Below are 98,389 nucleotides of genomic sequence, written 5' to 3'. Positions count from 1 at the left end.
CCGGGGCCGGCCCGGCCCGACCCGGGGCACCCGGATCGCGGCCATCACCGCGGTGAACCGGGTGCAGTCATTGACATTGCCGCCGGTCACGACCAATCCCAGCGGGCGTCCTCTGCCGTCGCAGGCCAGATGGATCTTGCTGGTCAGCCCGCCCCGCGAGCGGCCGAGCACCTGGTGCCCCCCTTTTTGCGGGCGCCGGCGGCGTGCTGGTGAGCACGCACGATGGTGGAATCCACCGCCACCAGCCAGTCGACGTCCCCGGCCGCATCCGCCCGTGCCTGGGCGACCTGCAGCATCCGCGTGAACGTCCCGTCGGCGGCCCACCGGCGGAAGCGGGTGTGCAGCGACCGCCAGGACCCGTACCGCTCGGGCACGTCCCGCCAGGCCACCCCGGAACGGAACTTGAACACGATCCCGTTCAGCACCCGCCGGTCATCGGCCCGCGGACGGCCCATCCGCTGCTTGGGCAGCAACGGCTCCAGCATGGCCCATTCGGCATCGGTCAGCTCATGACGACGAACCACGCATCACATGATCGTCATGCACGACCCGTTACGCAGCCACTTTGACGACACTGCCTAGACCGGTTCGGCGGCGACGTGGGCCCAGTTCTGGGTGAACCACAACTCACCGCCGATCACGCGGGGTTTGGCGCCCGTGCGGGGACCGCCGTTGACCTCCTCCAGGAGCGCGGCGCGGATGCGGTCGGCGGCGCGCGGGTCGCGGGCCTCGGCCAGCCACGGCTCCGCCGGGCGCTCCACGGTGAACACGTCCAGCCGCCGGACCCAGGCGCCCGCCGCGGTGATCAGTTCGGTGAGCCCGGCGATGGACGGGGTGCCCGGGTGGTCGGGGTCGCGCAGCCGCTCCAGCCGGTCGCGGTCGGGCCCGGCCAGGTTGGGACGGACCAGTTCGGCGACGATCAGTCTCCCTCCGGGGCGGCACACCCGAAGCAGCTCGCGCAGCACCCGCTGCGGGTCGCCCAGGTGCAGCAGCGAGAAGCGGGCGGTGACCAGCGTGAACGAACCGTTCCGGTAGGGCAGGGCGGTGGCGTCGGCGCGGACGGTGGGCGTGTCGGGGTCGTGGCGGCGGACGCCTGCCTCGTACGGCAGGGCCCGCATGGGGGAGACGGGGCCGTCCGGGCCGCCGCGCGGCGGCGCGTCGTGACCGGCCGCGTGGGCCAGGGGCCGGGACATCGGCTGCGTGTCGCCCGGGAGGTGGCCCTTGCCGGGTGTGTGCGCTGGGCCGGTGCCGAACGTCACCGTGGGCGTCCGGCCGTTCTGCTCGCGGAGCGCCGGTGGCTGCGCGTCCACGGCGGTGACGTGGCGCACCCACGGGCGCAGCGCGTCCGGCATCGGCCCGGCGCCGCGCGCCACGTCCAGGCAGACGTCGTCGATCGAGGGTTCGGTGAACTCCAGCAGCCGCCGCAGGTGCGGGGCGACCGTGCCGCCTGGTTGGTGGATGGGCGTCGCCGGTTGCGGCACGTCTGTCTCCCTCGGCTCAAGGTCGGCTCGCCGGGCGACCCCCTCGCGGCGCCGGCTTCCCGGGCTCCGGCACGAGGGCTGGGGAGAGGGTCGAGGCCTCTTCCCGTTATTGACTCACCGGGAGGGAAGGAAGTTCGGGCTCAGCGGAGGGTCTGGCCGTACAGGGCGAGCACGGCGATCACGAACACGATGATCACCGCCATGCGTGTCGGCACCGTCAGCCGCAGCTTCCCCGCCACCCACCGCACGCAGTATGCGCACAGCAGGGCGGTGACGGTGAGAGCGAGGATCCCTTCCATGGTCACCTTCGTTCCGGGGACGGGTGCTGTCCCTTGAACGATAGACGGGTCGGAAAACCCTCAACCCAGTGCTCGAACCGCGTTCGGTGCGGAGATAGCCTCACGGACGTGGCAGATGCGAAGCAAGACCAGAAGCGTGACCGGTTGGACGACCTTCTTGCGCACGTGGCGCGCGGCCGGATCGCCCTCGGCGTGGCGGGGCTCGCCGCGCCGCGGCTGGCCACCCGGCTGACGGGCCTGGGCGGCGCCCCCGATGCGGGCCGCGACTTCGTCGTGCGCATGTTCGGCGCCCGCGAGATCGTCCTGGGCGCGGGCTACCTGCTCGCCGACCGGGCGGGCCGCCGGACGTGGGCGCGGTACGGGCTGCTGGCCGACGCGCTCGACACCTTCTCCGCCCTCAAGACCCGCGGCGGCGTGCCGGCGTGGGCCACCGCCGCGGCGGTCGCCGCGGCCGGGACGTGCACCGCGCTCGGCGCCGCCAAGACCGCCGAGGACCTCCTCGACTGACGTGCCAAGCTCCGATCCGGCGGCCCGCCCTCGTCCCGGCCGGCCGCCGGCCGCGCTGCGGCGAGACCGGTGGAAAGGGCCGCCTACCATGGCCAACGCCCCTCGCCGCGGTGTGCCGGGGCACAGGAAAGGGGAGGGAAAGGGAGACCCCGGTCATATGGCGCTACCGCCGGGGCGATGTAATCTCGTACTGACGACCGAATCTCGCTCGGTTTCGGGACGGAACCGAACCCCACACTCATGGAGGCGCAGTGGCCGAGGCGTACATCGTCGGCGCGGTCCGTACCCCCGTCGGCACCAAGAAGGGCGCCCTGAAGGACGTCCACCCCGCCGACCTGGGGGCCCACGTCCTCCGCGAGCTGGTCGACCGCACCGGCGTCGACCCGTCCGCGGTGGAAGACGTGATCATGGGCTGCGTCATGCAGGTCGGCCCGCAGTCGCTGGACATCGCGCGCACCGCGTGGCTGTCGGCGGGCCTGCCCGAGAGCGTGCCCGGCGTGACCATCGACCGCCAGTGCGGTTCCTCCCAGCAGGCGATCCACTTCGCCGCGCAGGGCGTGCTGTCGGGCACCCAGGACCTGGTGGTGGCGTCCGGCGTCGAGCAGATGGCCATGGTGCCGATGGGCTCGTCGGTCGCCATCGCGCTGGAGAAGGGCATGCCGTTCCCCTACGGCGAGGGCTGGGGCGAGCGGTACGGGCAGCAGGAGATCTCCCAGTTCCGCGGCGCGCAGCTGATGGCCGAGAAGTGGGGCTTCAGCCGCCGCGACATGGAGGAGTACGCGCTGGAGAGCCACCGGCGCGCGGTGCGGGCCATCGAGGCGGGCTACTTCGACCGGGAGATCGCCCCGATCGCCGGGCTGAGCAAGGACGAGGGCGCCCGCGCCGACACCTCGCTGGAGAAGATGGCCGAGCTCAAGCCGCTGCGCGACGGCTGGGACCTGACCGCGGCCGTCGCCTCGCAGATCTCCGTCGGCGCCTCGGCGCTGCTGATCGCCTCGGAGGAGGCGGTGCGGCGGCACAACCTGACGCCGCGCGCCCGCATCCACACCCTGGCGGTGTGCGGCTCGGACCCGGTCTACATGCTGACCGGCCCGATCCCGGCCACCGAGAAGGCGCTGGCGCGGTCCGGGCTGAAGATCGACGACATCGACGTCTTCGAGGTCAACGAGGCGTTCGCGCCGGTCCCGATGGCGTGGGCCCGCGACACCGGCGCGTCGCTGGACAAGACCAACCCCAACGGCGGCGCGATCGCGCTGGGCCACCCGCTCGGCGCCACCGGCGGCATCCTGATGACCAAGCTGCTGCACGAGCTGGAGCGCACCGGCGGCCGGTACGGCCTGCAGACCATGTGCGAGGGCGGCGGCCAGGCCAACGCCACCATTATCGAGCGGGTCTGATCCGCTCCTGAGCGGATTGCGGTCCGGTGCCGCGCCGGGCCGGATTCCGCGGCCGACCGCGTGGCGGGCGGAGCCTTCCGGGCTCCGCCCGCCTTCGTGTATTCCGGGGTTCTTCCGTAGTCCGCAAGGAGGGGCATGTACGAGACGATCCTGTACGGGACGGCCGACCGCGTCGCCCGGATCACGCTCAACCGGCCGCAGGCCCGCAACGCGCTCAACGACCGGATGGTGGACGAGCTGCTCGACGCGTTCGCCCGGGCCCGGGACGACGAGGACGTCCGCGTGATCGTCCTCACCGGGGCCGGGGACCGCGCCTTCTGCGCCGGCGCCGACCTCGGCGGGCTCGGCGCGGCGCAGGACGGCGGCCGCCCGCTCGCCGACCCTGAGGCGATCCGGGCCAGTGCCCCGTACCGGCTGTTCACCGCATTCCCCCGGCTGGGCAAGCCGATCATCGCCCGGCTGGCCGGGCATGCGGTGGCGGGCGGGCTGGGCCTGGCCGCCGCCTGCGACCTGGTGATCGCCGCCGAGGACGTCACGCTGGCCACCCCCGAGATCAATGTGGGCCTGTGGCCCATGATGATCATGGCGATCGTCAACCGGAACGTCGCGCCCAAGCACGCGTTCCGGCTGTACTACACCGGCGAGCGGATCAGCGCTGCCGAGGGCCGCGACATCGGCCTGGTCACCGAGGTGGTGCCGCGCGCCGAGCTGGACGCGCGGGTGGACGCGCTGGCCCGCCTCATCGCCGCCAAGAGCCCCGCGGCCCTGCGCCGGGGGCGCGACGCCTTCTTCGCCGTCGAGGGGCGCCCGTTGGAGGAGCAGGTGGCCCACCTGCTCGGCGAGCTGGTCGAGCTGGCGGCCGGCGACGACGCCAAGGAGGGCGTCGCCGCCTTCCTGGAGGGGCGCGCCCCGCGCTTCGAGGGCCGGTGAAGTCAAGCGTTCGGCGAGGATGTTTCAAATCCTCGTGAAAGGAAATATACAAGGCGAGTTGGAGGTTTACTCCAAGCGAAGGTCGAAGAACCGACTCTGCGGAGGTGGCGATCATGCTGCTGACCACGATCGACCCGTTCGTGCAGGAGTTCGAGCGCCAGTTCGACCGGCTCACCCGGCAGGTCTGGGGCCAGGCGGCCGAGCAGGGGATCATGCCGATGGACGGCATCCGCCGCAAGGACGACGTCCTGCTGCGCTTCGACCTGCCCGGCATCGACCCAGAGAGCATCGAGGTGACCGTCGACCGGGGCGTGCTGACGGTGACCGCGCGGCGCGAGGAGGAGCACACCGAGGACGACCGGATCTTCGTCCGCGAGCGCGTCATGGGCTCCCTGACCCGGCGGGTCTACCTGTCCGAGCACCTGGACGCCGACAACATCGAGGCCGCCTACAAGGACGGCGTGCTGGCCGTCCGGATCCCGGTGCTGGAGCAGGCCAAGCCGCGCAAGATCGAGATCAAGCGCGCCGGCAAGAAGGCGATCGGGCGCTGACACCCGGCGCCGAGACACCGAGCACGGCGCGGCGGGCGCGGTCCCGCCGCGCCGTCGCGCATGCCGGGTGCGCGCACCGGGAACTTTCCGGCATGATCGGGCCAGGGACCAGGATCGGACGGATGACATGGCGACGTTGCCGATCGACGACGACCACGCCCCCCTCTACTCGGTGGGCCAGGTGGCCGCGATGCTCGACCTGCGCCAGGCGTTCCTGCGCCGGCTGGACGAGTACCAGGTCGTCCGGCCGCGCCGCACCGAAGGCGGGCAGCGGCGCTACTCGCGGGTCGAGATCACCCGCGTCCAGTACGTCGTGGAGCTGGTCGAGGAGGGCCTGACGCTGCCCGCGATACGGCGCATCCTGGACCTGGAGGCGCGCGTCCAGGAGCTGGAGCGCCGGCACGAGGCCGACCAGCGCCGCATCCGCGCCCTGGAGGCCCGCCTGCGCGGCCGGGACGCCGCCCGCTGACCCGCACCCGCGGCGGCGCGGGCGGGGCAGGTGGGGCGCGGGCGGGTCACATGGTGTCACATGGTGAAGGTGAGGGTGCGCTGGATGCGGGCGGCGGTGGCCTTCATGCGGTGCACCGACGCCTCGATGCGGGGCAGCTTGCTGGAGCGGCACGAGACGGCCAGCGCGCCGACCACCGAGCCGGTGGCGTCGGTGACCGGGACGGCGGCGCAGCCGGTGCCGATGGCGTACTCCTCGTGGTCCAGCGACACCGGCGTCGGGGCGTCCAGCATGCGCAGCAGGCGGTTCGGCTCGGTGATGGTGTGCGGGGTCAGGTCGATCAGCGGATGGCGCGACAGGTAGTCGCGGCGCCGCTCCTGGTCGAGCTGGCGCAGCACGCACTTGCCGATCGCGGTGGCGTGCGCGGCCTCGGTGAAGCCGACCCACAGGTCGACGCGCGGGGTGCGCGGGCCGTCGGCGATGTCGATGATGCGAATCTCGTCGTCGACGTGCATGCCGAAGTAGGAGGCGGCGCCGAGCTCGTCGCGCAGGGCGACCAGGGTGGGCCGGATGCGGGCCAGCAGCTGCTGGGTCTTGCTCTGCCCGTGCAGCGCGGTGATGCGGTCGCCGAGCACCCACACGCCGTCCGACAGCCGGATGGCGTAGCCTTCGTGCGCCAGGGTGCGCAGCAGGTGGTAGGTCGTTGCGAGCGGCAGGCCCGCCTCGCGGGCGAGTTGCTTGGCCGGTGCGCCGTTTGGATGGGACGCCACGGCCTCCATCAGGTGCAGTGCGCGCTGCACCGACGCGATGAGAGTCGGTTTCCGTGTCTCATCCATCACGCACAGCGAACCCCTCTTGCAGTGCAGGGTCAAGTCGTTCGACGACACTGATCTTATTGGATCATCTTTGCTCTCCTTTGACCGGGCCTTTTGCTGATTTGGATGTCGCGGCATCGGGGGTTAAGTCCCGTCCTTGACCGGTGTTCTCACCGCAGTGCTTATAGGTGTTTCCGGTGCGTCACAGGGGGCATCTCCAGAAACCAGTACACGGAGCTACTCACGGGTACAACCTGGCAGTAACTTCGCGGGTAGCGACGGAGCGCGTCGGAGGAGCCGACATGAGCCAGTCGAGTCACACCACCCGTCCGGCCGGGGGCGCCGCCCCGGGCGCGGTCGACGAGCGCACCGCACGCAGGGTGGCCGAGGAGGCCCGGGAGACCGAATGGCGGCTGCCGAGTTTCGGCAAACAGCTGTTCATGGGGGATTTCCGGCTCGATCTCGTGCATCCCCATCCCCGGCCGGACGAGGAGTCCCGGCGCACGGGCGAACAGTTCCTGGCCCGGCTGCGGGAATTCTGCGAAACCAAGGTCGATCCACAGGTCATCGAACGGGAGGCGCGCATTCCCGACGAGGTCGTCAAGGGACTGCGCGAGCTCGGCGCGTTCGGCATGAAGATTCCGCGCCGGTACGGCGGGCTCGGGCTCAGCCAGCTCTACTACGGCCGCGCGCTGATGCTGGTCGGCTCGGTGAGCCCGGCCATCGGCGCGCTGCTGTCGGCGCACCAGTCGATCGGGGTGCCGCAGCCGGTCAAGCTGTTCGGCACCGCCGAGCAGAAGGAGACCTGGCTGCCGCGCTGCGTCAACGAGATCAGCGCCTTCCTGCTCACCGAGCCGGACGTCGGCTCGGACCCGGCCCGGCTGAGCGCCACCGCCGTGCCCGACGGCGACGAGTACGTGCTCAACGGCGTCAAGCTGTGGACCACCAACGGCGTCGTCGCCGAGCTGCTGGTGGTGATGGCGCGGGTGCCGCGCGGCGACGGCCACCGCGGCGGCATCTCGGCGTTCGTGGTGGAGGCGAACTCGCCCGGCATCACCGTGGAGAACCGCAACGCGTTCATGGGTCTGCGCGGCATCGAGAACGGCGTCACCCGCTTCCACGACGTGCGCGTCCCGGCCGCCAACCTGATCGGGTCCGAGGGCGCCGGACTGAAGATCGCGCTGACCACGCTGAACACCGGGCGGCTGTCGCTGCCGGCGCTGTGCGCGGCGGCCGGCAAGTGGTCCACCAAGATCGCCCGCGAGTGGTCGCGGGAGCGGGTGCAGTGGGGCCGCCCGGTCGGCGAGCACGAGGCGATCGCGCGCAAGGTGGCGTTCATCTCGGCCACCGCCTACGCCATGGAGGCGATGGTGGACCTGGCGTCCCAGCTCGCCGACGACGAGCGCAACGACATCCGGATCGAGGCGGCGCTGGCCAAGCTGTGGAGCACGGAGATGGCCTGCCGGATCGCCGACGAGCTGATGCAGCTGCGCGGCGGCCGCGGCTACGAGACGGCCGAGTCGCTGGCCGCCCGGGGCGAGCGCGGCGTGCCGGTCGAGCAGTACGTGCGCGACCTGCGCATCAACCGGATCTTCGAGGGCTCCACCGAGATCATGCACCTGCTCATCGCCCGGGAGGCGGTGGACGCGCACCTATCGGTGGCCGGGGACATCATCGACCCCGAGGCGTCCCCCGCGCAGAAGGCCCGCGCGGCGGTGCGGGCGGGCGGCTTCTACGCGCGCTGGCTGCCGACCCTGGTGACGGGGCCGGGCCAGCGTCCGGGCTCGTACGCCGAGTTCGGGCCGCTGGCCAAGCACCTGCGCTACGTCGAGCGGACCTCCCGCAAGCTGGCCCGGGCGACGTTCTACGCCGCCGGCCGCTGGCAGGGCGAGCTGGAACGCAGGCAGGGGTTCCTGGGGCGGATGGTCGACATCGGCGCCGAGCTGTTCGCGATGAGCGCCGTGTGCGTCCGCGCCTACTCCGACGCCGCGAACGGTGCGATGTTCGGCCGCAACGGGCGCGACCCGGGCCCGTCGGCGCTGCGCCTGGCGGACGCGTTCTGCCGGCAGGCCCGCCTGCGCATCGACGAGCTGTTCAGGGGGCTGTGGCACAACACCGACGTGCTCGACCGCAAGCTCGCCCGGCAGGTGCTGGACGGCGACTTCATCTGGCAGGAGGAAGGGGTTCTGGACCCGTCCATTCCTGGGCCGTGGATCGCGCACGCCGAGCCGGGGGCCGCCCAGAAGGAAAACGTGCACCGCACCATCGGGTGAGAGTCTCCAGACGCATTCGTCCCCTGCCCTGAGCCTCCGACCGGTGGCCGTCGCGCAGTGCCACCATATGAAAACCGCCTGACTGCGATCTTGTGCGCTCTGTCGCTATGTTGCGGAGCGCGGCGTGCACCGAGGTAGCCGGGTGACGCCGGATCATGGCCGGTGCGGTAGGGGCGCCGGTGGGGGACGAGTGCGAAAGGCCCATCCCGATGCTCAGTGTTGTCGTGGACGACACGCGGGATCCGGCATGGAACCTCGCTCTGGACGAGGCGCTGGCGCGCGCGGGCGTCCCGTCGCCCATGACGCTCGGCCCGGGCTGGGCGGGGCCGGGGCTGGCGCGTGACGCGGAGGGCGCCCTGCCGAGGGACGTCGTCCGGTCGGTGGTCGAGGCACCCGTGCTGCGCGTCTGGGAGAACGGCCCCGGCATCGTCGTCGGACGCTTCCAGGACCTGGGCCGCGCGGTCGACCTGGCCGCCTGCGCGCGCGACGGCGTGCGCGTGGTGCGCCGGGCCACCGGCGGCGGCGCCCTCTACACCGGGCCGGGCTGCCTGCTGTTCACGCTGGTGCGGCGCCTGCCTCCCACAGGCGGGCCCGCGGCCCGCCCCGGCACACGACCCGGTGCGCGTCCCGGCGCCCGCCCGGATTCCCGCCCCGACCTCGACGTGCTCGTGGCCAGGGCCGTCCGGCGGCTCGGGCTCCCCGCGAGGGCCCTGCGCGGCGGTGCCGTGCGCACCGCGCGGCTGCGCACCCGGCGCGCGGTGCTCACCCACGTCGCCGTGCGCGTCACGGAGGAATGCGTGCTCGGCGACCGCTACCTCGCCGAGGGCGAACGCACGGGCCAGGCGGGCGGCGGCTCGCTGACCGGGCACGGCGCCGAGGTGACGCCGGACGCCGTGCGGTCGGCGGTACTGGCCGCCGCCGCCGAGTCCTACGGCGACGCCTGCACGCGCCGTCCCAACGCCATCGAGCAGGCGTGCCGCGACCATCTCTACGCCGTCCGGTACGGCGACTTCTCCTGGCATCTGACGGGCGCGCCCGCCCGCCGCGGGATCTGCTGGGAACAGATCTGCCGCTGAGCACCCCCGGTGATCCCGCCCGATAACCATCCCGACGGCGCGCCGTGGGACGCGTCACGGGAAAAACGACGCGTCTACCGGTCCTGGTGTTGCACGATGGGTAGACTGACGCGACCTTGCGCCCGAGATTCGGTCCGCTCCCGGTCTTGACACGCGGACCGCCGATCCGGCGAACGCCAAGCCGAACGCCAGGCAGCGACGAACGCACTCAGCGAGCGGAAAGTATGCAGTCACCAGGTCACCACAACAAGTCCATTTCCGGCACCCTTCTCAAGCTCCTCGGCAGCGGGCCGGCCCCTTCGGGCGGCCCCGGCCGCACCGTCCCCACCGCGGGCGACGGCGAGATCGTGCAACCCGCCGCCGGAGAGGGGGCGCTGGAAAACCACCTCGGCGGCGACGAGGCGCGCAACTACCGCAGATACGAGTACGAGATGGTCGCCCCGCACGTGGGGCGGTCCCTGCTGGAGGTCGGCTCGGGTCTCGGGCACTTCTCCGAGCAGTTCGTCGGCCGCCTCGACTACCTCGTGGTGAGCGACAACGACCCGTACTGCGTGGGCGAGCTGCGCAAGCGCTACGACGGCGACGACCGGGTCGAGGTCATCGACCTGGAGCTGCCCGCCGAGATCGACATCCGGCGGCGCGTCGACACCGTCGTGATGATGAACGTCCTCGAGCACATCAAGGACGACGTGCAGGCCCTCAAGGACCTGGCGGCGGTGACCGAACCGGGCGGCCGCATCGTCATCTGGGTCCCCGGCTACATGCAGCTGTACGGCGACTTCGACCGCAAGGTCGGCCATGTCACCCGGTACACGCCCCAGACGCTGGGCCGGACGGTCCGCGAGGCGGGCCTGGTGCCGCAGGTGCTCAAGCCCATCAACCTGCTGGGCGGCATCGCCTGGTGGCTGGCGGTGCGCCGCGGCGGCGCCGGCTACCCCGACCCGCGGCTGGTCAAGATCTACGACCGGACGGTGATCCCGGTCACCCGGGCCATCGAGCGGGTGGTGCGCCCGCCGTTCGGGCAGACGGTCTTCTGCGTGGCGCGCGTCCCCCGCTGACGTCCGCCCGCCCGCGCGACGCCGCGTCGCGCCGACGCCCTGCGCCGGCCTCCCGAGCCGCCGCGGACGGGCCCGCCTCCCCCAGGGAGTCAATGCCGTTGGTTTTGGATATGCCAATGGGCACGTTGCGCGATGGCCGCAGCGCGTGCGCGCGTCCAGACTGGGTGACGGCCGGACGGGTCACGGACCGCCTCTCCGAGCGGAGGAGCGCCGCGTGCTTCCACGGACCGTGGCGCGAAGGCCAGCCACCGAAGTTCCCGTGTGGTCCGACGAACCGGTGGCGGGGGTCCGGGAGGGGAGGCCCCCGCCACCGGCTTCCCAGGGGCCGGACCCGGCGGCGCCGAGCCCGGGGCTATGCGCGGCGGGTGGCGCAGGCGGGCCGACCGGCCCCATCCTCCGTGCCGCCGTGCGTCCCGCCGTCGCCGGCGGGCCGGGCGGCGGTGAACAGGCCGAGCCGGTGCGCGGTGGCCGCGGCCTCGCCCCGGCTGGCGACGTCCAACTTGCCCAGGATGTTGGACACGTGCACGCTGGCCGTCTTGGCGGAGATGAACAGCGCCTCGGCGATCTCGCGGTTGCTGCGGCCCTGCGCGACCAGCCGCAGCACCTCCAGTTCGCGCGGCGTGAGCCCGAACGCCGCCGCGCCGTCCGCCCCCTCCGCGCCGCCGGCGCCGCGCGGCAGCCGGCCCCGCCGGAACAGGTCGTCGATGCGCTCGGCCAGCGGCCGCGCCCGCAGCCGCGCGGCCAGGTCGGCGGCGTGCCGCAGCCGCTCGGCCGCGCCCGCCCGGTCGCCCGCGCCGATGGCGGCCTCCGCGGCCCACACCAGCGCCTCGGCCTGCGGGTAGGGCCGCTTGATGGCCGCCCACGCCGCGGCCGCCTCGTCCCATGCCCGCCGGTCGAGCACGCCGCGCACGCGCGCCGCCTGCGCCAGGTAGGTCAGCCGCTCGGCCCGCTGCGCCGGACCGCGCACGTCCAGCCCGGCCGCCCGCGCCTCGATCAGCGGGAACGCCGGCTCGCCGGCCAGCAGCGCGTCCTCGTCCTCGCCCAGTTCGGCGCACGCGGCGGCGGCCAGCGTGAGGACGGGCCAGGCGTAGCGGGCGTCGTCCGGTAGGCCCACATGCTCCAGCACCGGGACGACCGACTCCAGCGCCTCCCGGTGGCGGCCCTGCGCCAGCCGCAGCTTGGCCTGCAGGCGCAGCGTGGCGAACAGGTCTTGGGTCTTGCGCCACATCACCTCGCGTGCCAGGACGAGCCTGGCCTCCGCCTCGGCCAGGTCGCCGCGCGCCAGGGCGATCTCGCCGGCGAGCACGACCAGGGAGGTGCGGATGGTCAGCGGCGGGTCCTTGTCGAGGGCCTGGCGCAGGACGGTGCGCGCCTCGTCCCAGCGGCCCAGCGACACCAGCGGCTCGGCCAGGTTGATGGCCAGGAACGTGCCCTTGGTCCGTGCCATGCCCAGTTCGTCGGCCAGCTCCATGCCGCGCCGGGCCACCTCGGCGGCCTCCTCGTGCCGCCCCGCGCCCTCCAGGAAATGCGACCGGATGACCTCGAGCCGCGTCAGCGGGGCGCTGCCGCCGGCCCGCCGCGCCGCCCGCTCGGCCGGCTCGGTCACCTCCAGCCCGGCCGAGTAGTCGATGTCGACGCACAGCAGCGTGAGCAGCGCCTGCGCCTCGGCCGCCGGGTCCTGGATGCGGCGGGCGATCGCCAGCGACTCCTCGGCGGCGGCCTGGGCCTCCTCGGTGCCGTGCAGCAGCCGCCCGTACTGCGCGAGCGTGGACAGGGCGCGGGCCCGCTCGGGACCCGGCGGGTCGGTGGGCAGCAGCCGCACCGCCTCCCGCAGGTCCTCGATGAACCCGGGACGCGCCAGCTCGTAGGACATGCGTCCGCGCCGCTCCAGCAGGCGGGCCCGGCGGATGTCGATGTCGTCGCCCCGCTCGGCCTCCAGCTCGCGCAGTGCGGAGGTGGCGAGCTTGATGCCCAGCTCGTATTCGCCGGCCTGCTCGGCGGTGGCGGCGGCCTGCTCCAGCACCTCGATGCGGCACGCGCCGATGCGTTCGGCGGCGTCCGGGACGCGGTCCCACAGCTCCAGCACCCGCGACAGCATGGACAGGCACTCGGCGTAGGCGACGGCCTTGCGGGTGTCGCCCGCGGCCCGCCACGCGCTGACCAGCGCCCACGTGGTGTCGTGCGCCCAGTACCAATGGTGGCTCAACTCCACCCACAGCCGGTCGGCGGGGACCAGGCCCGGGTCGTCCTCCATCGCCTGCGCGTACCGCGAGTGCAGCCGGCTGTGCTCGCCGGGCAGCAGGTCGTCGTGGATGGCCTCGCGGATGAGCGCGTGCCGGAAGGCGTACCCGTCGCCGTCCACGACCAGCACGTTGGCGGCGACGGCGGGCCGCAGCACGCGGGCCAGCCGGGCGTCGTCCAGGCCGGAGACGGCGGCGAGCAGGGCGTGCTCGATGCGGGTGCCGCCGCCGCTGGCGTCGCGCAGCACCTCCTGGGTCTCCTCGGGCAGCCGCTGCACCCCCACCAGCAGCAGGTCGCGCAGCGACTCGGGCAGCTCCGACGGCAGCGAGCCGTCGCTGTCGAGCAGCGCCTCGACGAACAGCGGGTTGCCCTCGCTGCGGGCGTGCAGGTCGTCGACGATCCGGGCGGGCGGCTCGCGCCCGAGGATCCCGGCGGCCAGCTCGGCGACGTCGGCGCGCGACAGCCGGGCCAGCTCGATCCGCCGGACCCGTTCGACCCGGTCCAGCTCGGCCAGCAGGCGGCGCAGCGGATGGGTGCGGTGCAGCTCGTCGGTGCGGTAGGTCAAGATGATCAGCAGCGGCGCGGTGCCGAGATTGCGGATCAGAAACGACACCAGGTCGCGGGTGGAGCGGTCGGCCCAGTGCGCGTCCTCCACGACCAGCACCACGGGGGCGCGCTCGGCCAGCCGCTCCAGCAGGGTCAGCACCAGCTCGAACAGCCGGGCGCGCTCCTCGCCGGTGGCCGCGTCGGTCTCCGGCTCGCCGAACTCGGGCAGCAGCCGGGCCAGGCCGGAGGGGTCGCAGCGCGGCAGCAGCTCGGCGACGCCGTCGATGCCGATGTCGCGCACCAGCTCCCGCAGCACGGCGGTGAACGGGGCGAACGGCAGACCGTCGGAGCCCAGCTCCAGGCAGCCGCCGACCAGCAGCCGGGGCGCGGCGGGGGCGTCTTCGGCGCCGCGCAGCCGGGCGGTGAACTCCTTGATCAGCCGGGACTTGCCCGCCCCGGCCTCGCCGCCGAGCAGCACGGCGCCCGGCGCGCCGGCCAGGGCCTCCCGCAGCTGCGCCAGCTCGGCCGACCGGCCCACCAGCACGGGACTCAACACGCGTGCGCTCACACGCCCAGCATGCCAGCCGGCTGCGACAGAACCCGATCGATTTTCGCCGGGTGAGATCGGGCGGCCCCGTCCGCGGTCGTGGCGCGCCCCGGCAAGTCAAGCAGTCGCTTGGTTGCGCATCGTCGGCGTGGAAGCGATGTGAAGGCCGTGTGAAAGAGCCCGTTCCTAATCTGGATTTGCTACTGCGAGGAAACGGTAAAGCGCTCCGGCGGGCACGGGGGCCGAACGCACCGCCGCGACGCGCGCGCCGCCGCGCGGGCAGGCTCTGTGGAGCGGAGGACTCGGGGGAATGGACCGCACCTATCCGCTGGACACCCATCCGCTGGACACCTATCCGCTGGATACCAATCCGCTGGACACCTATCCGCTGGACATCGCGGCACGCGCCGCCAACCTCTCCGAACGGGTGCAGGTGGTGTCCGCGCTGGGCACCGACGGCGAGCCGGACGGGCGGCTCGGCCGCAAACCCCCGCCGGACGCCTACGGCATGTGGAGGCTCGAACGCCTCGCCGGCAGGCTCGCCGTCCGGCGGCCGGACGACACGGCCGCGGGGCATGCCGGCTCCCTCCGGTACACGCGGCAGGCGCTCGTCGAGACGCTCACCGCCTACCGCCGCCACGAACGCGACCCCGGCGCCCGCGCCGCCCGCGTGCTGCGCGAGCTGCACCAGGCCTGGCTGCCCGCCTACGAGGCCGCGCTGAACGGCATCCGCGAGGCCGGGCCCGCCGCATCCGATGCGGCCCGGCGCGCGTCCGACGACCGCCACGGCCGCCTGGCCGCCGCGTGCGAGCCGTTCCTGGCCGAGCTGGCGCGCCGCCTCACCGGCCTGCGCGTCGCCGGGCTGCCCGTGCGGCCCCGCGTGGCCGACGACTTCCAGCGCCACCTGCTGGAGCGCTTCGAGCCCGCGCTCGCCCGCGCCGTCGAGACCGACGCGCGCGTCCACCTCGACCTGAACGGCGGCCTGGACGCCGGCGACGCCGCCGACAACCTGGCCTACCTCGACGAGACCTTCGCCGACGCCGCCGCCTACCACCGCTTCTACCTCGACTTCCCGGTGCTGGGACGGTGGCTGGCGCACGTCACCGCGCTGCTGGCCGACCATGGCCGCCTGCTGCTGACCCGGCTGGGCGCCGACGCCGACGCGCTGGCCGAGACCCTGTTCGGCGGACGCCGGATCACCGCGGTCCGCTCGGTGCGGCCGGGCCTGTCGGGGCCGTACGCGGGGGCGCGGTCGGTCACGGTCGTGGAGGTCGAGCTCGGCGACGCCCGCGCCCACCTGGTCTACAAGCCGCGCTGCGTGCGGGCCGAGGCCGCCTACCAGGGGCTGCTGGCCCGACTGCGCGACGACGGCGTGCTGGACTTCGCGGTGCGTCCCGTCCTGGTGCGCGACGGCTACGGGTACGAGGCGCTGATCCCGTCCGGCCGCGCCGCCGTGCCCGACCAGGCCGGGGCCGAGCGCGTGCACCGCGAGTTCGGCGGCCACCTGGCCTGCTTCTACGTGCTCGGCGGCGAACTGCGCCCCGGCACCGTCCTGGTCGCCGACGGCCGCGTGCACGTCGCCGACTGCTCGACCGTGCTGGGCGTGCCGTCCCCCGAGGAGGCCGGGGCGTTCGGCACCCTCGCCGACTCCGTGCTCGGCCCCGCACTGCTCGACTGGCCCGCGATCGCCGACATTCTGCCCGGCCTCCTGCTCGACGGCGCGCCCGTCCGCACCGCCGACCACACCGACGCCGTCCGGGACGGCTTCTGCCGCGTCCACCGGTGGTTCGAGCAGTGGCCCGACACCGCCGTCGAGTGCGTCACCGGGCTGTTCGCCGGCAGCCGCGTCCGCGTGCACGGCCGCGACCCCGGCGAGTACGCGGACCTGCTGCGCTCGGCCGCGCGGCCCCGCAGGCTGATGGACCCCCTCGAAGCGGACCTGCTGTTCGACTCCGTCCGCGACCGGGCCGGCGAGGGTCCCCCCCCTCCGGCCTGGGAGCTGGCGTCGCTGTGGCGGCTCGACATGCCCCTGTTCGAGGTCGCGGCCGACGGCGACCGCGTCACCCACGACCACCGGACACCGCTGGGCGCCCGCCTGCCCGCCACCCCCCTCGACCGCGCGGCGGCGCGTATCCGGCGGCTGGCCCCGGGCGACCGCGCCCGGCAGGCCCGCTACATCGCCGCCGGGCTCGGCCCGCACGGCCGCCTCGGCCGGCTCGCCGGGTTCGCCTCGGGCGAGGTCACCGACCCCGACTTCGCCGCCGCGGCCGTCGACCGCGCCGTGCGGATCGGCGAACGGCTGTGCGCGATGCTGCGCGGACCCGACGCGCCCGCCCCCTGGACGTCCTACCAGTGCACCCGCGACGGCAAGGTCGAGGTCGACGTGGAGGGCGACCTGTACCTGGGCACCGCGGGCATCGCCCTGTTCCTGGCGTACCTGAACGAGGAGAGCCCCCGGCCGCAGTTCCGACAGGCGGCGCGGCGCGCGCTCCAGCACGCCGCCGGGCAGTGCGGCCGCCGCGGCATCGGCGCGTTCACCGGCACGGGCGGCCTGGTCTACGCGCTCACCCACCTGTACGCGCTGTGGGGCGACCTGGCCCTGCTCAACCTGGCCGTCCGCCTCAGCCGCGATATCGCCGACCGGATCGACCGCGACCGGCACCTGGACGTGCTCGGCGGCGCGGCCGGGCTCATCCCCGTGCTGCTCGGCCTCGCCCGCGCCACCGGCGGCACCGCCGGCCTCGACGTCGCCCACCGCTGCGCCGACCACCTGCTGCGGCGGGCGAAGGCCGACCGCGGCACCCTGTGCTGGCCGCGGCCCGACCGCCCCGGCGCCCACCCCGGCCTGACCGGCTTCGCCCACGGCGCGGGCGGCATCGGCTGGGCGTTGATCGCCCTCGGCGCCAGCACCGGCGGGGCGGAGTACATCGAGGCCGGCCGGCGCGCTTTCGCCTACGAGGCGCGCCGCTTCGCCGAGGCGGCCCCGGACGGCGGCGACCCGCCCGGCAGGCCCCGGCACGGCAACGCCTGGTGCAACGGCGCCGCGGGCACCGGCCTCAGCCGCATCCACAGCTGGGACCTGCTGGGCCGCGACGACCAGTCGCTGCTGGACGAGGCGCACCGGGCCGTCACGGCGACGATGCGCGACTTCCCCCGCCTGATGAACGACTCGCTGTGCCACGGCCGCTGCGGCAACGCCGAACTGTTCCTGCGCTACGCCGAGCTGCGCGACCGGCCCGCGTTCCGGCTGGAGGCCGACGTCCAGGTGCAGACCCAGTGGCAGAACCCGATGCCGGAGGGCGACGGCTTCTTCCCCGGCCTGATGCTCGGCCTGTCCGGCCACGGCATGCACTTCCTGCGCCTGGCGCACCCCGACCGGGTGCCGTCCGTGCTGCTGCTCGACCCGCCGCCCGGCCTCACATAGCGGTCAGCCCGGGGTCGTCGCGCAGGATGGCCAGCTGGAGCCGGCGCAGCTCGCGGCCCGGCTCGACCCCCAGCTCTCGGCGCAGCCGCTCGCGGACGCTCGCATACGCCTGCAGGGCCTCGGCCTGCCGTCCGGACCGGTACAGCGCCAGCATGAGCTGCCCCCAGAACCGCTCGTGGAACGGGTGGCGGCGGATCAGCGCGCGCAGCTCGCCGATGAGCTCGCCGTGCCGGCCCAGCGCCAGGGCCAGGGCGTTGCTGCGTTCGACCGCGCGCAGCCACTGCTCGGTCAGCTTGGGCACCACCTCGCGGTGCAGCGACTCCGACGGCACGTCCGCCAGCGGCGGCCCCCGCCAGATCGACAGCGCCTCGGCCAGCGCGGCCGACTCGCCCGCCGGGTCACCGCGCCGGGCCGCCCGCCGCGCGTCCCGCAGCAGCTCCTGGAACCGCAGGTGGTCCAGGTGGTGCGGGGGCGCGGCGATGCCGTACCCGGCGGCCGTGGTGCGGATCATCGTGGACGCGGTGGGCTCGCCGCGGTCGAGCGTGTGCCGCAGCCGCGTCAGGCAGGTGTGCAGCGCCCCGCGGGCGTGCTGCGGCCGGTGCCGCCCCCAGACCCGCTCGACCAGCTCCTCGACGGGGACGATCTCGTTGGCGTCCACCAGCAGCGAGGCCAGCAGCACCCGCTGCCGCCCCGCCGGCACCCGCACCGGCCGGTCGCCGACGGTGACCTCCAGCGGTCCCAGAATGTGGAAACGCGACTCGTGCGTCAATGATCAACTTTCACCGAGTGTGTCCGTGGTTCCGCCCCGACCCCCAGGACACCCAGCAACCTAGCCAGTCATCTCACTCTCTGTAACGAGACCGGCGGGTCATGAATACCTCACCCCGCGGACGGGCACTTAGGGGGGCGCGCTCGCGCCAGCCGATCCGCCGCCCGGTCAGGCGGAACAACGCGGCGGCCGGCAGCAGGTAGCCGGGGACGAGCTCAAGCCCGGGGCCGTTGACGCGGGTGGGGCCGTCGCGAGCGCTTCCCGTCGTCGCCCTACGACGTCGAGGGGGTTTGCAAATCGTCGCCGGGCTGGGCGGTATCGCGTGATGCGGTGCGGATGACCTGGTCGAGGATCTCGCGGGAGTTGACCAGATCGTTGATCTTGCGGTCGATGCGGTCGCGTTCGGTGATCAGGTCGGCGACCAGGCGGGGGGTGGCGATCTCGGAGGGGCCGCCGTCCGCGTCGCGCATGCAGGGGAGCAGTTCGGCGATCTTCTTGCTGTGCAGGCCCGCGGCGTACAGCTCCTGGATGCGGATGACCCGGTCGACCGCCTGCTCGGGGTAGTCGCGCTGGCCGCCGGGGGTGCGGTCGGGGACGAGCAGGCCCTGGTCCTCGTAATAGCGCAGGGAGCGCGTGCTCACGCCGGTGCGCCTGGCGAGTTCGCCGATCCGCATGAGGGACCTCCCAGGCTTGAACTTCACATCGATGTCAACTTTTACCATGCCGGCATGGCTGACAACGAGCTCTACGACTACAGCCCGATCACCGAGCGTCCGACCATCAGCTGGCCCGGCGGCAAGAAGGTCGCCTTCTACGTCGGTCTCAACGTCGAGCACTTCCTGATCGACCGTCCGTCCACCAGCATCTGGCCCGGGACCGCCGACCTGGTGCCCGACGCGCTCAACTACGGGTGGCGCGACTACGGGGTCCGGGTGGGCATCTGGCGGCTGGCGGAAAGCCTGGACCGGCACGGCGTCCGGGCGAGCGTGCTGCTGAACTCCGATGTCGTCCGCCACTATCCCCAGATCGTCAAGGCCGGGGTGGAGCGGGACTGGGCCTGGCTGGCGCACGGGCGCACCAACTCGGTCCTGCACACCGGAATGGACCCGGACGAGGAGCGCCGGGTCCTCACCGAGATCGTCGAGACCATCGCGGAGGGGACGGGGCGGCGGCCGCGCGGCTGGATGGGCCCGGGGCTGACCGAGACGTTCAACACGCCCAGGCTGCTCGCCGAGCTGGGCCTCGGCTACGTGCTCGACTGGACCAACGACGACCAGCCCTACCCGCTGAAGGTGCCCGGCATGATCAGCGTCCCGTACACGGTGGAGTTGAACGACCTCATGCTGTTCGCCAAGGGCACCACCGGGCCGCAGTTCCTGCAGATCGTCAAGGACCAGTACGAGCAGCTGCGCGCCGACTCCGAGCACAGCGGACGCGTGATGGCGCTGGCCCTGCACCCCTTCGCGATCGGCCAGGCCTTCCTGGCGAAGTACTTCGACCAGGCGCTGGAATACCTGGCGGCGCAGCCGGACGTCTGGCTGACCACCAGCGACGAGATCGCCGAGCACTACCGCCGGACCGTGCTCGGCGAGGGCGCGTGACGGTCGGCGAGAGGGGGCGGTTTTGTGCAGGTGGGTCGCGTAGGCGATGCTGGGGGCGTGCCAACGGAGACTGTTGCCGGTACCGCGGGGCTGCGCGACTTCCTGCACGGCCTGCCCGGGGTGGACCAGGTCGGCGTGGAGGAGCGGGCCAAGCGCCTGGCCACGCGTTCGATCAAGACGTCCGCCAAGGCGCAGGCCATCGACGCGGCGATCGCGATGGTGGATCTGACGACGCTGGAGGGCGCCGACACCCCGGGCAAGGTGCGGGCGCTGTGCGCCAAGGCGCTGCGGCCCGACCCCGACGACCCGAAAGTGCCCCGGGTGGCCGCCGTCTGCGTCTACTCCGACCTGGTCGGGGTGGCGGTGGAGGCGCTCGAGGGCAGCGACGTGAAGGTCGCCAGCGTCGCGACGTCGTTCCCGTCCGGGCGGGCGCCGCTGGCGGCCAAGCTCGCCGACACCCGGGCCGCGGTCGAGGCGGGCGCCGACGAGATCGACATGGTGATCGACCGGGGCGCGTTCCTCGCCGGCGACTACGGCAAGGTGTTCGACGAGATCGCCGCGGTCAAGGAGGCGTGCGGGGACGCGCACCTGAAGGTGATCCTGGAGACCGGCGAGCTGGTCACCTACGACAACGTGCGGCGCGCGTCCTGGCTGGCGATGCGGGCGGGCGCCGACTTCATCAAGACCTCCACGGGCAAGGTGTCGCCCGCGGCGACGCTGCCGGTCACGCTGGTGATGCTGGAGGCCGTGCGCGACTTCCGCGCCGCCACGGGACGGCAGGTCGGGGTGAAGCCGGCCGGCGGCATCCGCACCACCAAGGACGCGATCCGGTACCTGGTGCTGGTCAACGAGACCGCCGGGCCGGACTGGCTGACCCCCCAGTGGTTCCGCATCGGCGCGTCCAGCCTGCTCAACGACCTGCTGATGCAGCGGCGCAAGCTGGCCGACTGCGTGTACCAGGGCCCCGACTACTTCACCGTGGACTGACGTGATGAACTTCGACTACGCGCCCGCGCCCGAGTCCGCCTCGATCGTCGACATCCGTCCGTCGTACGGGCTGTTCATCGACGGCGAGTTCACCGACCCGGCGGACGGGCGGTCCTTCAAGTCGGTGAACCCGGCCACCGAGGAGGTGCTGGCCGAGATCGCCGAGGCGGGCGCCGAGGACGTGGACCGGGCCGTCGCCGCCGCGCGCGCCGCCTACGAGAACGTCTGGGGCCCCATGCCGGGCCGGGAACGCGCCAAGTACCTGTACCGGATCGCCCGGCTGATCCAGGAGCGGTCGCGCGAGCTGGCCATCCTGGAGTCGATCGACAACGGCAAGCCGATCCGCGAATCGCGGGACGTGGACCTGCCGCTGGTCGCGGCGCACTTCTTCTACCACGCCGGCTGGGCCGACAAGCTGTCCTACGCCGGGTACGGGCCCGACCCGCGGCCGCTGGGCGTGGCCGCGCAGGTCATTCCGTGGAACTTCCCGCTGCTGATGCTGGCCTGGAAGATCGCCCCGGCGCTGGCGTGCGGGAACACCGTCGTGCTCAAGCCCGCCGAGACGACCCCGCTGACCGCGCTGGTGTTCGCCGACATCTGCCGGCAGGCGGACCTGCCGAAGGGTGTGGTCAACATCGTCACCGGCGCGGGCGAGACGGGCCGGCTGCTGGTCGAGCACGACGGTGTCGACAAGGTGGCGTTCACCGGCTCGACGGAGGTCGGCAAGCAGATCGCGCGGTCGGTGGCCGGCACGCGCAAGAAGCTGACGCTGGAGCTCGGCGGCAAGGCCGCCAACGTGGTGTTCGACGACGCGCCGCTCGACCAGGCGGTGGAGGGCGTCGTCAACGGCATCTTCTTCAACCAGGGGCACGTGTGCTGCGCCGGGTCCCGGCTGCTGGTGCACGAGCCGATCGCCGAGGAGCTGCTCGACCGGCTGAAGGCGCGGATGGCCACGCTGCGCGTCGGCGATCCGCTGGACAAGAACACCGACGTCGGCGCCATCAACTCGGCCGCGCAGCTGGAGAAGATCCGGATGCTGTCACAGGTCGGCGAGCGGGAGGGCGCGCAGCGCTGGTCCCCGCCGTGCGAGCTGCCGGACCGCGGCTACTGGTTCGCCCCGACGCTGTTCACCGGCGTCGCGCAGTCGCACCGCATCGCCCGCGAGGAGATCTTCGGGCCGGTGCTGTCGGTGCTGACGTTCCGCACCCCCGACGAGGCCGTCGCCAAGGCCAACAACACCCCCTACGGGCTGTCGGCCGGGGTCTGGACGGAGAAGGGCTCGCGCATCCTGTGGATGGCCGAACGGCTGCGCGCCGGGGTCGTGTGGGCCAACACCTACAACAAGTTCGATCCGACGTCGCCGTTCGGCGGCTACAAGGAGTCCGGGTTCGGCCGCGAAGGCGGACGGCACGGGCTGGAGGCGTATCTCAATGTCTGAGGCGGGGGGTGTGGGGGGTCGTCCCCCCACAGGGAGCATGTCTGAGGCGGGGGGTGTGGGGGGTCGTCCCACCGAGAAGATGTCTGAGCAGAGGCTGGCTGTCCGCAAGACGTACAAGCTGTTCATCGGGGGAGCGTTCCCCCGGTCCGAGTCCGGCAGGACCTACCCCGTGAACGCACCCGAGGGCCGCTTCCTGGCCAACGCCTCCCAGGCTTCGCGCAAGGACGTGCGGGACGCGGTGGGCGCGGCCCGCAAGGCGTTCGGCGGCTGGTCGGGGCGCACCCCCTACAACCGGGGGCAGATCCTCTACCGCGTCGCCGAGATGCTGGAGGGACGGCATGCGCAGTTCGTCGACGAGCTGCGCGCCGCCGGGCTCGGCGGGAACGCGGCGGCCCGCGAGGTGGACGCCGCCGTCGACCGCTGGGTGTGGTACGCGGGCTGGGCCGACAAGCTCGGCGCGGTCGCCGGGTCGGCCAACCCCGTCGCCGGGCCGTACTTCAACTTCTCCACGCCCGAGCCCACCGGGGTGGTCGGCGTGGTCGCACCCGACTCGCCGCTGCTGGGGCTGGTGTCGGTCGTCGCGCCGGTCATCGTGTCCGGCAACACGTGCGTGGTGGTCGCGTCCGAGCCGGCGCCGCTGCCCGCCGTCACGCTGGCCGAGGTGCTGGCGACCTCCGACCTGCCGGGCGGCGTCGTCAACATCCTCACCGGGCGGCGCGCCGAGCTGGCGCCGTGGCTGGCGTCGCACCTGGACGTCAACGCGCTCGACCTCGCCGGCGTGCCGGACGAGCAGGTGGGGCCGCTGGAGGAGGCCGCCGCGGGCAACCTCAAGCGCGTGCTGCGCCCCACCGGCGACGACTGGACCGGCGACCAGGGCACGCGGCGCCTGACCGCGTTCCTGGAGACCAAGACGGTGTGGCATCCGGTGGGCGTTTGACGCGTTTGAGCCGGACATTCTCGGAGAGTGTGCAAGCGGACGGTGTGTAGAGCCCGACCAACAGTGGAATAGTCCCCCCACAACTGATCATCACGGGGGGTAGATCAGTGGCTACCAGAACCGCATCGCGTACGGCGTCGAGCCGAGGTACGGCCGGTCGTACGAAGAGCGCCGCCAAGAGCGCCATGAAGAGCGCGACCAGTGCGGCCGAAAGCGCGACGCGCGGCGCGACCAAGCGTGCGAGCGGCGCGAAGACCGCCGCGAAGACGGCGGCCAAGCGCACCAGCGCCGCGCGCGCCACCGCGTCGCGGACCACCGCCACGGCCCGGCGCAGCACCGGCACGACCGCCGCGCGGCGCGGTACGACGGCGCGCAAGTCCGCGACATCCCGGGCTTCCACGTCGCGGGCCGGCGCGTCCCGGACGGCGTCGCGCGCCGCCACCGGCGCCAGCCGCACGCAGACCGCGGCGGCCAGCAAGGTGACCCAGGCGGCGACGCAGGCCAAGTCGGCGGCCACCCAGATGAGGTCGGTGGCGTCCAAGGCGTCCTCGTCGGCCAAGGCCATGACCGCCATGACCAAGGCGATGACGACCGCGACGAAGGCGATGGCCGACGCCGCCAGGGCGATGAGCTCCGCGGCCACGGCCATCACCAAGGTCAAGCCGCCGACGGCCGCCGGGACGACGGCCGGGCGCCGGTCCACCACGTCCAGGACGCGCGCCGCGACCACCGGACGCTCCACGACGGGACGCTCGACGACGGGACGCACCACCACCGGACGCGGCACGACCGGACGTGCCACGACGTCGCGCGCCAAGGCCGCCGGCACCGGCACCCGGCGCGGCACGACCGGCACCACGACCGCACGCCGGTCGACGGCCTCGTCGCGCACGGGCACGACCCGCAAGACCGCGGGAACGTCCAAGGCGAGCACGGCCAAGGCGGCCACGACGCGCCGCACCGCGACCGCCGCCAAGCCGCGCGCGACCCGCGCCCGGTCGGCCACCGCGGCCGAGAAGGCCGCGCCCGAGCGGCCTGCCGAGGAGACGACGACGGCGCAGACCTCGCCGTCCGAGCAGCCGGCGCCGCACGTCGAGCCGAAGTCCGACCTGGGCCTGCCGCACTCCACGAGCACCGACGGGGGGTTCCTGTCCGGGCTGGCCGACGGGGGCGGCTCGCGAGAGGGTGCCTGACCGGCAGCGTCGCCCCGTCTCGCCGTTCCGTGCGACGCGCCGCGCACGGCCCGCGGACGTGCCGCCGACGCCCGCGGCACGAGCCCGCGGGACGGGGCTTCGCCACCGCTTCCCACCCGGGGACGGGGGTCCCATGGACGAGAAGGACATCCTGGAGCGCATCGGCGACTACGTCGCCGAGGAGCAGCGGCTGCGCGAGCGGTACCAGCGGCGGGAGCTGAGCGGGGCCGAGGAGCACCGCCGCCTCCGCGAACTGGAGGTCGCCCTCGACCGGTGCTGGGATCTGCTGCGCCGGCGCCGGGCCCGCCGGGAGGCGGGTCAGGACCCCGACGACGCCGAGCCGCGCCCGGCCGGCGAGGTCGAGGACTACCTGCAGTAGGGCACCGCCCGCGGCACGACGGCGCGCGCCCGGCCCGATGTCGGCGCGCCCGGCGTCACATGCGCTCGGGGGTGGGCACTCCCAGCAGGTGCAGGCCGGTCTCCAGGGTGCGCAGGGTCGCCGCGCACAGCGCCAGCCGCGACGCCTTGGTCGCCTCGTCGGGCGCCTGCAGGACGGGGCAGTTCTCGTAGAACGTCGTGTAGGCGTCCGCCACCGAGAACACGTAGGCGGCCAGCTTGTGCGGCTCGGCCGACTCGCCCGCCTGCGCGACGGCCGCGCCGAAGCCCAGCAGCCGCAGCGCCAGCGCCCGCTCGGCCGGATGCCCGATCCGCACGGGACCGGTGACGGCGCTGGGGTCCACACCGCCCTTGCGGAAGATCGACCGGATCCGCGCCGCCGCGTACTGCAGGTACGGGCCGGTGTTGCCCTTGAAGGCGATCATCCGGTCGAAGTCGAAGACGTACTCGCTGTCGCGGGCCACCGACAGGTCGGCGTACTTGACCGCGCCGATGCCGACCGCCTCGACGATCCACGCCCGGGTGGCCTCGTCGAACGCCTCCTCGTGCGGCACCTCGTCGAAGGCCCGGCCGGCCCGCTCGACCGCCTCGTCCAGCAGCTCGGCCAGCTTGACGGTGCCGCCCGCCCGGGTGCGCAGGATCTTGCCGTCGGTGCCCAGCACGTTGCCGATCTGGGCGTGCTCGGCGCGCACCTCGTCGTTCAGCCAGCCCGCCATCCGGGCCACCGCGAACACCATCTGGAAGTGCAGCGCCTGCGGCGCACCCACCACGTAGATCATCCGGTCGGCGCGCTCGACGTCCACCCGGTACCGGACGGTGGCCAGGTCGGAGGTGGAGTAGTTGTAGCCGCCGTCCCGCTTGCGGATGATCACCGGCAGCGGCTCGCCCTCCCGGCCGGTGAACCCGGGCGGGAACGCGCACAGCGCGCCGTCGCTGAGCGTGGCGATGCCCTTGTCCTCCAGCTCCTGGACGGTCGGGCCGAGCATGTCGTTGTAGAAGCTCTCGCCCTTGATGTGGTCGTCGGTCAGCGTGATCCCGAGCCGCCGGTAGACGGAGTTGAAGTAGCGCTTGGAGACGTCCACCAGGATCTGCCACAGCCGCAGCGTCTCGGGGTCGCCCGCCTGCAGCTGGACCACCCGCTGCCGCGACCGCTCGGCGAACTGCGGGTCGCCGTCGAACTTCTGCCGCGCCGCCTGGTAGAACGCGGTCAGGTCCGACACCGACGAGTCGTCCCGCGCGGCGGCGTCCTCACCGAGGTCGAGCAGGTGCTCGATGAGCATGCCGAACGGGGTGCCCCAGTCGCCGACGTGGTTGTCGCGGACGACATGGTGCCCGAGGAACTCCAGGATGCGGGCGATGGAGTCGCCCACGATCGTGGTGCGCAGGTGCCCGACGTGCATCTCCTTGGCCACGTTCGGCGAGGAGTACTCGACGATCACCTTCTGCGGCGACTCGACCGGCGGCACGGCCAGCCGCTCGTCGGCCAGCATCCGGCCGGTCTGCTCGGCGATCCAGGTGTCGCTGAGCGTCAAGTTGACAAAGCCCGGCCCGCTGACCTCGACCTTGGCGATGACGTCGCCGGTGTCCAGGTGCGCCACGATCTCGTCGGCCAGCTCTCGCGGCTTGCGGCCCGCCTTCTTGGCCAGCGCCAGGGCGGCGTTGGCCTGCAGGTCGGCGAACTGCGACGGCCGGATGACCGGGTCGGCGTCCGCGTACGACGGACCGAGGACGGCGGTGAGCGCGTCCCGGACCCGGGAGGCGAGGACGAGTTGAGGATCGGGCATGGCCCAAGGTTATCGGTGCCGCCCCCGTGCCCCGGTAACGAATACCGGACGTGCCGCGGGTCAGGGGCTCGCGGGCGGCTCCTGGCCCTCGGCGACCAGTTCGTGGCGGCCGCCTTCGCCCGCCTCCTCGCCCGGGGCCTTCCCGGCGGGGTCGTCGCCGCCCGCGTCGGCGGCGGACGGCTCCGCCGAGGGCTCGGCGGCCTTGTCCTTGTCGTCGCGGTCGCTGTGCGTCCACCGGCCGAACCGGGACGTGCGGGTCGCCGCGACCTGCTCGCGGACCTTCTCCACGATGTGTCCGGCGGCCAGGTCGTGGGCGAGCGCGCAGGCCGAGGCGATGGCGCGGGCGTGCGAGGCGCCGTGCGCGATGACCACCGTGCCGTTCAGGCCGAGCAGCACCCCGCCGCCGTAGGTCTCCGAGTCGAACCGCTCGCGCAGGCCGAGCAGCCGGCGGCGCTGCAGCAGCGCGCCCACCCGGGCGGTGCGGGTGGCGGTGAGCGCCGCGCGGACCTCGGCGGAGGCCATCCGCATGGCGCCCTCCAGGGTCTTCAGCGCCACGTTGCCGGTGAACCCGTCGGTGACCACGACGTCCACGGCGCCGCTCAGCAGGCCGTCGCCCTCCACGTTTCCGGCGAATTCGATGCCGGGCTGGCCTCCGGCCAGCAGCTCGTAGGCCCGCTTGGTGACCTTGTCGCCCTTGCCCGGCTCGGCGCCGATGTTCAGCAGCCCCACGCGGGGCCGCGGCAGGCCGAGCCGCACCTGCGCGTAGGCGGTGCCGAACGCGGCGAACTGCACCAGCGTCTCGGGTTTGACGTCGGCGGTGGCGCCCGCGTCCAGCAGCACGGTGGGGCGCGGACGGGTCGGCAGCGTCACCGCGATCGCCGGGCGCATCACGCCCTGCTGGCCCTTGAGCCGCAGCCGCGCGGTGGCCACCACGCCCGCGGTGGTGCCCGCCGACACCAGCGCCGACGCCCGGCCCTGCTTGACCAGGTGGCAGGCGATCGCCACCGACGAGCGCGGCTTGCGCCAGCTGGCCAGCGCGCCCTCGTCCATGCTGAGCGCCTCGTCGGCGTGCACGATCGGGATCTTCCCGGCCATGCCGAGCCGGTCCAGCCGGGCCCGGATCCGCGGCGCCTGCCCGACCAGCACCAGCCGGACCCCGTGCTCGCGCACCGCCGCCACCGCACCCGTGATGATCTCGTCGGGGCCGTGGTCGCCGCCCATGGTGTCCACCGCCACAGGGGCGGGCCCGGCCCGCCGCGCCGTACGGTACGACGGCTCGGATCGGCCGGTCATGTGGGGCTCCAGGGTGTCTCCAGAGCGTGCTCCAGGCGTGTGCGGGCGTCTCCCGGGCGTCTCCCCGGCGCCGGGCGGGGGAGAAGGACGGGTGCTGCCGGGTGCTGCGGCGCCGCCCCGATGCCGGACGGCGATGACGGCAGCTCATCGCATGGTAGGCCGTCCGCCCGGATGCCGTGACCGCCGGGTCGCCTCCGGGCGCCGCCGTGTCGCGTCCGCGGCGCGGCGCAGGGCGCGCGGTTCGCAGGCGTCCCGCGGGGCGGCTTGCGGGGAGGGGCCCGGTCGCGGATCAGCCGCCGCTGGTGCGGCAGTCCTCGCCCAGGCAGGTGCTGTTCTCCACCAGCGGACGCCCGTCCACCAGGATCGTGAAGTAGTTCCGCCGCGTGCGCTCGTCGCCGGTGCCGATGACCTGCACCGGCCTGCGGTCGCCGGTGACGCCTTCGCAGCCGACGCGCAGCCGGTCCTCGGTCCAGCCGGGGATGTCGCGGCAGCGCAGCGCGCCCAGCAGGCCGATGCCGCGGGCGCGCAGCTCGTCGGCGGCGGTTCGCGGCAGGACCCGGCGCAGCTCCTCCTGGCTGCCGTACCGCGGCCCCCCGCGTCCGGCGAGCACCAGGTAGACGACGCCCGTGACCGCGCTCACCACCGCCAGGGCGGCGATCCCGACGACCATGGCTCTGACGCGCGCGATCTCCACGGCTGTGACGTCACCCGGTGGCGGCCGGACATGCCGGTCCGCGCCCGGATTTTCCCCGATCATGCGATGTCCTTGCGGACTCATCGCCGTCACCGCGTGCGCCCGCCCTGCCGATGTGCACGCCGATGAGCACGCCGATGAGCACGCCGATGTGCGCGCCGATGTGCCGGCCGTGCGGCGGCCGGTCAGGTGCAGGCGCGGCCCAGGCAGTCGGCGGTCATCACGCTCCGCCCGCCGACGGTGATCACGTAGTGCTCGCGCGGACGCCGCGTGTCGGCCTCGGTGGCGACGCCCGCCACCACGACGGGCGCCCCCTCGGCCGTACGGCCCGTGCAGCGGATGCGCATCACCGACTCGGGCCTGCCCGCCCGCGTGGTGCACGACAGGCGCCCCCGGAGGCGGACGCCGCGTTCGCCCAGTTCGACGGCGGCGCCGTCGGCGACGGCGTTGCGGTAGGCGCCCTCGGAGATGCGCTTCATCACGTCGCAGCCGCTGAGCGCCGCCACCAGCAGCAGCACGGCCGGCAGGACGGCGGTCACCCGCCGCACGCGCTGCCTTCCGGAGCGGCTCCGGCGGTGCCCCCGGGCCCCGTCACCTCGGCGACCGCGGCGGCGACGGCGGTCGGCTCGTCGATCATCACCATGTGCCGGGCGTCGCGGAGCAGCACCTGGCGTCCGCGCGGGCTCATCGCGGCCAGCTCCTCATGCGTTCTCCTCCACTGTTCGGCGCGGCGGGTGCGCAGGTCGCCCAGCGCGGTCAGCACCACCAGCGGGACGGGCGGGAAGGGACGGCGGCGGCGCAGCCGGTGCAGGTCGAGGGCCATCTCCCGGTAGGCGAAGTTCTCCGCGAGCACCGTGGCGACCACCGTGCCGCGCCCGTACACCCGCCTGATCAGGGCCGGGGACGCCACGTCGCCGCGCCGGCCGGTGCGGCTCAGCACGATCCGGCGCCCCGCCGGGCCGACGATCCCGGCGAGCCCGGTGGCGTCCAGCAGCCGGGCCAGCACCACGGTCAGCGGGGTCAGCGCGGCGGCCGTGCGGAGCAGCACGCGCGGGTCGCGTTCGGCGCTCGGATCGACCAGCACCAGTCCGGCGACCAGGTCCGGGCGCAGCCGGGCCAGCGCCTCGGCGGAAAAGGCGGCCATCGAGTGCGCCACCGGCACGACCGGCGTCCCGGCCGCCTCCGCCAGGTCCTCCAGGATCCGCAGGTCGCGGCGCAGGCTGGGCGGGGCGTGCCCGGCCGGGCTGAGGCCGAGGCCGGGACGGTCGAACGCGATCGTCCGGTGCCGCCCGGCGAGCAGGTCGACCACCCGCGTCCAGTCGAACCAGGCCCCGCCGAGCCCGCTCGTCAGCAGCGCGACCGGGCCGTCGGCGGGGCCGCGCACGACCACGTGGACCTGTTCGCCTCCCGCGTACTCGACCCTGCTCACCGCGCCGCCTTCGTCGGCTCCGGCGCCTCGGCGGGGAGCCGCGCGGCGCGGCGTTCCTGGGCCAGCGCCCACGTGACGGCCAGCAGCCCCAGCACCAGCACGGCGATCTGGCCGCGCTGGATGATCCCGAGCCACCGGCCCTCCACCATCGCCGCCATGGTGGCCAGCGCGAGCAGCGTCTCGACGGCCGCCAGCGGCAGCCCCCAGCGGGCCAGCGCGGGCCAGCGCCCGTACCGGCGGGCGGCGATCGCCAGTGCCACCAGCGCCGCCACCCCGAAGGCGATCACCAGGCTGCTGGTGACGGCGTGGAACTCGTGTGAGAACGACACGTTGCCCGACCGTTCGCGCAGCGCGCACCCCGACTCCAGGCTGGGCGCGCAGTCCAGCGGGAACACCGCGTCGCCGATGGCGCACAGCCCGAACAGGGCCAGCAGGATCCAGCCGGTGACGGCCCAGCGCAGCCCCCGGGCGGCGCGCAGTGCGAGGAGCGCCACGATCATCGTCAGTACGCCGGTGGCGAAGTCACCGCCGCTGTAGACGGAGTGGTACGGCTGGTCCACCGCCGACAGCTCGCTGACATAGCTGTTGATCACGTCGATGTCGGGGCTGAGCAGGTGTTCCAGCAGGAAGGTGTTGTAGGCGACGGCCGCCAGGCCGGCCAGCGGCACGGCGAGGGCCGGTACGCCCTGGTCGCGGTGGCGCTCCGGTGCGTCCACGTCCCCCCTTGTGTCGGCACGGCATCCGCGGCGGTGACGTTGCCCAGCATAGGGACGCGGGGGTTCGAGCTTTGGCACGACCCGTTATCGATCATGCACGGGTCGGCTGCGTTGCCCGGCGATGTCATAGTTTGTCAGGCTTGTGGTTGACCAGCATCTTTGTACCGTAAAGGGGGTACCTCTTTAGGATCCACGGGGGTTCGACCACCGGCACCGGCGGCGGGCCCCGTCGGGATCACCCATCAGACGACGCGCCGACGGGTGCGTTCCCCGCTGACAGTCAAGGAGTGCCAACACGTGACATTGGTGAACGACGCGGCTCCCGCGGTGCGATCCACCGGTCGCAAGTTCCGCGCCTTCACGGCCAAGCATCTCGACGAGCTCACCGCGCGCGCGGGGCTGACCCCTGAGCAGCGGCTCGCCACCCGGGCCGTGGCCACGGTCCTGCCCTTCCGGACCAACGCCTACGTCGTCGAGGAGCTCATCGACTGGTCCGCAGCCCCGGACGACCCCATCTACCGGCTGGTGTTCCCGCAGCCGGACATGCTCCCGGCCGACGACGTCGCGCACCTGAGCGACCTGCTGCGCCGCGACGCCCCCAAGGCGGAGATCGACGCGGCCGCGCACGCCGTCCGCATGCGCCTCAACCCGCATCCCGCGGGCCAGATGGAGCTGAACATCCCCAGCTTCGGCGACGGCAAGATCCCCGGGCTCCAGCACAAATACGACGAGACCGTGCTGTACTTCCCCAAACAGGGGCAGACCTGTCACGCGTACTGCACCTACTGCTTCCGGTGGGCGCAGTTCGTCGGCGAGCCCGACCTGAAGATGGCCGGGGACGACGCCCTCCAGCTGCGCGACTACCTCAAGGCGCACCCGGAGGTCACCAGCGTCCTGTTCACCGGCGGCGACGCCATGATCATGGGCGAGCCGGTGCTGCGCCGGTACGTCGAGCCGCTGCTGGAGCTGGAGCAGCTGGAGTCGATCCGCATCGGCACCAAGGCCCTGGCGTACTGGCCGCAGAAGTTCGTCACCGACCCCGACGCCGATGCCCTCCTGCGGCTGTTCGAGCAGGTCGTGGAGTCGGGCAAGAACCTGGCCTTCCAGGCGCACTTCACCCACCCGCGCGAGCTGGAGCCGCTGGTCGTCACCGAGGCGGTGCGCCGCATCCGCGACACCGGCGCGGTGATCCGCACCCAGGCCCCGCTCATCCGCACCATCAACGACGACGCCCGCGTGTGGGAGACCATGTGGCGGCAGCAGACCCGCATGGGCATGGTGCCGTACTACATGTTCGTCGAGCGTGACACCGGCCCGCAGGACTACTTCGCCGTCCCGCTGGCCCGGGCGGTGGACATCTTCCGAGACGCCTACAGCAACGTCGCCGGCATCTCGCGCACCGTCCGCGGCCCGTCCATGTCGGCCACCCCCGGCAAGGTGTGCGTGGACGGCGTCACCGAGGTGGCCGGCAAGAAGGTCTTCGTGCTGCACTTCATCCAGTGCCGCGACGCGAGCCTGGTCAACCGGCCCTTCTTCGCCGAGTACGACCCCGAAGCCGTGTGGTTGGACGATCTCAAGCCCGCCTTCGCCGACCGCTTCCCCTTCGAGGGGTGATACGCCTACCCCTGACGGGCCGGTTCACCCGAACCGGCCCGCCGCGGGAGCGCCGGTCCCTGAGCGCGGTGGGTGATCAGGCCATGGCTTCGGCCTCTTCGCGGGTGCGGACCGGGTCGGTGCCCGGTTTGTAGGTGGGCACGGTGGGGGCGCTGGTCGTGCCGGCGGCGACCCTGGCCTGCGCCTGGCGGAACTCCTTGATCGGGCCGATGAGCGACTGGGTGCCGTTGAACAGCAGCCGCAGGGCGGCGCGGCGGGCCTCCCGCTCGACGGGGTTGGGCGGCCGGTGCATGACCATGCGGGCGGCCCAGTCCGGGAGGGTGTCGCGGATGGCCCAGTCCATGAACGGGCCGGTGAGCAGCGTGGTGGAGGTGTCGCGCAGGTTCGGCCCGGTGCGGGCGGCATGGCCGGGGGTGACGGCCAGGCGGGGCAGGGCCTCCTTGAGGCATTCGAGGGTCTCGGCCTTGGTGGTGGGCAGGTCGGTGCCGCCGAGCGCGTGGCCGACGCGGACGAACTCGCCGTAGTAGCGGTCCAGCTCCTTCCCGCGCAGCGGACGGGGGTGGTAGCGCTCGTGGGCGGTGGCCAGCCCCCACACGACGGTGGCGTAGTTCCAGCGCAGCCACTGGGGGTCGTCGGCGTCGTAGGGGAGGCCGTCGGGGCGGGTGCCCTTGATCGTGTGGTGCATGGCGCGCACGGTCCTGGCGAGGCGTTCGGCGGTCGCGGTGGAGCCGTAGGCGGTGCCGATGAAGAACGACAGCGAGTGGCCGAACCGCACGGCGGCCCCTTCGGGGTCGATCTCGCCGGTCGGCTTGCCGTCGGAGTCCTTGGCGGTGAGCCGGGAGTGCTGGACGCCCATCCAGTAGATGCTGGGGTCGAGTGCTTCCAGGAAGGCCGCGCACGCCAGCCCGAAGGACAGCAGCGGCGTGTGGGAGTGCACGTACCACACCGCGCTGTCGGGGCCGAACCAGCCCGGGTCGCCTTCGGGGGTGGCGAATTCGAGTCCCCTGAAGAAGCGGGATCGCACCTGGGTGTCGAAGTGGCGTTCGAGGCGTGCGGCGAGGGTCCGGGCGAGCTTGTGGCGCGGCAGGGTGATCATGGCCGACTCCCAAGTCTGGCTACAGGTGTATCCAGAATAGGGCAATTCTGGCCACAGGTGTAGCCAGATTTGCGCGGATAGGCTGGGCCGGTGGCGAACGAGACGCAGACCGCGGCGACCCGCTGGGCGGGAGTCCCCCTGGCCGCCCGGCGCGACGAGCGCCGCGCCCGGCTGGTGGAGGCGGCGTTCGAGCTGTTCGGCACCCAGGGCGAGGCGGGGGTGTCGGTGCGCGCGGTGTGCCGCGCCTGCAACCTGCACGCCCGCTACTTCTACGAGAGCTTCTCCGACACCGGCGAACTGCTCGGCGCCGTCTACGACAGGGTCGCCGCGGAGCTGTCCGAACGGCTCCTGGCGGCGCTGGAGGCGGCCGGCGACGACCTGGCGGAACGCACCCGGGCTGGCATCCGGACCGTGCTGGACTTCAGCTCGGCCGACCCCCGCCGGGGCCGGGTGCTGTTCACCGAGGCCCGCGCCAACCCGGTGCTGGCCGCCCGCAGGCAGGCCGCCCAGACCGCGCTGATGGACGAGGTCCTGCACCAGGAGGCCCGGACGCGCCCCGCCGTCGATCCGCGGCTGGCGCGGGTGGGGGCCGCCATGTTCACCGGCGCGATGGTGGAACTCGTCCAACAGTGGCTGGCCGGCAGCCTGGGCGACGACCTGGACGCCGTCGTCGACCACGCCACCCTGCTGATGGCCCCCCACCTCCCGTGATGGCCTGACGGCGACACGGCCGGTGCCCCGCAGGCGTGCGCCGTCCTCTCGGCCCCCCGGCACGGCGAACCGGTGGGCGGCTGCCCTGGAGAAGTCTGGTAGGCCCTGATCGGCCCCCGAGTGGCGTGTCTTGCGCGTAGTGCCCGACCAGGGCCTGATAACCGCTGGGCGTCGCCTTCGCCGCGTCAGCGGAGCGAGTCACCTGACTTCTTCCAGGGGAAGGGACTTAACGCGATCTTGTGTTCCAGAGGCGGTCCTACGGCCCGCCGGAAGGCGGCGAGTCGACGCCGTCGGCGTGGCTTCCTGGTTCAGCGCGAAACGACTATCCAGGAGTCTCCAGTAGAGGCGGAGTCGCCCCCCAGGTGGCAGCCGAAGCGTCGTCGTGATCGTGGGGACTCGGCCCATCCTGGAGCACCTCCTTCGCCTGCCCGCTCGCGGCCACAGTCCTATCGAGCACGTGGCGGCACTCCGAGCGGCTGGTTCGACGCATCGACCGATGGAAAGAGTCTTCCGACGTCGTCCTGCCGCAGGCGTTCAGCAGTTGTTCGACCAGCGATGGCTGGTGATGTTGTCGTTCGCCCACTGCCCCTGACCCCGCTTACCGTCCCATGGGAAGTAGACGGTCAGCAGGGAGATGTAGAGGCCGTTGCGCACACACATGCCCGAGCCGAGGTAGTTAGAGCTGAAGTACAGGTCGACGTCGTCGTACGTGCCGGGATAGCCGAGGTTTGCCAGGGCGCTTGCCTTACCGTTCATGTTCACATTGGGACTGGACCCGGAGCAGGTCGACCAGTCCGGGTCGTCCACGCCGGAAGGCCAGCGGCACCAGTCGCCGCTGTGGTCCCTGTTCTCCCATGCATAGAAATAGCCGTCCACGGCCGCCGTGGAGATGGTGCCGGGTGAGTTTACGGTGGTCGCCTGTGCGATTCCGGGGGTGGTGGGTAGAGCCAGGGCCGTGAATGCCAGGGCCGTCGCTGCAATGGTGGTCTTGTTCACTTCTACTTCCTTCTCGGCTGGGGGGTTTCAACGTTGTGCGGGTGCACTTGCCGTTTGACGAGGTGGCCGTTTACGGGTGGGGATGGGGTGGGGCGCCGGTGGTCGGCACGGTGAGTGCTGGAGTGCATGGAGGACACCGGTCTGTGGAGTGACGATGACCGTGGTTGTGGACTGGCTGTCGGCGGGGGTGCTGGTGATCGCGGCGGCGCGATCACCAGCACCCGGGACACCGGCGCTGTCTGGTGCGGGTCTCAGCAGTTGTTCGACCAGCGGTGGCTGGCGATGTTGTCGTTCGTGGACTGGCCCTGGCCGTCCTTGCCGTCCCACGGGAAGTAGATGCCCGTCAGGTTGTTGAGGTACCGGCCGTTCCACAGGCAGATGTTCGAACCGGTGTAGTTCGGGTGGTAGAAGAGGTCGACGTCTTCGTACGCGCCGGCGTAGCCGCGGTTCTCCAGGGAGCTTGCCACGTTGCGCATGTTCAGGCTCGACGAGGACCCGGAGCAGGTGGACCAGTTCGCGTCGTTTCCGAACCAGCGGCACCAGTAGCCGCCGCGGTCCTTGTGCTGCCACGCGTAGAGGTAGCCGTCGGGAGCCGCCGCGGCGGCGGAGCCGGGCGAGCTGTGCACGGTCGCCTGTGCGGCGCCGGGGGCGGCGAACAGGGCCAGGATGGTGAATGCCGCGGCTGCCAGGACCGCGTTGATCTTCTTCATTCTCGTCTGCCTTTTCTCGTGTCGGCCGCTTCGGCCGGTCTCACTTGTTTCGGACGATGGAACGAGCGCGTTCCAGTGCGGCGACTTCAAGTCGCATCCTGGTGCGCACGTCGTCTGCGTACGTGCGCCGCAGTCGCTCGCCGTATCGCTGCTCCAGGCGCTGGGCCGTGCTGGACAGCCCGCTGCTCCTCGCGCATCCGGCCTCGGCGACCGCCGTGCGCACTTCGGTCTTCCGCGGTCGCGCCTTGCCCGGTTTCATGAACGAGGCGCGTGCCGCATTCGGATCGCTGTAGTTGAACCCCCTTTCCTTCATGCATCTGGACCACTCCTTGACCGACTTGGCGAATTCGGCATCGGCGGTGGTCTGTCTTTGCTGGAGGCTGGTGAGCGCCTCGGTGATCGTGGAGACGCGGAACCAGACCTTCAGGTCCCCGTAGAGCTTCTTCTGTGCCTGTGCGGTGCAGCCGTCGTCGATGCGGCCGACGGTCATGCCGTTCGGTGTCTTGACCTCCAGGCGACGCGCGGATCGCCTGCCGTGGAGGGCATCCAACGCGCGCTGCCGTTGTGCCGGAGACAGCCCGGCGAAGTACCGCCGGTTCGGGTCGGATGCCCGCAACCGTTCGCGTTGGGCCTGGATGTCGCTTCCATAACCGTGCCGGGAGGCCCACTCCACGTCGTCGACGACATAGGGGAAGTCGCGGTCCTCCGGCAGCGGTCGCCGGGGCACCACCCACGTTTTGAAACCGCGGGCCGCCATGCAGGAATGTGTCAGCAGCTCCTCGGCGTCGTGCAACAGGTCCTTCTCCTGCTCGGTGAGGGGCCGTGCGGCGCCGACGGAGGGCCGGCCGGGAGCGGTGTCGTACACCGTGTAGTAGAGGACAGGCCCCAGCGCGACCCCCGCCAGCATCGCGACGACGGTTCGCCGGCGCAACCGCATGCCGTTCTCCTTTCCGTTCGGTGTGCCCGCTGGGCCTCACTTTTCCGACACAATGCTCGGCTTCTGGTTCCTGGGTGGTCGCTTCAGGGGCGTGGCGCGGCCGAAATGACGGACTGATAGGCGTTGGACGATTTCCTGGTGGCTGCGAGGCGTCAGATGTCCTTTCCTGTCCGGGAGGGCGAGGCCGCCTTGCCGGAGCGCGGGATCTGGATCACCCGCCCGCGGCGTCGAACATCAAGATGTTTCCGCGGGGCACCGCCGCACAACCCTTTTCAGATATGCCTGAAAGGCGTGTCGCATCGGTTGTAGCAGGGGCGTCGTGGCGGGTCGTGTACGCGAGCGCGCGCAAGCGGCCGCGAGTGCGCAGGTGCGCACCACCGCGCAGGTGCGCACCTGTACAAGCCGATCGTTCCGGTCGAGCATGGCCGTGTGGAACGTCACCTGAAGCGGCACCTTCCGTATCCCTATGACCAGGACCTGTCGGGCGTGCTACGACGGCTCAACCGCCGCACGCCCGCCAGCCGCCACAGGCTGGCCAACGATCCGGTGACCGCCGCCTACCTGGCGGCCGGCATGCGGCTGATCGAACGGCATCTGGGGCCGCCCGCGGTGCGCACCCTCACGGACCCCGAGGACGAGACGACCATCGAACGTCCGCTGCTGAGCTTCCTGTCCCAGCGCGCCGTCGCCAAGGAGGTCGGGAACAACCCCGCCCCGTTTCCGCAGATCGGCAGCGTCTCCACGCTGCGATCGACGTGGAGGTGCCAGTCGGACTACATCGCCGACCTGCTGCGGTTCGGCCTGTGGGCGTACCACCCCACGCACTGCGACGCCGCGGAGGCCGCCGACATCCTCGACGACATCTGCGGCGGACCGGACTTCGTGCAGGCGATCCACCGGCTGGGCTTCTGGAACGTGCTGACCCTGGTGGACCGCCCCAGGTTCCGCCTCGAACTCTTCGCCATGGCCGCGGCCGACGGCGACGAGGTGATCCAGCAGGCGCTGACCGAGAACTACCGGGAACTGCTGGACCCCTGGACGGACATCTGCGCCGACCTGCTGGCCGCACGCGGCCTGCGGCTTCGTCCCGGGATCACGATCGAGGACTTCGTCGATCTCATCACCGCGGTGATGGAGGGCGTCGCCCTGCGCTGCCTCGTCGACCCCGAAACGCGTGTGATCGACCGGGCCAGGCAGCGGACCCTGGCCGGCACGGGCCTTCTGGCGCTGATACAGGGGTGCGTCGAACGAACCGACCAGGCCGACGGTCGGTCGTTGGAGGAAGCGGTCCACGACCTCATCTACCGGCTTCCCGTGGACGTGCCGCTGACCGCGGACGCGCTCGCCTGACCGGGCTCAGCGCCCGAGGCCGTCGTCCACGGTGGCGTTCTCCGGCGTGAGTTCCACACCGGCCGCGGCGGCCTGCTGGATGAGCAGAACGGCGAAGTCCTCGTCGACGTGGCCGGCGTCCACGAGGGACCGGACGAGCCGCGCCGTCAGTTCGACGACCGGCATGGGGACGTCCAGGGTCCGCGCCGCCGACAGGCCCAGGTCGAAATCCTTGTTCAGCAGCGGCGGGGTGAAGGTGGGCGTGAAGTCGAGGTTGACGAACGCGGGGGTCTTGTAGCGGGTGAACACCGAGCCCAGCACGCTGTTGTTGAGGAATTCCAGGACGGCCCGGCGGGGGACGCCGCCCTTCTCCGCCAGCACGGTGATCTCCGCCAGGCCCTGCGTCAGCACGCCCAGCAGCAGGTTGTGCGCGATCTTCACCAGGCGGGCGGAGTCGCCGTCGCCCATGTAGCTCACCGAGCCGCCGATGCGGGCGAGCAGGGGCGCCACGCGGTCGTAGGCGTCCCGGGGCCCCGACACGGCGATGGCGAGCCGCCCCGAGCGGACGGCGCCGGGGTTGCCGCTGACCGGCGCGGCGAGGAACGCCGCTCCCCGGTTGGCGCACGCCCGGCGGGCGGCGGCCGACGTCTCCGGCGACACCGTCGAGCAGTCGACGACGACGTCCGGCACCGGGCCGATGCCGGTGAGGAGCCCGTCGTCGCCCGTCAGCACGGCTTCGAGGGCCGCGTCGTCGCTGAGCATGGTGAACACGACCCGTTTGCCGCGCAGTTCGGCGGGTGAGCCGGCGAGGGCCGCGCCGCGGTCGCGCAGCGGCTCGGCCTTGGCGATGGTGCGGTTCCAGACGGTCAGGGTCGCACCGGCATCGGCCAGGCGTTCGGCCATGGCGGTGCCCATGCGGCCCGTTCCGATCCAGCCGACGTCCATGTCCGCTCCTTGTCAACGCGTTGGCGGCCAGGGGGTTTCGGTCTCGTTCACGAACCAGACGCCCACCGCGGGGATGTCGCCGTCGTTGTGGTAGCGGTGCGGCGTGACCGACGGGAACGACACCGAGTCGCCCGGCCGCATCCGGTGTGTGTCGAAGCCCAGCGCCAGGGTCAGTTCCCCCTGGATGAGGTACCCGTGCTCGACTCCGCCGTGGCGCATGAGCTTGCCGGACGCGGACGATGACCCGCCCGGGGCGTAGGTGACGAGCAGGAAGTCCACGTCCGTGCCGGGGACGTGCCCCAGCCGCTCCCACGTCACCCCCGACTCCAGCTCCAGCACTTCGCGTTCCCCGCGCCGCATCACCGGCCCGGAAGGGCGTGCTTCGGCTGCAACCGCGTCGGCGGGCCCGTCCGGCTGCGGAACCGCGCCGCTCAGGCAGACGCCGGCCGGCCCACGCGACGCGGCATCCGCAGCTGTGGGGGCGGTGTCGAAGACGTCCTCCAAGGAGATGCCCAAGGCCTGAGTGATGGCGAAGAGGGTGCTGACGGACGGCTGGCTCTTGCCCGTCTCGATCTGCGACACCATGCTCGCGGACACCCCGACCGTGCGTGCCAGGGTGCGCAGCGTCACACCGCGCTTGAGGCGCTCCTCGCGGATGCGCGCGCCGACCAGCGGAATCGACATTTTCCTCCCCCTCCAGGCAGAGCGTACAGGTGTTCAGTAGCACTTGACAGATATGTTCACTAGTACTTGATTGAAGGGGGCGGTTCCGGGGGCTCCCACCATCCCCGAGCAGGAGGCGACCATGACCCATCGCATGCTCCTCCGTGGTGGCCACGTGCTCACCATGGATTCGCACTGGTGGAGGACTCCAGCGACCGCCTCCTCGCCCGGCGTGACGGTGCGGCACTTGGTGCGCGGGGCGGCGGACGCCGAGTCCCCCGCCGCGCGCCGCCGGACACCGGCGCCGGGCCGCGGTCGGCGAGGACGCGGGCGCCGTGCACACCGGCTTTGCGGTCTGCGGACCCGCCGCCGCGGCCACGCGGGCTGCGTGCACTCGTCCACCGATCCGGGCCTCGGGCGCGTCCGCCGGCTGGAGACCCGGGCACCGCCCCCGCCGCATTCCTACAGATTTCGTTCGCAATTGGGAGCCGCTGCGCGGCAAAGGAGCAACCTTATGACGACCATCGTGATCGTGGGCGGCACGTCCAGCATCGGCCGCGAGATCGCCCGGTACCACGCCGACCGCGGCGCCGAGGTGATCATCACGGGGCGGGACGCGTCCCGCGCCGAAACCGCCGCCAAGGAGATCGGCGGCCGTGCCCGCGGCCTCGCCCTCGACCTGGCCGAACCCGGCGAGATCGCCCCCGCGCTCGCCGACGTGGCGCAGGTGGACCACGTGGTGCTGACGGCGATCGAACGCGACCGCAACACCGCCGCCGACTACCGGCTGGACGACGCGCAACGCCTGGCCACGCTCAAGCTCGTCGGCTACACCGAGGTCGTCCATGCGCTGCTGCCGCGCATCAGCCGCGACGGGTCGGTCGTCCTGTTCGGCGGCCTGGCCAAGGACCGCCCCTACCCGGGGTCCACGATGGTGTCCGCCGTCAACGGCGCCGTGGTGGGGCTCGTCCACACCCTGGCCGTGGAGCTGGCGCCGATCCGCGTCAACGCGGTGCACCCGGGCATCATCGGCGACAGCCCGTACTGGCGCGACAAGCCCCTCGACGCCGTCGTCTCCCGCACGCCCGCCGGGCGCCTGGCCACCATGGACGACGTGGTCGACGCGGTCGCCTTCCTGCTGCGCAACCGGGGCGTCAACGGCGTCAACCTCACCGTCGACGGAGGCTGGCTGCTCACCTGAGCCCGCCCGCGCCGTGCCGGAGGGTTGAGCCGGCGGGGGCCGGATACGGCAGAGGTGTCGCGGGCGGTGCGGCGCCGCCGCGCGGACCGAGGGGGGCGGACGGATGCCGCTGATCAATGTGAAGGTGATCGAGGGTGTGTTCAGCGAGGAGCAGAAGGCCGAGATCGTGCGGCGGCTGACCGACGCGATGGTCGCGGTCGAGGGCGAGAACATGCGCTCGCTCACCCTGGTGATCGTCGAGGACGTCAAGAGCGGCTCCTGGGGCGTCGGCGGCCGGCCGCTGACCACCGAGGCCGTGAAGGCCGTGGCCGCGGGCCAGGTGCCCGGCTGACCGGGCCCGTCCCGGGCCGCCGGACCGCCGGCGGCCCGGGACGACGACCGGCGCGAACAGGCGGCGGACGGCCGCACCCGGCCAGGCCCGGCGGACGGCGGAAAAGGCGATGACCGGGCCGCGGCGCGCGCCGATAATGGCGCGATGGTATGGGTGGCACCGGAAGTCGCACCGGAGCGCGGTTGGACACGGCACCTGACCGGTGACGAGCGCGAACTGCTCGACTCCTGGCTCGACTTCCACCGGCAGACGCTTTTGTGGAAATGCGGCGGCCTCACCGAGGACCAGCTGAAAATGCGCGCCGCCGAACCGTCGGACCTCACGCTCCTCGGCCTCGTCCGCCACATGGCGGAAGTGGAACGGGACTGGTTCCGCTACCGCTTCGCCGGTGAACGGCCCGGGTACCTCTACGTCTCCGACGACGACATGGACGCCGAGTTCACCGTCGACGGCGCCGACGCCGAGGCCGACTACGCCGCCTATCTCGCCGAGATCGAGACCGTCCGCCGGACGACCGCCGGATGCTCCCTGGACGAGACGTTCGTCGATCCGCGCCGCGGAGTGGAGATGAACCTGCGATTCGTCTACACGACCATGCTCCAGGAATACGCGCGCCACAACGGCCATGCCGACCTGCTGCGCGAACGCATCGACGGCGCCACCGGCCACTGACGCCCATGTGGAAGAACAGCGAGGGCCCGTCGTGACGTGGAGAGCCCCTCACCGGGGGCTCTCCACGTCAGGGAGCGGTCAGGAGCTCTCGACCCCGTACAGCGCGACGATCGTGGCGCGGGCCAGGGTGTGGGCGGTGATGTTGAACCCGACCACGGCGGGCGAGGCGTCGGAGTCCAGGCCCAGCGACTCGACGTCCAGGGCGTGCACGGCGAACACGTAGCGGTGCGGGTCGCCGGGCGGCGGCGCGCTCCCGCCGTAGGCCTTGATGCCGTAGTCGTTGCGGGCGTGCACGCCGACCTTGGCGTCCGCGGTGCCCGCGCCGGTCGGCAGCGAGGTGACGTCGGCGGGGACGTCGAACAGCACCCAGTGCCAGAAGCCGCTGCCGGTGGGCGCGTCGGGGTCGAAGCAGGTGACCGCGAAGCTGCGGGTCTCGGCGGGGAAGCCGGACCAGCTCAGCTGGGGCGACCGGTTGCCGCCGGTGAAGCCCCAGTCGTCGAACACGTGCTCCTCGCCCAGCCGCTGCCCCTCGGCGATGTCGTCGCTGGTCAGCGTGAACGACGGCACCTGCGGCAGGTAGTCGTACGGAAGGGGTGGCTTGGCGGCCATGCGACCTCCTCATCGGTTGATCCGTTTCCCGACCCCATCTGTACCAGGGGGCCCGCCGCGGGAGGGCGCACACGGCCCGCGACACCCCGCGGGGAACCCGGGAAGCCGGATTAGTCGTCCAATATCGGTCACTTCACTGGAAAACAAGTGACGTGGTGTGAGGGGGACGTCACGCTGTTCACCGAGCATTCGTCGTCCGTCGTGGGGGTGACCGCTCGTCCATGAACACAGAGGGACGCCCCGCGTACGCGGACCGGCTGGCGGGGTGGCTGGCGCGCACCGCGGACCTGGCGGCCGACCACGACCTGCACCACGTCGCGGTCGAGCTGCGCGAGCTGGTCCGGCGGGACGGCGCGCCGCCGCGGGCCGCCGTCCTGGGGCAGCCTTCGGTCGGCAAGTCCCGGCTGGTGAACGAGCTGCTCGGGGTCACCGCCGTGGCGGAGTCCGCGGTGTCGCGGCGCACCCGCCCCATCGTGATCAGGGCGGCCGCCGCGCCCGCCGGGGAGCTGCCGTCGATCGAGGACGCGCTGGGCGCGGACGCGCCGGCGCCGGCCCGCGACGTGGTCGAGCTGGAGCACCCGTGGCTGCGCTCCACCGGCCTGGAGATCGTCGAGACGCCCGGCATGGGCGGCGGGCCGGAGCATGTGGACGCGGCGTCCCGGCGGACCGCGCGGCACAGCGACATCGCCGTGGTGGTCGTCCGGGCGCGCGGCGGGATGACCGTCCCGGAGCGGGACCTGCTCGGCGAGCTGGCCGGCGCCCCGTCGGTCGGCGCGGTCCTGCTGCTGGTGTCGATGCTGGACGAGCTGACCGGCGACCGCGACCAGGTGATGGCGCGGGTCCGGGCGCTGGCCCGCAGGATCGACCCGCGGATCGAGGTGCTGCCCGCCGGCCCGGACCCGGGCGCCGAGCTGCGGGCGCGGCTGGGCGAGCTGGCCGGGGCGCTGAGCGATCCGGTGGCCCGCTCGATCAGGCTGCTCAAGACCCTGGTCGGCGCGTGCGCGGCGCTGGAGGCGCACGCGTCCGAGCGGCTGCGCGACCACGCCGGCGCCGCGGCGGAGCGGGCCGAGGCGCTGCGGCGGATCGAGCTGCAGCGCCGCGCCGCCGACGCCCGCTGGGCCGTCGTGGAGGTGGAGCTTGACCGGCGCCGCAGCGAGCTGCGCCGCCGCGTCCTGGCGCGGTGCGAGCAGGCCCGCGGGCGGGTGCTGGACGCCGCCGAGACCCGGCTGGCCGACGCCGAGGACCTGCGCGCGGCCTGGCGCGACGGGGTGCTTCCCGAGCTGGAGGACGGGCTGAGCAACGCCGCGCGGGAGGTCACGGAACTGGCGGTCGCCGAGTTCACCGACGCCGCCGAGCGGGTCGACGCCGAGCTGGCCGAGGTGACCGGGCCGCTTCCGCGGGACGAACTGCGGGAGGTCGTCGCGCGCGCGGACAGCGGCGGGCGCGGCGTCCTGGATCCGCGGCCGCGCGTCGAGGCCCTGGCCGCCGAGCGGCCGCAGGCCCTCGGCGCGGTGGTGCTGGACGTGTGCCGCGGCCTGCTGGAGGTCGTCATCCAGGCCCTGCTGCCGTTCGGCGCCGCACCGGAGGCGTCCGGCGGCCTGCTGGACAAGGGCCAGGCCGCGCTGCGGGAACGGCTGGTGAACCGGCGCCGGGCCGAACTGCTCGCCGCCGTGCGCGACGCGATCGACGACTTCTTCCGCGGTCTGCTGGACGCGGTGGACGAGCACGCCGCCCCCTGCTACGCCGAGCTTGTCGAGCGCGCCCGGCGGCACCACGAGGCGTGGTGGCGGGCGCGGCTGGACACCTGGAGCGACACGGCCGCTCCCTGGGCGCGCCTGCACGTCGAGGCGCTGCGGCTGAAGGAGGAGATGCAGGGGCGGCTGGTCGAGCTGACCACCGGTGAACACGAGGGGGACGCGCAGTGAAGCAAGGTCGCCAACCGCACGGCCCGCGGCCGGAGAGCGGATTCACGTCCTGGCAGGAGCGGCGGCAGGCGCTCGGTGCGCTACTGAGGGAGGCCAGGGCCGTGGCCGAGGAACTGGAGCAGGCGATCCGCCCCGATCAGCGGGCAGCGCACTCGGCCGTGCTGGGCCAGGCCGCGCAGGAGCTGGACCGCGAGTCGTTCCGCGTCATGGTCTTCGGCGACTTCAGCAGCGGCAAGAGCACGCTCATCAACGCGCTGCTCGGCGAGGACGGCCTGCTGCCGACCAAGGAGAACCCGACCACCGCGTTCACCACCGTGCTGCGCTGGGGCGAGGTGCGGCGCGCCGAGCTGTACCGCGGAGACCTCGACGACCGCGGGCAAGATCCCGAGCGGGTCACCGTCGAGGAGTTCCAGAACCAGGTCGCGCTGCGGATCGACGAGAGCGGTGAGCCCGTCGAGAGCCCCTACTCCGGAGCGGTCGTGTACCTGCCGTTCGAGCTGCTGCGGTCCGGCGTCGAGCTGATCGACTCGGCGGGCACCAACGAGAGCGCCGCACGCGAACGGGCCACGCTGCAGCTCCTGCCGCGGGTGGACGCGATCATCTTCGTCACGCCCGCGCGGGGCGGGTTCAAGATGCACGACCAGGAGCACTACCTGGACATGCTCCGCAAGCTCGGGCACGACGACATCTTCTTCGTGGTCAACCAGTTCGACCTCATTCGCGAGAGGGACCGCAGGGAGGTCCGGCTGCGCTGCGGCCACATGGTGTTGAAGATGGGCGGCCGGACCGACCGGCGGCTGTTCTTCGTCAGCGCGCTGGACGCGCTGGAGGCGGCGGACGACGCCGAACGCGAACGCTCCGGGGTGCCCGCCCTCATGCGCGAGCTCAGCGACTTTTGCCTGCACGAACGCAGTCGCATCAAGCTGCTGCGGCCCGCCGAGGCGCTGCGCCGGCAGGTCCGCGAGCTGCGCAAGCGCATGGCCGACCGGCGCAAGATGCTGACGCGCGACGCCGACCAGCTGCAGACCGGGCTGAATGCCGCGCACGAGACGCGCGGGCAGCTGCAGTGGACGCTGGAGCGGATCGACGAGGTGCTGCGGTCCTGGGCCGAGGAGACCGAACAGCAGCTCGCCGAGACCTTCGAGCAGCACATCCGGGAGCTGGTCGCCGAGGTGCCCTCCTGGCCGCTGCCCGGGCGGCCGAAGACGCACCTGACCGGCCAGTCCCGCACCGATCGCCGGCGCGCTGCCGTCCAGCAGATCGACGACGCGCTGGAGCGGCGGTTGCAGCAGGAGATACACACCTATGTCGCCGACGAGAACGGGCTGGCCAAGTTCCTGTACGACCGGGTCGCGATGCTGGATTCCACGCTCAGCCCGCTGCTGAAGAGCTACGGCGCGGGCATGACAGAGCTGCGCAGCGCGCTGACCGGCGCGGTGGTCCTCGACTCCGATGTCGCGCTGCCCGATCTGACCGGCCTGCTCAACCTTCGGCTGTCGGCCGAGGTCTACTCGAAAACCGCTCCCGTGCTGTCGTGGGGAACGGCGGGCGTGGGCGCGCTGACCAGCGCCGGTGCGGTCGCGCTCGGCGGCACGGGCGTGGCTCTGCCGGTCGTGGCCATGATCGCCGCCATCGCCATGCCCATAGGCCTGATAGCTCTCGGGGGCGTCGTACCGTTTCTGCGCAGCAAGCTGAAGGACAGGCAGCTGCGGGATGACAGGGTCGCCGTGTTCCAGGAGGCCATGAACAGCCGCGCGGGCGAGATGGCGCGCGCGTACGCCGCCCACTACGTCGACCTGCTGCGCGCGTCGATCAGCGGCATCCACGACAAGTTGCAGGACGAGCTGGAAGGCACCATCAGCGAGGCCGAAAAGATAATCGAAGACCGCCGCAACGGCTTGATCGAGGCGGAGGACGAGCAGCGAAAGTTGGACTCATGGGAGGATTCGTTCCTCGCCATCGAGGAAAAGGTGAACGCGCTGGTCCAGGTGGTTCTGAGCGACATGCGCTGATGCGCTCCCCGGCCTGCGGGGCGGAGCACCGTGGACGAATGCGGTAGCGGGGCCGACCGGGCGGCGCCACCCTCTGCTCGCGGGACGGGCGGCGGATCACGGCCGCCGGACACGCGGACGGGCCCGGGGGTGTACCCCCGGGCCCGTCCGTGATGACCGTTTGGCGCGCGGCCGGCTACTTGCCGGTGGCCTCGGTGTAGGCGGACAGGACCGTCTGCGGGTCGCCGTCCATCTTGATGCGGCCCTCGTCCAGCCAGATGACGCGGTTGCAGGTCTCCTCGATCACGTCGAGGTTGTGCGCGACCAGGAACACCGCGCCGGCCTGCTTGCGCAGCTCGTCGATCTTGGCCTTGCTGCGCCGCTTGAACTTGGCGTCGCCGGTGGCCAGGGCCTCGTCGATGAGCATCACGTCGTGGGTGCGGGCCGCGGCGATGGCGAAGCGCAGCCGGGCGCCCATACCGGACGAGTAGGTGGACATCGGGTAGTCGATGAAGCCCGGCTTGAGGTCGGCGAACTTGACGATCTCGTCGTAGCGCTTCTTGGTCTCCTCCTGGGACAGGCCCATGGCCAGGCAGCCCAGGATGATGTTGCGCGAGCCCGACAGGTCGCGCATCAGCGCCGCGTTGACGCCCAGCAGGGACGGCTGCCCGTCGGTGTAGACGGCGCCGCGGGCCGGGGGCAGCAGCCCCGCGATCGCCTTGAGCAGCGTCGACTTGCCCGAGCCGTTGGTGCCGATCACGCCGATGGCGTCGCCCCGGTAGGCGATGAACGACACCCCGCGGACCGCGTGCACCTCCTTCATCTGCGGCCGGTTCTCCCGCCGCAGGATGCGCAGCAGCGCGGTCGCCGCCGTGCCCTTGCCGCCGCCGGCGCTGTAGACCCGGTAGACGATGTGCAAGCCGTCCACCACGACGATCGGCTCGCGGGTGGGGTCGATGACCACCTCGGGTTGCGCACCGCTCACCGCGATCTTCTCTTTCAGCGCCTTAGCCACGGCCGTACCTCTCCTCCGCACGGTAGAAGTACCAGAACCCGCCGATGAAGGCGACGACGGCCCACAGGACCGCGTACAGCCACAGGCGGGCGTAGCTGGGGTCGTAGGGGACGAGGTCCTGCCGGAAGCTGCTGATCAGCGCGGTGCGCATCAGCTCGATGTAGACCGCGCCGGGGTTGGCCTCCAGGATGTGCCCGACCCAGGCGTGGCCGTCCTCGTTGAACCGGTGCACCATCTTCGGGATGAAGAAGAACACCCCGGAGAAGTACAGCCATGTCCGGGTGATGAACGGCAGCAGCTGCTGGATGTCGCGCACGAACGCGCCCGCGCGGGCGACGGCCAGGCTGATGCCCACGTTGAACAGCAGCTGGAGCATGAGCACCGGAACGACCAGCAGCCAGTGCAGGGTCGGCATCTCGCCGGTGGCCAGCACGATCACCAGCAGCACCACCATGGAGATCAGCAGCTGCTGCAGCTCCATGATCACGTAGGCGAACGGCAGCGAGGCGCGCGGGAAGTGCAGCGCCCGGATCAGCGACAGGTTGTTGCCGACCGATTTGGCCCCGGCGGTCAGCGACCGCTGGGTGAAGGTGAAGACGAAGACGCCCGTGATCAGGTAGGCGGTGAAGTTGTCGATGCCGCGGTTGGTCTGCAGCAGCACGCCGAAGACCAGGTAGTAGACGGCTGCGTTCAGCAGCGGCGTGAGCACCTGCCACAGCTGGCCCAGGCGCGAGGCGGAGTAGGTAGAGGCCGTCTTGGCCGACGCGAACGCCCAGATGAACGTTCTGCGCTGCCACAACTCCTGGACGTATGCGCGCAGCGGGGGGCGGGCGGCGCTGCGTGTCAGCCCGTGCCGTTTGGCGAACTCGGCCAGCGACTCACCGACCCGCCCGTTCACCTGGGAAGGGTCCGTGATGGTGCCGACCGGCTCGCCACCCGGGGAGCTGAGCCGTTCCGGGTGACTCATGCCGGGAAGCCTATTGCAGTCCGCCTCCTGTGCGGGACGATCGCACGCATGTAACCCCTGATTTGAGATCTTTGGGAATCATGTCGGACTCCTCGGGGATACCCCGGGCATGCAGGCGATTCACCGGAAGACGCCTGACCGGGCGGGTGCGCCGGCGGCGGGAGCGGCGGCCGACCTGCGCGGCGGTGGGGTGACCCGGCGGCGGATCGTCTTCCGGGGGCCGCTGTGGCGCGCCCTGCACCGGCTGGACCGACGGGCGTTCGACCGGGTCGCCGCGGCCCGGCTGCCCGGCCTGGAGTACGTGCTGCCACGCCTGTCGCGGGCCGCCGACCACGGGGTGTTGTGGTTCACCGCGGCCGGCGCGCTCGGCATGACGCGGCGGGCCCGGCTGCGGCGCGCCGGGCTGCGCGGCGCGATCGCGATCGCGGTGGCCGCCCCGGCCGTGAACCTGGTCGGCAAGCACGCCTTCGGACGCCGCCGCCCGGCCGCTGACCTGGTGCCGCCGATCCGGATCCGGTTCCGGCTGCCGACCTCGCCCGCGTTCCCGTCCGGCCACTCGGCGTCGGCGGCGGCCTTCGCGACGGGCGCGGCGCTGGAGGCGCCGGCCGCCGTGGCCGCGCCGATCGCGCTCACCGCCTGCGCCGTGGCGTTCTCCCGCGTCTACACCGGGGCGCACTACCCCGGGGACGTGCTGGCGGGCCTGGGCATCGGCCTGGCGGCCGGGCTCGGCACGCGGCTGATGTGGCCCGCCCGTCCGCCGGTGGCGCGGGCGGCCCGGACCGCCGCGGAGCACGTCGCGAGCCACCCGGAGGGCCGCGGCGCGGTCGCGGTGGTGAACGCCGGGTCGGGGTGGGAGGTGTCGCCGGCGTCGGCCGAGGTCCGGTTCGGCAAGCGGGAGCGGGTCCTGGCCGTGTTCTGCCCGCATCCGCACCGAGCCCCGCCCCGCCGCGGGCATGTTTGCCGTCCTGCGGTCGGGTAGGCGTCAGATACGCACATCGGACGATCTTGAGGAATGGCGTCATGGCGACCGGAATCCCACCCAGCGCGCTCAGCGACCAGGACCTGCTGCGGGAACTGGGGCACCTGTACGCGACCCGGATGGACGCCCTGCGGCACGCGGCCGCCCAGGCGTTCGGCGAGCACACCCGGCGGATGAACCAGCTGGAGACCGAGTACCTGCGGCGCAGACCGTCCCGCGAGGTCGATCCCGAACGGCTGCGCGAGGGCGCCCGCGCCCGCTGAACGGGTCGCCGCCACCGCGCCGGGGCGGCGCGAGCGTCCAGGTGAAGGGGGGATGCGTCCATGACGACCTTCGGCTACTTCCTGTCCTGCGAGGAGCACGGACCCGCCGAGCTGATCCGGCAGGCCCGGCTGGCCGAGGAGGCCGGGTTCGAGGCGCTGTGGATCAGCGACCACTTCCATCCGTGGCTGGACGAGCAGGGCCACAGCCCATTCGTCTGGTCGGTGATCGGCGCCCTGTCGCAGACCGTCTCGCTGCCGGTCACCACGGCGGCCACCTGCCCGACCGTCCGGATGCACCCGGCGATCGTGGCGCAGGCCGCCGCCACCAGCCAGGTGATGCTGGACGGCCGGTTCCGGCTCGGGCTCGGCAGCGGGGAGGCGCTGAACGAGCACATCACCGGCGCGCCCTGGCCGCCCGCCGCCGAGCGCCTGGAGATGCTGGAGGAGGCCGTGGAGATCATCCGGGCGCTGTTCGGCGGCCGCCAGATCACCCACCGCGGCCGGCACTTCCGCGTGGACACCGCCCGGCTCTACACGCTGCCGGACGCGCCCCCGCCCATCTACCTGTCCGGGTTCGGCCAGCGGGCCGCGTCGCTGGCGGGCCGCATCGCCGACGGCTTCATGACGACCAAGCCCGACCCGGACTTGGTCCAGGCGTTCCGCAGCGCCGGCGGGCACGGCAAGCCCATGCAGGCGGGTCTGAAGGCGTGCTGGGGGCAGGACGAGGGGCAGGCCGTCAAGACCGCCCACCGGCTGAGCCGCAGCGACTCGATCGAGAGCGAGGCCTTGCAGATCCTGCCGTCGCCGCGGCACTTCGACCAGATCGGCCGGCTCGTCACCGAGGACATGGTCCGCGAGAACGTGCCGTGCGGCCCCGACCCGGAACGGCATGCCGCCGCGATCCGCGCCTACGTCGAGGCCGGCTTCGACGAGATCTACATCAACCAGATCGGCGAACCCGACGGGTTCTTCGAGTTCTACCGCGACCAGGTGCTGCCCCGGCTGCAGTAGCGGACATTCCACGCGCGGACGGCCGGACGCGGACGGATGACCGCGGCCGGGTGTGCCGCCGGTGAAGCGCGGCACTCGGCTCGGTAAACCCCGCCGAAGTGCCCGGGCACGCCCCCGCGCGCCCGTGTAACGCTTCCCCGGTGCTTACGGGGAGGTGTGGCACGAGCATGGTGCCCGGACCACAGGCGGCGCCCGGCCCGCGGGCCCGGCGCGCGCACCGCGTCAGGCGTTCGCGGGGCGTCCGCCGTCCGCGCCCGCTGCGGCGCGCACGGGGCGTCCGCCGCGCCCACGCGGCCCGGCCGAGCCTGGCGGCGTGCGCGCGGCGCGGCTGGCCGTTCGTCGTGGCGGCGCTGGGCGCGGTCGCGGCCGCGCTCGGCACGTACCTGACCGCCGGGCTCGGCGCGCGGGCGGGCGACCGGGCGTCGGCCGCCGAGAACGCGACCGCCTTCGGCCGGGTGGGCGCCGCGGGCCGCGCGCCCGGCCCTGCCCCCGTCCGGGCCCCGGCTCCGCCGCCGCCCGCCGCACCGGGGATGATCAGCTCCTACACCACGCGGTTCACGCCGGGCGAGCCGCGGGTGCGCAACATCCAGCTCGCCGCCCGCGCCCTGGACGGCACCGTGGTGCGGCCCGGCCGGACGTTCTCGTTCAACAGGGTGATCGGCCCGCGCACCCGCGCGCGCGGCTACGTCCCGGCGCCGTCGATCAGGGGCAGCCGGATGGTCGCCGACGACGTGGGCGGCGGCATCTGCCAGGTCTCCTCGACGCTGTTCAACGCGGTGTTCGAGGCGGGCCTGCGCATCCTCCGCACCCGTTCCCACAGCCTGTGGATGCCGGAGTACCCGATCGGGCGGGAGGCCGCCGTCTCCTACCCCGACCTGGACTTCACCTGGACCAACGACACCCGCCACCCGGTGACCATCCGCGCCTCGTACACCGGCGACTCCCTCACCGTGAGCCTGTGGGGCGTGCGCCGCTACGACGTCCGCTCCACCACCTCGCCCCGCTACGGGTTCACCCCCTACGGCTCGGTCACCGGGCTGGGGCCCTCGTGCGTGCCCACGCGCGGCGCCCGGGGGTTCCAGGTCGACGTCTGGCGGGTACTGGCGCGCCACGGCCGCACGGTGCGCCGCGAACGCTTCCACACCACCTACGAGCCGCGGGCCCGGGTCCGCTGCCTCGGCCCCCGGCGCGGCGCCGACCGCTGACGATCTGCGGCGTAACGTGAGACGTATCGGGGGGAGGAGCCATGGCACTGCGCGAGGGAACGCACGAGTTCGGGCCCGACGACGGGCGGCTGCTGATCAAGACGAGCCGCAGCGGGCTGGGCCGCCGCGCCGGGCACGACCTGACGATCGAGGCGACCCGCTGGCGCGGCACCGCCGTCGTGGGCGGCGGCCCCGGCGACTCGTCGGTCGAGGTCGCCGTGGACGTGGACGGCCTGCGGGTGCGCGAGGGCACCGGCGGGGTGCTGCCCCTGTCGGACGACGACCGCGAGAAGATCGCCGCCAACATGCGGGAGATCCTGCGGGCCGGCGAGCATCCCCAGATCACCTTCCGGTCCACCCGGGTCGGCGGCACGCCCGAGCGGTTCACCGTCGAGGGCGAGCTGACGGTCGCCGGACGCACCGAGCCGCTGACCGTCACCGCCGCCGCGGACGGCGACCGGCTCACGGGCGAGGCGACCGTCAAGCAGACCCGCTGGGGCATCAAGCCCTACTCGGCGTTCTTCGGCGCCCTCAAACTGGCCGACGACGTACGGATCTCCTTCGACCTCACCCTCTGACCCGCGCCCCTCTGACCCGCGCTCAGCGCGCCCGTGCCCGGGGATGGGCGCGGGTGCACTTCTTGTGTCTATGGCTTGCGGCCGGGTCAGTCCCTGCCACGCGGGAACGTCCCGCGTCCGCGTACCCCGTAGATCAGCCCTTCGGCCTTCAGCACGTCGAGGGCGGCTACGGCGGTCCCGCGTGTGACGCCGAACTCCTCGGCTATGGCCCGTGCGGGCGGCATGCGCTTGTCCGCCGGGTAGGTCCCGTCCGCGATGCGGGTGCGGAGGATCTCGGCGATCTGCTGAAACAGCGGCGTCGGGCCGTCCAGGTCGAGCACCTGTACAACGCTAGTGACCTGAGGTGATAGCTAGACATAACCGGACCGCTGTACTTCGCTGGACCGGGCTGAACAACTTCGGAGGCTGGGGGTCCGAACACGAAGCGGCCCGCCCGGCGCTCGCGACGTCCGAACGAGCCTAGGACCGACCTGCACGGAGGTCAGCCCATGGCAGAAGAGCGTACTGGGACCGCGACAAACGCCGTATCGCGGCGGTGGACCGAACCCAGATACGACGCGGCGGGAAACTTCTCGCGGGAACCGGCCCCCGTCGTCTCACCTGGCGGTGGGGGTCTTCACGGCCCGGCTGTCAGTCGGTGGGCGGGACGGCGATGACGAATGTGCCCCGGCCGCGTGTTGCGCGGGTGAGTCCTTCCCGGCGCAGGATCCGGACGGCCGCTTCTGCCGTCGTCTGTGACACGCGGAATTCGTCCGCGATGTCCCGCACGCTCGGGATGCGTCGCCCGACCGGGTACGTCCCGGCCGCGATGCGCGCCCGTAGGACGTCCGCCACCTGCTGGAACAGCGGCTCGGGCCCGTCAAGGTCGATCTCTCCCACGAACGACAGATTAAGGCGGACCAAAACATGCCATGACAGAGGACCATTAGGGACAGCTAAAGACACAAGGGGACACTTGTGGTGTTAGGCCATAGATGCGGCCCGTCCGGCGTGCGCACCGCCGGACGGGCCTACGGACACCGACTGCGAGGGAGTCGATCTCCGATGGACGACAAGGCTACGGCGCGCGTGTCTCGGCGGTGGGACGGGCCGACGTTCGACGCGGACGGAAAGTACTTGGTCGCGAGGCTGAGGGTTCAGGTTCCGGCCCGCGAACACGCGGCGGGGATCGAGCCCGCTGTGTTCGGTCCGACCGAATGGGCGTGCATCGCCGAAACGGTCCGGCAGGACAGGCTGTGGGCCGAGTACCCGTTGTGGGCGGGGGACGGCGAGGGAGCGCGGAGGCGGCGGCAGTACCTCGCGGGGGGTGGTGCCTGATGGTCGCGTTCGCCGTGGTCGCGATGCTCGTGATCACGGCCGCGCTGCTGGCGGGGACCGTTGCCGCATTTGCCGTCGACCGGCGGCGGCCTCGGTACGTCGGCAGGCATCGGGCGATGTTCTAGGTGTGTTCTGTTGAGGGGCGGGGGCGTGGCGGGGACGTGGCAATCCTCCGGTGGTCCGCGCGAGATCGCCGGGGGCGCCCACGCGTAGGGCTGAGGCGGGGGTGGGAGGGTTGACTAGGGGAGGGAATGTGTGCTGGGCGGGGGGCGTCTGTTAGTACCCTCGTCAGCGTGAGTCGTGAAGGTGTGACGCCGCAGAGCGAAGATTTCTCCGCCTGGTACAACGAGCTGGTCATCAAGGCCCAGCTCGTCGACCGTGGGCCGGTGCGGGGGACGATGGTCATCCGGCCGTACGGGTACCGGGTCTGGGAGCTGCTCCAGGCGGACCTGGACCGGCGCATCAAGGACGCCGGGCACGACAACGCCGTCTTCCCGCTGTTCATCCCGGAGTCCTACCTCAAGCGGGAGGCCGAGCATGTCGAGGGCTTCTCGCCCGAGCTGGCCGTGGTGACGCACGCGGGCGGCAAGGACCTGGAGGAGCCGCTGGTGGTGCGGCCCACCTCCGAGACGGTCATCGGCGAGTACATGGCCAAGTGGATCGAGTCGCACCGCGACCTGCCGCTGCTGCTCAACCAGTGGGCCAACGTGGTCCGCTGGGAGATGCGGCCCCGGATGTTCCTGCGCACCACCGAGTTCCTGTGGCAGGAGGGCCACACCGCGCACGTCGACGAGGAAGACGCGATGCGCGAGACCAAGTGGGCCCTGGACGCCTACGCGGGCGTGGCCCGCGAGCTGGCCGCCATGCCGGTGGTGGCGGGGGAGAAGACCCCCGGCGAGCGTTTCGCGGGCGCCGTGCGCACCTACACCATCGAGGGCATGATGCGCGACGGCCGGGCCCTGCAGGCCGGCACGTCCCACTACCTGGGCACCAACTTCGCCAAGGCGTTCGAGATCCAGTACCAGGACGAGGACGGGCAGCTCAAGCTGGCCCACACCACGTCCTGGGGCATGAGCACCCGCATGATCGGCGGCGTCATCATGACGCACGGCGACGACAAGGGCCTGGTGCTGCCGCCCCGGCTGGCGCCCTACCAGGTGGTGGTCGTCCCGATCGGGCGCAAGGAGCAGGGCGAGCGCACCGCCGCCGAGGCCCGCCGCCTGGGCGCGGCGATCAAGGCGATGGGCATCCGCGTCCACGTGGACGACAACCGCCCCCAGCTCACCCCCGGGTACAAGTTCAACGAGTGGGAGATGCGCGGCGTCCCGGTCCGCATCGAGCTCGGCACCCGCGACCTGGACAACGGCGTCGCCACCGTCGTGCGGCGGCTGCCGACCGTCGAGGGCCAGGGCAAGGAGCAGATCCCGCTGGAGAAGGTGCCCGAGCTGCTGCCCGGGGTGCTCGCCGACTTCCAGGCGTTCCTGCTGGCCCGCGCCGAGGCGTTCCGCGACGAGCACACCGCCGCCGTCGACTCCTGGGACGACTTCACCGCCCAGGTCGCCGGCGGCTGGGCCAACGCGTTCCACTGCGGCCGCGGCGAGTGCGAGGACGACATCAAGGCCGACACCGCCGCCACCCCCCGGGTCATCCCCGAGCAGGCGCCCGAGGAGCACGGCGTGTGCGTCAAGTGCGGGCGTCCGTCGGCGTACGGCAAGCGCATCCTGTTCGGCAAGTCGTACTGATCGCGCACCTGATCGCGCACCGAGCCGTCCGCGGCGGGCTCACCGGTCGTCGCGGTCCGGCGCCGTCCCGCGGGGGACGGCGCCGCCCGTGACCTCGCCGTCGGGGCCTTCACCGGGGTCCGCGTGATCCTCACCGGTGCCGCGGGCGGCGCGGGCGGCGAGCGCGGCGCGGCGCGACAGCAGCGGCTGGACGAACCACGCCCACCCGCACAGCACGGCGACGGTCGCCGCCGTGACGACCGCCGCCGCGTCCGGCAGCAGCGTCTCCACGATCAGTGTGGTGGCGGCCGTGATCGACAGCGCCAGGGCGAGCGCGCCGCAGATCCCGAACCGGTTGGCACGCCGGATCAGCAGTGGCTTTTGGCCCAGCCGGAACAGGATCCGGTGCTGGGTGACCGGGGCGATGAAGCAGATCGACGCCAGCGCGGCCCCGAACAGCGCCACGTAGTACAGGACGCGGCCGGTCCCGTCCACCTCGCGGAAGCCGACCGCGAACGGCACGGTGAGCAGGAACGCGAACAGCACCTGCACGCCGGTGACCGCGACGCGGTAGCCCTGCAGCAGCTCCATCAGCTGCCGGTCGAGACGCTCGTGCTCGGTCTCGTTGCGGGGCCGCTCGGCGGGTGGAGCAAAAGGGATGCGTCCCATGAACGCCCAATTACCCGGTCATTGGACACTCAAGCGATACATCCCGGTTGAAGCAGGTCATACGGGGGTGGCGGGGCGTCAGTTGAGGCTGGGCGGCAGCACGCGGACGGCCAGCATGGACACGTCGTCGCGCAGATCGCCGTCGCAGAAGTCCAGCAGCTCGCTCTCCACGGTGCCGAGCATGTCCTCCAGCGGGGCGGCGGCGTTCGCGGCCAGCACGTCCATCAGCCGGTCGATCCCGAACTGCCGCCGCCTGATGTCGCAGGCGTCCAGCACCCCGTCGGAATGCAGGAACAGGGTGTCGCCGGCACCGAGGGCGACGGTGTCGCACCCGGCGTCGAAGTCGTCGAACAGCCCGAGCGGCACGCCTCCGCCGGTGACCGTGCGGATCACCCCGTCGGCCCGCACCACGATCGCGGGCGGGTGCCCCGCCGAGCCCAGCGACACCGTGACCCGCTCGCTGCCCTGCACCAGCGTGGCCAGCACGGCGGTGACGAACCGGTCCTCGTCCAGCAGCACCTCGTTGACCTCGGACAGCACCTCGGCGGGGCCGGCCTTGCGGCGCGACAGCAGCCGGACGCCGTGCCGCGCGGTCGCGGTCACCGCCGCGGCGTCCTCGCCCTTGCCGCACACGTCCCCGAGGACCAGGCCCCAGCCGTCCGGGGTGGGGAACACGTCGTAGAAGTCGCCGCCGACCTCGACACCGTCGGTGGCGCCGATGTAGCGCCCGGCCAGCACCAGCCCCGGGATGGAGGGCAGCCGCTTGGGCAGCAGGCTGGTCTGCAGCGAGTCGGCGACCTGCGCGCGGCGCCGGTACAGCCGGGCCGCGCGGATCACCAGCGCCACATAGCGGCCCAGGCGCTGCACCACCGACAGGTCGAGCAGGTCGAACGGGCCGTGCTCGCCGCTGACCGCCAGCGTGATCGTGCCCAAACAGCGTTCGCCGTCCTCCACCGGCACGCACAGCACCGAACCGGCGCCGATCTTGACGCAGACCGGCTGGCCGTCCGCGCAGATCCCCAGCATGCCCAGCTCCTCCACGTGGGGGTGCAGGGCGCTGTTGCGGCTGGTGTGGACGGTGCAGGGCAGGGTGTCGGCGGCGGGGGCCAGCTCCTCGATCAGGCGGGCGGCCTCGGCGGACGCCTCGTCCTGCGGCCCCAGCACGACCTGGCGGCGCAGCTCGGACCCTTCCGCGGCGCGGGCGCCCGGGTCCTCGGCCGCGGCCGCGCCGGGCTGCCCGGGTGTGTCGGGCACCAGATCGACGATCACCCAGTCGGCCAGCTCGGCGGCCAGCAGCCGGGCGCACCGCCGCACCGCGACCGTCTCGTTGAAGACCGGCTCCTGGAGCAGCAGTTCACTGGCGCTCGCCAGCACGTCCATCCGGTGCACGATCGTGGCCACGGCCTCGTCGCCGCCGGGCGCCGCCTCCGGTTGCGGCATGTGTTGCGGCAGGGCCGGTTGCGATGGCGCCGGGGCGGCCGCGCCGGGGACGCGCCGCCGGGCGCGCCGCTCCTGCTCCAGCTCCTGCTCCGGCGCCGCGCCGTCGGCCGGGGAGGCGGCCGCGACCACCATCGGGTCCGGTTCGCCGCGGATCCACACCCTGACGAGCGTCACCACCGCGTCCACCGGGCCGGCGCCGCCCAGGAACCGCACCTGCGCGCGGCGCCGCCGCCCGGTGCGCACCACCGCGGCGAGCTGGGACCGCAGCGCGGCCCGGGAGGGTAGATCGCAAAAGGCGGTGAACGGCTTGCCCGACACGTAGCCGGGGGAGGTGCCCAGCAGCGCCGCCGCCTGCCGGTTGACGCGGCGTACGCCCGCCCCGCGGTCCAGCAGGAACAGCGGGACGGGCGCGTCCTGGAACACCGTCCGCAGCACCCGCCGCTCATTCTCGGCGGCGGCCGAGGCACGGCCGGCCGCCGCGCCCTGGTCGGCGTTCAGGGTGTGCAGGGCGGTCAGTGCCAGGTCCAGCTCCACCAGGGCGGCGTCGAGGGTGGCCCGGGGGTCGGCCTCGCGCATGCCGGCGGCCTGGCGGAGCTCGGCGATCCGCGCCTCAAGATCGCTGATTTCGCGCGTCAGGCTCTCCGGTTCGAGCTGGTCGGGCATGGGCACTCCTGGTCTTTTGCGGCGGCATGACGGAAACGGGCCGAACACCCGGCGGCCGGGCGGCGAACCCGTTCTGTTACGGCCTCCGTGCGAAGCAGCCTATGCTCCCCACCGGCCCGCGGCCCACCGGACGATTTACAGAAGACCCTGGTCACCCACGATCCGCTGGGCCAGCGCGGTCAGTTTGACGTGCCGGGTCTGGGAGATGCGGCGCAGCTCGGCGAACGCCTGGTCGGCGTCGCAGCCCAGCGCGTGCATGAGGATGCCTTTCGCCTGGTCGACGATCGCACGGGACTCGACCGCCTCCTGGAGTTGCACGGCGGTGCGGTGCACCTGTTCGTATTGCAGGCTGTTGGAGAGGGCGGCGCTGCCCTGTGCCACCAGCAGCGCGGCCAGCGCGTGCTGCCCCCGCCCGCCGGGGCCGCCCGAGGACAGAGCGCGCGGCCGCACCCCGTACAGGCTGAGCGTGACCAGCACGGGCTCCTTGACGTGCGGCGTGGTGATGAAGCAGCGGATGCCGCGGCGCAGCATGTCCGCCGTGGTCTCCGGCCACCGGGTCTCGGCCAGCACCTCGTCGGACGTGACGGGCCGCCGGGTGTCCACGACCTCGTGCATGGGGCCGTGGCCGCGGGCGAGCTGCCGGTCGACGATGTCGGCCAGATCGGGGTGGCTGGCAGCGGACGCCAGCGGCTCGGGCCGGTCGCCCGGGGACTGGGGGATGCTCCAGCGGACGCCGGACGCGCCCGCGCACCCCGGCACCGTGCGGCACGCCAGTTCGGTCACCCGGTGCAGCGTGCCCACGTCGGACGACTCGCCGACGACGCCCAGCCGGGCTATCTCGAAGGCGAGCCGGTCGGTGAGGACGGGCTCGGCTGGCGGCACAACCCCGACGTTATCCGGTCGAACGGCCGATTCACACCCCGCACGGGACCCGGTCGCCGATGGTCGCTCAAGAGATACGGGACGTCCGGTGGGGGCCTGTCTCGGCGCATTACCCGAGGGGTGCGGCCGTATGCGCGGCGCGGCCGTCCGGTTGTCGCGGACGCGCCGCGCCGCGCGCTGACCGGCCGTGCCGGGCGCGGGCCCGGAGAACGGCGCTCGGGAAGCGGCGCTCAAAAGGCGAAGACCGAGCCGGTCTGCGACCGCAGCACGCAATCGTTGGGGTACTCCTTGCGGAAGTCGACCGGCCGTCCGTCCCAGGTGCCCTTGGCCGAGGCGATGACGGGCGAGTAGTTCATGGTGCAGACGGCGTCGTCGGGCCCGCGGTCCAGCCTGCCGCTGCGGCGGGTGAGTTCGGCGCAGGCCTTGGCCGCCCTCGGGTGGCTGCCGCCGTTCGGGTCGCAGCGCAGGGTGACGGTGCGGGTGCCGGAGGTGCTCTGCCCCGGATAGGTCAGGGTCAGGCGCAGCTGGCCGCGGACGCCGCGCCGGGCAGTCGTCGTGTCGGTGGTCGTGTCGGTCGTCGTGTCGGTCGTATAATCGGCCGCCTGCTCGGCATGGGCCGGCAGGACGGGCAGCACGGCCAGGGCGGCGCCGGCGAGTGCGGTGGCGACGAGATGCGGCATGGGATCTCCCGGTGTTGTCGAGTCGGTCGCGTGTCCGCAAGCGGACATGACCAACTGTAGTCAGGCGACCACGCAGCGCCCGGGAGGGTGCCCCTCAAACGGGCGATCCCGCGGTCACCGGGTGACCACGGGATCGTGAGATGGCGCGGGGCTCGCCGCCCGGCGGCGGGGCGCCGCTCATGCCGCGAGCGTGTGGGCGCGGCGGTGGCCGGCCAGGGCCTCGCGCAGCTGCTTGCGGCCCCGGTGCAGCCGGGACATCACCGTGCCGATGGGGGTGCCCATCATCTCGGCGATCTCCTTGTAGGCGTAGCCCTCGACGTCGGCCAGGTAGACCGCGTCACGGAACTCCTTGGGCAGCGCCCGCAGGGCCTCGACGATCTCGCCGTCCGGAATGCGCTCCAGCGCCTCGGACTCGGCGGAGCGGAACCCGGCCGAGTGCGTGGCGGCCTGGGAGATCTGCCACTCCTCCAGCTCCTCGGAGCCGGCGCGCTGCGGCTCGCGCTGCCGCTTGCGGTAGTTGTTGATGAAGTTGTTGGTGAGGATGCGGTGCAGCCACGCCTTGAGGTTGGTGCCCTCCTGGAACTGGTGGAAGTTCACGTACGCCTTGGCGAGGGTCTCCTGCACCAGGTCCTCGGCGTCGGCGCTGTTGCGCGTCATGCGCACGGCGCTGGCGTACAGGGGGTCGACCAGCGGCAGCACGTCGCGTTCGTAGCGCGCCGCGTCCGCGGGGCTGTGCTTGGCAGGCATGGTCGCAGTCGGCAAAGTCGCTCCCCGAAAGGTCATGACCCGGATGGGCCGGTTGCTCGCGCGCGGACGGTGCGCGCGGTCGGGCGGCTGACCGCCCTGTCAGAAGTTACGTTTCACCGTTCCGGCCGGTTCGGCGCCGGTGGTCGACGCGGTGCGGCGCACGTCGCCGCCAGCCGCGGCGGTCGGCTCCCGGAGGTGTTCTCCGGTGAGACCGGGCGAGCCGGACGGGGCCTCGGCCGCGCTTGGCGGGTGGGCCGAGGGGGTGCGCGGATCGGTGCGGTGCCAGAGCGACCCCGTCATCGGGACGTCGCGGGTCGCGCTCGATCGGCGCTGCCACTCCGTTGATGGCGTTCCCGGTAAATAAGACGCCAAACGCTAGCAGATCGGTTGCGTGGCGTCGGTCACATTTTGCGGTCTGTGTACGAAGCCCTTCTCAATCCAGGGTATAGGGCCGCGTCCGGTTCCCGCCAGTCCGGGCTGGGCGGGGGTCGGTTCACATGCGTCCTGGGCGCTGGCTCCCACCGAAGTTCCGCGGTCCGCAAGCGCGCGGCTCTCACAGACGGTAGCGTCCACTGTACCGCGGGTTGTCGGAGGTGGTGGCGCGCACCGCCTTCCAGAGAGGGGTCCGCGTGGTCATCGCTCGGGATCAGCTCGGGGCGTCCGGCGCACACGGCGGCGAGCCGCCCGCCCCGCGATCCAACACGCCGCCGTCCAGCACACCGCCCATGATCAGCACGCCGCCCATGACCGCGCAGCCGATCGACGCGCCGCGGCCGGACGCGCCGCGCCTGCTCGACCGGCACCTGCTGGGCGTGGCGCGGCTGGCGGTCGTCGCCCTCGATGCGCACGGCCGCATCACGCACTGGAGCCGCGTCGCCGCGGAGCTGTTCGGCGTTGAAGGGAGGCGGGCCGTCGGCCGCCCCCTCACCTGCCTGCTGCGTTTCCCGCCAGAGCACCGCGGGGCGTTCGAGCCCGGGGCGTTCACCCACGTGTGGTGCGGTACATGCCAGATGCCGCGCGTCGACGACGGCCGGATCGCCGAGATCGCCTGGTGGGTCTACCCCCTCCGCACCGACGCGCCGGAGGGCGTGCGGCTGGTCGCGATGGCCGCCGACATGCAGCGGCTGCGCGAGGAGGGCCCCGGCGTGAGCGTGGGCGACACGTCCGCGGCGGCGACCGACGAGGAGCTGCTGCGGCCGATGTCCGGGGTGCGCCTGGTGTGGGTGGAACCGGCCCTCGTGCCGACCGACGGCGAGGACCCCGCGGGGCTGGGGCGGCGGCTGGCCGCGCTGCTGCGCCAGTCGGAGGCCGCCGCGGCCGAACGCATTGCCTCGCGGGTGCTGGCGATGGGCCATCCGGCCGTCAACCTGTCCGTCACCGTGCGGTTGCCGATCGTGCCGTACCGGGATCTGCGGGTCCGGCCGCACGCCGCCGACCCCGAGGCGGCCGAACCGCAGCCGCCCGGCCGGGCGCGGACGCCCGTCCCGATAGCGCGACCCCGGCAGGGAGAAGAGGCGATGGCCGTGTGGGACCGGCTGGCATTCCTGGGCGAGGCGGGCGAGCACATCGGCAGCTCCCTGGACCATCTGCAGGCCTGCCGTGCGCTGGCCGAGGTGCTGGTGCCCCGCCTGGCCGACTTCGCCGCCGTGGAGCTGCTGGAACGGGTCGCCTCCGACGACGAGCCGCCCGGCCGCGTCGACGAGCACACCCTCATGCGCCGGGTGGCCGTCGTGCACGACGACACCGAACGCTGGATCGACACCGTCCCGCGGGGGCAGGCGCTGCGGCATCCGCCCGGCACCCCGTTCGTCGACGTGATGCGCACCGGACGCGCCGTGCACATCCGGCGGGTCACCCGCCGCCAGGCCGAGCGGATCTGCGCTGCGTTCGCCGCCCGCGACCTCGGCCCGCTGCTGGCGGGGCGGGCGCTGCTGGTCGTCCCGCTGATCGCCCGCGGCCAGGTGCTGGGCACCTGCACCCTGCTGCGCCGCGCCGACCAGCCCGACTTCGAACGGCTCGACCTCGCCCTGATCGACGAGCTGGTGCGCAACGCGGCGCTGTGCGTCGACAACGGCCGGCTCTACCGGCGCGAGGTGCGCCAGGTCCGCGAGCTGCAGCGGGCCATGCTGCCCGCCGATCCGCCGCGCACGGCCGGGGCGCGGGTGTGCTTCCGCTACCTGCCCGCCGGGCAGGCCGCCCAGGTCGGCGGCGACTGGTTCGACGCGATCCCGCTGCCCGGCTGCCGCCTGGGCATCGTGATCGGCGACGTGATGGGCCACGGCGTGACGTCCGCGGCGGTCATGGGGCAACTGCGCACCGCGGTGCGCACCCTGGCCGGGCAGGACCTGCGGCCCGACGAGCTGCTGCGCGCACTGGACGGGCTGGCCCGCCGGCTCGGCGACGACTGCCTGGCCACCTGCCTGTACGCGGTGTACGACCCGGTGGCGCGGCGCTGCCAGCTCGCCAACGCCGGCCACCTGCCGCCGGTGCTGGTGTCCCCGAACGGCGCCGGCTCGGTGCTGAAGCTGCCGCCCGGCCTGCCGATCGGGGTGGGCTGCGGGCCGTTCGAGACCGTCGAGGTCCCCGTGCCCGACGGGGCCCGCCTGGTCCTGTGCACCGACGGCCTGCTGGAACGCCGCGACCGCGACATCGAACGGGGCCTGGCGGAGCTGTGCGAGCGGCTGGCCGCCTCCCCGCGCACCTTGGACGCCACCTGCGACGCCGCGCTCGGCATGCTCGACTGCCCCGCCCCGGCCGACGACGTGGCCCTGGTCGCGGTGGGCCTGGACGGCTTCCCCGCCGAGCACGTGGCGTCCTGGACGCTGGACCCCGAGCCCAGCATGGTCGGCCGGGCCCGTGCGCTGGCGGCGTCCCGGCTGGCCGAGTGGGGCCTGACGGACGCCGCCGACACGGTGCAGCTGCTCGTCAGCGAGCTGGTCACCAACGCTCTGGTGCACGGCGCGGGCGCGGTGGGGATGCGGCTGATCAAGTGCGACTCGCTGCTGTGCGAGGTCAGCGACGGCGGGCACGAGCTGCCCCGGCTGTGCCACACCGACCCCACCGCCGAGTCGGGGCGCGGCCTGCATCTGGTCGCCCATCTGGCGCAGCGGTGGGGCACCCGGCGCGGCGACCTCGGCAAGATCGTCTGGTTCGAGCATCCACTCTGACCGGCCGTCGCGACAGGAGATTGTCGCTTCAGCGACAGATTCTGTGGAGTGTCGGTAGGTGGTGCGATCGTAGGGTCGGGTCGACGGCCCGCCGCGGGCGGGCCCAGCGGACTGGGGGCCAGGTGGGCGAGCTACTGACGCTGCCGGTTCCAGAGACCCTGCACGCCACGTACGTCGCCGGGCTGACGGCACCGGCCGCGGACCCGCGCGAGCTGGTGCGCGAACGGGTCGCCCGGCACGTCGCGCCGCCGCTGCGCGACCTGGTGCTGGGCATGGTCGACAGCCCGATGCTGACGCTCGACCAGCGTCCCGCCGAGGACGTCCCGCCGCCGCCCGCCCGGCTGCTGGCCGCCTACGGCGCCACCCGCGCCGACCTGGCCGCCCTCGCCGCCGCGTCCCACCTGCTGGTCGTGCACGCCGCCTACCGGCCGGGCTGGCCGCCCGCCCACGAGTGGGCCGCCCGCGCCGTGGCCGGGGCCGTCGGCGGGCCCGTCGTCGACGTCTTCACCCCGCAGATGCTCCCCGCCGACCGTCTGGAACGCTCCCTTCCGGGCCCGGACGGCGCCATCCGCCTCGTCGACTGGATGCTGCTCCCGCACACCGCCGGACGGCACGGCTTCTGGTTCACCACCAGGGGACTGGCCCGCTTCGGCCTGCCCGAGCTGCAGACCGAGAACGTCCCCCCTGCCCTGGTCGGCCCGTGGGGGCGGCTGCTCAACGGCCTCGCCCGCCGCCTGCTCGACCTGTGGCTCGCCGAGCTGCCCGCCGGAGCCCAGCCCCTCGTCGTGCGGCTGCCGCAGATCGTTTCCGTCGGCCTGCAGGACGTGGCGGCCGCGCACGGCGAGCGGGAGGCGCTGCGCCGCGAGGTGGCCGTGCGGCTGCGTCCGGACTCGGTCGACACCGGCGACGGCGAGGAGCCCGTGCTCACGGTGCTCGCCGCCGACGACGGCCCCGACCGCCTGGAGCACCTGTGCGCGGCCCTGTTCGGCCCGGCGCCCCGCCCGGCCGGGTGGTCTTGATCGCAACATCCGTCCGCCGCCTTGCCGTGGATCACCTCCGCACCGCAGGATCAAGACGTGAGATTCGGACCGCGTGACCGTCCCCGTTCCGAACCCGAGCCCGAGGGCCCCGAGGAGCCCGACACCCCTCCTGTGCCCCCTCCCCCCGCGCCCCACCCCGGCGACGTCCACGTGGCGGGGCGCAGCACCGCCCGTCCCGAGCCGCCGCCCGCCGACTGGGTCCACGTCCCCACGGACACCGCTCCGGCGGCCCCGCCCCCACCGGAACCGCCCCCACCGGAACCGCCCCCGGCAGAGCCGCCGCCCCCCGCCGAGCCGCCTGCCGCCCCCCGACCGCCGCTCACAGAGATACCCGGCGCGACGCCCGAGCCCGTCCGCCCGGTGATGGAGGCGGCGACGCTCCCGCCCGCGGCGCTGGCGGCGGAACCGCCCCGGGAGGCCGGCGACGCCGCGACCTCCGGCGCCGCGACCTCCGACGACGTGGCCGACGACGTCATGGCCGACCCCGAGCGGCGGGCGGCGCTCGCCGAGGACTTCATGGGCGAGTTCGTCGGCAGCGGCGCATGGCAGGCGATGCTCGCGGTGCTCGAAGGGGCGTTCCCCGGGCTGGGGCTGGCGGCGCGGCTCAACCGCGGCGCCGACCTGCTGTGGGAGGTCACGGACGTCCTCGACCGGGGCAGCGGCGTGCGGCTCGGCGTGCCGGTGTGGCTGGACGACGCCGGCATGGTCCTCGACCTCAGCGCGCACCGGACCCGGCGTCCCGACACCGAGCGGCCCCAGCCCCGAACACGGGCGTCCTGGCCGTATGCGGGGGCGTTCGTCATCGACACCCTCGACCCGCTGCGCTACCACCGCGCCGTCGGCGGGCCGCTGGCGCCCGGCGCCCGGTCCGGCAGGCCCCGCGAGGGCGCGCTGGCCACCTCCCCGCCCGGCGAGGACGACGACACCGGAGTGGTGATCGTCGGTGACCTCACCGCGGCGGGCGCGCGGATCCTGGACTCGGCGGCGCTGTGGCGCTACGCGGGACGGGTCGTGGCGGCCGCGCTGAACGATCCGGCGCGTCCCGACACCCGGGCGCGGGCCCGCCGCGCGCTGCGGGCGCTGCGGCGGGTGGTGGTCGTCGACCCGAACCTCGCCCTCGGGGTGTGCCTGCGCGTCGACGCCGCCCGCACGCCCCGGTGCCTGCTGGCGTTCAGCGTCGACCGGGCCGGGACGGGCGCGCCGCGGTTCCTGCGCCCCTAGCCCGCCGGTCGCCCGCGTCGGTCACTGGTCGGAGCACAGCCAGCTGAGGTCGCAGCGCCGCTCGTCGGGCAGGTCGCGCAGGCGCGCCGCCAGGTCCCACGGCTCGTCGGCGGGCCGTGCGCCCGCGCCGCCGCCGTCGGGCAGCAGGCCGCAGATCAGCGCGGTGGGCGTGCGGACCGCGGTGAACGCGCCGAGGCGCGCGACGCCGCCGCCGCGCAGGTGCGCCAGCTCGGTGAGCAGCGTGGCGAGCGCCGACGGGTCCTGCGGGTCGTACAGGCCCCGGGCGTAGGTCAGCAGCTCCTCGGCCAGCGCGTCGGGGCGCCGTCCGGACAGCTGGAAGGCGGTGCCCCGGTAGCCGCCGTTCGCCGCCTCGGCGTCGCGCCGGTCGCGCACGCGCACCCGCAGCCCGAACTCGGCCGCGGCGCGCTCGTAGGCCTCGGCCAGCAGCGCCTCGGCCTCGCCCCGCTCGCTGAGCAGCAGCCCGGTGACGACGCCCTCCTCGCGGGCGAGCCGGTCGAGCATCTCGCGCCGCAGCTCCCAGGTGACCTCCTCGACCGCGTCCAGCGAACGGGCCAGGGCGCGCTGGGCGTCCCGGTCGAGCTCCAACCCGGCCAGCTGCCCGGACAGCGCGGTGATCTCCTGGTCGAGGCGGTCCAGCCGGTCCTCGATGGCGCCGAGCCGGTCGAACATCTCGTGCACGGTGCCGGCGTCGGGCTCGGCGGCGACCGGCGGGGCGGCCGGGGCGGCCGGGACGTTTGATGGCGCGTGTGGCGGGAGTGCGGCGACCTGCGCGCGCACCGCCTCCAAACCCTCGGCGAGCCGCACGACCTCGTCGTCCAGCCGGCGCAGCTCGGCCTGCGCGCGCGGAAGTCTCTTGTCGGAGGCCAGGTAGAGCTCGCGACCGGCGATCGCGAGGCAGAGCAGCACCAGGATCAGCGTGGTCATCGGGCTCCTCGGAAGGGGCGGGCGCTCCCGACACTAACCACCGGACGCGGCGAGGTCAGCCGAACAGGCCGCCGAGCAGTTCGCCCAGGGCCTCGCCGATGCCTCCGGCGACCTCCCCGGCCACCTCGTTGGCGACCTCTCCGGCGACGCCGCGTGCGACGTCGGCGGCGGCGTTGCCGACGTAGTTCGCCACGGCCTGCCCGGCGGCGTCCTGGGCGAACCCGGCGGCGCCGCCGATCGCGTTGCCCATCGCGTCGAACCCGGCGTTCGCCGCCGCCAGTCCGCCCACGACGCCCGCGGCGGCCACCCCGCCGGCGGCGACGGCGCCCCAGTGCGGCTGGTGCTTGCCGTGGTACGGGGGCGGGCTATGCGGCGCGGGCGGCGGGTAGTGGCCCGGAGCCTGTCCGGGGTGGGCCGCAGGAGGGTACGGGTGGGGGCCGCTCGGGTACCCGCCGTGCGCCGGCGCGGGGCCGGGGGCCGGAGGAGGAGCTGGCGCCTGCGCGGGCGGAGGCGTGTTGTAGGACGGGGCCGGACCGTGGGGCGTGCCGTACGGCGGGGTGCCCTGGGGCGGGGTGCCGTACGGCGGGGTGCCCGGAGGCTGCGTCCCGTGTGACGGTGTGCCGTGGGGAGGAGTGCCGTGGGGAGGAGTGCTGTGGGGCGGTGCCTGCCCGGGCATGGGGGACGAGCCGGGAGCGGGCGCGGGCGGCGGGAACGGCTGGCCCGGCCCGTACGGCGCCCCGGGGGCGCCCGGAGCGTTGTAGGCGGCGGCCGCTGCACCGGCGCCATGGCCGCCCGGGGCCGCGTGGCCGGGCGGGGCGTTGTGCGCACCGGGGGCGGAAGGCCCCGGCGGGGGCAGCACGCCGTGCTGGTTCGGCTGAGAGGACGGCGAAGGCGGGCCGTAGGGCGAGGGCGCCGGAGAGCGCGCCGGGCCCCGGGCCGCGGCGGCCTCAAGCCACTGGCCGATCTTCGACGTCCAGTCGATCTCGGCGACCTCGCCGTGCGGGAACTGGAAGCGGCCGAACCGCTCGTCCTGCGACCCGTGCTGCCCCGACCGCGGGTCGGCGTCCAGCACCACCGCCAGCTGGCGCGGGCTCGCCACGAAGCTCAGCCCCACCTCGCCGAGCCGCCCCTGGTAGGCGGGCGGCGGAACAAGCCGGATCTGCTGGTAGAACGGCAGGTGCTGGGAGACGCCGGGCAGCTTGGCCTGCTCGAACGCGACGTTGCCGATCTTGAAGCCGAGGCGGGAGACGGCCGCCAGGACCCACTGCTGGGACTGCAGCGGCTCCACCGAGATGGGGTCGACGTCGCCCGGGTCGGGCTGGCCGACAGCGTCCACCTCGGTGCACAGGCCGATGGTGAAGCCGGGCAGCTCCCGTCCCAGCACGGTGGTGAACGGCAGCTCGTACGGCAGCGGGATGGAGAACGACAGCTCCCGCGCCTGGCCGGGCTCCAGCCGGAACGAGCGGGTCAGCGCGCCCCGGTAGACCTCGGGCCCGGCGGTCGGCTCGCCGTAGGGGTTGTCCATGCGCGGCATCAGTGCCATGGTGACGTGCCGGATGTCCACCGGCATGGCGCCGCCGCGCAGGTGCACCTTTCCGGCCACGGCGCCGCCGGGACGGCAGTGCGGCTCGTTCAGGATCGTCTCCACCGTGGGGCCGCCTGAGGGGCCGCCGGCCCCGTACCCGCCTGGCATCTGCCCATAGGACACTGGCCGATCCCCTCTCGCGACTGCGGTGCGGCTCTCCGCAACACTCCGACGAATCCCACGATGCCATTGGTTCACGCCGACGAGCGGAACAACAGGGACGAAAAACCCCGATTCGCCCGGCGGCGTCAGCCTTCGGCGCGTTCCTTGGCGGTGACGGTCACCGGCGCGTAGCCGAGATCCTCCAGCGGACCGCGGATCCGGGCGGCGTCGCCCACGGCGATGACGGTCAGCGCCTCGGGGGCGACGTGCTCGGCGTAGGCGCGGGTCACCTCGTCCGGGGTGGCGGCGCGCACCGCGTCCAGGTAGCGCCGCGGGTAGTCGGCGCCCAGGCCGCCGGCACAGGCGTCGGCCAGCTCGGCGGCCACCGCGCGGGAGGTCTCGTACTCGGCGGGGGCGCGGTCGGCGAGCGCGCGCACGGACGCGCCGCACTCCTCCTTGCTGACCCCGCGCGACACGATGCCGCGCAGCTCGGTGAGCGCGTCCCTCACCGCGTCCGCCGTCACCTCCGTGTGCACGGCCCCCTGGGCGATGAACAGCCCGCAGTAGCGCAGCCGCAGCAGCCCCGCGCGCACCCCGTAGGTGTAGCCCTTCTCCTCGCGGAGCACCGAGTTCAGCCGCGACGTCAGGCCGCCGCCGAGCACGTGCCCGGCCACCGTCAGCAGCGGCCAGTCGGCGTGCGAGCGGGACGGGACGGGGTGCCCGATGCTCAGGTACGTCTGCACCGAGCCGGGGCGGTCGACGATGACGATCCGCGGACCGGCCGTCGGCATGACCGTGTCGGCGGCGGGCAGCGGCCCGCCGGACGGCTGCCAGCCCTCCAGAGCGGCCGCGAGCGCCGCGTCGGCGTCGACCCCGGACAGGTCCCCGGCGACGACCGCCGTCGCCTCGGCGGGCGCCACAGAGCCGTAGAAGGCCCGCACGTGCGCGCCGTCGATCGCCTCGACCGTGGCCGGGGTGCCGCCGGTCGGCCGGGACGCCCGCGCCTCGGCGGGGAACATCACGGCGCGCAGTTCGCGCATGGCCCGGCTGCCCGGGGCGGCGTCCTCCTGCGCGATCTCCTCCAGCCGCTCGCGCGCGAGCCGCTTGACGTCCGCGTCGGCCAGCGCGGGGCCGCGCACCACCGACGACAGCAGTTCCAGGGCCGGGGCGAGCCGCGTCACCGGCACGTCCAGGGCGATGCGCAGCGCGGTCAGATCGGCGGAGGCGTACAGGCTGGCGCCCAGCCGTTCGAACGCGGCGGTCAGCGCGGTGCCGCCGCCGGGCTCGGTGCCCTCCAGCAGCGCGCGCGCCGTCAGGGTGGCGACGCCCTCGGTGCCGTCCTTCTCCCTGCCCGCGCCCGCCTGCAGGACCAGGCGCACGGCGGCCAGGCGCCGCCCCGGAAGGTCGCAGTGCAGCGTCGCGGGACCGCCCGGCACGCGTCCTTCCGTACCGGCCGGGAACGCCCACGCCGGGACCGGCCCGGGCACGGGGCGCGGCTGCAGGGCCGGGCCCGTGCCCGCGGCCCCGGCGGTGTTCGCGGCGGACTCGGTCAAGAGGCACCTCCGTACGTCAGGACGGTCCGGGCGCCGGGCGCCAGCCAGCGCCGCGCCATCGCGGTGATCTGCTCGGCGGTGACGGCCGCGGCGCGCTCGGGCGCGGTGAACACCCGTCCCGGGTCGCCGAACTGGGTGGCGTTCTGCGACAGCGCGTTGGCCAGCCCCGTCACCGTCTCGGTCTGCTCAAGGAAGCCGCGCTCGGCCTGCGCGGTGGCGCGGGCGGTCTCGTCGGCGTCCGGGCCCTGCTCGGCGAACCGGGCCAGCTCCTCGTCCAGCACCTCGGCGATCCGGCCGGTGTCCGGGCCGATCGCCTCCACCAGCGCCAGGGAGGGGCCCGAGGCCAGCCGCGTCACCCCGGCCCACACCTCCGTGGCGATCTGGTCGCGCCGCACCATCCGGTCGTACAGGCGCGACCCGGAGCCGCCGCCGAGGATGTCCACGGCGAGCTCGGCGGCCTCGACGTCGGCGCCGCCGTCGGACGGCAGCGTGAACATGGCGAAGTAGGCGGGGGAGGGCACCTCCTCGTCCACCGCCTCGGCCTTGACCTCGGTCAGCGGGCCCAGGTCGCCCGGACGGGCGGGCGGCGTCTGCGGCCCGGCGGGGAGGCCGCCGAAGTAGCGCTCCACCGCCGCCAGGGTCTCGTCGGGATCGACGTCGCCGACGATGGACAGCACCGCGTTGCCGGGGGCGTACCAGGTGGCGAAGAACTCGGCGCAGTCTTCGAGCGTGGTGGCGTCCAGGTCCTCCATGGACCCGATGGGGGTGTGCGCGTACGGGTGGCCGTCGGGGAACGTCAGTGCGCACAGCCGCTCGAACGCGGTGCCGTAGGGCTGGTTGTCGTAGCGCTGGCGGCGCTCGTTCTTCACCACGTCGCGCTGGTTGTCGAGGTTGGCCTGGGTCAGCGCGGCGGGGAGCGTCCCCATGCGGTCGGCCTCCAGCCACAGCGCCAGTTCCAGGTGGCTGACCGGGACCGTCTCGTAGTAGTTGGTGCGCTCGAACGACGTGCTGGCGTTGAAGGTGGCTCCGGCGCTCTCCAGGAGAGCGGCGTGCTCGCCCTCGGCGACGTTGGCCGAGCCCTGGAACATCAGGTGCTCGAAGAGGTGCGCCAGGCCGGTGCGCCCGGCCTGCTCGTGCCGCGAGCCCACCCCGTACCAGATGTTCACGGCGGCCAGCGGTACGACGTGGTCCTCGCAGACCACCACGCGCAGGCCATTGCCGAGCGTGTGCTCATGCAGCGGCTGTTCTGCCACGGAGCGCTCCCGTCCGGTCGATGGTCGGTCGTCGACGACAGCCCCGCGCGCGTCGGCGGAACCGGCCACGGCGGCGGGCTTGATCTCCTGTTCACCGTACCGGGTCGCGCGGGCCGCGGAGACGGGAGCGACCGCGGCGGCGGGCGGCCGTGTCGTGCCCCCCGGGGAAGCCGGATGCGGCCGTAGGGGAAAGGACGCGGCGGTAGCAGGGGAGAGGGGCGGTGCCGGGGCGTCAGGCGGTGGGCTGCGGGCCGCTCTCGCCGGTGCCGCCGGCGCGCTGGGCGGCCATCGCCGACTCGTGGGCCGCGATCGCCTCCTCCAGGTCGCGGTGCAGCACGAAGATCTTGGTGAGCTGGGTGACGTGGAAGACGCGGCGCACCCGGTCGTTGACGCCGACGAACGCCATGGTGCCGTCCCGGCCGCGCAGCCGGTGGTAGATGCCCACCAGCACGCCGAGGCCGGTGGAGTCCAGGAAGGTGACCTCGCCCAGGTCGATGACCAGGTGCACGCCGCCCTCGTCGATGATGTCCAGCAGCGTCTCGCGCAGCCGGGGGCTGGTGAAGACGTCGACTTCCCCGCTGATCTTGACGATGGTGAGGTCTTTCTCGACCCGGCGGTCGACGGCGAATTCCACCGCTTTCTCCCTGTTCGCTGAGATGGGCCCTATACCCCGCGTACGCGGGTTATCCCCAGGACCCTCGCTCCATACCGCCGCGGGGCGGTGCGGCCGGGAGACGGCCGGGCCCGTGCGGCTAGGGGCGGCGGAACAGCGCCCAGACCACCTTGCCCCCCGGCAGGGCCCGCCAGCCCCATCGCTCGCTGAACGACTCGACAAGGTGAAGGCCCCGTCCGGTCTCGGCGATGTAGTCCGGCTCCTTGCGGCGGGGGGCCGCGGGACTGGCGTCCATGATTCCGCACAGCAGCCAGGACCCTTGGTGGAGCAGCCGCAGCCGGATGGCGGTGGGGGCGGAGCCCAGGGGATCGATCGGGTGGTAGCCCGTCCCGTTGTAGGGACGGGGGGCCTCGTAGTGCGAGGCCCCGTAGCGGGTCTCGTAGGGGGACGTGCGGTAGCCCGTCACGTCCCGGCAGTCGCGGTAACCGTTCGTCTCGCGAAAGGGCGCCGCGCCGCGGTGGGGGGTGGGGTCGAGCCGGGCGGAGCCCTGGTGCGCGGTGCCGCCGCCGCTGTGCCGCAGCGCGTTGGTGACCAGTTCCGAGACCACGAGCCCTACGTCTTCGCCGAGCATCTGCAGGCCCCAGTCGTCCAGACGGCACATCGCGAAGTGCCGCGCCTCGGTGACCGACTCGGGCTCGGGCACGACCGTGAACGAGACCGCGCGTCCGGTGGGCGCCACCAGCGCCCGCAGGGCTTCGTCGAGGTACGGGGGCAGGTCCACGGATTCGGGGACCGGCGTCGACTGCACGGCATCGTCCTGTATGCCCGGCGACTCCACGAGGGGGGTTGCACCCCAACGTGTGTCGTCGTGCGCGTGGCGTGACGTCATTCCCCGGACCCCGCAGAGTGATCTCGTTGTGCAGCCGTGGCTCGGAAGTCTCGTGCGTTATCCTGCGCATCGTAGCGTGCTAATGCAAGGCCCAATGCACGTGCATCCGCACCGGAGAGCGAGACACAGGCGCCGCCGTGCGCCGAGGATCGGAGGTAGCCGCAGGACACCGACCCCAGTGGCACACTAAGTACATTTTCCGGCACTGCCGGAACCGCTGTCCGCCATGTAGCCGGGAGGTTGGGCGTGACTCCAGAGACGCCGGGAACCGGGTCCACGGTGCGTCGGATCCTGCTCGGCTCACAACTGCGCCGCCTGCGTGAGGCGAAGGGCGTGAGCCGCCAGGAAGCCGGCTATGTCATCCGGGCGTCCGAGTCGAAGATCAGCCGACTGGAGCTCGGGCGGGTCAGCTTCAAAGAGCGCGACGTTGAAGACCTGCTCACGCTGTACGGCGTCACCAACCCCACCGAGCGGGAGGCGCTGGTACAGCTCGCGCGGGAGGCCAACACCCCGGGATGGTGGCACCGCTACAGCGACGTGCTGCCCAGCTGGTTCCAGACCTACGTGGGCCTGGAGGAGTCGGCGACCCTGATCCGAACCTACGAGCTGCAGTTCGTCCCCGGACTGCTGCAGTCGGAGGGGTACGCCCGGGCGGTCATCCGGCTCGGCAACGCCGGCGCCCCCGAACACGAGATCGACCAGCGCGTCGGGCTTCGCCTGCAGCGGCAGGAGCGCCTCACCGGTCCCAACGCGCCCCGGCTGTGGGCGGTGCTGGACGAGGCGGCGCTGCGGCGGCCCATCGGCGGGCCTGAAGTGATGCGGGGCCAGTTCGAGCATCTCATCGAAATGTCGAAGCTGCCCAACGTCACCATCCAGGTCATGCCGTTCCGCTTCGGCGGGCACGCCGCCGAGGGCGGGGCCTTCACCATCCTGCGCTTCCCCGAGCAGGACCTGCCGGACGTGGTTTACGTGGAGAACCTCACCGGCGCGATGTACCTGGACAAGCGCGACGACGTCGACACCTACCTGCAGGCCATGGAACGCCTGTGCGTCGACAGTGCGACACCTGAGCGCACCGTCGAGCTTCTCGGTGACCTTCTCAGAGAGACATGATGCTCCCGACCGACAACGGCAACAGTCCCTCGGCGGCCTCCTGCGTCCCGGCCGCGTACAACGGCATGCCCGCCACCAAGCTGCACGGGGCCCGCTGGCTGAAGTCCCGGCGCAGCAACTCGCAGGGCAACTGCGTGGAAATCGCCGAACTCCCCGGTGGACGGGTGGCCATGCGCAACTCCCGCCATCCGGAGGGCCCGGCGCTGATCTACACGCGTCCGGAGATCGAGGCGCTGATCCTCGGCGCCAAGGAGGGGGACTTCGACAATCTGATCGCCGCACGCAACTGACGCCCGCGGCCCGGCCCGCGGGACCCCTCACGGGGGCAGTTGCAAGACCACGTCCTCCCGCTGACGTGGTCTTGCAACTGCCTCACCGGGCGGTCACCGGTTCATCCGCAGTTGCCGTACGGGGCGGCCGCTCCGCCGCTGCCGAAGCGCACGCACACTCCCGGGGCCTTCACGTACACCGGCCCCGCGTACCAGGCGTACGATCCGCTGTCGGTCACCTGCCCGCCGCCCTGGCGCTGGATCCACACCGACACCTGCGACCGCGTACCCACGTTGCGCGTCTTCATCAGGACGGCGCAGTTGTACCCCGAACTGTTGTAGAGCAGGTACGCCCTCCCCCCGGAGACGGAGAGGGAGCGCTGCACGTAGTAGCCGCCGCCGTGCGAACCGGAGTTGCAGACCTGCTGCGGGGTGTACTTGTTGGCGGGCTCCTTGGTCGGGCCGGTCGTGCTGCCGCCACCGCCGCCCGTCCCGGGGGTGGTCTGCCCTCCCCCGGAACGCCTCTGCTGCTGGCTCTGGCCGCCCTGGTCGGACTGCCCCTTCTTGCCGTTCGCCGTGCCGGGCGTCTGCTGCGGGGACCCGGACGCGCTGCCGGGGCGGTTGCTCGGGGCGTTGAGCCTGCTGCCGGAGCCCGCACCGTCTCCCTGGGTCTGCTCGCTCTGCGGGTTGCCGACGGCGGCGCTGTCCCCGCCGCTTCCCCCGCCGCCCGAACGGGTGGCCGCCCAGACCGAGCCGCCTCCCACCACGGCGACGACCGCGGCGGCCGCGATCAGGGGGACGAGGCGCTTGCCCTTGTGCGTCGTGCGGCCACCCCCGCTCGGCGGTGGGGCCGACGGGCCGAACGGCGGCGGCTGCGGCGTCGTCTGGGGGTTGGTCTGGGGGTTGGTCTGTGGGGTGGTCTGCGGATTGGTCTGGTGGGAGGCCGCCTCTTGGGAGGAACCGTTCTGCGGCGCGTACGGGATGGTCGGCGCCACGGCGCCGTCCGGGACGGTGGCCTGTGACGGGGTGGCCTGGGGCGCAGATGCCTGGGATGCGGGCGCCTGCGGTGAGTCCCCCTGGGCTGCGGGCTCCCGCGGTGCGACAGCCGCGGCCGCGCCGCTCGCCGCCCCCATTCCCGGCGTCGTGCTCTCCGTGGTCACTCCGACCAGACGCTCCTGGGCCTGGCGGGCCGTGGGCCGCTTGCGGGGATCCTTGGCCAGGCAGTCCGCGACCACCTCGCGCAGCGGGCTCGGCAACGCCCCCAGGTCGGGCTCGCCGGTGAGGATGCGGTGCATCACCGCGGCCATGTCGTCGTTGCCGAAGGCGGGATGGCCGTTGGCGGCGAACACCATCGTGGTGCCCCAGGCGAACATGTCGGAGGCCGGGCCCACCTCGTCCCCGGTGAAGTGCTCCGGCGACATGTAGGAGGGGGTGCCGACGTTCTGCGTCTCGCCCGCCGCGTCCAGCGCCCGGGCCACCCCGAAGTCGATCACCCGCGGGCCGTCCGGCCCCATCATCACGTTCTGCGGCTTGAAGTCGCGGTGCACGATGCCTGCCTGGTGGATGGCGATCAGAGCGGTCAGCGTGCTGATGGCCAGCCGTTCCAGCGCGCCCCCGGTGCGCGGCCCCTCCTCCTGCACCAGCCGGTACAGTGACCGCCCGGGGACGTACTCGCTGACGATGTAGGGCTGGTCGCCCGCCACGTCGGCGTCCAGGACCTGCGCGGTGCAAAAGCGCGCGACCCGCTTGGCGACCGCCAGCTCCCGCACGAACCGGGCCCGCGCCGCGTCGTCCACCGCCTCCCCGGAGTGCAGCAGCTTGATGGCGACGGGGTCGGCGCCGCCGGGCGGACGGGCGAGGAAGACCGCGCCCTGCCCGCCCTGGCCGAGGCGGCCGACGATCTCGTACTCGCCCAGCCGGGTCGGATCGCCCGGCCGCAGCGGACGGACGTCCGGCATCGTCTGGTCCGTCACACCACTCTCTTCCGTCGCATCGGACACAGTGCCTAGTCAGACTATGTGCCGATGGCGGCATGTGCTGCGGAAGACGGGCAGATGAGACCATCCGCCCCCGCCACGTGAACGCGCGGATGCGGTGCGCCACCGGCCGCGGCACGAGAACGCGGGAGCCTCCGGGACGACGGCGTGCGCCGCCCCGGAGGCTCCAGGTGTCCGCTACAAGTCAGGCCGGGTCGGGGGTTCGGCGCGGCTGCCGTCGCTCCGCCCGGCCGTTCTCACCCGGTGGAGCCTCCCGGTCGTGCTGCCGTTCCAGCCGCGCCGCCACCGCGAGGGCGCGCAGCGAGGTGGTCTTGATGTGCTTGTTGGAGCGGTTCGGACGCGGTCTGGGGATGCTGCTGGGCATCGTGGACCTCCTGCGACCTAGGAATGCGGTGGTACCCGCAACATCGGATCTTGCACTTGCTGTTGGTGTAACCCCACGATCGGCGCGTCTATTCCGAGTCTCCGCTCATATTCTCTCCGGCCGCCGCCGGCGGCCCGTCGTGGCCCCCGCCGGTGTGATGAGACCTACCTTCGCGCCTGTTCCCCCGGGGGCGGTGGCGGGTTATGTTGAGCGCGCTCGACGACGAGCCCGGGAGGCCGTCGCTCCGGGCGGCCTCGCGCCGCCGGATACCCGACTCCTGGGAGAACCGCAGTGTTGAACAAGCTGCTCGTCGCCAACCGGGGCGAGATCGCCGTACGGGCCTTCCGCGCCGCCTACGAGCTGGGCATCGCCAGTGTCGCGGTGTACGCGTACGAGGACCGCCTCTCGCTGCACCGGCAGAAGGCCGACGAGGCCTACGAGATCGGTGAACACGGCCACCCCGTCCGGGCCTACCTCGACGTGGACGGAATCGTCGCCACGGCGCTGCGGGTGGGGGCGGACGCGGTGTACCCGGGCTACGGGTTCCTGGCCGAGAGCCCCGAACTGGCCGAGGCGTGCGAGCGCAACGGGCTGACGTTCGTGGGCCCGCCCGCGCGGGTGCTGCGCCTGGCGGGCAACAAAATCGAGGCGGTGGAGGCGGCCCGGCGGGCGGGGCTGCCGGTGCTGCGGTCGGCCACCCCCGCGCCGGGGGAGGAGCTCGCCGCGGCGGACGAGGTCGGCTTCCCCCTGTTCGTCAAGGCGGCCGCGGGCGGCGGCGGACGCGGGCTGCGCCGCGTCGACCGGCGCGAGGAGCTCCTGGCGGCCGTCGAGACGGCCCGCAGGGAGGCGCAGACCGCGTTCGGCGACCCCACGGTGTTCCTGGAGCAGGCCGTCGACCGGCCGCGCCACATCGAGGTGCAGGTGCTCGCCGACGCAGCCGGGCACGTCGTGCACCTGCGTGAGCGCGACTGCTCCGTGCAGCGCCGCCACCAGAAGGTCGTGGAGATCGCCCCTGCCCCCCGCCTGGACGCGGCGGTCGTGCAGCGGCTCTGCCGGGACGCCGTGGCGTTCGCCGAGGCGATCGGATACGTCAACGCGGGGACCGTGGAGTTCCTCGTGGACGCGTCCGGGCGGCACGTCTTCATCGAAATGAACCCGCGCATCCAGGTCGAGCACACGGTCACCGAGGAGGTGACCGGCATCGACCTCGTGCAGAGCCAGCTGCGCGTCGCGGGCGGGGAGACCCTGGAGGATCTGGGGATCGCCCAGCAGAACGTCACCGTCTCCGGGTACGCGGTGCAGTGCCGCATCACCACGGAGGACCCCGCCAACGACTTCCGCCCCGACACGGGCAGGATCTCGGCGTACCGCTCCCCGGGCGGCGCGGGCGTGCGCCTGGACACCGGGACGGCCCACGCCGGCGCAGTGGTCACGCCCCACTTCGACTCGCTCCTGGTCAAGCTGACGTGCCGGGGCCGGACCCTGGAGGAGGCGGTGCGGCGCGCGCGCCGGGCCGTGACCGAGTTCCGCATCCGGGGCGTCGCGACGAACATCCCGTTCCTGCGCGCCGTGCTGGACGACGCCGAATTCCGCGCGGGCGGTGTCACGACCTCCTACATCGCCGACCATCCCGAACTGCTGACCGCCCGTTCCAGCGGCGACCGCGCCACACGCCTCGTGCGCTACCTGGCCGACGTGACCGTCAACAAGCCGCACGGGGACGCGCCCACGGACCTGGACCCGCGCGGCAAGCTCCCGCCGCTCGACCTGGAAGGCCCCGTCCCGGAGGGCTCGCGCGACCTTCTGCTGGCGCTCGGGCCGCGCGCGTTCGCCGAACGGCTGCGCGCCCAGTCGGCCCTGGCGGTCACCGACACCACGTTCCGGGACGCCCACCAGTCCCTGCTGGCCACCCGGGTGCGCACCTACGACCTGGTGGCGGCGGCCCCGTACATGGCGCGCATGACCCCGCAGCTGCTGTCGCTGGAGGCGTGGGGCGGCGCCACCTACGACGTGGCGCTGCGCTTCCTGTCCGAGTCGCCCTGGGACCGTCTGGCCGCGATCCGCGAGGCCGCGCCCAACCTGTGCATCCAGATGCTGCTGCGGGGCGCCAACACCGTCGGCTACACCCCGTACCCCGAGTCGGTGACGCGCGCGTTCGTGGCCGAGGCCGCCCGCACCGGCGTGGACATCTTCCGGGTGTTCGACGCGCTCAACGACGTGGAGCGCATGCGGCCGGCCATCGACGCCGTGCTGGAGACGCACGCGCTGGCCGAAGGCACCCTCTGCTACACCGCCGACCTGTCGTCGCCCGCCGAGAAGGTCTACACGCTCGACTACTACCTGCGGCTGGCCGAACGGCTCGTCGAGGCGGGCGTGCACGTCCTGTGCATCAAGGACATGGCGGGCCTGCTGCGGGCACCGGCCGCGCGCACCCTCGTCAGCGCGCTGCGCCAGAGGTTCGACCTGCCCGTCCACCTGCACACGCACGACACCGCGGGCGGGCAGCTGGCCACCTACCTGGCCGCCGTCGAGGCCGGGGTGGACGCCGTCGACGGCGCCGCGGCTCCTTTGTCGGGCACCACCAGCCAGCCGCCGCTGCAGGCGATCGTCGCGCACACCGACGCGACCGAGCGCGCCACCGGGCTGGACCTGGGCGCGCTCACCGCGATGGAGCCCTACTGGGAGGCGGTGCGGCGCCTGTACGCCCCGTTCGAGATGGGTCTGCCGTCCCCCACGGGGCGGGTGTACGAGCACGAGATCCCCGGCGGGCAGCTGTCGAACCTGCGGCAGCAGGCGGTCGCCCTCGGCCTCGGCGACAGGTTCGAGGAGATCGAGCGCCTGTACGCGGCCGCCGACCGCATCCTGGGGCGCCTGGTCAAGGTCACCCCGTCCAGCAAGGTGGTCGGCGACCTGGCGCTGCACCTGGTCGCCGTGGGCGCCGACCCCGACGACTTCGCCGCGCATCCGGAGCGGTACGACGTGCCCGACAGCGTCGTCGGCTTCCTGCACGGGGAACTGGGCGACCCGCCCGGGGGCTGGCCGCAGCCGTTCCGTGACAGGGCCCTGAGCGGGCGCCGGTACACCCCCGTGCGCGGCGAGCTCACCGAGGAGGAGGACAAGGCGCTGGCGTGGCCCGGCGTCCGCGACACGCTCGACCGGCTGCTGTTCCCCGGCCCCGCCCGCGAGTACCGCGAGGCGCGCGCCGCCTACGGCGACCTGTCGGTGGTGCCCACCGCCGCCTTCCTGTACGGCCTCCAGCCGGGCCGGGAGGTCGCCATCGACCTGGAGCCGGGGGTGCGCGTGCTGGCCGGCCTGGAGGCCGTGGGCGGGCTCGACGAGGCGGGCTTCCGGCAGGTCATCTGCACCGTCAACGGGCAGCTGCGCACGCTGTCGGTGCGCGACAGGTCCGCGGCGGCCGACGCGCCGCCGGTCGAGCGCGCCGACCCCGACGAGCCCGGGCACGTCGCCGCACCGTTCGACGGTTCGGTCACGCTGCGCGTGGCCAAGGGGGAGCGGGTCGCCGCAGGGGACGTGGTCGCCACCATCGAGGCGATGAAGATGGAGGCCGCCATCACCGCCGCGGTCGGCGGCACCGTCACGCGGCTGGCCGTGCCCGAGGTGTCCTCGGTCCGGGCGGGCGACCTGCTGCTGGTGATCTCCTGATCGGCCGAAGCGTCTGAGAGGCGCTCAGGCGGCCGCCGGTCGCCCCGCCCTTCCCTCGCTCCCGAGGGGCGGTCGGCGGCCGCTGGAGCCGTTCTCAGGCCCGGCTGCGGGCGGGTCCCGGCGCGGCCGGGCCATCACATCGGATGATCTCCGTTGCTGTGTGCCGGGCCGGTCCGGTCTCGGTGCCGTTCGCCGGATCGTGCGCTGGATATGGCCGTCTGTTCGCTTTCTTGGTTCTCTCTGGTCGTGTGGCTGGTCGTATCAGGTTTAAGAGGCCGAGGAAAGATGTCGATCTCATACCGGAAACGGATGACATCTGGGGTCGCGGCCTAGAAGACTGGTAAGTGCGCGATCATGCGGAAGAGAGGGCGGAATGGCGGCGAGGCGGTTCGGGGGTCTGGGGCGACTGGCGGCGGCCGGGGGCGCGGTCATGTCACTGATGATCATGCTCACGCCGGGTCCGGCGCTGGCGGGAACGGCCCCCGCCGTTCCGCAGACCGCGTCCGGTTCGCAGCGCGCCGCCCTGGATGCGGGCAAGCTGCGTGCGACGCTCGACGCCACACATAAGGCCGGGATGTACGGTATTTACTCGTCCGTCCGTGATGACGGGCGTTCCTGGAAGGGGGCGTCCGGAGTGGCGAACGTGCAGACCGGGTGGCCCGTGACGCCGGACATGCAGCACCGTGTGGGCAGCGTCACCAAGACGTTCACCGCCGCCGCCGTCCTGCGGCAGGTGGAACAGGGGCGTATCCAGTTGGACGCGCCGATCGGCGCCTATTTGCCGGAGGATGTTCCCGGGCAGCGCGGCCGGCAAATCACCGTGCGAATGCTGCTGAACCACACCAGCGGCATCGCCGACTACGTCGCCTCGGCGTTCCCGTCGCTCCAGGAACCGTCGTCCAGAAGCCTGGACAGGAAACGGTTCCGCACACTGACGCCCGCGCGCCTCATCAAATGGGGCCTGGACGCGCCGCCCACCGGAGCCCCCGGGGCCCAGTGGTCCTACTCCAACACCAACTACATCATCCTCGGGCGCCTTCTGGAGAAGGTCACCGGGATGAAGGCGGAGACATACATCACACGGGACGTCATCCGCCGTGCGGGGCTGAAGAACACCTATTTCCCCGACAGTCCGGTGATCTACGGCGCCCACTCGCGGATGTACGAATCGCTGTACGGGGTCCTCACCCCGCCGCGCGACTACAGCCTCTTCGACATGTCCTGGGCGGGAACCGCCGGGGCGCTGGTGTCGACCATGGACGACCTCAACCGCTTCTACCGGCGCCTGCTCACCGGCGGAATCGTCGGACCGGCCGCGCTGGCGGAGATGCGCCGCACCGTGCCCGTCAAGGGCGCCGACGGCACGGTGCTGATGAACTACGGCCTCGGCATCTACTCCGTGCAACTGCCGTGCGGCACGTTCTGGGGGCACGACGGCGCGGTGTGGGGCGCCGGGACGCAGACGCTGACCGGCGAGGGCGGCGGACGGCAGATCTCGTTCGGCTTCAACCTGATGAAGTACCAGCAGCTGAACGGCGAGGGGCGCCCCATGCCCCACCCGATCGACAACGCCATGGGCGCACACATGATGGAGGCCCTGTGCGGGGCCGGGACGCCGCCGCCCAACGCCCGCCTGGCGCAGCGGCCCGTGCAGCCGCTGCCGCTGCAGATGCTGGCGCCCCAGGAAGGCGGCTCCTGACTCAGGAAGGCGGCTCGTAGGCCTCCGGGTCGTGGGCGAGCACGGACCTCCCGCCGTCGACGGGGACGGTCGCGCCGTTGATGAAGGCCGCGTCGTCCGACAGCAGGTGCACGATCGCGGCCGCGACCTCCTCGGCCTTCGCGACGCGGCCGAGGGGGTGCAGCCGCGCCATCTCCGCCTCGATGTGCGCCGCCCCCTCGGGCCCCTGTTGGGCGAGGAACTCGTCATAGCGTTCGGTGCGCACCGAGCCCGGTGCCACCGCGTTCACCCGGATGCCGCGCGGACCGTACTCGACGGCGAGCGCGCGCGTCAGGCCCTCGATCGCCGCTTTGGCGGTGACGTATGGGGTGCACCCCGGCACCGCCTGCCGGGCCTGGTGCGAGGTGACGTTGACGATGGCGCCGCCCGTCCCGGCCGCCAGGAAGCGCCGCACCGCCGTCGTGCACCCGGTCAGGGGCGCGCCCAGGTTGACGGCGATGAGGTCCATGACCTCCTTGGCGGATGCCGTGTGCACCGAGGCGTCCCGGAAGACGGCCGCGTTGTTGACCCAGCCGGTGAGCGTGCCCGCCTCCTCGGCGAGGTCCGCGGCGCGTTCGGCGACGGCCTCGTCCCCGGCGTCACCGGTGACCACGCGCACGCGTGCACCGGCGGGATGGCTCTGCGTCCACGCCAGCGCCGCTTCGTCCAGTTCGACGGCCACCACATGGTCGCCGTCGGCCAGCAGCCGCTCCACCACCGCCCGGCCGATGCCCCGGCCGCCTCCCGTCACCACGAAGGAATCCGCCATACGGCCACCCTATAGGGAGGCGGAATCGGTGTTGCCGCCGCACAGAACGACGGCGACCCGCTCGTCCGGGGCGGGCCGGTAGGCGCCCGTGCGCAACGCGGCGACGGCCGTGGCGGCGGCGTGCTCGACGAGCAGCCGGTAGCGCTCCCACAGCCAGCGCCGCGCCTCCACGATCGCCTCGTCGGGCACCAGCACCGACCGCACCCCCGTGCGGGCCGCCACATCGAAGGCGATCTCGCCGAGGCGGGTGGCGCCGAGAGAGTCCGCCGCGACGCCGGACATGTCCACGTCGACGGGCGCTCCTGCCTCCAGGGCCCGGTGCAGCGTCGGGATGGCCTCCGGCTCCGCCCCGACGACGGTCGCGTGCCCTTGGACGGCGGCGGCCACCCCCGCCATCAGCCCGCCGCCGCCGACGGCGAGCACGACGGTGTCGACCTCCCCCGAGGTCTGTTCGAGCAGCTCCAGGCCGAGCGTTCCCTGACCCGCGCAGATCTCGGGCTGGTCGTAGGCGTGGCAGAACAGCGCACCCGTGTCGGCGCATCGTTTGGTCGCGGCCTCGTGCGCCTCCGCGTACCTGCTGCCGACCTGCACGACCCGCGCCCCGAGCGCGCGCAGCCTGGCCACCTTGACCGCCGGCGCCGTCTCCGGCACGTACACCTCGGCCGCCACGCCCACCTCGGCGGCGGCGTAGGCGACGGCGAGCCCGGCGTTGCCTCCCGATGCCGCGACCACGCCCGCCGCGGGCAGCGTCCCCCGCTCGGCCGCCGCCAGCACGCGGTTGAACGCGCCGCGGGCCTTGAACGAGCCGGTGTGCTGCGTGTGCTCCAGCTTCAGCCATGTGCGCGCGGCGCCGCCGAGTGGCTCGGCCGCCAGCACCGGGGTCCGGCGGACCCGGCCGGAGACGCGCGCGGCGGCGGCCCGAATGTCAGAGGGTTCGATCAATGGGGGGACCTCTCACGGACGACACTGACCTTCGGCCACCACGCTATGTCCTCCCGAGCCGCGTCCTCCCGAGCCGCCCCGGGCGTGCGGCCGTCCGGACGCCGCGTCGGGGAAGCCGCTGGTGACGCACGCCCTTAGTAGACGATTTGTCAACTAGTTGCTAATGGCGGCGCCGGGCATGTGGCGCCAGTCCATTCACTCGCGGCGGGGCGGGCGGGACAGTCGTCAGCGTCCACAGTCCAAGGCTGCCGAGACCCGCCTGTCCAAGGGGAGGCCCAGGCGGTTCGGCGGCCTCCCACCCCCTGGAGTGGCAATGAGAGTTCGAGCCGTTGTGGCCTCCGCCGTGACCGGGGCCGTGCTGACGCTTGCGGCGGTGGGCGCCGCCCAGCCGGCGTCCGCCGCGCCATGGCTGTGCCTGGCCTCGGAGGCCGACATCTACGCCGCCGCCCCGGCACGGGTCGACGGCGCCCCCGGAGACCTGCTGGCGTGCCGGCAGGTGACGCTGTCCGGCGTCAGCGGCGTCCGCGCGAAGGCGTGGAAGGTGCGCTACGTCACCAGCGACGTCAAGGGCGCCAAGACGGTCGCGACCGGATTCGTGGCGGTGCCGGAGGCCGCGTGGACCAAGGGCGGGTCGCGTCCGGTCGTCGCCTTCCACCCGGGCACCTCGGGCCTCGGCCCGCAGTGCGCGTTCTCCAAGCAGATGGCCGGGGCCTACGTAGACCACTACGAGGGCCCCAACGTCGCCGAATTCCTCAAGGCCGGGTTCGCGGTCGCCGCCGCCGACGGCGCCGGCTACATCGACGGCAAGGTCCACACGTACATGGTGGGGCAAAGCGCGGGCAAAGCCGTGCTCGACATCGCGCGCACGTCCCGCCAGATCCCCGGCGGCTCCCTGCGCACGGACGGCAAGGTCGGCATCGCCGGATACTCCGAGGGCGGCCAGGCCGCGCTGTGGGCCGCGCAGCTGGCCGCCTCCTACGCGCCCGAACTGCAAGTGGCGGGTGCGGCGGCCGGAGGCGTGCCGGGCGACCTGAAGGTGACCGCCCAGGGGCTCAACGGCGGCCTGTTCGCCGGGTTCGCCGCCGACGCGCTGGTCGGGCACAACGCCGCCTACCCGGCCATGCCGTTCGACGAGCTGATGAACGACGAAGGCGCCAAGGCGGTGCAGGACGCCAAGAACCTGTGCCTGTTCGGGACGCTCGGCCGCTTCCTGGGCGCCCGCGTGGAGAACCTCACCAAGGACAAGCTGACCCTCGACCAGATCTGGCAGCTGCGCGGCCCCGACGGCACCTGGGGCGAGCTGGCCGACCGCAGCAAGCTCGGCGTGGACATCGGCACGCCCGGCTCGGCCGCCAAGTACCAGATCGGCTTCCCGGTGTTCCAGTACCGCGGCGCCCTGGAAGAGATCATCCCGACCGAGACCGAGGACGCCACCCGCGCCGCCTACTGCAAGGCGGGCATCAACACCACGTGGAACTCGGGGTACTTGGGTGAGCACCTGACCGCCGATTGGCTCGCGGCGGGGGACGTCACCCGCTTCCTGGGAGACCGCTTCGAAGGCAAGACCGTCACGGGCAACTGCTGACCGGCTGTGGGGCGACCCATGTCGGGGGGGGTGGGTCGCCCCACAGTCCCAGGGGTGCTCCCTGGTGACGGGGGCGCGCCTCAAGGGCGACATAGTAAGGGGCATGCAGTCCGCGTTCCGTCGCCCCGGGTTCGTCTGCGCCGACCACGTGCTGGAAGTGCCGCTCGACCACGCGCACCCGTCCGGGCCCACCATCGAGATCTACGCGCGTGAGGTCGTGGCGCCGGGCAGGGAGGACGACGACCTGCCGTGGCTGCTGTTCCTGCAGGGCGGCCCGGGGCACCGGGCGACGAGGCCGGGGGCTGACCCGGGGGCGTGGCTGGAGCGCGCCCTCCAGGAGTACCGGGTGCTCCTGCTCGACCAGCGCGGCACGGGGCGCAGCACCCCCGCCAACCGTCAGACCCTCCCGCCAGACTCCGCCGAGGCTGCGGCGTACCTGCGGCACTTCCGCGCCGACTCCGTCGTCCGGGACGCCGAACTACTGCGCCGACAACTGATCGGGGATCGGCCGTGGAGCGTGCTCGGCCAGAGCTTCGGAGGCTTCTGCGCCGTCACGTACCTGTCGCTGGCACCCGAAGGCCTGCGCGAGGCTTTCATCACCGGCGGCCTGCCGAGCCTCACGGCCGGGGCGGACGAGGTCTACCGCGCCGCCTACCCGCGCGTGCTCGCCGCCAACGAGCGTTACTTCGAGCGCTACCCCGGCGACCAGGACGTCGTGCGCCGCATCGTGGACCATTTGCGCGAGCACGACGTACGGCTCCCCGACGGGGAGCGTCTGACGGCACGGCGGTTCCAAACCCTCGGGCACGGGCTCGGCAACTCGGTGCAGTTCGACAACCTGCACTACCTGCTGGAGGAGGCGTTCATCGGACGCGGACAGCTGTCCGACGCCTTCCTGCACAAGGTGCACGCGTCCGTGTCGTACGCCTCCCACCCCCTCTACGCGCTGCTGCACGAGGCCATCTACTGCCAGGGCGCCGCGTCGCAGTGGGCGGCCCAAAGGGTGCTCGACGAGTTCCCTGAGTTCGCCCTGGACGGCGACGGGCCGGTGCGTCTCGTCGGAGAGATGATCTACCCGTGGTTCTTCGAGGAGGACCCGGCGCTGCGCCCCCTGCGCGAGTGCGCCGACCTGCTCGCCGCCTATGACGAATGGCCCGCCCTCTACGACCCCGGCCGCCTGGCCGCCAACACGGTCCCGGCCGTTGCGGCCGTCTACCACGACGACATGTACGTGGACCGCGACCACTCGCTGCAGACCGCCGACGCGATCGCAGGCCTGCGCACATGGATCACCAACGAGTACGCCCACAACGGCCTGAGCGCCGACGCGCGCGTCCTCGACCGCCTCATCGCCATGGCCCGCGGCCAGGCGTAACGCGGCGCCCCGCCCGTTGTTGCGCGGTTGTCCGCGGTGCACAGGGGGCTCCGGGAGCCTCGGCCACCGCCCCGCGGCCGCCCGCACCGCCGTTCCGCGCGTTATCGCCGAACTGGCCGTCAGCCCGCCCCCGCTGTGGGACGCGCGGCCCGCCACAAGGGGGAGAGACCGCGCGTCCTACGGGGCCAGCGCGCTAGTAGGTGGCCCGGTGGCGGCCGACGTAGCCGCGCCTGCGGGGCCGCGCCTCCGCCACCAGCGCGGCACCCGCGACACCGAGGAACACCCCGCCCGTCAGGACCGACATGCACACCGCGAGCGCCGCCATCACGCGTCCTCCTCGCGGTCGTCGTCCGGCACCGCGGGGGACGTCCCCGACCATGTCAGGGGCAGGTTGCGGACCGTCTCCACGAGTTGGTCGTGTGCCCGCGTGAGCACCACCAGCGCTTCGGGCGTCTCCGCGTACAGCTGCGAGGCGCACCCGGCCAGGGCTTCGCGGGTGGACAGGCGGTGTCCCAAGCGCAGCGCGACGGTCCACACCATCCCGCCGTTCAGCTGCGTTTGGAACGGCGTCGCCCACCGCCCGGACGGCTCCCGCCACCCCGGCAGCGGGTCGCTCGCGTCGATACGTGGCGGGTTGCTCCCTCTGTTCTGCGTAGGCTTCTCCACAGGGGTTGACCTCCGTAGCAGGTCGATTCCTTAGGCCCGCCTGGTCGCGTCACCGACCGGGCGGGCCGCTTCTGTCTGTGAGCACCACCATACGCAACCTACGCAGTATCCGCAGCCACAGCAGTAAACGCGATTCCGGAAGCATTGTGCATGCGTCGCTAGCGTCGTAACCATGGTCGATCTCTCTGACCCGCGTCCGTTGCGGGATCAGATCACGGCGCTGATCTTGCGGCGCATCACCGACGGCACATATGCCGTCGGGTCGAAGATCCCCACAACCCGTGAGCTTGCTCGCGAGTGTGACGTGAGCGAGCGCACCGTGACGGAAGCGATCAAGGCGCTCCGTGAGAACGGCACGCTACGCGGCATTCCCGGCCGGGGTGTCTACGTACTGAAAAAGCCGGACAGCACCTGACAGAATGAAGCGCCAAGGCCCCGTTCGGCGCGCTACCGCCGCCCGGGGCCGTCCTGTCACTCCCAACGGTACGCCAGGGTGTCACCACGGGTTGACGCGTGTCTCCTCAATTCACCGGGGCTACGGGCAACCAGGTCAACTAGGGTTTGGCCATGGGCATCGACCTTGACGGCGCAGAGCCCCTATACCGCCAGGTAGCGGCAGAAATCGCACGGCGCATCGACGCGGGCGAGATCCTGCCTGGCCGCCGTGTACCGTCCGCAACTGAGATCTGCGACGAGTTCGGAGTGTCGCGGAGAAATGCGAACGAAGCGCTCGCCCTGCTTGGAAACGCGGCAGAGTGCGCAGCGTCGTCGGTCGGGGCACGTTCGCGATCGATCCGGCCGGGCGTGGCGACACATAGCGTCTTGTGCAGCGCTGCACAATCCGCGAGCGCAGGAGAGCCCCCGGGGCGGACCCGGGGGCTTACCGCTGTACGCCCACTTGTGAGATGCGGCGAATGTGATTGCCGACGGTCAGGCTGCGGGGGCGGGGCGGTAGTCGAGGACGATGGTGCCGGACGAGGCCATGACCGTCGTGCTGGCCAGCGTCCACTTGCTGAGCGGGGCGCCGTCGCGGAACATCTTCTGGCCCTTGCCCACCACGACCGGGTGCACCCAGAGCTTCAGCTCGTCCAGCACGCCGTACTCGATGAGCGAGTCGATCAGGTTCAGGCTGCCGAAGACGAGGATGTCCTTGTCAAGCCGCTCCTTGAGGGCGGTGAGCTCGTCCTTGACGTTCTCCCGGATGATGGTCGAGTTGTTCCACTCGGCCTTCTCCAGGGTGGTGGAGACGACGTACTTGGGCAGGGTGTTCATCCGGACCCCGTACTCGCCCGTCTGCTCCTCCATGTGCGGCCAGGCGGCGGCGAAGCCCTCGTAGGTGACGCGGCCGAGCAGCAGCGCGTCGCTGGCGAACAGCTGCCCGTGGGCGAACTTCAGGTGCTCGGGGGTGGTGTACTCCATCGTCCACTCGTGTGGGTCCTGCGCGACGCCGTCCAGCGACACGTAGTTCAGCGCGACGATCCTGCCCATGGCGGTTCCTCCGTTGCGTTTCAGTTCGGGTAGGGGTGCTCGCGGCGGGCGGCCCGCAGGGCGCGGGCCCACCACACGAGCTGTTCGAGCGTCAAGTTGACGGCGGTGTTGCATTCGGCCGCGGCCTTGGGCCAGCGCCCGTCGGCGGTGAAGTGCTCCCAGTAGCGGGGCAGGCTGAGGCCGTCGCGGATGGTGACCGCGTGCAGTTCGGCGAAGACCTGCCGCAACTGGGCGGCGGCGTTGAGGCCGCCCGAGTCCCGGCCGTAGGTGACCAGGGCGACGGGCTTGGCGCGCCACTCCTCGTAGAACCAGTCGATGGCCTCCTTGAGCGGGGCCGGGAAGCTCGCGTTGTACTCGGGGGCGACCACGGCGAAGGCGTCGGCGGCGGCCAGCCGGGACCCCAGCGCCCGCACGGGCGGCGGAACCGGCTCGTCGTGGTCGGTGAGTTCATGCGGCAGCCGCGCCTCGGCCACATCGACCATGTCGACGTCCAGGTCGCCGCGGCGGCGGGCCCGGTCGGCGAACCAGCCGGCCACGGTGGGGCCGAAACGCCCGCGGCGGGTGCTGGCGATGATGACCGCCAGCCGCAGCCGGTCGGTGCCTGGCATCTCCGCCTCCTCGGTGTCCCGTCGGTGCTGACAGGGCAACGGTGCCGGGAGGCGTTTACGGAATCCTTACGGCCTGTTTTCGGCCGGTCGGGGCGGCTATCGTGCCGCTCATGCGTTTCGGGGTGCTGGGGCCCCTGGCGGTGTGGACGGACGACGGCGCGCCGGTCGCGGTGCCCGGCCGGAAGGTGCGCGCGCTGCTGGCCGACCTGCTGCTGCACGAGGGACGTCCGGTGCCCGCCGACCGGCTCATCGACGACCTGTGGGGGGAGCGTCCGCCCCGCGACCCCGCGGGCGCGCTGGCGGTCAAGGTGTCGCAGCTGCGGCGGGTGCTGGCGGACGCCCAGCCCGGCGGCCGCGCGCTGGTGGAGACCCGCCCCGCCGGATACGTCCTGCACATCGGCGCGGACGGCCTGGACGCCGTGCGTTTCCAGAACCTGGTCGACCGGGCGCGGCGGGACGGCGACCCGGCCGCGCGGGCGGCGCTGTTCGGGGAGGCGCTGGCGTTGTGGCGCGGCCCCGCGTTCGCCGACTTCGCCGACGAGCCGTTCGCCCGGGCCGCGATCGCCCGGCTGGAGGAGCTGCGGCTGGCCGCGCTGGAGGACCGCGCCGAGCTGCGACTGGCGCTCGGCGAGCACACCGCGCTCGCCGCCGAGCTGGGCGACCTGGTCGCCGCGCACCCCCTGCGCGAGCGGTTGCGCGCCGTCCACATGCGGGCCCTGTACCGGTCCGGACGGCAGCATGAGGCGCTGGAGAGCTTCGAGGAGCTGCGCACCCGGCTGGCCGAGGAGCTGGGGCTGGACCCGGGGGCCGAGCTGGTCGCGCTGCAGCGGTCGATCCTGACCCAGGACCCCGCCCTCGGCGGTCCGCCCCGGGGCAACCTGCCCGCCCCGGCGTCCGAGCTGATCGGCCGGGACGAGGCCGTCCGCGAGATCGCAGAACGCCTGCGCCGCGACCGGCTGGTCACGCTCACCGGGCCCGGCGGGGTCGGCAAGACGCGGCTCGCGCTGGCCGTGGCGGGCCGGGCGGCCGACGCGTTCCCCGACGGCGCGTGGCTCGTGGAGCTGGCCGCCTTCGACCCGCCGCGCGCCGCCGGCGATCCGCTCGGCCCGCTCACCGACGTGGTGATGGCGGCGCTGGACATCCGCGACTCGCCGGGGCCGGGCACGCCCGCCGACCGGCTCGCAGGCGCCCTGCGGGCCCGCCGCATGCTGCTCGTCCTCGACAACTGCGAACACGTCGTCGAGCAGGCCGCCGAGCTGACCGACCGGCTGCTGCGCGCCGCCCCCGGCCTGCGCGTCCTGGCGACGAGCCGCGAACCCCTATCCGTGGCCGGGGAGGCGGTGTGGAGCGTTCCGCCGCTGGGCGTGCCCGGCCGGGACGCCGACGTGCGGGAGGTCGCGCGATGCGACGCGGTGCGGCTGTTCACCGCCCGGGCGTCCGCCGCCGCGCGCGGTTTCGTCCTGGACGAGCGGAACGCGGCGGCGGTGGCCGTGCTGTGCCGCCGTCTGGACGGCATCCCGCTGGCGCTGGAGCTGGCGGCGACCCGGGTGCGGACGCTGGGCGTGCACGGGCTGGTGGCGCGGCTGGACGACCGGTTCCGGCTGCTGGCCACCGGGCACCGCGGCGCCCCGCCCCGCCAGCAGACCCTCACCGCGATGATCGACTGGAGTTGGGACCTGCTGACCGAGCCGGAACGGGCGGTGCTGCGGCGCCTGTCCGTGCACGCCGACGGCTGCACGCCCGAGGCGGCCGAGGCGGTGTGCGCGGGCGCCGGCGTGCCCCCGGCCGACGTGCTCCCCCTGCTGATCCGCCTGGTGGACCGGTCCCTGGTCGTGATGACCGAACGCGGCGGCGACGGCCCCCGCTACCGCCTGCTGGAGTCGGTGGCGGCCTACTGCGCCGACCGGCTGGCCGAGGCGGGCGAGACGCGGCAGGTCCGCCGCGCGCACCGGCGGTACTACCTCGACCTGGCCGAACGCGCCGCGCCGGGACTGCGCGGCGGCGACCAGGCGCGGTGGCTGCGGCTGCTGGACGCCGAGACAGCCGATCTGCGCGCCGCGTTCGACGGTGCGGTGGCCGACCGCGACGCCGACTCGGCGCTGCGGCTGGTGAACGCGCTGGCCTGGTACTGGGTGCTGCGCGGGCGGTTCGCCGAGGCCCGCCGCAGTCTGGACGCGGCCCTGGGCCTGGACGGGCGCGTCAGCGTGCCGTATGCGCGGGCCACGGCGTGGAGCGTCGGCCTGGCGCTCATGCGGGGCGCCGCCGACGACGCCGACCGGCAGGCGGCGCTGCGGCTGTTCGAGCAGGTGGACGACCCGGTCGGCCTCGCCCACGCGCAGTGGTTCCTGGCGTTCACCGGCAGCGACGAGGCCGACCGCAGCCACGACGACGCGCTGCTCGACCGCGCCGAGAAGGGGTTCGCGTCGGCCGGGGACCGCTGGGGGGAGGGCGCCGTGCTCATCGTGCGGGCCAAGCGCGCCCATTCCGGCGGCGACCCGGCCCTGCTGGAGGACCTGGCGGAACGGGCCGCGCGGATCTTCGGCGAGCTGGGCGACCGCTGGGGGCAGTTGCAGGCGGCCGAGTGGCTGGCCGGCCTGGCCGACCTGACCGGCGACTATGCCCGCGCCGACCGGCTGCAGCGCGAGAGCCTGCGGCTGGCCGAGGAACTGCACCTGTGGCCCGACGTCGCCGGTCGGCTGGGGTGGCTCGGCTGGATCGCGGTGATGCGCGACGACCCGGCCCAGGCGCGCCGGTACGGCGAACGCGCTCTGCACATGGCGGTGGAGCACGGCTTCTCGGCCGTCTCGCTCGCCCGGCTCGTGCTGGGATACACCGCCTGCCGGGAAGGGAAGCTGGACGAGGCCGAGACGCACCTGCGCACGCTGCTGAAGGCGGCGCCCGCGGAGACCCCGCTGTACCTGCCGATCGTGCTCATCGGCCTGGGCCGCGTGGCGGAGCGGCGCGCGGACGCCGGCACCGCCATGGCGTTCCACCGCGAGGCCCTCGGCCACGCCGTCCGCTACCAGGGCCCCAGGGACACGGTCTTCTCCCTGGAGGGCATGGCCGCCGCGTTCGCGCTCACGGGCGACCACGCGGCGGCGGCCCGCTGCCTGGGGGCCGCCACGGGGATACGGCGCAGGAGGGGGCTGCGCCCGGGCCCGGCCGAACGCGCCGACATCGAAAGCGTCACCGCCGCCTTGCGACGGGCGCTCACGGACGCCGCGTTCACCGCCGAACACGACCGCGCCGCCCGCGACCCCGACGACGTCGTGCGCTCCGTTCTGGCGGCCGGAGGCTCAGCCGTCCAGGCGGACGACCTCGCGTAGGCGTTCGGCGACCTGCTCGGGGGCCACGTCGTTGATCCACGCGGCCATGCCCGACTCCGACCCGGCGAGGAACTTCAACCGGCCCGGCGCCCGGCGGATCGAGAACAGCTCCAGATGCAGGCGGAACCTGCCCTCGGCCCCCCGGGGCGCCTGGTGCCATCCGGCCACGTACGGCAGGGGCGCGTCGTCGTCGTAGTACGCGTCGCACGCCCGCAGCAGTGCCGGGTACAGTTCCGCCAGTTCGGCGCGCTCGTCCTCGTCCAGCCCGGGGAAGCCGGCCACGTGGCGCCGCGGGTACAGGTTCAGCTGCACGGGCCAGCGGGAGGCCGCGGGGACGAACGCCGTCCAGTGATCGCCGTCCACCACGATCCGGGTGCCCGCGCGCCGCTCGGCCGCCAGCACCTCCCCGAACAGGTCCCGGCCCCCGGGCCGCTCCAGCGACGCCAGCACCTGCCGCGAACGCGGCGGGACGAACGGGTAGGCGTAGATCTGCCCGTGCGGGTGGTGCAGCGTCACCCCGATCTCCTCGCCCCGGTTCTCGAAGCAGAAGACCTGCTGGACGCCCGGCAGCGCGGACAGCTCGGCGGTGCGGTCGGCCCACGCCTCGATCACCGTGCGGATGCGGCGCGGCGGCAGCGACCCCAGGGACGCGGTGTGGTCGCTGGAGAAGCACACCACCTCGCACCGCCCGTCGCCGGGGCGGCGCGCGAACAGCGGCTCGCCGTCCACCGGGGGCGGTTGCGTCCCAGGCGGGGCGGCCTCCGGCGCGGCGGCGAACGAGGGGAACCGGTTCTCGAAGACGACCACGTCGTAGTCGTCGGCGGGGATCTCCGACCGGCGCCCGTCCCGGCTCGGGCACAGCGGGCAGGCGGCCGCGTCCGGCAGGAACGTGCGGGTGTTGCGGTGCGTGGTGACGGTGACCCACTCGTCGTGCAGCACGTCGTGCCGCAGCTCCACCGACGGGCGCGACGGCGGCAGCGGGCGGGTGTCGGGCGGACGCGGCCCGGCGGCCGGCCCCTCGTCGAAGTAGATCAGCTCACGGCCGTCGGCCAGCCGGGTGACGGTACGGCTCACCCGGTCCGCTGCGGTGTCGGTCATCGCCCCAGGCACTCCCGGTGGTGTCGGCTCCCTCGGATCGACGATCACGACGGTACCGGCACTTCACCCGGATCCGGGCACCCGGCCCGTCGTCTCACCCCCACCGGGGTACGCCGTCGACCACGCGCACGGCGGCCGTGGGGACCGCGGCGTCGTCGTAGGGCGTCTCGGCCGAGGGCGGCAGCGGCCTGGGGGAGCCGGCGCCGAGCCCCCGGTGCACCGGGCAGCCGCAGCCCGGGTCCAGCGGTGCGGGGCATGCGCGCACCAGCTCCCTGACGGCGTCCATATCGACCCGCCACCACCAGTACTTGTCGTAGTCGGCGTAGTTGCCGGTGTCCCAGCAGTCGTGGGAGTGGTGCTCGACCACGCCGCCGCCGCACCCGGAGCACTCGCTGATACGGGTGTAGTCGTAGACGACGTCGTGCCCGGCCGCACCGTGGGGGACGCCGCGTTCGGCCAGCGACAGCACGACCGTCAGCCTGGGCCGGTCGCAGCCGCAGCGGGTACGGGCCATCCGGTCAGAACTTCCGGGCGCCGATGGCGCGCATCATGGTCGGCCACGTGCGGTGCATCTCGCGCTGCCAGTACGGCCAGCTGTGCGACCCGGGCCCGTAGAAGTCGGTCGTGACGGACACGCCGACCGACCGGGCCCGCTGCACGAAGTCCTTGGAGGCGCGCTCGACCTGGGTCTCGCTCAGGTAGCCGATGTCCCACGGCGCCTTGCCGGGCTTGTCGAGCGGCCCCTCCTTGCCGTTGCCGGACGACACGTACACCGACGTGCCGCGCAGCCGCGGCGCCAGGGAGGTCGGGTCGTGCGCGACCCAGTTGGCGCGGTCGCGCACCGGGTCGCCCCAGATCCGCTCCGGTGAACCGTTGCCGTTGCCGGAGTTGATGTAGAGCAGCAGCGCGGGAATGCCCGGCGACAGCATCGACAGCACGCCGCTGTAGGCGGCCGCGTACCGGAACATGCCCGGGTAGCGCGCGGCGTAGGTGACCGCGCCCTGCGCTCCGGAGGAGATGCCCATGGCGGCGCGCGACGAGCCCGCGTGGAAGTTGCGCTCCATGAGCTGCCGCACTTCCAGCATGTGGAAGGTCTCCCACTTGGGGATGCCGCCGCGGCCGTTGTTGTACCAGTCGGTGTAGGAGCCGTTGCGCCCCTCGGGCATCACCACGATGACGTCGTAGGCGCCGGCGTACTGCTCGATGTCGGTGCTGCGGGTCCAGGAGACGTAGGTGTCGTTGCCGCCGTGGAAGGCGTACACGACCGGCCAGGTGCGGTTGGCGGAGGCCTTCCACGTCTTGGGCACCAGCACGCGCACCTTGTGCGAGGTGCCGAGCGCGGGGGACTTGACGGTGACGTCCGCCTGCCGCTTGCCCCGCCACTGCACCTTGGTGATCTTCGCGCCGTCGTCGGCGGGGCGGCGTGAGTTGTCGCCCGAGCCCGTGCCGCCGCCACCGCCGCCTCCGCTCCCCGGGGACGACCCCGACGACGGCGTCGAGGACAGCGTGGGGAACGGGAGCACGCTCGCCGCGGCCGGGCTCTTGGCGGGACTGCCGGTCCGGCTCGCGCTGGGGCTCGGTGACGGGGAGGGCAGCCCGGTGCCCGCGTCCGCGACGGGGGTGGGCCCGGTGTAGCCGCGCGCCCCGACCTTCTCGTCGCCGCCCCACGGGCCCAGCACAAGAACCGTCGGCACCACGGCGACCGCGGTGAGGCTTCCGATGGCGATCAGCCGGTCCGTTCGCTTGCGCACGGCACCCTCCCATCGTGTCGCCCGAATATTACTGATCAGTTCAGATGTTGACGAGGATTTCCCGGCGATCGTCAAAGATCTGTTATCGGGGATTGCCGCGACCGCGTGTTCGCGCGCCGTTTCCGGTGCGCGTCCGCGCAGGCGGGCACGCGTGCGCAACGGGCCGCCCCATGGTGCGGGAAGGTCAGCCCCGGCGGCCGAAGGCGGCCAGCAGGCGGGTCTGCCGGTCGGCGCCCGGCCGGGTCGGCAGGTGCGGGCCGATCAGCCCGCCGGACCGGTAGGCCTCCTCGTTGCCGGCGAACCAGGCGGAGACGACGTCGACCAGCTCCGGGTCCAGCCGCTCGTCCCCGCCGGTCGCGTGCGCCACGTCCCAGGAGTGGATGACCATGTCGGCCACCAGCTCGCCGGCGTACTCGGCGCCGGGTACGTCCCCGAACGACAGGTGGACGGTGCGGGCGGCGGCGCTCGGGGCGGCGAACGCGTCGACGGCCTTGTGGGCGGCGGTGTCCCAGACCGCGACGGGATCGGCGCCGAGCACGTCGCCGGCCAGGACGTCGCCCAGGTCCGCGACGGAAAGCCCCGCCAGCAGCGGCGGCACCCACAGGTTCTCGACGGTGACGTGGTTGACCAGCTCGCGTACGTCCCAGTCGGCGCACGGCGTGGGCCGGTGCCACTGGTCGTCGCGCACGCCGTGCACGCGGGCCGTCATGTCGTCCACGGCGTGGCGGAAATGGTCGGTGATGGCGGTCATGGCGGACCTCCCCCGTTGGTCCGGCTGTGTGCCCTTCGTTCAGCATGTCACGCCGGCCCGGGGACGCCACCGGAGCGGGCTGCCGGCGGCGTCCCCGGAGGGCGGCGCGCGGTCAGCCCTTGGCTGCGGCGGACCAGAAACCGGCCTTGTAGGTCTCGGCCGCGAGGATGGCCTGGCCGGACTCGTTCGGGTGGAAGTAGTCCCAGCCGCTCACGTGCGACAGGGTGAACGGGTAGTCGAAGACGGCGTTGCCGTCGAACCTGCAGTTGGCGTACTCGCCGCACACGTCGGCCAGGACAGTGTTGAACGCGATGTTGCGCTGCCGCACGCGGTCGCGCCGGGCCTCGTCCGCGGCGGCCGTGGACGTGGGGTTGGCCAGCATCGACTGGCAGATGCCGAACACCGACCAGGCGGTGCGCGCGGTGGCGTTGTCCTTGCCGACCTGCCACAGCCGCTTGATGTCGGGGATGCTGGCGACGAAGATCCGCGCGTCGGGCAGGCCGTTGCGCAGCGTCGTCATCGCGGTGCGGAACCGGGTCTCGAAATCGGCGACCGATGTCATGCTCGACTCCGAGTCGGTGCACACGTCATTGGCGCCGATCAAGATCGTGACGTAGTCGGCGCCCTGCGAGACGGCGGTCTGCGCCTGGCCGTTGAGGGCGGCGACCTTCGCCCCGGTCGCCGCGTCGTTGTAGGCGGTGAGCGAGGCGTTCTGGGCCCGCAGCCTCAGGTAGTGGCTGTTGACGGTGGTGGCGGAGCCGGTCGACCAGGAGCGGCTCGGGCAGTCGACGTACCAGCCGCAGGCGTTGAACCCGCGGGTGATCGAGTCGCCCAGGGAGGCGATCCGGCTGGGGATCGGCACCGCCCAGGCGGGGGCGGACAGCAGCCCGAGGACGAGGGAGGCGACCGTTGCGGGCAGTGCGAGGAGGAACAGCAGCGATCGACGGAGACGGGGGGACTGGGCCACGGGGCACCTCCGCACGAGGGTGGGACGTGAGCGCGTGACGTGCAGCGCTGATTTGAGAGTGAGCGCTAGTGCCCCGCCGGACAATACTTGCGGGTAGCTTTGTCAATAAGCACAACAAATCCGCCCCGTGATGGGCAGAACCGGCCGCGCCGCGCAATTCTCGGCAAGTCCGCGCGACGCGGCCGGGCGTAACCCCCGGCGAAACCGCCCGGGCGAATTCGCCTCGGCGAACGGCCCGGACGGGCGGCCCTGCCGAAGGGAGCCGGGCAGCCGCCGGTCGGCTAGGAGCCGGCCGTGAAGGGCTCGGGCAGGCGGCCCTCGCGCACCATCTGCCGGAACATGCCCTCCATGACGTCCCGTTCGTTCAGGTGCGGGAACGGGATGCCGGGCACGTCGACGTCCAGGAACCGGCACAGCGGCTTCCAGCCCTCGCGCACGTCGAAGACCAGCAGCCGGTCGGCGGGGATCGCCTCGCGGACCCGTGCGACGAGCCGGTGGAAGCCGTCCAGGGCCGCGGCCTCCGGCAGGTCAGTGCCGAACCGCCAGCCGTCGAAGGTCTCCCGGCCGCACCGCTCCAGCAGTGGCACCAGCCGCCGCATGCCCTCCAAAGACGGCCGCACGGCGTCGGGCACCTCCTCGGTGTCGATCTGGCGGAAGGCGGCCTGCGAGGTGAGCCACCGGAAGCTGGTGTACCAGCGGCGCGGATCGCGGACGGTCAGCACCACCTTGGCCCGGGGGTAGGCCTCGGCGAGCTCCTTCCAGAAGAAACTGGCGGGCCAGTCCTGGCACGAGCGGTAGCCCGCCATCACCCGGTCCCAGTCCGGCGCCGCGCCGGACGCGGCCTGCAGCCACCGGTCGACGTGGTCGGGATGGGC

General features: G+C 73.1%; 90 protein-coding genes and 2 pseudogenes (1 of these 92 running past the window's edge). 43 read left to right on the top strand and 49 right to left on the bottom strand.

Annotated elements, in window-relative coordinates:
- From QSK22_RS23150 to QSK22_RS23140, 3 genes and pseudogenes are all read right to left on the bottom strand, one after another.
- A pseudogene (locus QSK22_RS23150) lies at positions 1–485 on the bottom strand (IS5 family transposase); the annotation flags it as partial.
- A 93-nt stretch (positions 486–578) separates the two neighbouring features.
- Positions 579–1,481 (bottom strand): class I SAM-dependent methyltransferase, encoded by a 903-nt coding sequence (locus tag QSK22_RS23145; RefSeq protein WP_285496417.1) that lies wholly within the window; start codon positions 1,479–1,481, stop codon positions 579–581.
- Positions 1,482–1,621: 140 nt separating this feature from the next.
- Positions 1,622–1,780, bottom strand: coding sequence for a hypothetical protein (locus QSK22_RS23140; RefSeq protein ID WP_285496416.1), 159 nt, complete (start codon positions 1,778–1,780; stop codon positions 1,622–1,624).
- 108 nt (positions 1,781–1,888) lie between these two features.
- Between QSK22_RS23140 and QSK22_RS23135 the strand changes: the two genes are divergently transcribed.
- The 5 genes from QSK22_RS23135 to QSK22_RS23115 all read left to right on the top strand — a co-directional run bounded on the left by QSK22_RS23135 (position 1,889) and on the right by QSK22_RS23115 (position 5,634).
- Positions 1,889–2,287, top strand: coding sequence for a hypothetical protein (locus QSK22_RS23135; protein WP_285496415.1), 399 nt, complete (start codon positions 1,889–1,891; stop codon positions 2,285–2,287).
- A gap of 251 nt (positions 2,288–2,538) precedes the next feature.
- A complete protein-coding gene (locus QSK22_RS23130; RefSeq protein WP_285496413.1) occupies positions 2,539–3,684 on the top strand; it encodes an acetyl-CoA C-acetyltransferase in 1,146 nt (381 codons plus the stop codon).
- Positions 3,685–3,819: 135 nt separating this feature from the next.
- Positions 3,820–4,614: an enoyl-CoA hydratase-related protein gene (locus QSK22_RS23125; RefSeq protein WP_285496412.1), complete on the top strand. Its 795-nt coding sequence runs from the start codon at positions 3,820–3,822 to the stop codon at positions 4,612–4,614.
- A 113-nt stretch (positions 4,615–4,727) separates the two neighbouring features.
- On the top strand, positions 4,728–5,165 hold the full coding sequence (locus QSK22_RS23120; RefSeq protein ID WP_285496411.1) for an Hsp20/alpha crystallin family protein: 438 nt from the start codon (positions 4,728–4,730) through the stop codon (positions 5,163–5,165).
- Positions 5,166–5,292: 127 nt separating this feature from the next.
- Entirely contained in the window at positions 5,293–5,634 is a 342-nt protein-coding gene (locus tag QSK22_RS23115; protein ID WP_285496410.1) for a MerR family transcriptional regulator, read from the top strand.
- Positions 5,635–5,690: 56 nt separating this feature from the next.
- On the opposite strand, the gene QSK22_RS23110 is transcribed toward QSK22_RS23115, so the two are convergent.
- The gene (locus QSK22_RS23110) at positions 5,691–6,449 is read right to left on the bottom strand and encodes an IclR family transcriptional regulator (RefSeq protein WP_285496409.1); all 759 of its coding nucleotides are present in this window, start codon (positions 6,447–6,449) and stop codon (positions 5,691–5,693) included.
- Positions 6,450–6,730: 281 nt separating this feature from the next.
- Here QSK22_RS23110 and QSK22_RS23105 point away from each other — a divergent pair, with 281 nt between their 5' ends.
- The 3 genes from QSK22_RS23105 to QSK22_RS23095 all read left to right on the top strand — a co-directional run bounded on the left by QSK22_RS23105 (position 6,731) and on the right by QSK22_RS23095 (position 10,835).
- A complete protein-coding gene (locus tag QSK22_RS23105) occupies positions 6,731–8,701 on the top strand; it encodes an acyl-CoA dehydrogenase family protein (RefSeq protein WP_285496408.1) in 1,971 nt (656 codons plus the stop codon).
- Positions 8,702–8,925: 224 nt separating this feature from the next.
- Complete coding sequence (locus QSK22_RS23100) at positions 8,926–9,777, top strand: lipoate--protein ligase family protein (protein WP_285496407.1); 852 nt, start codon at positions 8,926–8,928, stop codon at positions 9,775–9,777.
- Positions 9,778–10,001: 224 nt separating this feature from the next.
- Entirely contained in the window at positions 10,002–10,835 is an 834-nt protein-coding gene (locus QSK22_RS23095) for a class I SAM-dependent methyltransferase (RefSeq protein WP_285496406.1), read from the top strand.
- Between the two features lie 352 nt (positions 10,836–11,187).
- On the opposite strand, the gene QSK22_RS23090 is transcribed toward QSK22_RS23095, so the two are convergent.
- Complete coding sequence (locus QSK22_RS23090) at positions 11,188–14,190, bottom strand: helix-turn-helix transcriptional regulator (protein WP_285496405.1); 3,003 nt, start codon at positions 14,188–14,190, stop codon at positions 11,188–11,190.
- 289 nt (positions 14,191–14,479) lie between these two features.
- On the opposite strand from QSK22_RS23090, the gene QSK22_RS23085 reads away from it, so the two are divergent.
- Complete coding sequence (locus tag QSK22_RS23085) at positions 14,480–17,593, top strand: type 2 lanthipeptide synthetase LanM family protein (protein WP_285496404.1); 3,114 nt, start codon at positions 14,480–14,482, stop codon at positions 17,591–17,593.
- Here the strand turns inward: QSK22_RS23085 and QSK22_RS23080 are convergent.
- Together QSK22_RS23080 and QSK22_RS23075 are read right to left on the bottom strand one after the other, a co-directional pair.
- The gene (locus tag QSK22_RS23080) at positions 17,586–18,362 is read right to left on the bottom strand and encodes an AfsR/SARP family transcriptional regulator (protein WP_285496403.1); all 777 of its coding nucleotides are present in this window, start codon (positions 18,360–18,362) and stop codon (positions 17,586–17,588) included. The genes QSK22_RS23085 and QSK22_RS23080 overlap by 8 nt on opposite strands.
- Before the next feature lie 272 nt (positions 18,363–18,634).
- Entirely contained in the window at positions 18,635–19,036 is a 402-nt protein-coding gene (locus QSK22_RS23075) for a MerR family transcriptional regulator (protein ID WP_285496402.1), read from the bottom strand.
- 54 nt (positions 19,037–19,090) lie between these two features.
- Between QSK22_RS23075 and QSK22_RS23070 the strand changes: the two genes are divergently transcribed.
- From QSK22_RS23070 to QSK22_RS23045, 6 genes are all read left to right on the top strand, one after another.
- The gene (locus QSK22_RS23070; protein ID WP_285496401.1) at positions 19,091–19,963 is read left to right on the top strand and encodes a polysaccharide deacetylase family protein; all 873 of its coding nucleotides are present in this window, start codon (positions 19,091–19,093) and stop codon (positions 19,961–19,963) included.
- A gap of 57 nt (positions 19,964–20,020) precedes the next feature.
- Positions 20,021–20,950, top strand: coding sequence for a deoxyribose-phosphate aldolase (deoC, locus tag QSK22_RS23065; RefSeq protein WP_285496400.1), 930 nt, complete (start codon positions 20,021–20,023; stop codon positions 20,948–20,950).
- A 4-nt stretch (positions 20,951–20,954) separates the two neighbouring features.
- A complete protein-coding gene (locus QSK22_RS23060; protein WP_285496399.1) occupies positions 20,955–22,388 on the top strand; it encodes an aldehyde dehydrogenase family protein in 1,434 nt (477 codons plus the stop codon).
- A 79-nt stretch (positions 22,389–22,467) separates the two neighbouring features.
- A complete protein-coding gene (locus QSK22_RS23055) occupies positions 22,468–23,325 on the top strand; it encodes an aldehyde dehydrogenase family protein (RefSeq protein WP_285496398.1) in 858 nt (285 codons plus the stop codon).
- A gap of 185 nt (positions 23,326–23,510) precedes the next feature.
- On the top strand, positions 23,511–24,518 hold the full coding sequence (locus tag QSK22_RS23050) for a hypothetical protein (RefSeq protein ID WP_285496397.1): 1,008 nt from the start codon (positions 23,511–23,513) through the stop codon (positions 24,516–24,518).
- A 133-nt stretch (positions 24,519–24,651) separates the two neighbouring features.
- Positions 24,652–24,897, top strand: a complete 246-nt coding sequence (locus QSK22_RS23045) for a DUF2630 family protein (protein WP_285496396.1) — start codon at positions 24,652–24,654, stop codon at positions 24,895–24,897.
- Between the two features lie 55 nt (positions 24,898–24,952).
- On the opposite strand, the gene argS is transcribed toward QSK22_RS23045, so the two are convergent.
- The 6 genes from argS to QSK22_RS23015 all read right to left on the bottom strand — a co-directional run bounded on the left by argS (position 24,953) and on the right by QSK22_RS23015 (position 30,830).
- On the bottom strand, positions 24,953–26,698 hold the full coding sequence (argS, locus tag QSK22_RS23040) for an arginine--tRNA ligase (RefSeq protein ID WP_285496395.1): 1,746 nt from the start codon (positions 26,696–26,698) through the stop codon (positions 24,953–24,955).
- Between the two features lie 60 nt (positions 26,699–26,758).
- Entirely contained in the window at positions 26,759–27,991 is a 1,233-nt protein-coding gene (gene plsX, locus QSK22_RS23035; protein ID WP_502872353.1) for a phosphate acyltransferase PlsX, read from the bottom strand.
- A gap of 289 nt (positions 27,992–28,280) precedes the next feature.
- Positions 28,281–28,685: a hypothetical protein gene (locus tag QSK22_RS23030; RefSeq protein WP_285496394.1), complete on the bottom strand. Its 405-nt coding sequence runs from the start codon at positions 28,683–28,685 to the stop codon at positions 28,281–28,283.
- A 185-nt stretch (positions 28,686–28,870) separates the two neighbouring features.
- Positions 28,871–29,224 (bottom strand): hypothetical protein, encoded by a 354-nt coding sequence (locus QSK22_RS23025; RefSeq protein ID WP_285496393.1) that lies wholly within the window; start codon positions 29,222–29,224, stop codon positions 28,871–28,873.
- Positions 29,221–30,114 (bottom strand): alpha/beta fold hydrolase, encoded by an 894-nt coding sequence (locus QSK22_RS23020; protein WP_285496392.1) that lies wholly within the window; start codon positions 30,112–30,114, stop codon positions 29,221–29,223. Before QSK22_RS23020 ends, QSK22_RS23025 begins: the two co-directional genes overlap by 4 nt.
- Positions 30,111–30,830, bottom strand: coding sequence for a DUF998 domain-containing protein (locus QSK22_RS23015; protein ID WP_285496391.1), 720 nt, complete (start codon positions 30,828–30,830; stop codon positions 30,111–30,113). Before QSK22_RS23015 ends, QSK22_RS23020 begins: the two co-directional genes overlap by 4 nt.
- A gap of 297 nt (positions 30,831–31,127) precedes the next feature.
- Between QSK22_RS23015 and QSK22_RS23010 the strand changes: the two genes are divergently transcribed.
- On the top strand, positions 31,128–32,444 hold the full coding sequence (locus QSK22_RS23010; RefSeq protein ID WP_285496390.1) for a KamA family radical SAM protein: 1,317 nt from the start codon (positions 31,128–31,130) through the stop codon (positions 32,442–32,444).
- 76 nt (positions 32,445–32,520) lie between these two features.
- Here the strand turns inward: QSK22_RS23010 and QSK22_RS23005 are convergent, their stop codons facing one another.
- Positions 32,521–33,540 (bottom strand): oxygenase MpaB family protein, encoded by a 1,020-nt coding sequence (locus QSK22_RS23005; RefSeq protein WP_285496389.1) that lies wholly within the window; start codon positions 33,538–33,540, stop codon positions 32,521–32,523.
- A 90-nt stretch (positions 33,541–33,630) separates the two neighbouring features.
- Here QSK22_RS23005 and QSK22_RS23000 point away from each other — a divergent pair, with 90 nt between their 5' ends.
- Positions 33,631–34,251, top strand: a complete 621-nt coding sequence (locus QSK22_RS23000) for a TetR/AcrR family transcriptional regulator (RefSeq protein ID WP_285496388.1) — start codon at positions 33,631–33,633, stop codon at positions 34,249–34,251.
- Between the two features lie 534 nt (positions 34,252–34,785).
- On the opposite strand, the gene QSK22_RS22995 is transcribed toward QSK22_RS23000, so the two are convergent.
- The 3 genes from QSK22_RS22995 to QSK22_RS22985 form a co-directional block, all read right to left on the bottom strand.
- On the bottom strand, positions 34,786–35,247 hold the full coding sequence (locus QSK22_RS22995; RefSeq protein ID WP_285496386.1) for a hypothetical protein: 462 nt from the start codon (positions 35,245–35,247) through the stop codon (positions 34,786–34,788).
- Between the two features lie 251 nt (positions 35,248–35,498).
- The gene (locus QSK22_RS22990) at positions 35,499–35,957 is read right to left on the bottom strand and encodes a hypothetical protein (protein WP_285496385.1); all 459 of its coding nucleotides are present in this window, start codon (positions 35,955–35,957) and stop codon (positions 35,499–35,501) included.
- 40 nt (positions 35,958–35,997) lie between these two features.
- A complete protein-coding gene (locus QSK22_RS22985) occupies positions 35,998–36,894 on the bottom strand; it encodes a hypothetical protein (RefSeq protein WP_285496384.1) in 897 nt (298 codons plus the stop codon).
- A 429-nt stretch (positions 36,895–37,323) separates the two neighbouring features.
- Here QSK22_RS22985 and QSK22_RS22980 point away from each other — a divergent pair, with 429 nt between their 5' ends.
- Positions 37,324–38,244 carry a hypothetical protein gene (locus tag QSK22_RS22980; protein WP_285496382.1) on the top strand — a complete coding sequence of 307 codons (921 nt, stop codon included), beginning with the start codon at positions 37,324–37,326 and terminating at the stop codon, positions 38,242–38,244.
- 6 nt (positions 38,245–38,250) lie between these two features.
- Here the strand turns inward: QSK22_RS22980 and QSK22_RS22975 are convergent, their stop codons facing one another.
- Together QSK22_RS22975 and QSK22_RS22970 are read right to left on the bottom strand one after the other, a co-directional pair.
- A complete protein-coding gene (locus QSK22_RS22975; protein ID WP_285496381.1) occupies positions 38,251–39,168 on the bottom strand; it encodes an NAD(P)-dependent oxidoreductase in 918 nt (305 codons plus the stop codon).
- Positions 39,169–39,180: 12 nt separating this feature from the next.
- Positions 39,181–39,852, bottom strand: a complete 672-nt coding sequence (locus tag QSK22_RS22970) for a helix-turn-helix domain-containing protein (RefSeq protein ID WP_285496380.1) — start codon at positions 39,850–39,852, stop codon at positions 39,181–39,183.
- Between the two features lie 493 nt (positions 39,853–40,345).
- On the opposite strand from QSK22_RS22970, the gene QSK22_RS22965 reads away from it, so the two are divergent.
- The 3 genes from QSK22_RS22965 to QSK22_RS22955 all read left to right on the top strand — a co-directional run bounded on the left by QSK22_RS22965 (position 40,346) and on the right by QSK22_RS22955 (position 42,035).
- Positions 40,346–41,032 (top strand): SDR family oxidoreductase, encoded by a 687-nt coding sequence (locus tag QSK22_RS22965; protein WP_285496379.1) that lies wholly within the window; start codon positions 40,346–40,348, stop codon positions 41,030–41,032.
- Positions 41,033–41,135: 103 nt separating this feature from the next.
- Positions 41,136–41,363: a tautomerase family protein gene (locus QSK22_RS22960; protein WP_285496378.1), complete on the top strand. Its 228-nt coding sequence runs from the start codon at positions 41,136–41,138 to the stop codon at positions 41,361–41,363.
- A gap of 144 nt (positions 41,364–41,507) precedes the next feature.
- The gene (locus QSK22_RS22955; RefSeq protein WP_285496377.1) at positions 41,508–42,035 is read left to right on the top strand and encodes a DinB family protein; all 528 of its coding nucleotides are present in this window, start codon (positions 41,508–41,510) and stop codon (positions 42,033–42,035) included.
- A 78-nt stretch (positions 42,036–42,113) separates the two neighbouring features.
- On the opposite strand, the gene QSK22_RS22950 is transcribed toward QSK22_RS22955, so the two are convergent.
- Positions 42,114–42,644 carry a YbhB/YbcL family Raf kinase inhibitor-like protein gene (locus QSK22_RS22950; protein WP_285496376.1) on the bottom strand — a complete coding sequence of 177 codons (531 nt, stop codon included), beginning with the start codon at positions 42,642–42,644 and terminating at the stop codon, positions 42,114–42,116.
- Positions 42,645–42,865: 221 nt separating this feature from the next.
- On the opposite strand from QSK22_RS22950, the gene QSK22_RS22945 reads away from it, so the two are divergent.
- On the top strand, positions 42,866–44,569 hold the full coding sequence (locus tag QSK22_RS22945; RefSeq protein WP_285496375.1) for a GTPase: 1,704 nt from the start codon (positions 42,866–42,868) through the stop codon (positions 44,567–44,569).
- A 101-nt stretch (positions 44,570–44,670) separates the two neighbouring features.
- Positions 44,671–46,581, top strand: a complete 1,911-nt coding sequence (locus tag QSK22_RS22940; RefSeq protein WP_285496374.1) for a dynamin family protein — start codon at positions 44,671–44,673, stop codon at positions 46,579–46,581.
- Between the two features lie 175 nt (positions 46,582–46,756).
- Here QSK22_RS22940 and QSK22_RS22935 read toward each other — a convergent pair whose 3' ends face one another.
- Both QSK22_RS22935 and QSK22_RS22930 read right to left on the bottom strand, forming a co-directional pair.
- Positions 46,757–47,545: an ABC transporter ATP-binding protein gene (locus QSK22_RS22935; RefSeq protein WP_285496421.1), complete on the bottom strand. Its 789-nt coding sequence runs from the start codon at positions 47,543–47,545 to the stop codon at positions 46,757–46,759.
- Positions 47,546–47,567: 22 nt separating this feature from the next.
- The gene (locus QSK22_RS22930) at positions 47,568–48,542 is read right to left on the bottom strand and encodes an ABC transporter permease (protein ID WP_285496373.1); all 975 of its coding nucleotides are present in this window, start codon (positions 48,540–48,542) and stop codon (positions 47,568–47,570) included.
- Positions 48,543–48,651: 109 nt separating this feature from the next.
- Between QSK22_RS22930 and QSK22_RS22925 the strand changes: the two genes are divergently transcribed.
- The 5 genes from QSK22_RS22925 to QSK22_RS22905 all read left to right on the top strand — a co-directional run bounded on the left by QSK22_RS22925 (position 48,652) and on the right by QSK22_RS22905 (position 52,578).
- Positions 48,652–49,521, top strand: coding sequence for a phosphatase PAP2 family protein (locus tag QSK22_RS22925; protein WP_285496372.1), 870 nt, complete (start codon positions 48,652–48,654; stop codon positions 49,519–49,521).
- Between the two features lie 41 nt (positions 49,522–49,562).
- Positions 49,563–49,784 carry a DUF6158 family protein gene (locus QSK22_RS22920; protein WP_285496371.1) on the top strand — a complete coding sequence of 74 codons (222 nt, stop codon included), beginning with the start codon at positions 49,563–49,565 and terminating at the stop codon, positions 49,782–49,784.
- A 60-nt stretch (positions 49,785–49,844) separates the two neighbouring features.
- Positions 49,845–50,795, top strand: coding sequence for an LLM class F420-dependent oxidoreductase (locus QSK22_RS22915; RefSeq protein WP_285496370.1), 951 nt, complete (start codon positions 49,845–49,847; stop codon positions 50,793–50,795).
- Positions 50,796–50,962: 167 nt separating this feature from the next.
- The gene (locus QSK22_RS22910) at positions 50,963–52,000 is read left to right on the top strand and encodes a VanW family protein (RefSeq protein WP_285496369.1); all 1,038 of its coding nucleotides are present in this window, start codon (positions 50,963–50,965) and stop codon (positions 51,998–52,000) included.
- 41 nt (positions 52,001–52,041) lie between these two features.
- On the top strand, positions 52,042–52,578 hold the full coding sequence (locus QSK22_RS22905) for a YceI family protein (RefSeq protein ID WP_285496368.1): 537 nt from the start codon (positions 52,042–52,044) through the stop codon (positions 52,576–52,578).
- An 86-nt stretch (positions 52,579–52,664) separates the two neighbouring features.
- On the opposite strand, the gene QSK22_RS22900 is transcribed toward QSK22_RS22905, so the two are convergent.
- Positions 52,665–52,898 (bottom strand): GntR family transcriptional regulator, encoded by a 234-nt coding sequence (locus QSK22_RS22900; RefSeq protein WP_285496367.1) that lies wholly within the window; start codon positions 52,896–52,898, stop codon positions 52,665–52,667.
- 310 nt (positions 52,899–53,208) lie between these two features.
- Complete coding sequence (locus tag QSK22_RS22895) at positions 53,209–53,457, bottom strand: GntR family transcriptional regulator (protein WP_285496366.1); 249 nt, start codon at positions 53,455–53,457, stop codon at positions 53,209–53,211.
- 165 nt (positions 53,458–53,622) lie between these two features.
- Between QSK22_RS22895 and QSK22_RS22890 the strand changes: the two genes are divergently transcribed.
- The 3 genes from QSK22_RS22890 to proS all read left to right on the top strand — a co-directional run bounded on the left by QSK22_RS22890 (position 53,623) and on the right by proS (position 55,637).
- Positions 53,623–53,895 (top strand): hypothetical protein, encoded by a 273-nt coding sequence (locus tag QSK22_RS22890; protein ID WP_285496365.1) that lies wholly within the window; start codon positions 53,623–53,625, stop codon positions 53,893–53,895.
- The gene (locus QSK22_RS22885) at positions 53,895–54,020 is read left to right on the top strand and encodes a hypothetical protein (protein WP_285496364.1); all 126 of its coding nucleotides are present in this window, start codon (positions 53,895–53,897) and stop codon (positions 54,018–54,020) included. The genes QSK22_RS22890 and QSK22_RS22885 overlap by 1 nt, the downstream gene beginning before the upstream one ends.
- 168 nt (positions 54,021–54,188) lie before the next feature.
- The gene (proS, locus tag QSK22_RS22880; RefSeq protein WP_285496363.1) at positions 54,189–55,637 is read left to right on the top strand and encodes a proline--tRNA ligase; all 1,449 of its coding nucleotides are present in this window, start codon (positions 54,189–54,191) and stop codon (positions 55,635–55,637) included.
- 39 nt (positions 55,638–55,676) lie between these two features.
- Here the strand turns inward: proS and QSK22_RS22875 are convergent, their stop codons facing one another.
- The 5 genes from QSK22_RS22875 to QSK22_RS22855 form a co-directional block, all read right to left on the bottom strand.
- Complete coding sequence (locus QSK22_RS22875; RefSeq protein WP_285496362.1) at positions 55,677–56,285, bottom strand: DUF6328 family protein; 609 nt, start codon at positions 56,283–56,285, stop codon at positions 55,677–55,679.
- A 78-nt stretch (positions 56,286–56,363) separates the two neighbouring features.
- On the bottom strand, positions 56,364–58,388 hold the full coding sequence (locus tag QSK22_RS22870) for a SpoIIE family protein phosphatase (RefSeq protein WP_285496361.1): 2,025 nt from the start codon (positions 58,386–58,388) through the stop codon (positions 56,364–56,366).
- A 135-nt stretch (positions 58,389–58,523) separates the two neighbouring features.
- Positions 58,524–59,270 carry an ANTAR domain-containing response regulator gene (locus QSK22_RS22865; protein WP_285496360.1) on the bottom strand — a complete coding sequence of 249 codons (747 nt, stop codon included), beginning with the start codon at positions 59,268–59,270 and terminating at the stop codon, positions 58,524–58,526.
- A 230-nt stretch (positions 59,271–59,500) separates the two neighbouring features.
- Positions 59,501–59,950, bottom strand: a complete 450-nt coding sequence (locus QSK22_RS22860; protein ID WP_285496359.1) for an SSI family serine proteinase inhibitor — start codon at positions 59,948–59,950, stop codon at positions 59,501–59,503.
- Between the two features lie 177 nt (positions 59,951–60,127).
- Positions 60,128–60,697: a sigma-70 family RNA polymerase sigma factor gene (locus QSK22_RS22855; RefSeq protein WP_285496358.1), complete on the bottom strand. Its 570-nt coding sequence runs from the start codon at positions 60,695–60,697 to the stop codon at positions 60,128–60,130.
- Between the two features lie 725 nt (positions 60,698–61,422).
- Here QSK22_RS22855 and QSK22_RS22850 point away from each other — a divergent pair.
- The 3 genes from QSK22_RS22850 (at position 61,423) to QSK22_RS22840 (ending at position 66,125) form a co-directional block, all read left to right on the top strand.
- Positions 61,423–63,864, top strand: a complete 2,442-nt coding sequence (locus QSK22_RS22850; RefSeq protein ID WP_285496357.1) for a SpoIIE family protein phosphatase — start codon at positions 61,423–61,425, stop codon at positions 63,862–63,864.
- A 122-nt stretch (positions 63,865–63,986) separates the two neighbouring features.
- Positions 63,987–64,883: a hypothetical protein gene (locus QSK22_RS22845; RefSeq protein ID WP_285496356.1), complete on the top strand. Its 897-nt coding sequence runs from the start codon at positions 63,987–63,989 to the stop codon at positions 64,881–64,883.
- Positions 64,884–65,264: 381 nt separating this feature from the next.
- Positions 65,265–66,125 (top strand): hypothetical protein, encoded by an 861-nt coding sequence (locus QSK22_RS22840; protein ID WP_285496355.1) that lies wholly within the window; start codon positions 65,265–65,267, stop codon positions 66,123–66,125.
- Between the two features lie 21 nt (positions 66,126–66,146).
- On the opposite strand, the gene QSK22_RS22835 is transcribed toward QSK22_RS22840, so the two are convergent.
- From QSK22_RS22835 to QSK22_RS22810, 6 genes are all read right to left on the bottom strand, one after another.
- Positions 66,147–67,070: a hypothetical protein gene (locus QSK22_RS22835; RefSeq protein WP_285496354.1), complete on the bottom strand. Its 924-nt coding sequence runs from the start codon at positions 67,068–67,070 to the stop codon at positions 66,147–66,149.
- Between the two features lie 55 nt (positions 67,071–67,125).
- On the bottom strand, positions 67,126–68,763 hold the full coding sequence (locus QSK22_RS22830; protein WP_285496353.1) for a sporulation protein: 1,638 nt from the start codon (positions 68,761–68,763) through the stop codon (positions 67,126–67,128).
- Between the two features lie 140 nt (positions 68,764–68,903).
- On the bottom strand, positions 68,904–70,310 hold the full coding sequence (locus tag QSK22_RS22825) for a M16 family metallopeptidase (RefSeq protein ID WP_285496352.1): 1,407 nt from the start codon (positions 70,308–70,310) through the stop codon (positions 68,904–68,906).
- The gene (locus QSK22_RS22820) at positions 70,307–71,563 is read right to left on the bottom strand and encodes a M16 family metallopeptidase (RefSeq protein ID WP_285496351.1); all 1,257 of its coding nucleotides are present in this window, start codon (positions 71,561–71,563) and stop codon (positions 70,307–70,309) included. The genes QSK22_RS22825 and QSK22_RS22820 overlap by 4 nt, the downstream gene beginning before the upstream one ends.
- A gap of 232 nt (positions 71,564–71,795) precedes the next feature.
- Positions 71,796–72,197, bottom strand: coding sequence for an STAS domain-containing protein (locus QSK22_RS22815; RefSeq protein WP_285496350.1), 402 nt, complete (start codon positions 72,195–72,197; stop codon positions 71,796–71,798).
- 118 nt (positions 72,198–72,315) lie between these two features.
- Positions 72,316–72,984 (bottom strand): ATP-binding protein, encoded by a 669-nt coding sequence (locus QSK22_RS22810; RefSeq protein WP_285496349.1) that lies wholly within the window; start codon positions 72,982–72,984, stop codon positions 72,316–72,318.
- Positions 72,985–73,344: 360 nt separating this feature from the next.
- Here QSK22_RS22810 and QSK22_RS22805 point away from each other — a divergent pair, with 360 nt between their 5' ends.
- Positions 73,345–74,178 (top strand): Sco1979 family transcriptional regulator, encoded by an 834-nt coding sequence (locus tag QSK22_RS22805; RefSeq protein ID WP_502872354.1) that lies wholly within the window; start codon positions 73,345–73,347, stop codon positions 74,176–74,178.
- Positions 74,175–74,468: a DUF397 domain-containing protein gene (locus tag QSK22_RS22800; RefSeq protein ID WP_285496347.1), complete on the top strand. Its 294-nt coding sequence runs from the start codon at positions 74,175–74,177 to the stop codon at positions 74,466–74,468. The genes QSK22_RS22805 and QSK22_RS22800 overlap by 4 nt, the downstream gene beginning before the upstream one ends.
- A 101-nt stretch (positions 74,469–74,569) precedes the next feature.
- On the opposite strand, the gene QSK22_RS22795 is transcribed toward QSK22_RS22800, so the two are convergent.
- Positions 74,570–76,420, bottom strand: a complete 1,851-nt coding sequence (locus QSK22_RS22795; protein WP_285496345.1) for a serine/threonine protein kinase — start codon at positions 76,418–76,420, stop codon at positions 74,570–74,572.
- A gap of 208 nt (positions 76,421–76,628) precedes the next feature.
- Complete coding sequence (locus tag QSK22_RS22790) at positions 76,629–76,808, bottom strand: hypothetical protein (protein ID WP_285496344.1); 180 nt, start codon at positions 76,806–76,808, stop codon at positions 76,629–76,631.
- Positions 76,809–77,099: 291 nt separating this feature from the next.
- On the opposite strand from QSK22_RS22790, the gene QSK22_RS22785 reads away from it, so the two are divergent.
- Positions 77,100–80,471, top strand: coding sequence for a pyruvate carboxylase (locus QSK22_RS22785; protein WP_285496343.1), 3,372 nt, complete (start codon positions 77,100–77,102; stop codon positions 80,469–80,471).
- A gap of 430 nt (positions 80,472–80,901) precedes the next feature.
- Positions 80,902–82,170 carry a serine hydrolase domain-containing protein gene (locus QSK22_RS22780; RefSeq protein WP_285496342.1) on the top strand — a complete coding sequence of 423 codons (1,269 nt, stop codon included), beginning with the start codon at positions 80,902–80,904 and terminating at the stop codon, positions 82,168–82,170.
- A 1-nt stretch (position 82,171) separates the two neighbouring features.
- Here the strand turns inward: QSK22_RS22780 and QSK22_RS22775 are convergent, their stop codons facing one another.
- Together QSK22_RS22775 and QSK22_RS22770 are read right to left on the bottom strand one after the other, a co-directional pair.
- The gene (locus tag QSK22_RS22775) at positions 82,172–82,957 is read right to left on the bottom strand and encodes an SDR family NAD(P)-dependent oxidoreductase (RefSeq protein WP_285496341.1); all 786 of its coding nucleotides are present in this window, start codon (positions 82,955–82,957) and stop codon (positions 82,172–82,174) included.
- A 9-nt stretch (positions 82,958–82,966) separates the two neighbouring features.
- Positions 82,967–83,899 (bottom strand): threonine/serine dehydratase, encoded by a 933-nt coding sequence (locus QSK22_RS22770; protein ID WP_285496340.1) that lies wholly within the window; start codon positions 83,897–83,899, stop codon positions 82,967–82,969.
- Between the two features lie 313 nt (positions 83,900–84,212).
- Between QSK22_RS22770 and QSK22_RS22765 the strand changes: the two genes are divergently transcribed.
- Positions 84,213–85,484, top strand: a complete 1,272-nt coding sequence (locus QSK22_RS22765; protein ID WP_285496339.1) for a lipase family protein — start codon at positions 84,213–84,215, stop codon at positions 85,482–85,484.
- Positions 85,485–85,587: 103 nt separating this feature from the next.
- The gene (locus QSK22_RS22760) at positions 85,588–86,859 is read left to right on the top strand and encodes an alpha/beta fold hydrolase (RefSeq protein ID WP_285496338.1); all 1,272 of its coding nucleotides are present in this window, start codon (positions 85,588–85,590) and stop codon (positions 86,857–86,859) included.
- 193 nt (positions 86,860–87,052) lie between these two features.
- On the opposite strand, the gene QSK22_RS22755 is transcribed toward QSK22_RS22760, so the two are convergent.
- Both QSK22_RS22755 and QSK22_RS22750 read right to left on the bottom strand, forming a co-directional pair.
- Positions 87,053–87,184, bottom strand: coding sequence for a hypothetical protein (locus QSK22_RS22755; RefSeq protein WP_285496337.1), 132 nt, complete (start codon positions 87,182–87,184; stop codon positions 87,053–87,055).
- Positions 87,184–87,525, bottom strand: coding sequence for a hypothetical protein (locus tag QSK22_RS22750; RefSeq protein ID WP_285496336.1), 342 nt, complete (start codon positions 87,523–87,525; stop codon positions 87,184–87,186). Before QSK22_RS22750 ends, QSK22_RS22755 begins: the two co-directional genes overlap by 1 nt.
- 172 nt (positions 87,526–87,697) lie before the next feature.
- Between QSK22_RS22750 and QSK22_RS22745 the strand changes: the two genes are divergently transcribed.
- Both QSK22_RS22745 and QSK22_RS22740 read left to right on the top strand, forming a co-directional pair.
- Positions 87,698–87,940 carry a winged helix-turn-helix domain-containing protein gene (locus tag QSK22_RS22745; RefSeq protein ID WP_285496335.1) on the top strand — a complete coding sequence of 81 codons (243 nt, stop codon included), beginning with the start codon at positions 87,698–87,700 and terminating at the stop codon, positions 87,938–87,940.
- A 152-nt stretch (positions 87,941–88,092) separates the two neighbouring features.
- Positions 88,093–88,206: pseudogene (locus QSK22_RS22740) on the top strand (GntR family transcriptional regulator); the annotation flags it as partial.
- 249 nt (positions 88,207–88,455) lie between these two features.
- On the opposite strand, the gene QSK22_RS22735 reads toward QSK22_RS22740, so the two are convergent.
- Positions 88,456–89,013 (bottom strand): dihydrofolate reductase family protein, encoded by a 558-nt coding sequence (locus QSK22_RS22735; RefSeq protein ID WP_285496334.1) that lies wholly within the window; start codon positions 89,011–89,013, stop codon positions 88,456–88,458.
- 20 nt (positions 89,014–89,033) lie between these two features.
- Positions 89,034–89,621 carry an NADPH-dependent FMN reductase gene (locus QSK22_RS22730; RefSeq protein WP_285496333.1) on the bottom strand — a complete coding sequence of 196 codons (588 nt, stop codon included), beginning with the start codon at positions 89,619–89,621 and terminating at the stop codon, positions 89,034–89,036.
- 110 nt (positions 89,622–89,731) lie between these two features.
- On the opposite strand from QSK22_RS22730, the gene QSK22_RS22725 reads away from it, so the two are divergent.
- Complete coding sequence (locus QSK22_RS22725) at positions 89,732–92,947, top strand: AfsR/SARP family transcriptional regulator (protein WP_285496332.1); 3,216 nt, start codon at positions 89,732–89,734, stop codon at positions 92,945–92,947.
- On the opposite strand, the gene galT is transcribed toward QSK22_RS22725, so the two are convergent.
- The 6 genes from galT to QSK22_RS22695 form a co-directional block, all read right to left on the bottom strand.
- The gene (gene galT, locus QSK22_RS22720) at positions 92,918–94,021 is read right to left on the bottom strand and encodes a galactose-1-phosphate uridylyltransferase (protein WP_285496420.1); all 1,104 of its coding nucleotides are present in this window, start codon (positions 94,019–94,021) and stop codon (positions 92,918–92,920) included. The genes QSK22_RS22725 and galT overlap by 30 nt on opposite strands.
- 118 nt (positions 94,022–94,139) lie before the next feature.
- Positions 94,140–94,559 (bottom strand): hypothetical protein, encoded by a 420-nt coding sequence (locus QSK22_RS22715; RefSeq protein ID WP_285496331.1) that lies wholly within the window; start codon positions 94,557–94,559, stop codon positions 94,140–94,142.
- 4 nt (positions 94,560–94,563) lie between these two features.
- Complete coding sequence (locus QSK22_RS22710; RefSeq protein ID WP_285496330.1) at positions 94,564–95,796, bottom strand: alpha/beta hydrolase; 1,233 nt, start codon at positions 95,794–95,796, stop codon at positions 94,564–94,566.
- A 184-nt stretch (positions 95,797–95,980) separates the two neighbouring features.
- On the bottom strand, positions 95,981–96,547 hold the full coding sequence (locus QSK22_RS22705; protein ID WP_285496329.1) for a TIGR03086 family metal-binding protein: 567 nt from the start codon (positions 96,545–96,547) through the stop codon (positions 95,981–95,983).
- Between the two features lie 112 nt (positions 96,548–96,659).
- On the bottom strand, positions 96,660–97,514 hold the full coding sequence (locus QSK22_RS22700; RefSeq protein ID WP_285496328.1) for an SGNH/GDSL hydrolase family protein: 855 nt from the start codon (positions 97,512–97,514) through the stop codon (positions 96,660–96,662).
- Positions 97,515–97,795: 281 nt separating this feature from the next.
- Positions 97,796–98,389, bottom strand: the 3' portion of a protein-coding gene (locus tag QSK22_RS22695) for a sulfotransferase family protein (protein ID WP_285496327.1). It continues 108 nt past the right edge of the window; 594 of the gene's 702 nt are visible here — the last part of the coding sequence; its start codon lies off the right edge, out of view; the stop codon is at positions 97,796–97,798.

This window comes from Actinomadura sp. NBRC 104425, from assembly GCF_030269545.1.
In the GTDB taxonomy this organism is placed as follows: domain Bacteria; phylum Actinomycetota; class Actinomycetes; order Streptosporangiales; family Streptosporangiaceae; genus Spirillospora; species Spirillospora keratinilytica.
This window is presented reverse-complemented; position numbering and strand designations above follow the sequence as displayed.

What these genes read in the sequence shown, in the direction of transcription:
- QSK22_RS23140 (WP_285496416.1), bottom strand. Translation starts at nt 1,780, where the DNA reads ATGGAAGGGATCCTCGCTCTCACCGTCACCGCCCTGCTGTGCGCATAC.
- QSK22_RS23125 (WP_285496412.1), top strand. Translation starts at nt 3,820, where the DNA reads ATGTACGAGACGATCCTGTACGGGACGGCCGACCGCGTCGCCCGGATC.
- QSK22_RS23120 (WP_285496411.1), top strand. Translation starts at nt 4,728, where the DNA reads ATGCTGCTGACCACGATCGACCCGTTCGTGCAGGAGTTCGAGCGCCAG.
- QSK22_RS23115 (WP_285496410.1), top strand. Translation starts at nt 5,293, where the DNA reads ATGGCGACGTTGCCGATCGACGACGACCACGCCCCCCTCTACTCGGTG.
- QSK22_RS23110 (WP_285496409.1), bottom strand. Translation starts at nt 6,449, where the DNA reads ATGGATGAGACACGGAAACCGACTCTCATCGCGTCGGTGCAGCGCGCA.
- QSK22_RS23105 (WP_285496408.1), top strand. Translation starts at nt 6,731, where the DNA reads ATGAGCCAGTCGAGTCACACCACCCGTCCGGCCGGGGGCGCCGCCCCG.
- QSK22_RS23095 (WP_285496406.1), top strand. Translation starts at nt 10,002, where the DNA reads ATGCAGTCACCAGGTCACCACAACAAGTCCATTTCCGGCACCCTTCTC.
- QSK22_RS23085 (WP_285496404.1), top strand. Translation starts at nt 14,480, where the DNA reads ATGGACCGCACCTATCCGCTGGACACCCATCCGCTGGACACCTATCCG.
- QSK22_RS23075 (WP_285496402.1), bottom strand. Translation starts at nt 19,036, where the DNA reads ATGCGGATCGGCGAACTCGCCAGGCGCACCGGCGTGAGCACGCGCTCC.
- QSK22_RS23070 (WP_285496401.1), top strand. Translation starts at nt 19,091, where the DNA reads ATGGCTGACAACGAGCTCTACGACTACAGCCCGATCACCGAGCGTCCG.
- QSK22_RS23060 (WP_285496399.1), top strand. Translation starts at nt 20,955, where the DNA reads ATGAACTTCGACTACGCGCCCGCGCCCGAGTCCGCCTCGATCGTCGAC.
- QSK22_RS23055 (WP_285496398.1), top strand. Translation starts at nt 22,468, where the DNA reads ATGTCTGAGCAGAGGCTGGCTGTCCGCAAGACGTACAAGCTGTTCATC.
- QSK22_RS23050 (WP_285496397.1), top strand. Translation starts at nt 23,511, where the DNA reads ATGAAGAGCGCGACCAGTGCGGCCGAAAGCGCGACGCGCGGCGCGACC.
- QSK22_RS23045 (WP_285496396.1), top strand. Translation starts at nt 24,652, where the DNA reads ATGGACGAGAAGGACATCCTGGAGCGCATCGGCGACTACGTCGCCGAG.
- argS (WP_285496395.1), bottom strand. Translation starts at nt 26,698, where the DNA reads ATGCCCGATCCTCAACTCGTCCTCGCCTCCCGGGTCCGGGACGCGCTC.
- plsX (WP_502872353.1), bottom strand. Translation starts at nt 27,991, where the DNA reads ATGACCGGCCGATCCGAGCCGTCGTACCGTACGGCGCGGCGGGCCGGG.
- QSK22_RS23005 (WP_285496389.1), bottom strand. Translation starts at nt 33,540, where the DNA reads ATGATCACCCTGCCGCGCCACAAGCTCGCCCGGACCCTCGCCGCACGC.
- QSK22_RS22990 (WP_285496385.1), bottom strand. Translation starts at nt 35,957, where the DNA reads ATGAAGAAGATCAACGCGGTCCTGGCAGCCGCGGCATTCACCATCCTG.
- QSK22_RS22985 (WP_285496384.1), bottom strand. Translation starts at nt 36,894, where the DNA reads ATGCGGTTGCGCCGGCGAACCGTCGTCGCGATGCTGGCGGGGGTCGCG.
- QSK22_RS22975 (WP_285496381.1), bottom strand. Translation starts at nt 39,168, where the DNA reads ATGGACGTCGGCTGGATCGGAACGGGCCGCATGGGCACCGCCATGGCC.
- QSK22_RS22970 (WP_285496380.1), bottom strand. Translation starts at nt 39,852, where the DNA reads ATGTCGATTCCGCTGGTCGGCGCGCGCATCCGCGAGGAGCGCCTCAAG.
- QSK22_RS22965 (WP_285496379.1), top strand. Translation starts at nt 40,346, where the DNA reads ATGACGACCATCGTGATCGTGGGCGGCACGTCCAGCATCGGCCGCGAG.
- QSK22_RS22960 (WP_285496378.1), top strand. Translation starts at nt 41,136, where the DNA reads ATGCCGCTGATCAATGTGAAGGTGATCGAGGGTGTGTTCAGCGAGGAG.
- QSK22_RS22955 (WP_285496377.1), top strand. Translation starts at nt 41,508, where the DNA reads ATGGTATGGGTGGCACCGGAAGTCGCACCGGAGCGCGGTTGGACACGG.
- QSK22_RS22950 (WP_285496376.1), bottom strand. Translation starts at nt 42,644, where the DNA reads ATGGCCGCCAAGCCACCCCTTCCGTACGACTACCTGCCGCAGGTGCCG.
- QSK22_RS22945 (WP_285496375.1), top strand. Translation starts at nt 42,866, where the DNA reads ATGAACACAGAGGGACGCCCCGCGTACGCGGACCGGCTGGCGGGGTGG.
- QSK22_RS22930 (WP_285496373.1), bottom strand. Translation starts at nt 48,542, where the DNA reads ATGAGTCACCCGGAACGGCTCAGCTCCCCGGGTGGCGAGCCGGTCGGC.
- QSK22_RS22925 (WP_285496372.1), top strand. Translation starts at nt 48,652, where the DNA reads ATGCAGGCGATTCACCGGAAGACGCCTGACCGGGCGGGTGCGCCGGCG.
- QSK22_RS22920 (WP_285496371.1), top strand. Translation starts at nt 49,563, where the DNA reads ATGGCGACCGGAATCCCACCCAGCGCGCTCAGCGACCAGGACCTGCTG.
- QSK22_RS22915 (WP_285496370.1), top strand. Translation starts at nt 49,845, where the DNA reads ATGACGACCTTCGGCTACTTCCTGTCCTGCGAGGAGCACGGACCCGCC.
- QSK22_RS22910 (WP_285496369.1), top strand. Translation starts at nt 50,963, where the DNA reads ATGGTGCCCGGACCACAGGCGGCGCCCGGCCCGCGGGCCCGGCGCGCG.
- QSK22_RS22905 (WP_285496368.1), top strand. Translation starts at nt 52,042, where the DNA reads ATGGCACTGCGCGAGGGAACGCACGAGTTCGGGCCCGACGACGGGCGG.
- QSK22_RS22890 (WP_285496365.1), top strand. Translation starts at nt 53,623, where the DNA reads ATGGACGACAAGGCTACGGCGCGCGTGTCTCGGCGGTGGGACGGGCCG.
- QSK22_RS22885 (WP_285496364.1), top strand. Translation starts at nt 53,895, where the DNA reads ATGGTCGCGTTCGCCGTGGTCGCGATGCTCGTGATCACGGCCGCGCTG.
- QSK22_RS22875 (WP_285496362.1), bottom strand. Translation starts at nt 56,285, where the DNA reads ATGGGACGCATCCCTTTTGCTCCACCCGCCGAGCGGCCCCGCAACGAG.
- QSK22_RS22870 (WP_285496361.1), bottom strand. Translation starts at nt 58,388, where the DNA reads ATGCCCGACCAGCTCGAACCGGAGAGCCTGACGCGCGAAATCAGCGAT.
- QSK22_RS22860 (WP_285496359.1), bottom strand. Translation starts at nt 59,950, where the DNA reads ATGCCGCATCTCGTCGCCACCGCACTCGCCGGCGCCGCCCTGGCCGTG.
- QSK22_RS22855 (WP_285496358.1), bottom strand. Translation starts at nt 60,697, where the DNA reads ATGCCTGCCAAGCACAGCCCCGCGGACGCGGCGCGCTACGAACGCGAC.
- QSK22_RS22850 (WP_285496357.1), top strand. Translation starts at nt 61,423, where the DNA reads ATGATCAGCACGCCGCCCATGACCGCGCAGCCGATCGACGCGCCGCGG.
- QSK22_RS22835 (WP_285496354.1), bottom strand. Translation starts at nt 67,070, where the DNA reads ATGACCACGCTGATCCTGGTGCTGCTCTGCCTCGCGATCGCCGGTCGC.
- QSK22_RS22830 (WP_285496353.1), bottom strand. Translation starts at nt 68,763, where the DNA reads ATGCCAGGCGGGTACGGGGCCGGCGGCCCCTCAGGCGGCCCCACGGTG.
- QSK22_RS22800 (WP_285496347.1), top strand. Translation starts at nt 74,175, where the DNA reads ATGATGCTCCCGACCGACAACGGCAACAGTCCCTCGGCGGCCTCCTGC.
- QSK22_RS22790 (WP_285496344.1), bottom strand. Translation starts at nt 76,808, where the DNA reads ATGCCCAGCAGCATCCCCAGACCGCGTCCGAACCGCTCCAACAAGCAC.
- QSK22_RS22780 (WP_285496342.1), top strand. Translation starts at nt 80,902, where the DNA reads ATGTCACTGATGATCATGCTCACGCCGGGTCCGGCGCTGGCGGGAACG.
- QSK22_RS22775 (WP_285496341.1), bottom strand. Translation starts at nt 82,957, where the DNA reads ATGGCGGATTCCTTCGTGGTGACGGGAGGCGGCCGGGGCATCGGCCGG.
- QSK22_RS22765 (WP_285496339.1), top strand. Translation starts at nt 84,213, where the DNA reads ATGAGAGTTCGAGCCGTTGTGGCCTCCGCCGTGACCGGGGCCGTGCTG.
- QSK22_RS22760 (WP_285496338.1), top strand. Translation starts at nt 85,588, where the DNA reads ATGCAGTCCGCGTTCCGTCGCCCCGGGTTCGTCTGCGCCGACCACGTG.
- QSK22_RS22755 (WP_285496337.1), bottom strand. Translation starts at nt 87,184, where the DNA reads ATGGCGGCGCTCGCGGTGTGCATGTCGGTCCTGACGGGCGGGGTGTTC.
- QSK22_RS22745 (WP_285496335.1), top strand. Translation starts at nt 87,698, where the DNA reads ATGGTCGATCTCTCTGACCCGCGTCCGTTGCGGGATCAGATCACGGCG.
- QSK22_RS22735 (WP_285496334.1), bottom strand. Translation starts at nt 89,013, where the DNA reads ATGGGCAGGATCGTCGCGCTGAACTACGTGTCGCTGGACGGCGTCGCG.
- QSK22_RS22730 (WP_285496333.1), bottom strand. Translation starts at nt 89,621, where the DNA reads ATGCCAGGCACCGACCGGCTGCGGCTGGCGGTCATCATCGCCAGCACC.
- QSK22_RS22725 (WP_285496332.1), top strand. Translation starts at nt 89,732, where the DNA reads ATGCGTTTCGGGGTGCTGGGGCCCCTGGCGGTGTGGACGGACGACGGC.
- QSK22_RS22715 (WP_285496331.1), bottom strand. Translation starts at nt 94,559, where the DNA reads ATGGCCCGTACCCGCTGCGGCTGCGACCGGCCCAGGCTGACGGTCGTG.
- QSK22_RS22705 (WP_285496329.1), bottom strand. Translation starts at nt 96,547, where the DNA reads ATGACCGCCATCACCGACCATTTCCGCCACGCCGTGGACGACATGACG.